This window comes from uncultured Citricoccus sp. (genome assembly GCF_937871995.1).
In the GTDB taxonomy this organism is placed as follows: Bacteria; Actinomycetota; Actinomycetes; order Actinomycetales; family Micrococcaceae; genus Citricoccus.
Genome location: NZ_CALMQR010000032.1, coordinates 1 through 84409, shown reverse-complemented (window position 1 = coordinate 84409; position 84409 = coordinate 1). Strand labels below are relative to the sequence as shown.

Below are 84409 nucleotides of genomic sequence, written 5' to 3'. Positions count from 1 at the left end.
CGCCTGCGCGCCGGAGCAGGCGCGAGTTCACCGGTCCCGTGGCCACCCCCGATGGAGAGGGATCCGTCGTGCGGGGAGGAGGTCTCGGCAACCGGGGTGTCGGAAGCACTCACGCGGGCCTCAGACGCGGGCGCCGGGGCCTGCACGGCAGAGGGCGGAGGAGCGGGCGTACTGCCCATGCGGCGCTTGCGGGTGGGGCCCGCGGCCGTCGCCGTGGCAGGCTGCGCCTGGGGCTCACCCTCGGGAGGTGTCGCGGCCTCCACTACAGGGTCCCCTCCGGACCGTGCGGCCGGTTCCTGGCGAGCCGGCGTCACCCCTGTCGCCCCTGCCGCGGGTGGCGGGGACGGGGTGGCGGCCGTCATCGACACGTCGGGGGCGGTGTCCGGCTCCCCGGATCGCGGCGCCGGCGGGGTGTAACCGGCCATGCGGCGCCGGACCGTGCGCGGTCCCGGGTTCTGCTCGGTACTCATGAGGCGTCTCAGTCCTTCGCGGGGATGGTCACGGCGTGGGGGGGGTGGGGCTCCGTCCCGGGTACGCGTCCCGCACCCCGGGGCGCAGGACGCGCCAGGCGTCAGTTGCGGCGGTTGTTGATCTCCTCGATCAGCTGGGGGACGACCTTGAAGACGTCACCGACGACGCCGAAGTCGGCGACCTCGAAGATCGGGGCGTCCTCGTCCTTGTTGATCGCCACGATGGTCTTGGCCGTCTGCATCCCGGCGCGGTGCTGGATGGCACCGGAGATGCCCAGGGCCACGTACAGCTCCGGGGTCACCGTCACCCCGGTCTGGCCGACCTGGTAGGACTGCGGCACGTACCCGGCATCCACGGCCGCGCGGGAGGCGCCCACGGCGGCGCCGAGGGCGTCGGCGAGGTCCTCGACCACGCTGAAGGCCTCCTTGGACCCGACCCCGCGGCCACCGGAGACCACGGTCTTAGCCCCGCGCAGCGCCGGGCGACCGGTGGAGGCCGGGGCCTCGTCCACGGAGTCGATGCTCGCGCCCCGGGCAGTGGTCGTCGAGACGGCCGCGGTCCTGACCTCGGGGGCCGCCACGGCCTCGGCCCGGGCCTCGATCGACCCGGGACGGATGGTGGCGATCATCAACCCGCCCTCCACGGTGGACTCGGTGGTGAAGTCCCCGCCGAACACCGCGTGCGTGGCGATGACCTCCTGGCCCTCCTCGTCATAGGAGATGCCAACGGCGTCCGCGGCCACGGACCCGCCGGCCACGATCGCCAGCCGGCCGGCCACGGCCTTGGAGTCGTTCGTGGCCGAGAGCAGCACCACCGGGGCCTGGTAGGCCTGGACGGCATCGGCCAGGGCGCCGACCTGGGCGGAACCCAGCTCGGTGGCCGCCGTCTCGGACTCGGCGAGGTACACCTGGGCCGCGCCCAGTGCGCCCAGGTCCGCCGCCAGCGTGCCGGCCGCCCCCGGGACGGTCACGGCCACCGCGACCGGGACACCGATCTGCGCGGCGGCCCCGAGCAGACCCGCCGCGGTGGACTTCGGGGCGCCCTCACTGGTGGTCTCGATCAGGACTGGGACATTTCCAACGTTCGACATCTGCGTGCTTCCTTCAGCTCGTCACGTGTTCTGGTCTTCGGGGAGGACTTCGCCGGCGAACTCAGATGAGCCGGTGGGCGGCCAGGAACTCGGCCAGCTGGGATGCGGCGGTGCCGTCGTCGGCAACCTTCGGACCGGCCTGCTTCGGCGGTCGCGCCGTGGCCGAGACCATCACCGACCGCACCGAGGCGGCCTCCGGCCCGGCCTGGATGCCCAGCTCCGCCAGCGACCAGGTCTGCAGCGGCTTCTTCTTCGCGGCCATGATCCCCTTGAAGTTCGGGAACCTCGGTTCGGCCGTCTTCTCGGTCACCGACACCACGGCAGGCAGCGAGGACGAGACCTGCAACGTTCCCCCGTCCACGCCCGCCGTGCCGGAGACCCGGTCCGCGGCGATCTCGATCATGTCCAGGCCCGGCAGCACCGGCAGTCCCAGGACCTCGGCGACCATGGCCGGGATCATCCCGCCCCGGCCGTCGGTGGCCTCGTTGCCGGCCACCACCAGGTCCACACCGCCGATCTTCTCGATCGCCGCGGCCAGCACCCTGGCGGTCTGCACCATGTCCGACCCCGCCAGGGACGCGTCCGTCACCAGCACGGCCGAATCGGCGCCCATGGACAGCAGCTTCCGCAGCGTCTTCGTGGCATCCTCGGGCCCCATCACCAGGACCACGATCTCCGCGTCCGGGTGCCCGTCCTTGAACTGCAGCGCGTTCTCCAGGGCCCGCTCATTGATCTCATCCGGCACCGGCTCCGAGGCCGCCCGGTCCAGCATCCCCGACTCCAGGTCGATCTTCCGATCGGACCAGGTATCCGGAACCTGCTTGGCCAAAACCACAATCCTCATGCGTGCTCTCCTTGCCCGTCGGCGGACGGGAATCATCTCGTGTGGGTCTGCGCGCCAACTTACTAGGACTTCCAACTGAATACTAGGTCTTCCGAGTAAGGGACTGTAGTCTGGGTCACATTCCACCCACGACGGACTCCCGAACACGCGTCTGCTGACGGTGATTCGCGCTTGTCAGGCTCCGAGAGGTATCCCATGACCGCACAGTCCCCCGCCGAGCTCTTCCGCCAGTCCCGCGACCAGCTCCTCGCCTGTCGCACCGATCCGGACACGGCACACCAGACCTTCGCCTGGCCCAGGTTCGAGCACTTCAACTTCGCCTCGGACTGGATCGACCACGTGGCCGCGGGGGATCGCGGCGGTCAGCCCGCCCTCGTGATCACCGGTGAGGACGGCACCAGCGAGCGCCGGACCTACCGTGACCTGGCGGAACGGTCCACGCAGGTCGCCGCCTGGCTGAGCGGGATCGGGGTGCGCCGTGGAGACCACGTCATCGTCATGCTGGGCAACCAGGTCGAGTTGTGGGAGGTAATGCTGGCCTGCATCCGGATCGGCGCACCCGTGATCCCCTCCACCGTGATGCTCGGCCCGGCCGACCTCGCCGACCGGGTCGCGCGCGGTCAGGCCTCCTGGGTGGTCACCAACGGGACGGAGGCGGCCAAGTTCGACACGGTCCCCGGTGACTTCCAGCTGGTGCAGATCGGTGCACGGCCCGACGGCGGGTCCCCCGCCCGGCCCGTGCACGACTGGCGCGACTCGTTCACCGCGCCCACCTCCTTCGGCCTCGACGAGCCCACCCGGGCCGATGAGACGATGCTGCTGTACTTCACCTCCGGCACCACCTCGAAGGCCAAGCTCGTCGAGCACACGCACACGTCCTACCCGGTGGGCCACCTGTCCACGATGTACTGGATCGGCCTCGAGCCCGGCGACGTGCACCTCAACGTGGCCTCGCCCGGCTGGGCCAAGCACGCCTGGTCCAACTTCTTCGCCCCCTTCATCGCCGAGGCCACCGTGTTCCTCTACAACTACGGCCGGTTCGACGCCAAGGCCCTGATGCACCAGATGGACCGGGAGGGCGTCACCAGCTTCTGCGCGCCGCCCACCGTCTGGCGCATGCTGATCCAGGCCGACCTGACCCAGCTGGAGAACCCGCCCACCAAGATCGTGGCGGCCGGCGAGCCCCTCAATCCCGAGGTTATCGCCCAGGTGGAGAAGGCCTGGGGCACCCAGATCCGGGATGGCTTCGGCCAGACCGAGTCCACCCTGCAGGTGGCCAACACCCCGGGCCAGCCCGTGCGGCCGGGGGCCATGGGCCGTCCGCTGCCGGGGTACGACGTCGTGCTGATCGACCCGGACACGGGCGAGGAGTCCGCCGAGGTCGGCGAGCTCTGCCTGCGCCTGGACCCCCGCCCGGTCGGGCTGACCACGGGGTACTGGGGGGATCCCGAGCGCACGGCCGAGGCGTTCCGGGACGGTGTCTACCACACCGGTGACCTGGTCTCCCGGGACGCGGACGGCATCATCACCTATGTCGGCCGCAACGACGACGTCTTCAAGGCCTCCGACTACCGGTTGTCCCCGTTCGAGCTGGAGTCGGCGATCATCGAGCACCCGGCGGTCGCCGAGGCCGCCGTGGTCCCCTCGCCGGATCCCATCCGGCTCGCCGTTCCCAAGGCCTATGTCCAGCTCGCCGAGGGCTGGGAACCCACCGAGGAGACCGCCCGGGCGATCCTGCAGCACTGCCGGGACTCGTTGGCGCCCTACAAGCGCATCCGCCGCCTGGAGTTCCACGACCTGCCCAAGACGGTCTCCGGCAAGATCCGCCGCGTCGAGCTCCGCCGGCGGGAGGCCGACGTCCACCCCGACGGCGGCTCCTCGCCTGCCGCGGTCGCCTCGGGTGGCGCGCAGACCGCCGTGGAGTACACCGACGCCCTGCTGCGCCAGGAGGCGGCGGAGTCGTGAGGGCCGTCGTCATCCCGGAGTTGAGCGGCCCGGCGGTCGCGACGCTCCGGGACGTGCCCGAGCCGTCGGGGGCCCACGACCGGGCCGGCGGCCGCAGGATCCTGGTGGACGTGCATGCCGCGGGGCTGTCCTTCATCGACCCCCTGCAGACACGGGGGAAGTACCAGCACCGTCTCGAGGCACCGTACATCGCGGGCAGCGAGGTGGCCGGCGTCGTGCTCGAGGCCCCCGCGGACTCCGCCTTCCGCCCCGGGGACCGGGTGGCGGGCTCCGTCTGGCACGGCGGGCTGGCCGAGCGCGCGCTGGCGCTGGAGGACTACCTGGTCCGGATCCCGGAGGGCATGGACTTCGTCCACGCCGCCGGGGTCCAGATGAACTACTCCACCGCCCTGTACGCCCTCGAGGGCACGGAGGTGTGTCCGGGCGGAACGGTGCTCGTGACGGGTGCCGCCGGGGGTGTCGGCACGGCCGTCCTGGACATCGCCCGGGCCCAGGGCATCTCGACGATCGCCCTGGTGTCCTCGGATGAGAAGGAACGGATCACCCGGTCCGCCGGTGCCACGCACGTCCTCCGCTCCACCGGTCCCTGGCTCGAGGAGGTCCGCTCGCTGACCGCGGGGCACGGCGTGCAGGGCTTCGTCGACATGGTCGGCGGCGAGGGGTTCCTCGACGCCGTCCGGGCACTGCGGATCGGCGGCACCGGTGTCGTCGTCGGGTTCGCGAGCGGGACCATCCCGGAGATCAGGACGAACCGCCTGCTGCTGCGCAACCTCACGCTGAGGGGCATGGCGATGGACGGGATGGAGGGCGAGCGCCCGGGGACCCTCGCGCGCGTCCAGCGGGGGGTGCAGGACCTGCTGGACGCCGGTTCCCTGCACCCGGTGGTCGACCACGTCTACCCGGTGGAACGCGCGGCGGAGGCGCTGGCCTCCATCGAGGACCGGACGGCCGTGGGCAAGGTCGTGGTCATCGTCAAGGACTGACCACGCCGCACCGCCCCGGTTCAGCCCACGATCCGCCGTGCCTGGCGCAGCACCGGCTCGTCCACCATCCGGTTCCGGAACCGGAACACCCCCGGCTGGTGCTGGGCCTCGGCCAGCACCGCCCGGGCCCACTCCAGTTCCTCATCACCCGGGGCGTAGGACTCGCGGATGACGGCCACCTGCGAGGGATGGATGCAGGCGGTGGCGGCGAATCCGGACGCCGCGGCGTCCTCGGCCTCGGCCCGCAGCCCGTCCAGGTCCGGGATGTCGAGAAACACCGAGTCCACCGCCACCTTGCCGGCGGCGTTCGCGGCGATCAGCACCCGCGAGCGGGCGTACCGGGCGACGTCCCGGTACCGGCCCCGGTGCTGCCCCTCCGCGAACCGGCTGGAACGGCCGGCCATGGAGGCCACCAGGTCCTCGGCGCCCCACATCAGGGACACCACGGCCGGGTGCCGGGCGATCTCGGCCGCGTTCTCCACGCCGGCCGCCGTCTCGCACAGCGCGATGACCCGGTACCCGGCCTCCTGCAGGTGGTCGAGCTGCCCGGCGTGTTCCGTCTTGGCCAGCATCAGCAGGCGGTACGGCCCGCCCTCGAGGGCCGCCAGGTCCAGGTCGTGCTCGAGCGTCCCGACGGGATTGACCCGGACGATCGTGGACTCCGGGTCCAGGGACGAGGCCGCGACGTGCTCCCGCGCGGTGTCCTTGTCCGCCGGGGCGACGGCGTCCTCGAGGTCGATGATCACGGCGTCGGCCGCGGCAGCGGCCTTGGCATAGCGGTCGGGCCGGTCGGCCGGGCAGAACAGGATCGCCGGGCCCGGGTGCGCGCCGCTCATGCCGCGCCTCCCGGTGCCAGTCCGTCCGCGGACGCCGTCCCGGCCGCCGGGTCCGGGGCACCGGCGCTCCGACCACCCGCACCACCCTCACCGGCCAGTGCCGCCGGCGACACCTGCATCAGCGTGGACCGCTTGGCCACGGCCACCACGGTCCCGTCCTGGTTCCGCGCGGTGTGGTGGAACTCCACGATCCCCTGGTGCGGCCGGGACGTCGACCGGCGCTTGGCGGCGATCAGCGTCTCGGCGTAGAGCGTGTCCCCGTGCCGCACCGGGGCCGGGAAGGTCACCTCGGAGAAGCCCAGGTTCGCCACGATCGTGCCCTGGGTCAACTGGGCGACGGACAGCCCCACCAGCGTGGAGAGGGTGAACATGCTGTTGACCAGCGGTTCCCCGAACTCCGTGCCGGCGGACCAGGCGGCGTCCAGGTGCAGGGACTGGGTGTTCATGGTCTGCGTGGTGAACAGGACGTTGTCCGCCTCGGTGACGGTGCGCCCCGGGGCGTGGACGTAGACCGCCCCCTCCTCCATCTCGTCGAAGTACAGCCCGCGCTGCTCGATCCGCCTGCCGGTCATGAGGCCTCCTCGACCTTCTCGTCGTCCCAGTTCGCGTCCGCGCGCCCGTCGGCACCGTCCTCGACGGTGATGACGGCCAGCACCTGGTCGCGGCTCACGGCGTCCCCGACGCCGGCGTGCAGCCGCACCGTGCCGGTCACGGTCGAGCGGATGACGTGTTCCATCTTCATCGCCTCGACGACGATCACCGGGTCCCCCTCGGCCACCACGTCACCGTCGGCGGCGGGGGTGAGCAGGACGGTGCCGGGCATCGGGGAGACCAGGGTGGGGTCCGAACTGGCCTCCGCGTCGACCCCGTGCTCCGTGCGCTCGCGCCGGATGTCGAACAGGGCGCCCTCGCGGTTCAGCTGCACCCCGTCGGGCCCGACGACGGCCGTGAAGCTGCGGCCGACACCGTCGATCGTCACGGTGGCCCAGTGCCCGTGCCGGCGCACCTGGGCGGGCAGCTCGCCGCGGTCGGTGACCACGACCGGGGAGTCCACGGGCCCGGCCAGCCGCACCGTGTGCGTCGTGCCGTCCGGCGCGGCCAGGCGGATCTGCCGGGGCGCCGGGGCGCCCAGCCGCCATCCGTCGCGCCGGCGCCACGGGCCGGCGTCGGTCCCGCGGGCCGCGTCCATCAGCAGGGCGACCTCCTGGACGTCCCGTTCGGTGGGCACCGCGAAGCCGATGGCGTCCAGCTCACGGGCGATCAGCCCGGTGTCGAGCCGGCCGGCGACGACATCGGGCAATTCCAGCAGCGCGCGCAGGAACTCGACATTGGTGGTGAAGCCGACGATGGCCGTGTCCTCGAGGGCCGTGACCATCCGGCGGCGGGCCTCCTCGCGGTCCCGGCCCCACGTGATGACCTTGGCCAGCATGGGGTCGTAGTCCACGGAGACCACGAGGCCGTCCTCGATGGCGGTGTCCACCCGCACGCCGTCCCCGGCGGGGTGCCGGACGTGTTCCACGGTGCCGCCGGTGGGCAGGAACCCGGCGGCCGGGTCCTCGGCGTAGACGCGCGCCTCGATGGAATGGCCCGTCAGGACGATGTCCTCCTGGGCCAGGTCCAGGACCTCGCCGGCGGCGATGCGCAGCTGCTGTTCGACCAGGTCGACCCCCGTGACCTCCTCGGTGACCGGGTGCTCGACCTGCAGCCGGGTGTTCATCTCCATGAAGAAGAACTCGTCGGGGGAGTCCGCGGGGACGATGAACTCGACGGTGCCCGCACCCCGGTAGTCCACCGACCGGGCTGTGTCGCAGGCGGCCTGTCCGATGCGTGCGCGCGTGGCCTCGTCCAGCAGCGGCGAGGGCGCCTCCTCGATGACCTTCTGGTGGCGGCGCTGCAGGGAGCACTCGCGCTCGCCGAGGTGGATGACGTTGCCGTGCTCGTCCGCCAGCACCTGGACCTCGATGTGGCGCGGGGTGAGGACGTAGCGCTCCAGGAACAGGGTGTCGTCCCCGAAGCTCGCGGCGGCCTCGCGCCGGGCGGCATCCAGGGACGAGGCCAGCTGGTCCGCCGACTCGACCACGTGCATGCCCTTGCCGCCTCCGCCTGCGGAGGGCTTGATGAGCAGCGGATAGCCGACGTCCCCGGCCGCGGCGGCCAGCTCCTCGTTCGTCATGCCCGGCTTCGCGATGCCCGGGACAGTGGGCACGCCGCGCTGCTGGACCGCGTTCTTGGCGGTGATCTTGTCCCCCATGACCTGGATGGACCCCGCCCTCGGGCCGATGAAGACCAGGCCGGCGTCCTCACAGGCCTGCGCGAACGTGGCGTTCTCGGCGAGGAAGCCGTACCCGGGATGGATGGCCTCGGCGCCGGTGGACCGGGCGGCCTCGATCACGGCCCCGATGTCCAGGTAGCTCTGGGCGGCCGGTGGCGGACCGAGGCGCACGGCGCTGTCGGCCAGCTGCACGTGGCGCGCGCCGGCGTCGGCGTCGGAGTACACCGCCACCGACCGGATGCCCAGGGACCGGAGGGTGCGGATGATGCGGCAGGCGATCTCGCCGCGGTTGGCGATCAGCACTTTCGAGAACATGCGGCTCACATCCTGAAGACGCCGTAGCCCGGCGCCGGGGTTGACGGATCGGGGGACCGCATGACCACGTCGAGCGCGAGGCCGACGACGTCCCGGGTCTGGGCGGGCTCGATGATCCCGTCGTCCCAGAGCCGTGCGGTGGAGTAGTAGGGGCTGCCCTGGTGTTCGTACTGCTCACGCGTGGGCCGTTCGAACTCGGCCTGCTCCTCGGCGCTCCAGGTGCCGCCGCCGGCCTCGATCTGGTCGCGGCGGACGGTGGAGAGCACGGAGGCGGCCTGGGGCCCGCCCATCACGGACACCCGCGCCCCCGGCCAGAGCCACAGGAAGCGCGGGGAGTACGCCCGGCCGCACATCGAGTAGGTGCCGGCGCCGAACGACCCGCCGACCACGACGGTCAGCTTGGGCACGGAGGTGGTGGCCACAGCGTTGACCATCTTGGCGCCGTGCTTGGCGATGCCGCCGGACTCGTACTCCCGCCCCACCATGAACCCGGTGATGTTCTGCAGGAACAGCAGCGGGATCTTCCGCTGGTCGCACAACTCGATGAAGTGGGCCCCCTTGAGGGCGGACTCGCCGAACAGGACGCCGTTGTTGGCCAGGATGCCCACCCGGTGCCCGTGGACGCGGGCGAAGCCGGTGACCAGGGTGGTCCCGTACTCGCGCTTGAACTCGTGGAAGCTGCCGGCGTCGATGGTCCGGGCGATGATCTCCCGCGCGTCATAGGGCGTGGTCAGCTCCACGGGGACCACGTCGGTGAGGGTCTCCGGGGACTTCTCCGGCCCGGTCACCGCGGCCGGTTCGTAGGGCAGGGCCGGGCTGTCGGGCAGGGTGGCCACGATGTCCCGCACGATCTGCACCGCGTGCTCGTCGTTCTCGGCCAGGTGGTCGGTCACGCCGGAGACCTTCGAGTGCACCTCACCGCCTCCGAGGTCCTCGGCGGTGACGACCTCTCCCGTGGCGGCCTTCACCAGCGGGGGACCGCCGAGGAAGATGGTGCCCTGGTTGCGCACGATCACGGTCTCGTCGCTCATCGCCGGAACGTAGGCGCCGCCGGCGGTCGAGGAGCCCATGACCGCGGCGATCTGCGGGATGCCGTCCCGGGACATCCGGGCCTGGTTGTAGAAGATGCGGCCGAAGTGGTCCCGGTCCGGGAAGACCTCGTCCTGCATCGGCAGGAACGCGCCGCCGGAGTCCACCAGGTAGATGCAGGGCAACCGGTTCTCCGCGGCGATCTCCTGGGCCCGCAGGTGCTTCTTCACCGTGATCGGGTAGTACGTCCCGCCCTTGACGGTGGCGTCGTTGGCGACCACCATGACGTGACGGCCGTGGACCAGTCCGATCCCGGCCACCACTCCCCCGGACGGGGCGTCGCCGCCGTAGAGCTCGAACCCGGCCAGCGGGGCCACCTCCAGGAAGGGGCTGCCCTCATCCAGCAGGGCGTCGATGCGGTCCCGCGCGAGCATCTTGCCGCGGGCCAGGTGCCGCTCGCGCGAGGCCTGGGGACCACCGAGCGCGGCGTCGGCACGCCGCTGTCTCAGCTCGGCGATCAGGTCGGGGTACGTGGTCGACATCAGCAGGAGCCGCCCTTCGGGAGAACGTTGTCGGACTTCTCGTGTGGGCCACGCCTCGTCGGTCACGAGCGCGGCCCGGAATTCAGGTTACTGGTCTCTAACTGAAATTGTCTATCATTGATCCAGACCAGTCGACGGGGAGGACATCATGACCGCAACCTGGAGGGCCACCCAGAAGGCGAACCGGCGGGCCGCGCTGATCCGCTCGGCCGCCCACCTGTTCGCCGAGCGCGGCTTCGCAGCCGTGTCCACCGGGGAGCTCGGTGAGGCCGTCGGCATGAGCGGACCGGCCCTGTACAAGCACTTCTCCAGCAAGGACGCCCTGCTGGCCGAGATCCTCGTGGACGTCTCCGAACGGTTGCTGGCCGGTGGGCGGGAGATCCTCGACAGCGAGCGCGAGCCCGGCGAGACCCTCGAGCGGCTCATCCGGTTCCACCTGGACTTCGCCACCTCGGATCCGGACGTCATCCGTCTGCAGGACCGCGAGCTGCCGGCCCTGGCACCCGAGGACAACCGGCGTGTGCGCCGCCTGCAGCGCGAGTACGTCCAGTCCTGGGACGGGCCCCTGGCCGGGCTGCGCCCGGACCTCGACGACGGCGAGCGCCAGATCCGCCTGATGGCCACCTTCGGCCTGCTCAACTCGACCCCGCACAGCGCCGGGGGACCGGCACGCACACCCGCGGCCCACCGCCCGGACGGCGCACCCGGCGCACCCGACGCCGACGGGGCGGGCGGGTCAGACGCCCCCGACGGGACGGACAGGTCGGACGGGTCGGAGGGATCCGACGTCATAGACGTCCTGGCATCGATGGCCTGGCGGGCCCTGACCGGTTGACCGCCTACCCTGAGCCCATGCCCTCCTCCGCCCAGCACCGCTCCGATGCACCGACGACCCCGGGAATCCCCCGGGCGGCCACGGTCCTGCTCCTGAGGCCCGGTACGGGCTCCCCGGCCCCGGAGGTCTTCACCATCACCCGGCACACCGCCCTGGCCTTCAGCGCGGGGGTCTCCGCCTTCCCCGGCGGGCGCATCGACGCCGCCGACGAGCTGCCGGCGGACTTCTGGGCCGGCACCGACCTGGTCGACTGGGGCCACCGGCTGCGACTGGAACCGGACACCGCGGGGATGGTGCTGGCCGGCGTCGTGCGCGAGACCTTCGAGGAGACGGGGGTGCTGCTGGCCCGGCACCGGGACGGGCGCCCGGTGGACGGCGGCACCCTGGCCGGGCTCCCGGACGATGCCCGCCGACGGGTGGAGGACCACGAGCTCGACTTCGCCACCCTGCTGGCCGAGCACGGCCTCCAGCCGGACGCCGGTGGACTGCGTGCACTGTCCCGCTGGGTCACCCCGGAGGGCGAACCCCGGCGCTACGACACCTACTTCTTCCTGGCCGCCCTGCCCCACGGGCAGGAACCGGGCACCCTGTCCTTCGAGGGCGCGGACAGTCGGTGGACCACCGCGACGACGGCCCTGCAGGACTTCCGCGCCGGCGTCCACCAGCTGATGCCGCCCACCTGGGCCCAGTTCCGCGCCCTCGCCGGGGCCCCCGACCTCGACTCCGCGCTGGTCATCGGCGGCACCCTCGCCCCCGTCCAGCCGACGGTCGCCAGCCGGAAGCCGCGCCGGATCATCGACTTCCCCGGCCACGAGGACTTCGCCCGCGACCTGGCCGCCGGGAGTTCCACGTCCGGCCCACCGGCGTGAGGCGCTCCGGAATGCACCGGCCTACCGCTGCCGCGTGCCCAGTCCCGGCTCCAGGAGCATCCTGATCCTGCGGTAGAGGTTGCGGCTGCTGATGGGGACCACGACGGCCCGGTCGACCTCCCTGACCACCTCGGCGTGTGACACGCCGTCGATGTTCAGGAAGAGCAGCGGTGCCTTGTCCGGTCCGGCCTGCAGGCTCCACACCAGCAGGTCCCGTCCCCGGAGGGACTCGGGCAGGTCGTCCGCCTCGACGGGGGAACCCTCCGCCAGCCGGGTCATGACCGAGGACATCACGGTCACGTCCCGGTCCAGGACGGGCCAGGTGGGGCCGGCGCCGACCCAGGCGGCGATCACCGCTGCCTCCGTGCCCGACTGGACCATGTCCAGCGTCTGGCGGTCGGCGAGGGGCTGTTCCGGGCCCGTGGCCCATTGGGCGGCCGCATCCGGGCCCGCCAGGACGGTCGTCCCCCCGCGGTCTCCACGCCACGCCTGCAGGATGCTCGTCCGGGATCCCCGCCGTGTGATCACGCGCACGCTGGCCTCGGCGTCCCGCAGGGGCGCGACCACGGTGGAGCCGGCCGGGGTCACCCTGCCGCGCTCATCGCACAGGTGCGCGTCCTGGAGTGCCTGCAGCTGGCGGGCATAGGTGCCGCGCTCGAGGCGGCCCAGGCCCCGGCCGGAGTCCATCAGGCGACGCAGCAGTTCCACCTGGTCCCGGTCGAGGACGGGGCCCTCCGAGACCCAGGACTGCCGGCGGTTGAGGTCGTCGAGGCGTTCCACGGGTTGCCCGCCGGAGTCCGTGAAGCCGGCGGCGGGCGTCGGCGCCCGGTCCGGGACCCAGGCGTAAGCGGGTGCATCGAGCGCCACGGCGTGCTCGGGGTACTCCACGGAGGACAGGATGTCACCGACGGTGCGGTCCAGCGCGGGCACGTCCGCCTCGGCGACCGTCACCGTCAGCCCGATGCTGTATCCCTCGACCACGGTGCAGGCGTGGGTGAAGTGCAGGTGCATCCCGCCCTGCGTGGCCGTGGCCTCCACGCGCCGCCCGCCCCTGAACTCGTCCACCGACAGCACGTGGAGGTCCGGGTACAGGACCGACCACGTCGCGATGTTCACCGTGGACAGCTGGGTCATGGTCCCCGGAAAGTCGTGGACCGTCAGCACGGCCGAGGGCGCGAGGAGTCCCTCGCGGGACGGCCCGCGCAGGACCCGGGACACCCCCGGCATCGCGACGTCGGCCGTCACGTCGGTCCAGTCGGCCGGCACGCTCCACCGGACGCCCCACTGCTCCAGTGCGAGGGCGGACTCGGCCGCCATCAGCGCCTCCCCACCGAGGAGCCCACAGCCTGGTGTCGATACCACTCCGGTCGCCAGCGATCAGGCAGGACGTGGCTGACGATCATCCCGACGACGATGCCCGTGATGAGCACCGCGATGGATGCCACCTGCATCCAGGACGAGCCCCCGGCCTGCGCGAGGCCCAGCAGGATCCCGCCGATGAGCGAGGTGACGGAGTAGACCGCCAGGGTCAGCAGCCCCCAGTGCGGCCCCCAGAGGGTGAGCGGGGGGTGGATGGCCATCCACCCGCGCCAGCTCCCCCGATAGGCTCGCGCGCTCATGACACCGGACCACAGTGCCGCCAGGCAGAAGATCCCCGTGATGGCGATCGCGATCATCTGGTTGTCCGACAACTCAGCCTCCCCAGAAGTTGTTCCAGGCGTTCTTCACGCCATCGGCGAAGCCCTCGCCGTCCGTCCAGTTGTCAATGGTATTGCCCAGGATCTCTCCACCCCAGCCACCTGCGATACCACCGGCCACGCCCCCGATGATGCCGCCGACCACGGTCCCCACCGGGCCACCGACCATGGTGCCCACGGCCGCACCGGCGGCCGCGCCGCCCCAGGCGCCACCCGCGGAGCCCAGGAAGGAGCCACCGGCACCGAGCGTGGCCGACTTGACCGCGCTGCCGGTCTGCTCTGCCGTGGTCATCCCCGGGTTCTCGACGAGGTCCTGGTTCCATTCCTCGGAGTAGTTGCCCCATGCCGACAGGACGACGTCCGCCCCCTCCAGGAAGCGGCCGCCCCACTTCGCCCATCCGGGCGGGTTGGGCAGGTCGGCCGCGATGACGACCGGGGTACGCGTCTCGACCCTCGTCTGGGTCAGGTCGAGTTCCGTGTACCGGAGCCTGCTGCCGTCCGCGAACTCGATCTGGAGGTCGGTGTACCGCACCGACGTGACGGTGATGGTGTCCACGACGTCGAAGGTGAACCTGTGGACCCGGTGCCCCTCGAGGGCCTCCTGGACCAGGGCGCTGGTGGCGCCGGCCTCCGGGCCCGCGAACTGCCCGGGGGTGTACGGGGTGTCCGGGTTGACGGCCCTGATGTTGTGAGCGCACTGCTCCTCCAGCTCGGCCATCTGCTGCGCGACGGCGTTGACCGCGCTTTGGGCCTCCTGCTCGTCGGCCACGTCGGCGTAGCAGGCCAAGGCCCCCGCGACCGCACTGTCATAGGCGTCCTTCAGCCCGTCCATCGCATCGCAGTAGGCATCGATGGCCAGGTAGACCGCCCGCGTCCCGGACCTGCCGGCATCGCCGTAGTCGACGACGGGGTCGGCGGCAGCATAGACAGTGCCCATGTCCAGGGTGTCCGACGTGATGTACCCGTTGGCCTGGATGTCGCCCCAACTGGCCTTGACCTCGTCCGCCCGGTCGGAGATCGCCTTCCCCGCATCCCTGATCCCCTGGGCGGCCGCCCGCAGTGCTCCCGTGTCGGGGAAGGCGGGCAGGCCGCCGAGGTCGACACTCACTGGGCGTCCTCCCAGCTCGAGGGGACGTCCGAGATCTCGCTCCGGGCGTCCGCCGCCATCTGCTCGTTGCCGTCGATGAAGGCGTTCACCATCTTCTGGCCCTCGTTGACGATGTTGGTGCTGCGCCAGTGGGCCATCGTCGCCACGGGCGCGAGGTAGCCGTCGTGGACCTCCTGGAGGGCACCGGCGATCAGCGTGCTCTGGCACTCTGCCGCGGTGCCCTCCACGGCGGTGCGCAGATCGGTGATGAGCGCTTCGAACTCGCCGGCATGTGTGCGGGTCGCCGCTATGACGCCGTTGGCGCCGTCCTCATCCACCCGGTAGTCAACCATGGTGTCCACCCTCCCATCCTCGGCACGGCCTCACCGGCCCCACGACTCTCGACAGTCTAGGAACGGTCCGCCCCGGCCGCGATGGGGAGTTCTCCCCATCCTCCTGCCGTGCACCCGCCTGGCGCTCCGACGGGCCCGCCCCGGCCCGCGGGCGCGGGGGCGCGAGGCGGCGATGAGCCCCCTTGTCAAGGAATGACACTTTTGGCCCCATCCGAACCTGCCAGAAGCGATACAAGGCTCGTTCAGCGCGAGATATCACCTTTCTGACCATTGTGAAGATGGGGTGAAATTTTCCGCCGATCTCCACCCCACGGGGGCTTGCCGCGGTCAAGACTGGTGGTCAACGAAGCGATCCACATCACTTCGACCGCCACAGTCCACACCCGACTCGCAGGAGAGCCGACATGGAACCGAACACCCCCGCATCCGCCGAACAGCTCCAGCACGACTGGGACCACAACCCCCGGTGGGCCAACACCGAGCGCACCTTCACCGCTGAGGACGTCGTCAAGCTGCGCGGCCGCGTCCAGGAGGAGCACACCCTGGCCCGCCGCGGTTCCGACAAGCTCTGGGAGCAGCTGACCACCGAGCACGCCGAGGGCAAGTTCACCAACGCCCTGGGGGCCCTCACCGGCAACATGGCCGTCCAGCAGGTCAAGGCCGGATTGCGCGCCATCTACCTCTCCGGTTGGCAGGTCGCCGCTGACGCGAACCTCTCCGGCCACACCTACCCGGACCAGTCCCTGTACCCGGCCAACTCCGTCCCGGCCGTGGTGCGCCGCATCAACAACGCCCTGATGCGCGCCGACCAGATCGAGTTCTCCGAGGGCATCCAGACCGTCGAGGACTACCTGGTCCCGATCGTGGCCGACGCCGAGGCCGGCTTCGGCGGCCCGCTGAACGCCTACGAACTGATGAAGGCCATGATTGCCGCCGGTGCCTCCGGGGTGCACTGGGAGGACCAGCTGGCCTCCGAGAAGAAGTGCGGTCACCTGGGTGGCAAGGTGCTGATCCCGACCGGTCAGCACATCCGCACCCTGAACGCCGCCCGCCTGGCCGCAGACGTCTCCGGCGTCAACTCGGTGGTCATCGCCCGGACCGACGCGGAGGCCGCCACCCTGATCACCTCCGACGTGGATGAGCGCGATGCCGAGTTCATCACCGGTGAGCGCACCGCCGAGGGCTTCTACAAGGTGCGCAACGGCATCGAGCCCTGCATCGCCCGCGCCAAGGCCTACGCCCCCTACTCCGACCTGATCTGGATGGAGACCGGCACCCCGGACCTGGAGCTGGCCAAGAAGTTCGCCGAGGCCGTCAAGTCCGAGTTCCCGGACCAGATGCTCTCGTACAACTGCTCCCCGTCCTTCAACTGGCGGAAGAACCTGGACGACGAGACCATCGCCAAGTTCCAGCGCGAGCTGGGGGCCATGGGCTACACCTTCCAGTTCATCACCCTGGCCGGCTTCCACGCCCTGAACCACTCCATGTTCGACCTGGCCAAGGGGTACAACGAGCGCCAGATGTCCGCCTACGTGGAGCTGCAGGAGCGGGAGTTCGCCGACGAGGCCCGCGGCTACACCGCCACCAAGCACCAGCGCGAGGTCGGCACCGGGTACTTCGACGCCATCTCCACCGCGGTCAACCCCGACAGCTCCACCACGGCGCTGGCCGGCTCCACCGAGGCCGGACAGTTCCACTGATCCCCACCGCGGCCGGCCTCGCGCCGAGCTGACGCACCGGTGGCGGCCGGGCCCTCCCGGCCCGGCCGCCACCTGCCTTCCCCACCGGACCCGAACACCAGCCCGACGCCGACGCCCCACCGACAGGCGCCGCCGTCGCCCTCCTCTCCCCTCACCAGCCCGGGGCACAGCAACCACTTTTCCTCCGGCCCCCGCCTAGGGCGGAACGGCCACACTCCCAAGGAGACCACCATGTACCCCACCGACCAGCCCATCACCCTTAACGGCGTGACGATCACCGGACCCCACCTGCCGCGGCAGGAGGAGATCCTCACCCCGGACGCCCTCGAGTTCCTGGCCGTGCTGCACCGCCGGTTCAACGGCCGCCGCGCCGAGCTGCTGGCCCGGCGACAGGAGATCCGCGAGCGCATCTCCCAGGGGTGGACCCCGGACTTCCTGACCGAGACCCGTTCCATCCGTGAGGACGAGTCCTGGCGCGTCGCCCCGCTCTCGCCCGGGCTGAAGGACCGCCGGGTCGAGATCACCGGCCCGGTGGACCGCAAGATGACGATCAACGCGCTGAACTCCGGGGCGAAGTGCTGGCTGGCCGACTTCGAGGACTCCTCCTCGCCGTCGTGGTCGAACGTGCTCAACGGCCAGGTGAACCTCAAGGACGCCATCCGCCGCAAGATCGACTTCACCTCCCCGGAGGGCAAGGAGTACAAGCTCGGCGGCGTGCAGCTGGTGGACCGGCCGACCATCATCGTCCGTCCCCGCGGCTGGCACCTGGACGAGGACCACCTGATGGTGGACGGCGAGCCGATGTCCGGGTCGCTGGTGGACTTCGGCCTGTACTTCTTCCACAACGCCAAGGAGCTGCTGCGGCGCGGTATCGGTCCGTACTTCTACCTGCCCAAGACCGAGAACCACCTCGAGGCCCGGTTGTGGAACTGCGTGTTCGTGGTGGCCCAGGACCACCTCGGCATCCCGCAGGGCACCGTCCGCGCCACCGTGCTGATCGAGACGATCACCGCCGCGTTCGAGATGGAGGAGATCCTCTACCAGCTGCGCAACCACGCCGCCGGCCTGAACGCCGGACGCTGGGACTACATCTTCTCCATCATCAAGAACTTCCGGGACCGCGGCGAGGAGTTCGTGCTGCCGGACCGGGCGGACGTGACGATGACCGCCCCGATGATGCGCTCCTACACCGACCAGCTGGTGCGCGCCTGCCACAAGCGCGGCGCCTCGGCGATCGGTGGCATGGCGGCCTTCATCCCGAACCGCCGTGACCCGGAGGCCAACGAGATGGCGCTGGCCAAGGTGCGCGAGGACAAGACCCGCGAGGCCAACGACGGCTTCGACGGCTCCTGGGTGGCCCACCCGGACCTGGTCCCGGTGGCCATGGAGGTCTTCGACGAGGTGCTGGGCGACCGCCGCAACCAGATCCGCTCCGCCAAGCGCGAGGACGTGACCCCGGACGCCCAGGGTCTGCTGGCCGTCTCCCAGACGCCCGGGGAGATCACCGAGAAGGGCGTGCGCACCAACATCGAGGTCGGCATCCGCTACGTGGAGTCCTGGCTGCGGGGCAACGGCGCGGCCGCCATCCACAACCTCATGGAGGACGCCGCCACCGCGGAGATCTCGCGTTCCCAGATCTGGCAGTGGATCAACGCCGGTTCCACGGCACGGTTGTCCGACGGCGGCACCCGCACCGTGACCCGCGAGTGGGTCCAGGAACTGATGGACGAGGAGTTCGCGGCCATTGAGCGCTCCGAGGGGGACCGCTTCGACGACGCGCTCGCCGTGTTCGCCGGATCCGCCCTGGCCGAGGAGTTCCCGGACTTCCTGACCCTGCCTGCCTACCGGCAGTTCCTCTCGGCCAACGCCCCGGCGCGGCAGGAGATGGCGGGCGCCACCGCCTGACCCGGCCCGGCGCCCGCACCCCGGCACGCGGCGGCCGGATCCGCCCCTCTGGACCCGTGATCATCGGGACCCGGGGGCGGATCCGGCCGCCGCTCCCCTGTCCGGGGGGATGCGTCGTCGGACCGTGCCATGGCCGGCGGGCTGCGTCTACCCTGTGCGTCATGGACATGAAGATCGAGCTCGTGGCCCTGCCGGTCACCGACGTCGACCGGGCCAAGGGCTTCTACGTCGACCAGGTGGGGTTCCACGCCGACCACGACCACGTCATCTCCCCCGACCTGCGCTTCGTCCAGCTCACCCCGCCGGGATCGGCCTGTTCGGTGGCCCTGGGCGTGGGCATCACCGAGATGGCCCCGGGCTCGCAGAAGGGCCTCCAGATGGTCATCGCGGACGCCGACGCCGCCCGGGCCGAACTGGTGTCCCGGGGCGTCGACTGCAGCGATGTCGACGAGCAGCCCTGGGGCCGGTTCGTCTACTTCGCCGATCCCGACGGGAACACCTGGTCCCTGCAGCAGATGCCACCGGGATCCTGACCTTCCCCCTATTCAGCCGCGCCTTCCGCTCACCGGTCTCGCCCGGGGATGCCGTTTCCGTGCCCCCGGGAACGTGGTGCAGACTGGAGGCCCGACCTACTTACAGGAGGACGTATGAGCACCGAACCCGTCAACCCGGAGGTCCCGGACGAGGACCGTCTCGACGAGCCGCAGACCCAGTTCAGCGAGAACGAGAAGTCCTCGCGCGGCCCGGAGACCGAGGAGGAGCTGGACGAGCAGGTCGAGGACACCTTCCCGGCCTCTGACCCGCCGGCCAACTACTGAGCGCCACCCCGCCTCACGCGAAGGGCCCCGGAGACCAGGAATGGTCTCCGGGGCCCTTCGCGTGAGTCAGTAATTGGCCGGGGGGTCGGAGGCGGGAAAGGACTCCTCCTCCCATTCGTCGGCCCGGGCGTCATCGGCATCGTGACGCCTCTTGGCCTCCGCAGCGGCCTCCCGGGCCTCCTCGGCGGCGGCACGCGCCTCCTCAGCGGCCTCCCGGGCCTCCTCGGCAGCTGCTCGGGTCTCCTCCGCTGCCTCCTGGGACGGGGCTCCCGCGGGGGCTTCGTCGGGATCACCAGGGGTGCGTGGTTCGGTACTCATGGGGCCTCCTGCTCCGGCATGATGGATGCTCGGAGGATACTCCCGACCCCCCGGGCAGGTCAGGGGCTCAGCGCCCGTCGATCGGATCACCGTCGCCGTCCAGGGCGTCGGCGATCAGGTCACGCGCCTCCCCGGTGACGGATCTGCGGGACAGCAGCCAGGCGGCGATGGTGGCCAGCACGACCAGGACCGAGGCGCCGGCCGCGGTGAGCGCCAGCGACGCCGACTGCAGCCCCGAGCCGTCGGAGCGCCCGACGGCGATCCACGCCAGCCCCCAGGCGGTCGCCAGCGCCGGGGCGAACCGGCCACCGTCGTAGAGCGCCGTGGCCGTGGCGATCAGCGTGGCGACCACCACCAGGATGGTCGCCCAGACGACCGGCCCCAGCGGCGCACCGGTCCAGCCGAGGGACGCCAGCCATGCCGCCGTGTTGGCCAGGGTCGCCACGGTGACCCAGCCCAGGTAGAGCCCCTGGACGCCGTCGAGCAGGATCCGCTCGGTCCAGCGCGCGGCGGATCCCCGGGACGGGGCGGCGGTCCCTCCGGCACCGACCGCCGTCGCCGGCGGGTCGGCTTCGCGGTAGCGTGCGGACTCCAGGATCACGAGGACCCGGCACAGGCAGGCCAGCAACAGGACGATGACGAGCACGCTGACGGCCAGCCAGCCGGCCTGCACGACCCAGATCCAGGCCGAGTTCAGGACGACCCCCGCGAGGATCCACGGCCGTGCGGCGTTGTGCCGGGGGGTGTCCGCGGCCGGGAAGAACTGCCAGATCCCGTAGCCCACGAGGCCGGTGTAGATGACCGACCAGATGGAGAAGGCGGGCCCGGCCGGGGCGATCCAGGTGCTGTCCGCCGTCAGCCAGCCGTCGGCGGCCTCCACGATCGGGGTCCCGCCGATCGCGCCGGAACCGACGAAGGCGCTGACGATGGCGAGCACGATGACCACCGCCGTCGCGGTCTGACCGGTCCGGGTGGCCAGGGCACCGGCCGCGCCGGGGGCGCGGGCCGGCCGGGCAGGTCCGTGGGCGGGGGCGGTGCTCATGAGCCGCCCCCCGGGCCGGCGCCGGACGGTGCCGCCCCGGCCGTCACGACGCCGGCTCCCCCGGCCCGCTCGTCCTCGACGCGCCCGGGGTCCGGCCAGCGCCAGTCCTCGAGTCCGGCCCGCTCGGTGTCCGTCAGCGGCCGGGATGATCCGTCACCGGTGATCACCACCATCACGGCGTCCACCGTGAACACGGGCCGGTCCTGTTGGACGCCCTGGTGGCGCAGGGTGAAGGAGCTGGTGCCCACCCGGAGCACCCCCACGCGCACCTCGAGCGGGGTGCCGTAGTGAGCCGGGCGGTGGTAGTCGATGACCTGCCGGGCCACCACGCGTCCGCCCACGGACTGGGACTCCGCCACGGAGTCCGGGCCGTCCACGTGCATCTGGAAGCGGACGCGCGCCTCCTCGGCCAGGGTCACCACGCGCGCGTTGTTGATGTGGCCCAGCAGGTCCTGGTCGGACCACCGCAGTTCCAGGGGGATGGGCAGGTATCTCTCGGTCATGGCGTCCTTTCGGGGTCGGCGCCGGCCCCTTCCGCAGACGGGTGCCGTTACGGGCCTGTGGACAGCGTACCGAGGGCGGCCGCCGTGCGGTCCAGGACTCGGGAACGCTGACCGCCGGCACCGTCGGCCAGCCCGGCCGCGACGTCCCGGACGGCCTGTGCCCCGCCGGCCACGAACACGTACTCCGTGTTGCGCAGGTGGGACACGGCGCCCACCTTCTTCCCGGCCGGGTTGTGGATGCCGATCTGGGCCCCCACGTACCTCTTGGAGTCGAAGGCGAAGACCTCGACCGCCTCGTGCCCGGAGTCCCGCAGCATGCCCGCCATCTGTGGGACGGTGATCCAGGACTCGTCGTTGTAGGACAGGATCACGGTCCTCGCCCGGATCCGGGACAGCACGTCCGCGAGCGCTGCCGGCATGGTGCGCCGGGAGTTGAACACGCTGCGGGTCTCGTCGTCGCGCACGTCCACCCGCTTGCAGGCCACCCCGTAGTGGTCGGGGGCGTCCCACCGGACCAGGGTCTCCCACACGTGGTAGTTCGCGAAGTACCGATGCTGGTTGTAGGGCGGGTCCACGTAGCAGAGGTCCACCGCCGGCAGCATGCCCACGGTCTGCATGACGTCCCCCGTGACCGAGGCCCCGGGCCCGTCCAGCAGCACCGGCACCCGCAGTTCCAGGTCCCGCATCGACCGCGGGGCCCAGTCCTTCAGGTACGCCATCTGGATCCCGGTGGTGGAGTCCACCCGGTCGGCGGCCTCCAGGAGCGAGGTCAGCAGGACGGGGTACAGGTCCGTGCCCGCGTGCTCGTCCTCGATCCGCTGCCGGATCGCGTCGATGCGCATCCCGTTCTTGGGCTGGAAGTACCTCGCCTGCTCGCAGAAGGTCTCGGTGACGTACCCGCGCACCGGCGGCGTGGCCTGGAGGTCCGCGAGGACCGCGGCGAGGTGCTCGCGGTCCACGGCCCGCGCGTCGGTGGCGATGTAACAGCCGGCGAGCACGCCGGTGTAGGTGGCCCGGTCCGCGGCCGTGGTGTGGATGCCGCGCCGCTTGAACTCCTGGGCCACCCGGGTGGTCCCGGAGAACAGGTCGACGGCGGTGCGCGCCCCGGCCGCCTCCGCCATGGCCCCCAGGACCGGCACCAGGACCCGCTTGGAGCCCAGGTACTTGATCATGACCTCGAACCTAGTCCACCGCGCCGCGGTGCCGGCGGAGGTCGAGCATCGCGGCGATCCCGGCCAGCAGGACCACGGCGACCCACAGGGCTCCCAGTCCCCAGGCGAGATAGGCGAAGGCACCGATGGCGGATCCGAGGGCGATCGCCGCCCACAGGGCCAGGAACCGCAGCCAGACGACCCGGTTGCCCCCGGTCAGGGCCAGCGCCAGGTGCTGTCCGGTCTTCACCAGGGTCCCCGTCATATAGGTCAGTCCCACCGTCACCTCGCCGCCGCGGGTGAAGGTGCCGTTGACGGCACCCATGCCGGCGGCCACCGCGGGAGGGACGGCCACCCTCAGCACCGGGACCAGGGACATCAGGGCCGCGAGCAGCAGGAACGCCATGGACACCCAGACGGCGGTCGACCGGGGCCCGGCAGGCTCCGGCCGGTCCCCTCTCGAGGAGCGCAGGTGCACGGCCAGGGAGGACATCACCACGCCGGCCACGAAGAACGCGACGAGACCCATGGCCTTCGCCCAGGCCAGCGGGTCCCCCTGGGCGATGTCGGCGCCTGCCCGGGTCGAGTTCCCGGACATGAACGACACGAAGTACCCGCCGAGGTGGATGAAGGCCACCCCGTCCACGAAGCCGGCCGTGGCGGTCAGGATCCCCGCGAGCACCCCTTCCCGGGGCGTCAGTGATCCCGCCAACGGCCTGCTCCCTTCTGGTCGACGACTCGACTTTACCGGGGACGGGTGGGTTAGATGTGGAGGAACGATGGAACAACGAGAGGACGTACCGTGCCCATCAAGGACCCGATCGACGCGACACTGGAGGCTGCCGACGCCCCGGCGCCGGACAGCGACAAGAAACCGGACAGTCCTCCGAAGTTGAACGGCGCGAGCCGGAAGTACGCCCTCAAACGGGCCCTCAAGGAGTTCGGATCCGACGGCGGCACCGACCTGGCCGCCATGCTGACCTACTACACGGTCCTGTCCCTGGCCCCGGCACTGCTGGCGATCTTCTCCATCATCACGCTCGTGCTGGCCAACAACGCGGAGACCGTCACCGCCCTGGTGGAAGACCTGGTGAAGCAGTACGTCCCCGCCGACTACCAGGCGCTGGTGGTCAACCTGGTGGAGACGATGACCAGTTCGGCCAGCGGAGGCGTGATCGCGCTGATCATCGGTATCGCCACGGCCCTGTGGTCGTCCTCGGCCTACGTGAAGGCCTTCTCCCGCTGCATGAACACCATCTACGGCGTCGAGGAAGGGCGCGGTTTCGTGAAGCAGGTCGTGTCCATGCTGCTGGTCACCCTGGTCCTGCTCGTCGGGGTGGTGCTGATCCTCGTCTCCCTCGCCCTGAACGAGGCCCTGGTGTCCGGGGTGCTGGGCCCCCTCGCCGAACCGCTCGGCCTCACGGACATGCTGCAGTTCCTGACCCAGACCTTCCTGCCCGTCTGGGCCTGGGTGAAGTGGCTCGTCATCCTGGCCCTGGTGATCGCCATGATCGCCGTCCTGTACTACTTCACGCCCATCGTGAAGCAGCCCAAGTTCACCTGGGTCAGCATCGGCGCCGTCGTGGCGATCGTCGGCATCGGCCTGGCCGGTGTCGCGCTGTACATCTACTTCAGCTTCTTCGCCGGCTACAGCTCCTACGGGGCGATCGGCACGGTGATGGCCCTGCTGTTCGCACTCTGGATCTTCAACATCGTCCTGTTGCTCGGCGCCGAGATCGATGCCGAGATGGAACGCGCCCGCCAGCTCCAGGCGGGCATCCAGGCCGAGGAGATGATCCAGTTGCCCCCGCGCAGCACGGACAAGGTGGAGAAGGCCAGGGAGGCTCGGGACAAGCTCGAGGCCGACGGCCGCGTCCTCCGGCTGGCCTACGGCGGGGAGTCGGATGACAAGAAGGAGTGATGCCCCGTCCTGAGGGGTAGGGTCCCGCCCCGTCCGGCGGGGCCCGGCACCACGACGGCGGCCCGGTACCCGGTGCAGGACCGCTGCGCCGGGTGCCGGGAGGGGGTGCGCCTGCTGCCGCTGGCGATTCCTCTCAACCTCGGCCTGACGCGCGGCATCGGCCTGCCGATGCCGGCGTTGAGCAACCGGATGCGCTCCGTGCGCCCGCCCACCTCCGCGTCGATGGTGTCCCCGTCGATGACCCGCGCCACGGTGGCCTGATCGCGGCCGTACCCTCGCTCCGGTCCGTCATAGTGCCGGTGCACAATGCAGCCATGGCCGAGACGACGAACCAGCCCGCCACACCCGCCAAGACGACGGCCCAGAAGCTCTTCATCAAGCCCGGAGACGTCCTGTACCTGGGCGGGGGCCACCAAGGCCTGCACGCCCTGCTCGACCCGATGCCCGCGGACGTGCTCGTGACCCAGGAGATCGGCGAGGCCACCGCCGTCGTGCTCTTCGCCCAGGACCAGCGCTCGCTGGACGGCGTCCTGGACGACTGGCTCGAACCGGCCCTCGGCGCACGGGTGCTGTGGATCGGCTACCCCAAGGGCGGGCGCTCGGACATCAACCGGGACTCCATCTGGAAGGACCTCCAAGGGCGCGGGCACACGCTCAACGCCAACGTCCCGCTGTCCGGGGAGTGGTCCTCGGTGCGCGTCAAGACCACGCCGGCGCGATAGCGGCGGTTCGTCCCACCGGGCGCGGCGGCCCGCAGCGGACGCCCCCTGGCCGACTCGTAGACTGGGGGCACGCTGGCCTGCACTCGCCGGTCCGCGCTCCGACGACTCAGGGAACTGTACCCATGCGCCGAATGTCCGATCCCGCCTACGTCACTGAAGCCCAGAACAACCTGCACGCGGAGAACATCGCCCCGATCACCCAGCTCTGCGAGTCGCTGAAGGACCCCGACAAGGGTCCCGTACCGTACGTCGACCCGGGATACGACGTGGACGAGGCCCGGATCCTCGTGCTCACGGCGGCCCCCGGACCGGGCACCGCCTCCGGGTTCCTCTCCCACGAGAACGACGACGACACCTCCGAGCGCCTGCTCCGCGTCTTCCAGGGCGCCGGACTGGCACCGCGCTATGCCGTCCCATGGACCGTCCACCCCTGGACCCAGGACGACTTCGCGATCAACCTCACCAAGGACCAGATCGCCGCGGGCGTGAAGCCCTTCAACCGGTTCCTCAAGCTGGTTCCCCGGGTCGTGGCCATCATGGCCCACGGCGGGGAGGCCCAGAAGCTCATCAAGGCCTTCTCGGCCACGATCGGCGGGACCATCCTGGACAGCAAGGCGATCAAGGTCTTCCCCCTGCCGGCACTCCACGCGCAGTCCGCGACCAGGAAGCAGACCCCGGAGGAGGCCGAGGAGCAGATGACCGAGGCCTACGCGCAGGCCATGCGGCTGTGCGGCATCCGCCCGCTCGTCTCGGGGAACTGACCACACGACAAGGCCCCGCAGGCCACAGGCCTGCGGGGCCTCCCGTTCCCGGAACCGGGTTCCCGGTGTCACCTCACGGCGACGCCGGTCCTCCCGTTCCGCAGTATCAGACGCGCAGGTGCGCCGGGGTCTCGTCCGAGACCGGATCCAGGACGAAGTCGTAGTCGACCTGGACGCCGTCGCCGTCCGCGGCCGGCTTCGGGTCGAGCATCAGCTCGGGCTTCACCGCAGTGGCGATGTCGTCCTCGTTGTGCGGATCACCCGGGAAGTACAGCTGGGCGGTCAGCAGCTCGTGGCCGGGGGCCGAGACCTTCAGGTGCAGGTGCGCGGGCCGCCAGGCGTGCCAGCCGGCGGCGGCGATCAGCTGGCCGCAGGCGCCGTCGGTCGGGATCTGGTACGGGGCCGGCTGCAGGGACCTGATCGCGAAGTAGCCCTCCTCGTCGGCGATGAAGGTGCCGCGCAGGTTCCAGTCCGGGATGCCGGGGGCGAACTGGGCGTAGAAGCCGTCCTCGTCCGCGTGCCACAGCTCGATCTTGGCGTTCGGCAGGGGCTTGCCCTCGGTGCTGGTGACCTGGCCCTGGAAGAGCATCATGGTGCCCTTCTCGTCCGGGCGCATGTCGATGGTGGCGGGCTTGCCCTTGCCGGTCTCGTGGCGCGGGGCGTCCGGGATGTAGTACGGCCCCTCGATGGAGCCCTTGTTGCCCTCACGGTGCTCCGTGGCGACCTCCTCCACGGAGTGCTCCAGCCACACGTCCAGGAACAGCGGCCACTCGCCGTCCTCGCCCACCTTGATCAGCCAGGCCTTGAGGGCGTTGAACTCGGGGTAGGTGACCTTCTTCTCGAGGATGATGTCGTTGGCGGCCTGCACGAGGGCCGAGGCCAGCTCGTTGACACGGGCCTGATCGGCCTCGACCGCCGCGGTCTTCCCGGACTGGCGGAACCGGTCGGTGGCCGCGGCGCCGGAGGCGGCTGCGGTGGCTTGCTCCTGGGGGGTCATGGTTTCTCCTTCATCGTGGTGCATCGGTGGTGGGGATCACGTCGTCCGCGCCGTGCTGCCGGTCACATTGTTGCGTCCAGCCTATGGATGGCGCGGGTCAAGCGGAAAGTCTGTTTACGTCACCATTGAGACGCCAAGGGTGTGAATCCGGCTGACTAGCGGTCGGTGCGGTATGTGCTGAGCTTCTCGTCGTCGATCTCGGCCCCGACGCCGGGCAGGTCCCGTACCGCGATGCGGCCGTCCGTGATCGTGATCGGCTCGGCCAGCAGGTCGTCGCTCATGTCCAGGAAGTTGGACAGCTCACCGGCCCGGCGCGAGGTGGCCTCGTGGGCGGCACCGAAGGTGACGGTCGCCAGGGAGCCGACCTGCGTGTCGATCTGGTTGCCCATCGTCACGTCCACGCCCAGGCCCGTGCACAGCCCGAGGATCTCGGTGGCCTCGGTGAAACCGGATCGTGCCGTCTTGATGCAGATGGCGTTGCAGCCCCCGGAGAGCAGCTCGCGGGACGCGTCCCCGGCCGTCGGCACGGACTCGTCGCCCACCACGGGGATCGGAGACTTCTCCACGAGACGGCGCCGGCTCATGGCCTCCTTCGCGTCACAGGGCTCCTCGAGCAGGGTCAGCCCGAGCCCGGCCGTCCCCTCGAGCACCTGCATGGCCTCGTTGGCCGTCCAACCGCGATTGGCGTCCAGGTAGATCTCGACGTCACCCCCCAGCCCGTCCCGCAACACGTGGCAGGCCTCGATGTCGAGGGCCAGGGGGCGCCGGCCGACCTTGAGCTTGAACGTGGTGATGCCGTACTCCTCGCCGAACCGCTGGGCCTCCTCGAGCAGCTCCTGTGCCGGCCGGAAACCGAGCATGTGGCTGACGCGCATCGAGTCCGTCCAGCCCCCCAGCATCTTGTGCACCGGCATCCCCAGGGCCTTGCCGGCCAGGTCCCACAGGGCGATGTCCACGGTGCCCTTGGCCACCTGGTTGTTGATGGTCCGGCGCATGACGGCGTGGACCTTCTCCCGGTCGAAGGGGTCCAGCCCGATCACCTGGGGGGCGAAGATCTCCTCCACCACGTTCTTGATGGACACCTGGGTCTCGCCATAGGTGTAGGGCCGCGGCGGGGCATCCGCCACGCCGACCAGACCCTCGTCCGTGTGGATCCGCACCAGGACATGGTCCGCCGTCTCCACCGCCCCGGAGGCGAACTTCAGTGGGTGGGTGTACGGGATGGCGTAGGGAATGGCCTCGATGCCGGTGATCTTCATGGTGCCTCCTCGGCGACTGGGTGGGATGACGGGGCGGTCTGCTGGTTCGCCGGGGACCGCCGGACCTGCTCCACGGCCCGGTGGGCGAGGGCCCGGAAACCCGGGATGAGCAGCGACCGGCTCCCCCGCTTCCAGGCCAGGGCCAGGCCGACCTCGGGCCCCTCGGTGAGTTCGCGGTACACGACGGGCGAGGCGGAGGTGGCGCGGCGGGCGCCATCGGGCACCAGGGCCAGTCCCATGCCCGCGCCCACGAAGGCCAGCAGGGTGGAGGTCTCGGTGGCCTCCTGCACGACGCGCGGCCGGAAGCCGGCCTTCCGGCAGGCCTCGAACGACACGGTGGCGACGGCGGAGGCCGGCGGGTACCCCACGAATTCCTCCCCGGCCAGCGCCGAGAGCGCCAGGGGGCCGCTGCCGGCGGCCAACGGATGCGCGGGGGGCAACGCCACGACCAGCGAGTCGCCCTCCAGCGGGTCCAGCACGACCTCGGCGGACTGGACCGGGGGCCGCAGCACGGCCACGTCGAGGCGGTTCTCCAGCAGGCCCTGCTCGATGTTCGGGGTCAGCATCTCCCCCATCACGTGCAGCCGCACACCGGGCAGCTCCTGGCGGGCCAGCTGGACGACGGCCGGCATCACCCGGTAGGTGGCCGAGCCGACGAACCCGATGCGCAGCACGCCCGCCGCCCCGGCCCCCACCTCCTGGACGTCCTTCTTGAGGGATTCGACGTCCGCCAGGATCTGGCGGGCGCGCTCGAGCATGAGGCGGCCGGCCTCGGTCAGGTCGACCTTGCGGGTGGTGCGCTCGAGCAGCTGCGTCCCGAGACTGGCCTCGAGCTGCTTGATCTGCTGGGACAGCGGAGGCTGGGCCATGTGCAGGCGGTCGGCGGCGCGGCCGAAGTGCCGCTCCTCGGCGACGGCCACGAAGTAGCGCATCTGGCGCAGGTCCACGGCGCCTCCTTTCATACTGGCCATCCCGGGGCATCTTCACGGGTGGACGAGTGTCCATTCGCCCGGTGGTACCGGTCCAGCGTAGGGATGGCCTCCATCACAGGGGAAAGACCGGTTCGCCCTACTTTAGGACGATAAGCCTCTCAATGCGCGTGGAATGTGTACTTCACGGTCGTCATTCATCCCAGTACGGTGTGACGGTTCACCGATTCAGACGTGGCAGATCCCACTCCATACTCTCCATCCGAACACTCGAGGCATTGACCATGACGACTTCCCCCACCGACGCGCGGGACCTCCGCCCGTCCGAGGCGCCCGGTTCCCCGGCAGCCGCCGAGGCCACCGAGCAACGCGACGCGCTCGACTCCGGCGCGAAACGCAACTGGTGGCTGCTCGCCCTGGGGCCGGTGGCCGGCCTGGTGCTGGCCCTGGTGCTGCCGGCGTCGCTGTCCTTCGAGGGACGGGCCGTGGCCGGTTGCGCCCTGTGGATGGCCATCTGGTGGATGACCGAGGCCGCGCCCATCCCGGTGACCTCCCTGCTGCCGCTGGTGCTGTTCCCGCTGTTCGGCATGGCGTCCATGAAGGAGGTGGCGGCGCCGTACGCGGACTCCGTGGTGTTCCTCGTCATGGGCGGGGTGATCCTCGGCCTGGCCACGGAGAAGTCCAACCTGCACCTGCGCGTGGCGCTGCTGACCATCCGCGCGGTCGGCACCAAGCCGGCGCAGATCGTCTTCGGGCTGATGGCCGCCTCGGCGTTCATCTCGGCGTGGGTGTCCAACACCGCCACCGCGGTGATCATGGTGCCGATCGCGGTCTCCATCCTCCAACTGGTCCGCTCGGTCGACCGCGAGGCCGCCGGCACGAAGTTCGCCGCGTCCATGCTGCTCGGCGTCGCCTACGGCGTGACCATCGGCTCGACCGCCACCCTGATCGGCCAGCCCCCGATGGCCCTGATGAAGGCCTACCTCGGTGAGGCCCACGGCTTCGACCTGCAGTTCGGCCACTGGATGCTCGTGGGTGTCCCGTGGGCCCTGGTCATGCTGTTCATCGCCTGGCTGGTGCTGACCAAGATCGTGTTCCGCGCCGAGGTCCAGGAGATCCCCGGTGGCAAGGAGATGATCCGCCGGGAACTGGCCGCGCTGGGTACCATGACCACCCCGGAACGCCGTGTCGGCATCATCTTCCTGCTGGCCATCTTCTTCTGGGTCGCCGTCCCGTTCATCGCCGGCATCCCGGCCGTCGCCGAGACGCTGCCGTTCCTGGGCTCGATCTCGGACACCCAGGTCGCCATGGCCGCCGCGATCGCCTGCTTCCTGGTGCCGGCCCAGCGGCGCTCCGTGGACCCCGGCGGCACCGCCCTGCTGCGCTGGTCCGCGGCCAAGGAGATCCCGTGGGGCCTGCTGCTGTTGTTCGGCGGCGGCCTGTCCCTGTCCGCCATGTTCACCGCCACCGGGTTCAGCGACTGGCTGGGCGGCCAGGTCAGCGGGCTGACCGGCGTTCCGCCCTGGCTGGTGATGCTCGTGGTGATCATCGTCAGCCTGGCCCTGACCGAGCTGACCTCCAACACCGCCACCGCCGCGGCCTTCTTCCCGATCTTCGGCGCCGTGGCCGTGGGCCTGGGCATGGACCCGCTGTTCATGACCATCGCCGTCACCCTGGCCGTCTGCTCGGCCTACATGCTGCCCGTCGCCACCCCCTCGAACGCGGTGGCCTTCGGCTCCGGTGAGGTCTCCATCAAGCAGATGGTCCGCGCCGGGGTCTGGCTCAACGTGATCTCCCTGGCGCTGATCATGGTGGTCATGTACACGCTGGTGCCGCTGGTGTTCCCGGACGGGATGTGACCGCAGGGCACCACGGCGGGGCCGGCACGCTGTGAAAGCATGACTGTATGACGACCTACCTGACCGCGGTGGTGCCCCGGGACCTGGAGCAGCGATTCCAGGCGTGGCTGTCCCCTCACGTTCCCACCGACGGCAGCCCCCGTGGTTCCGCGGACCCGGCCCCGGCCGACGTCACGGGAACCGGCACCTGGGCCTTCGCGCCCGGTGCCGGTGAGCACCTCGCGATCGACCTCCCGGGCACCGGGGCCCGACTGCACCACGTGGGCCGCTCGGCCACCGCCGACCTGGTGCCCCCGCGGCCCGGGCGGGCCCCGGCCGGAGCCCTGTTCCGGGGCTACGCCCAGTCCCCCGCAGGGGACACCCTCGTGTTCGGCGGCGCCGGTGCCGCGGCCCTCGCCGAGAGGGACCCGGACGCGGTGTACGACTCGGGATCCGGCCTCATCGGTGGCCGGCACGGTCGCGAATGGGAGGGGACGCACCTGGCCGTGGCGTGGGATCCCGAGGGACTGACCGCGCACACGGACTTCTTCCGGATGCTGCCGCTGCTCTACACCTCCGGCAACGGACTGCTCGCCCTCTCGGACTCCTGGCAACTACTGGTCCGATTGCGCACCGCCCTGGGCCTGCCCGTCAGCATCAACACCGCGACCGTCTGTGCCATGGCCACCGACCGGGCCATCACCGAACACCCCCTGGACACCAGCACCGCCTGCACCCAGGTCCGCATGGCGACCGTGGGCGCCCAGGTCGCGGTCCGCTGGACGGCCGAGGGCGCCGACGAGCCCCGCGTGCACCAGGCCCCGTTCCCGGAGATCTTCGCGGAGCCCTCGGGGGCGTGGGCGGAGACGGTCCGTCAGGGCGCGGCGTCCATGGCCTCGGTGCTGCGCGCCTGGAGGGACCTGCCCGGCGGTTCCCTCCGGTTGTCCATGTCCGGCGGCGCGGACTCGCGGGCGGTCCTGGCCGCGGCCCGGCGGGCCGACCCGGAGCAGCAGTCGACCACGCTGACCACAGCGGCACCCGCCGCGGCCACCTCGCGGGACTACGACGTGGTCCAGGGCCTGGCACAGGCCACCGGGCTGCGGCTGGGCAACAACCCCTCGGCCCCTGCGCCCCAATTGCACCGGTACCGCAATCGCTTCCTGGTCTGGATGACCGGTTCCCTGGGCCTGCACGACCGGCTGCAGTTGCCCAGTCCCCGCGTGGGAAGCCCTGGGCACTACACGCTCACCGGCCACGGCGCAGGACTCTTCAAGGGCACCTACGGGTGGCGGCCCTTCATGGACGTCGCCGAGGGCCTGGAACGGTGGGACCCGGGTGTGGGCGCCGTCGCCGGCACGCTGGGCCGCGGGTACCTGAGATCCGTGGGGGTGGATCCCCGGTCCCCGGACTCGAGCGAATGGCACTACATCGGGCTGCGCAACGCCCTGCACGGCGGTCGCTTCACCCTGTCCACCTATTTCGGCAGCCCGCCGCTGATGCAGCGGGACCTGGGGCGGCTCGCCCACGTACCGGCGGACTCGTCCCGCTCGCTGCCCGCCGCCCTGCGCAAGCATCCGGATTCCAACGCGCCGCGGCTCAACACCTCCATCTCCACCGTGCTGACGGCACTGCTGGACCCCGGACTCGCCGCCCTGCCCTACGACGACCCCCAGAAGGACGTGGACCGGGAGACCCTGGACACCATCCTGGGCGTCGTCGGCGGGCCCCTGTCCGACGGCGAGCTCTGGCCCCTGGCCACGTACGGCGTCCCGGCCGACGTCGACCACGGCGCGGCGGAGACGTTCCAGTCCCTGTCCCGGACCTGGGGGCACACCGTGGACGCGGACCGTGCCTCCGTGGCGCCCCTGGTCGCCCGGGGCGGGGCGATCGCCGCCGACGCCGGACTGGCCGAGTGGTACGGACCACTCGCGGAACGCGCTGCCACCCTGCTGCAGGAGAAGGTGCCGATGGGTCATCAGCGTGGCTCGTTCGGGCGGTTGATGACGTTCCTGCCCCTCGCGGACGCCCCCCTGGACAGCCCCGTGCCTCCGCGGACCCCGGCCCGCCCCTCCACCCCGTCCACTCCGGGTGCGGGCTCACCGAGCGGGGTCCGGCCGCCCGTCCTCGCCAGCCCCGAACAGGCCGGCAGGCGGGTGGCACGGTTCACCCGCCGCGCAGCCGGGCGCCTCGTCCGCGGCCTGCGGGGACGCGACTGATGTCCACGTACCTGACCGCCGTGGTGCCCCGCGCCCTCGAGGAGCGGTTCACCGCCTGGCTGGGCCCCGTGGACGCGCACGACCACCTGGTGGTGGACTTCCCCGGCGGGCAGGCCCGCCTCCACCACGTGGCCCGGGCGGCACGGCGGGACCTCCTGACCTCGGCCCCCTCCGGTCCCGCCGGTCCCGCCGGACCGGGCACCGACGGCACTGACGGCACCGGGGGGACGGTCCCGATGGGCCGCCACGGGGTGACCCTGTTCCGCGGTTACGCCCAGGACCCGGAGGGAACCGCCCTGGTCTTCGGCGCGGGTGGGCTCGCCGACTGGCACCGCCGGTCGGCACCGGCCCGAGGCACCATCGCCCCGAGCCCCGGTGCGGACTGGGATGGCTGTCACCTGCTGGTGCAGGCGGCACCGGACGGCCTGACCGCCACCACGGACTTCTTCCGGCAACTGCCCCTGCTCTACACCACCGGAGCGGGCCTGGCGGCCCTCTCGGACTCCTGGCCGCTGCTGGTGGACCTGCGCTCCGCCCTGGGCCTGCCGGTCACGGTGGACACCGCCGCGGCCCTGGCCTCCGCCTGGTCCAACACGATGGCCAACCACCCCCTCTCGACCACGACCCTGTGCCACGAGGTCCGGATGCTCCCGCCGGCCGCCTGCCTGGCCGTGCCCGTGAGCGCCGAGGGCGCCGGGTCCGCCCGCACCGAGCAGTCCCCGTGGCCCGAGGTGTTCGCCCCGGTGAGCGGCTCATGGGGTGACCAGGTCCGCCGGGCCGCCGCCCGGACCGCCTCACTGGCGCAGGCCTGGGCCGCGTTCCCGGGGACCTCCGTCCGGGTGGCGCTGTCCGGCGGCGTGGACTCGCGGCTGGTGCTGGCCGCGACCCTCATGGCCGATCCCTCCTCGGACGTGACGGTGTACAACACCACCAACCTCGGTCGCGCCAACCGCGCGGACGCGGACACCGTGCAGGCCCTCTCCGATCGTTTCGGTTTCCCGGTGGGCGCCGGGGGGCGGCCGGCACCGCGTCCCGTCCTGGAGAAGTTCGCCTCGCCGCTGTCCGTCTGGCTGCTGGACTCCCTGGGACTGAACCATCAGCTGGCACTGCCCTCGTTCCGGGTGGGCGGTGCCGGGTTCTTCACGGTCAGCGGCCACGGGGCCGGCGTGCACAAGGGCGCCTACGGCTGGCGGTCCATCCCCGCCCTGCGCGCCGAGATCGCCGCCTCCGACCCACAACTGGCCGCGGCCGTGGCAGTCTCCGCCTCCGAGGTGCTGCACGAGGTCGGGATCGACCCGGAGGACGGGCCGCACGCGACGGAGTGGCACTACCTGGGCGTGCGCAATTCCATCCACGGTGGCCGGTTCGCGATCCAGAACATGCTCGGCCCCCGCCCGCTCATGCAACGCCAACTGGTGTCCCTGGCCCACGCCCCGGAGGGGTCCGCGGTCGCCCCGCCGCCGCAGGTCGGCCCCGCCTGGTCCCGGGGTCCCGGCAACCGCTCACTCACCGCCGCCGTGCTGTCCGTCCTGGACCCCCGCCTGGCCGCGGCCCCCTACGACCACCCGGCCAAGTCCATCGCCCCGGAGACCATCGAGGCAGTCCTGGCCGCCGCGGGCGGGCCGCTGGACCCGGCCGAGCGCCATGTGGTCCGCGCCTTCGGCGCCCCGGCCGACGTCGTCAACGGTCCTGCTCCGGTCTTCGAACGGTGGGCGCAGAACCGGCTCGACCACTACCTGGCGCACGCCCCGGAGCAGGTACCGGAGGGCGCCGGCATCCACGCCCAGGTGGGAGCCCTCGTGGACGGTGGGCTCCAGGTGGCCGGTGACGCCGGTCTCGCCGAGTGGTTCCAGCCCACGGCCGGGCGTGCCCGCACGTCCCTGGCCTCGGGCGGACCGTTGTCCCACGCACGCGGTGACGCCGGCACGCTCATGGCGTTCCTGCCCCTGGCCGGTGCCGGCATCACCGGCCCCGTTCCCGTCCGCCGGGTACCCCGCGACGCGGCAGCGGCCGTTCCCGGTCCCGCCGCCACCGGTCCCGCGCCCCGGGAACACACGCCTGCCACCGGTGCGGCCTCGCACCTGCGACGCCTGGCCCGCCGTGCCCTGCGCTCGGCGCGGAATCTCCGCGGCGGACGGTGACAGGATTGACCACCGGCGCGGCGCGGTTCCCTCCGCGCACCGTCGTTCAGTCGCGGACGGCCCCCGCAGCCTCGGTCTCGAGCCGCTGGCAGTCCAGGGGCCCCGGTCTCGGGTCGACGTCCGCGGCGGGCACGAGCCCCGTGTACTTCGTGCCCATGATGATGTCCACGGTGTCCTCCTGGCGGTCGTCGGGCCGGTAGACGGAACCCTCGATGTTCCGCTGGAGGGCGAGGGCGGTCTCCCGGCCGGCCGGACCGGAGAGGATGACGGCCACCATGCTGGACGTGGAGAAGCGCTTGTTGCCGACACCGTCGATGATGAACCGGCGCTGCTCGAGAGCGTTGGCCACGTCCCCGGCCAGGCCGCCGATGGTGGTGCCGTTGTAGACCGCGACGGGGGACTCCTTGGCGTAGCCGAACGTCCCGGCCGGGCACAGCAGCGGTTCTCCCGGAGGCGCCGCCTCCCAGCCAGGGATGGCCCACTCGCCCCGCAACACCTGCACGGCGATGACGGTCAGTCCGGCCACCAGCAGTGCCAGGAGCCCCAGCACGAGGCCGTGACGCCGGTGCCGTCGGCGGCGGTCGCGCGCCAGCAGGCGGGGGTCGACCGCACGGAAGTACCCGTCCAGGTCGTCCTCCGTGAAGATCCGCCGGCCGTCCTCCTCGATCCGCGGGTCATCCCGGAACGACTCCTGCGGTCGCGAGCCCCCCGGATGCCGCCCGTCGGTTCCCCCCGCACTGCCCATGCGCACTCCTTCAGCGATCGCGGACCGTGACGACCATTACACCCCAGATGAGGTGCCGAGTCCGAATGCCACCACCGCGGTCCGTGGGTGACCGGACGAGGCCGGTTCGCGCGGGCCGGGCCCCGGGTGGACCTAGGCTGGGGCCATGCGCACCCTCCCCTCCGCTGGATTCCTGCTCGACGTGGACGGGCCGATCGCCTCCCCGAAGACCCGACGGGTCCCGGAGGCGATCCTGACCGCCCTGGTGGCCCTGGCACGCCGCGGCGATCCGGTCGTGTTCAACACGGGCCGCTCGGCCGAGTTCGTGGCCCGGCAACTGGCGGAACCCCTGCGCCGGGCGGGCCTGCCGGCGGATGCGAGGTTCCATGCGGTCTGCGAGAAGGGCGCCGTGCGGTTCTCCTTCGCTGATCTTCCTGACGGCGACCTGCCGGACATCGGCGGCCGCGCCGGGGTGCCGGACTGGCTGGTGGTCGACGACGGCATGCGGTTGCCGGAGGAGCTCGAGTCCCGCCTGGCCCGGCTGGTGCAGGACGAGTTCGGTGCGACGATGTTCTACGACGACACGAAGCTGGCGATGTTCTCCGCGGAGATGAACGTGGGCGAGTCCCTGGAGCGCTACCACCGGGACCAGGCCCGGTTCGACGACCGGGTCCGCCGGTTGCTGGACGCGGAGGCAGCGGGGGACGGGTTCCAGCTCGACCCGACGATCATCTCCTCGGACGTCGAGCACCGCAGCAGCGGCAAGGACCTCGGGGCCTCCCGTTCCTGGGACCTCATCTCGGCCGACGGCGAACTGCCCGTGCGCTGGTTCACCTGTGGTGATTCCCGGACCGACTACGCGATGGCCGACTGGCTGCACGGCCACGGGGCGGACGTCGTCCACGTGGACGCCCGGCCCGCGGACGGCATCCCGGAGACCCCATACCCCGTGCTGACCAGCAGGGACCTGTCCGCATCGGGGTTCGGCCCGGCCGACGGGGTCCACGAGGTGACCGGCCAGGCGCTGCTGGAGTGGGCATTGAACACCATCGGCACCCCCGGGTCCAGTTCGTGACGGGATGACGTCACCCGGGGTAGCGGAAGGCAACGTGCCCCGCACCGGAGGGTCCGGCGTCGTTCACTAGTGGTATGACACCTGCTCTCCCCGACTCCGCGGCCGGACAGGCCGCGCTGGACATCCCCGTCCTGGACCTGTCCACCATGCGTTCGGCCGACGGGGGCTTCGCCCCCGAGTTCCTGGACCGGTTGCGGTACGCGGCGCACAACGTCGGGTTCTTCCAGATCGTCAACTACGGTGCAGCCGAGGGACAGGTCGACGAGCTGTTCCGCGTGACCGCCGAGTTCTTCGCCCGCCCGGACGAGGAGAAGCTGGCCCTGCACAACCAGAACTCCCCGCACTACCGGGGTTACTCCTCCCTCGGCGCCGAGCGCACCCAGGGCCGCCCGGACTCACGCGAGCAGATCGACTTCTCTCCCCACCGCGAACCGGTGCCGGCCGAGCACATCAGACCCGGTGAGGAGTACTGGCACCTGCAGGGCCCCAACCAGTGGCCCGCCGACATGCCGGAGCTGGAGCAGACCGCCATGGCGTGGACCGCCCTGATGGACCGGGTCGGAGAGGATCTGCTGAAGGCCCTGTGCGTGTCCATCGGGCTGGACGAGGACCACTTCGCCGAGCCGTTCTCCGGCGACCGCGCCTGGATGGCCAAGCTGGCCCACTACGTCGGCGGCGTCAAGGAGGCGGGGACCCAGGGCGTGGGGCTGCACGCCGACTACGGCTTCATCACCCTGCTGCTGCAGGACATGGTGGGCGGGCTCGAGGTGCGTCCCTACGGACAGGACGAGTGGCTGCCGGTCGAGCCGATCCACGGCGCCCTGGTGGTCAACCTCGGCGAGATGCTGGAGGTCGCGACCAACGGTTATCTGATGGCCACCATCCACCGCGCCCAGGCCCCGGACGAGGGTGTGGACCGGTACTCCGTGCCGTTCTTCTACTCCCCCCGCCTCGACGCCGTCATCGACCCCGTGGAGCTGCCGGCGGAGCTGGCCGCCCAGGCCCGTGGCGTCTCCGATGACCCCGAGAACCCGATGCTGGCCTCCTTCGGCTCGAACATGCTCAAGGGCTTCGTGCGGGCGCACCCGAAGGTGACGGAGAAGTTCCACCCGGAGCTCGCCGGGCGGTGACCCACCGGCGTACGGGCGGAGTGCCCGTCACGCCCCGACGACGCGAAGGACCCGCCGTTCCTGATCGGGATGATCAGGAACGGCGGGTCCTCGGTCGTTCAGGCAGGATGAGACGTGGTCAAAGCAGGGACTTGCGGTACCCCGCGGCCCTGGCGGCGGATTCCGTCCTGAAGCACTCCTCCGGGGTGGTCCGGCTGTAGTAGGACCCCGTGGGCACATGGTAGATACCGGAGTCGGCGTTGCCCTTGATCGGATGTGTCGACGGGCAGCTCTTCCCGCGCGGTGCCGTGCGGGTGGACACGGGCTTCGGTGTGGGCTTCGCCGCCGGCCTGGCCGCGGCCTGGACCCGCACGCCGGCGGAGGTCCTGGTCACCGTGGTGAAGCCGGCCTTGGACCCGGTCACCTTCACGGTGATGGTCCTGCCCGCGTCGGCGGACTTCAGCGTGTAGGCGGTCCCGGTGGCTCCGGAGATGGCGGCCCCGTTGCGGTACCACCGCTGGGTCAGCTTCGTCCCGGTGGTCCAGCTGCCGCGGCTGACCGTGAGCTTCATCCCGGCCTTGGCGGTGCCGGAGACCTTCGGCACGGCCGTCTTCAGCGTTCCGGCGGCCACGGCCCTCGACTTCGCCGACGTCACGGACTTGGTGGCGTAGCCCATCCTGGACCCGGTGACCTTGACCGTCAGCGCCTTGCCGCGGTCGGACGCCGTGGCGGTGTAGCTCTTGGCCGTGGCGCCCTTGATGCCCGAGCCGTTGCGGTACCACTGGTACTTCAGGACCGTGCCGGCCGTCCAGTTCCCCACGCTGGCCGTGAGCCTCTGACCCACCTTCGGTGCGGCGGGGACCTTCGGCACCGGAGCGGTCAGCACGCCGGCCGCGAGGGGACCGAAGGCAGCGGAGGTGACCGTCCTGGTGGTGTACCCGGCCTGGGAACCGGTGACCGCGACGGTCAGCGCCTTGCCCATGTCGTGCACCGTGGCGGTGTAGGTCTTGGCCGTGGCACCGGTGATGCGCTGGCCGGCGCGGTACCACTGGTACGTGGTCCTGGTACCGGGCGTCCAGTAGCCCACGATCGCGGTCAGCTTCTCGCCGACGCGCGGAGCGCCGGTGATCCGGGGGGTGGCAGCGACCAGCTCCCCCGGTGCGGCGGTCACGCTCGCCGTCGTGGTTCCTGGCGCTGTGACGGCCTGGTGGATGAGGGCCGCCGGGACGGCTGGTGACGAGGCTCCTGAGGAGGGCACGGCCCCGAGGGCCGGAACAGCACTGGTGAGCAGGAGGGTGCAGGCCAGTGCGGCGCCGCCCAGCACGCGCTGGGTCTTCCATGAGATACGAGACATGAGGACATCCTGACGCAGGCCCGACCGGGACCCGCGGAGGACACACACCTGTCTTCCACGTGTTCTGCCCCCATCCGCCGAGGTCAGACGGGGAAGTGAGGCGTGAGGGCCGGACCGACAGGCCCAGCAGCTCAGAACTCGATGACCTGCCGCACCGCCAGCCCGTCGGCCAGCCGGTCCATGCCCTCGTTGACCTGTTCCAACCGGATCGTGCCGGAGATGAGTTCCTCGAGGGGCAGCCTCCCCTCGCGCCAGAGCTGTTCGAACCGGGGGATGTCCCGCGCGGGCACCGCGGAGCCCAGGTAGGACCCCACGATCGTGCGGGCCTCCGCCGTCAGCACCAGCGGACTGATCTCGGCCACCGCGTCCGGCGCGGGCAGCCCCACCGTGACCGTCGTCCCGCCCGGGGCCGTCAGCCGCACCGCGGTCTCGAACGCGCGCGGGTGACCGGCGGCCTCGACGACGGCCCCTGCCCGGATGCCGGCCTCCTCGGCCTGTCGCGGCGTCAGGGCCCGGTCCGCCCCGAGGCGACGGGCCAGGTCCAGCTTCGACTCCTGCTGGTCGACGGCCGTGACCGTCCCGGACGTCAGCGCGCGGGCGACCAGCAGTGCCGCCATGCCCACGCCGCCGAGGCCCACGATGACGACGTCGTCCTCCGGCCCCGGCCGCGCCGCATTGACCACGGCACCGCCTCCGGTGAGCACGGCGCAGCCCAGCACGGCGGCGACGCCGGCCGGCACGTCCGCCCCGATCGGCACCACGGAGCGGCGGTCCACCACGGCGTGGGTGGCGAACCCGGAGACGCCCAGGTGGTGATGGACGTCCTCCAGCGCGGACGTGCCCGCGGCCTGGTCCCCTGCGGCCCGGTGCAGCCGGCGTCCACCGCCCAGCAACTCACCGGCGTTGTTGGCCGCCGATCCGCGCGCACACGGCAGCCGTCCCTCCGTGCGGCACTCGGCGCACTCGCCGCAGCGCGGCAGGAAGACCATGACGACGCGGTCCCCGGGCGCGACGTCGTCCACCTGGGATCCGACCGCCTCGACGGTCCCGGCGGACTCGTGGCCCAGCAGCATCGGCACCGGGCGGACACGATTGCCGTCCACGACCGACAGGTCCGAATGGCACAGCCCGGCCGCCTCGATGCGCACCAGGAGCTCCCCCGGGCCGGGCGGGTCCAGCGTCAGCTCCTGCACCCGCAACGGCACTGACCGCGCATAGGGGCGCTCCGCCCCGATACGTTCCAGCACGGCCCCGCGGATGGTGATCGGGCCGGGCCGGGAGCCGGAGGACGCCGCGTTCATCGCCCGCCGGCCTCGGACGCGTCCGGGGTGAAGCCGTCCAGGACACCGTCCGGCGTGGACAGCAGTGCCACCAGGGAGCAGTCCCGGTCGGCGTACCCCTCGTCGATCAGCTCCTGCAGCTGTGAGGCGATGAGCTGGGCCGCGGGCAGCCGGACGCCCGTCTGCGCCCCCGCGGCCAGGGCGAGGCCGACGTCCTTCGCGGCCAGGTCGACGCGGAAGGTGGCCTCGAAGTTGTTGTTGGCGGCCGCCGTCGGGATGATGTCCGGCACCGGGTACCAGGTCTGCTGGGACCAGCTGCGGCCCGAGGAGACGGAGACGATCTGCCAGAACACCTTCGGGTCCAGGCCGAGCCGGGCCGCGAGCTGGCTGCCCTCCGAGTTCGCCATCAGGGTGATGAACAGCATCATGTTGTTGCAGATCTTGGCAGCGGTCCCCGCGGTCGGCCCGCCGGCGGCGATGACCTTCCCGGACATGGGCCCCACGAGCTCGGAGGACCGCTCCACGGCGGCGGGTTCGCCACCGATCATGAAGCACAGCGTGGCGTCCGCGGCCCCGGAGGTGCCACCGGAGACCGGGGTGTCGGCGAAGGCGAAGCCCCGCGCCTCCGACTCCTCGTGGCACCACCGGCTGGTCTCGATGTCCACGGTGGAGGAGTCGCAGAGCAGCGCGTCCTTCGGGGCATGGGCCCAGATCCCGTCCGGTCCGTCGAACACCGCACGGACGTGTTCGCCCTTGGGCAGCATGGTGAACACCGCCTCGGCGTCCCGGACGGCCTCCGCGATGGAACCGACGACCTCCACTCCCGATTCCGCGGCCGCGGCGGCCGCCTGCTCGTTCAGGTCCACCCCTCGGACCTGATGCCCTGCGGCGACCAGGTTGGCGGCCATCGGCCCGCCCATGTTGCCCAGCCCGATCCATGCGTAGCGCGTCATCGCTGCTCCTGCCTCGTGTGTTGTGGGTCATGGACAGCATGGCCGGTCCGGGCCCCCTGGCGGAAGGGGGGGCCCGGACCGGCCACGATGCCGCACGGTCAGTCCCCGGCGGCGAGCCGCTGCCGGTCCACGTCGTCCAGCTCGTGCAGGGAGGACCCGACGGTCTCCCGGGCGACCGCCACGGCGATCAGGGTGACCACCGCGGCGATGGCGATGTAGATGGACACCGGGACCCAGCTGCCGAAGTCACGCAGCAGCGTGGTGGCGATGATCGGGGCCAGCGAACCGGCCACGATCGAGGTCACCTGGTAGCCGAGCGAGACCCCGGAGTACCGCATGCGGGTGGGGAACATCTCGGACATGATGGCCGGCTGGCCGGCGTACATCAGGGCGTGCACCATCAGGCCCAGGATGATCGTGAACAGGATGATCCACTCGTTCTTCGTGTTGAACATCGGGAAGGCCAGGAAGCCCCAGCCGATCATCAGGGTGGCCCCGATCGCGTACGGCAGGCGCCGGCCCACCTTGTCGGTCATGCGTCCGACGAGCGGCACCACGATGAAGTGGATGACGTGGGCGACCAGCAGCAACCGCAGGATGGTCCCGGTCTCCATGTCCAGCTGCGTGCTGAGGTAGGTGATGGAGAAGGTCACCACCATGTAGTAGAGGATGTTCTCCCCGAAGCGCAGGCCCATGGCCGTGAACACACCGCGGGGGTAGCGCTTGAGGACCTCGATGACGCCGTAGCCGGCCTTCGCGTTCTGCTCCAGCTCGGCCTTGGCCTCCTGGAAGATCGGGGCGTCGGTGACCTTGGTGCGGATGTAGTACCCGACGGCCACGATCACCACTGACAGCCAGAACGCGATCCGCCAGCCCCAGGCCAGGAAGTCCTCCTCGGAGAGCACGCCGTTCAGGACGAGCAGCACCACGGTGGCCAGCAGGTTTCCCATCGGCACCGCGGCCTGGGGCCAGGATGCCCAGAAGCCGCGCTCCTTGTCCGGTGAGTGCTCAGAGACCAGCAGGACGGCGCCACCCCACTCCCCACCGACGGCGAATCCCTGGAAGAACCTCAGGATGACCAGCATGATCGGGGCCGCGTACCCCACGGCGTCGAAGGTGGGCAGGCAGCCCATCAGGAAGGTAGTGACGCCGACCAGGATGATGGCCAGTTGCAGCAGGCCCTTGCGGCCGTACTTGTCCCCGAAGTGCCCGAAGACGATGCCGCCGATCGGCCGGGCGACGAAGCCGACCGCGTAGGTGAGGAACGCGTTGATGATCGCGTCCAGTTCACTGCCGCCGGCCGGGAAGAAGATCTTGTTGAAGACGATGGTCGCCGCAGTGGCGTAGAGGAAGAACTCGTACCATTCCACGACCGTGCCGGCCATGGATGCGGTCACCACCCGACGCAGGTTCTTCCTGTCCAGGTGGTGTGCTGAACTCGATTCGGCCACGGCGCTCATGCCGGTACTCCTTCGTCAGGGTGGCCCCACGGCCACGACCGATGCGATGTGATTGTCTCCACGGCACACGTGATGACCGTCACAGAGTAAGCCAAAGCCTGGTCAGTTGACAGGTTGTTCAGGTTTCCCGGACGAATCCGGGCACAAAAAAAGCGGCCCCGGCCGGATCATGTCCGGTCGGGGCCGCCGCCACTGGCGGAGGATGGGGGATTTGAACCCCCGAGGGCGTTAACCCAACACGCGTTCCAGGCGTGCGCCATAGGCCGCTAGGCGAATCCTCCTCAGTCGCTCCGGCCGGCCGCACGAGGGCAGCCGACGCAAGAGCAGGATTCATCGTACCTGACATCCGGGCCCCGGGACCAATCGAGGCCGGCCGGGCGCTCTGGCGGCCTCGGCGTCGGCCCGTCGCCCGGACGCTGGTATGCTGGATGCCGGCCCCTCACGTGGTGTCATCTCGCTGAACTCCCCCAGGACCGGAAGGTAGCAAGGGTAGGTGGGCTCTGGCAGGTGCGTGGGGGGTCTTTAACGTCCTCCCCACCCGGAGTCCCGTCGGAGGTGCCATGCCCGCTGGCCGTTACGCCCCGAGCCCTTCCGGCACCCTGCACCTGGGCAATCTCCGCACCGCGATCCTGGCCTGGCTGTTCGCCCGCCACTCGGGACGGGACTTCCTGATGCGGATCGAGGACCTGGACCGCGTCCGGTCCGGTGCCGAGCAGTCCCAGCTGGCCGACCTGCGGGCCATCGGCCTGGACTGGGACGGTGAACCGGTCCGCCAGTCCGAGCGGACGCAACACTACGAGCGCGCCGTGGAGTCCCTCGCCGCGGACGGGCTCGTGTACGAGTGCTTCTGCACCCGCAGGGACATCGCCGAGGCCACCAGCGCGCCCCACCCGGCACCGGCCCCGCAGCGCCTACCCGGGGACTCCCCCGCCGACTCCCCCGTCAGCCCGTCAGGCGTCGCCCCCCTGAACGTCCTGCCCCCGGGGTCCTATCCGGGCACGTGCCGCCGGCTCTCCGCGGCCGAGCGCGAGCGCCGGCGCCGGGAACGGCCTGCCGCCCTGCGGATCGACGCGGCCGCGGCCGCGGGACAGCCCGGGGGACCGGCCCCCGTCCACACCGCGACGGACCGGCTGCACGGTCCGGTCACCGCCGCCGTGGACGACTTCGTGGTGCGCCGCAACGACGGGGCCTTCGCCTACAACCTCGCCGTCGTGGTGGACGACGTCGCGCAGGGCATCGACCAGGTGGTCCGCGGGGACGACCTGCTCTCCTCGACACCCCGGCAGGACTGGCTCGCCCGGCTGCTGGCACGGCGGACGGGGTTGCCGGCACCGGAGACCGAGTACGTCCATGTACCCCTGGTGCTCAACGAGGCGGGCCAGCGCCTGGCCAAGCGGGACGGCGCCGTCACCCTCGAGGACCTCGCCGCACTGCCCGAGGGCGCCCCCGGCGTTCCCGACGGCGGCTGGTCGCCCGGGCGGGTCAGGGACCTGCTGCTGGGCTCACTCCAGCTGCCGGGCGGTGACCTGCAACACGCCCTGGCGCACTTCGATCCGGAGGGCGTGCCGCGCGTGCCGTGGACTCCTCCACACGCCCTGGCCCGCCCTGCGGAGCGGGCCCCGGAGAAGCTAAGGTTCCAAGGGTGACCACTGCCCTGTACCGCCGCTATCGTCCCGACTCCTTCGAGGACGTCATTGGCCAGGAACACGTCACCGTGCCCCTGATGACCGCGCTGTCCAAGGACCGGGTCAACCACGCCTACCTGTTCTCCGGGCCCCGCGGCTGCGGCAAGACCACGTCCGCGCGAGTGCTCGCGCGCTGCCTGAACTGTGCCGAGGGGCCCACCCCGAACCCCTGCGGCACCTGCGACTCCTGCCGGGAACTGGCCACCGGCGGTCCGGGCGCCCTGGACGTCATCGAGATCGACGCGGCCAGCCACGGCGGCGTGGACGATGCCCGGGACCTGCGCGAGCGCGCGACCTTCGCCCCGGTGCGGGACCGCTACAAGATCTTCATCATCGACGAGGCGCACATGGTCACCTCGGCCGGGTTCAACGCCCTGCTGAAGATCGTGGAGGAGCCGCCTCCGCACATCAAGTTCATCTTCGCCACCACGGAGCCGGACAAGGTGATCGGGACCATCCGTTCCCGCACGCACCACTACCCCTTCCGCCTGGTGCCGCCCGAGCCGCTGATGGAGTACCTCGAGCGGCTGTGCGTGCAGGAGGGCGTGGACGTGGAGCCGGGGGTGCTGTCCCTGGTGATCCGCTCCGGCGGGGGATCCGTCCGTGACACCCTGTCCGTGCTGGACCAGCTCATGGCCGGCGCGGCCGAGGGACGCATCGGCTACGACCTGGCCGTGAACCTGCTCGGCTACACCCCCGGCGCCCTGCTGGACGACGTGGTGGACGCCGTCGCCGCCGCCGACTCGCAGACCGTCTTCCGCGTGGTGGACCGGGTGGTCCAGTCCGGCCAGGACCCGCGGCGCTTCGTGGAGGACCTCCTGGAGCGCTTCCGGGACCTGGTGATCGTCAAGGCCATGCCGGACGCCGCCTCCTCCGTGCTGCACGGCATGCCCGACGACCAGTTGCGCCGCCTCGAGGCCCAGGCCGCGCAGCTCGGCGCCGGCGAGATCTCCCGGGCGGCGGACATCACCAACCAGGCGCTGACGGAGATGGTCGGGGCGACCAGCCCACGCCTGCATCTCGAACTGCTCATGGCCCGGCTCATGCTGCCCTCCTCGGACGCCACCGAGCGGGGACTGGCCGCCCGGCTGGACCGGATCGAACGTCGCCTCGCCTACGGGGGCACCCCCGAGGCCCCCGACGCCGGCGCGACCGTGCGCGCCCCGGGCCCGGCCACCGGCGCCCCGGGCTCCTTCGCCGCCCCGACGCAGGGCGAGGCGCCCTCCGGTGCTCCGACCGGCCTGAGTGGGGCCGCCCTGGCCCGTGCCGCGATGAAGCGTGCCGAGGACCAGTCCACGCCCGCCTCCGCCCCCTCGCCGGCCTCCGCCCCCTCGCCGGCTCCCGCGCCCGGGGCTTCCCGGCCGCAGGTCACCCCGTCCGCGGACTGGGGTGGTGGCTGGGGTGTCATGCCGGAGCCCCAGCCCCAGCAGGCCGACCGGGCCCAGCAGGCCGACCAGCCCCAGAGTCCCGAGGCCGACCGGCCGGTTCCGTCCTCGGCCGAGCAGCCGGCACCGGTGAGCCCCGGGCCGGCGGTGGGGCACACCGCGCAGGGGACCGAGCCTGCCGAGCCGGCACCGGTCCGGCGCGAGCAGGCGCCCGCCCAGGGCGGCCCGGCCGCGCCTCCCGCGGAGCAGGTCCCGGCCAGGACGTCCCGGCCCGAGACGTCCCGGACCGCTCCTGCCACCGCCGGGGACGCCCGTCCGGAGGAGCACGCGCCCTCCCGAGCGGGAGAGGAACAGGTTCAGCACGACACGTCGTCACGGGAGGCACCGGCCCCGGACCGGTCGGCGCTGGACCGGTCGACCCCGGCCCCGTCGGCCCAGGGCCAGCCGGGGGCCTCCGCCTCGCAGGTCGAGATGATCCGCCGGGCCTGGCCGGAGGTGCTCGCCTACCTGGAGGAACACTCCCGGCTGGTCTGGATGCTCGTCTCGCAGAACGCCTCGGTCGCGGGGTTCGACGGCCAGTTGCTGACCATCGGGTTCTCCGGGGACGGCCCCCGGGACACGGTCCAGCGCCGCGGCGGTGACCAGGTGATCGCCCAGGCGGTGCACGCGGTCCTGGGCATCCAGCCGCGTCTGGACCTCATCACCGGAGGGTCCGCCCCGGCGGGTGGTCCCGGCCCAAAAGCTGAGGGCCGCCCCGTCCCGGCGGCCCCCCGACCGGATGCAGTAGAGGAGCCCGCGGTGCCGGACCGGACCGCGCGCGACGCCACCCCGGCAGCGGCCCCGCCCTCGCCCGGACCGGCGGCCCCCACGCGCCCGGAGCCCGTCTCCCCGGTGCCACCGCCCCCGGCACCCGAGGCGGCCGTGCCCCAGCCGACCGCGCCGGAGCCCGCCACGCCGGACCACATGACACCGGCGTCCACGGCAGCTCCGTGGCCGGATCGCACTGGCATGTCCGACGGCCTGCCCGACGACACCCCCGATGACGAGGACCTGGAGACGGAGTCCGAGCCCGTCGAGGAGGGCGCCACGGGTCCGGGCACCCCGCCCCCGCCGGAGGACCTGGAGGCCGATTCCGTCCCCGTGTCCGACTGGTACGGAGAGGAGCCGCACGACGACGCGTTCCCGCCTCCCCCCGAGCCGGACGAGGAGGACCGGGACGACGTCTATTCGGACACGCGTCCGTCCTGGGGCGAGCGGCCGGTCCCGCGGCCGGAACCCGGCCTCGGGGGGATTCCCCGCCCGGAGCCCGGCCAGGGGTCGATCCCGCGGCCGGTGTCCGACGCCGGCGCGGCCCCCCGGCCCGAACCCGGCCGCGGAGGGATCCCGTCCTTCGCCCGTCCCGAGGCGGAGTTGCAGGCCGAGTTCGAGGCACGCATGTCCCGCCGCGGTTCCGGGGCCTCCGCCAGCAGCGCCCCCGAGGCCGGTTCCTCGGCGCCGGCGTCCGGGACCGGGACGGACGGCACCCCGCACCACCGCCGGGCCAGTCGCTTCCAGCAGATGATGGAGCAGTACCAGCGCACCCAGGACGGCGCTCCCCCGCCCACGCCCGGCCGGCCCGCCGGGCCGGTCGGGGATCCCGGACCGGGGGCGGGGGGCAACGTCCCGGGACCGGGGTCGCCGTCGCCCGGGACCGGCCCGGCCGCCACGGGACCGGCGGCGGACAGCCACGCACCCGGCGGTGCTGCCCGCCCCGGCCCGGGACGGTCCGTAGACTGGGACGACGTTCCCAGCGACGACGACGTCACCATCGAGGAGTCCGGCATGGCCGGACGCAAGGTGGTCGAACGCCTGCTCGGCGGACGCCTCGTGGAGGAACGGATGCTGGACGGAAGCCCCCTGTCCTGATCTGAGAGCCGCCCGGACAACGTCCTTTCGTCCGGGCCCGGGGGCAGTGATCCAACGCGGAAAGTGGTCGGTAACGTGTACGAAGGTGCGGTCCAGGACCTGATCGACGAACTCGGGCGGTTGCCCGGCATCGGCCCCAAGTCCGCCCAGCGCATCGCCTTCCACATCCTGGAGGCCGACCCCGAGGACATGCTGCGGCTCGCGGACGCCATCCGGACCGTGAAGGACAAGGTCAAGCTCTGCACGATCTGCTTCAACGTCTCCGAGCAGGAGACGTGCTCGATCTGCCGGGACGAGCGCCGGGACCCCTCCCAGGTGTGCGTCGTGGAGGAGTCCAAGGACGTCATGGCGATCGAGCGCACCCGGACCTTCCGCGGCAGGTACCACGTGCTCGGCGGGGCGATCAACCCGATCGCCGGCATCGGGCCGGACCAGCTGCACATCCGGGAGTTGCTCACCCGCCTCCAGGATGCCGCGATCGAGGAGGTCATCCTCGCCACCGACCCGAACCTGGAGGGCGAGGCGACGGCCACCTACCTGTCGCGCATGCTCGGGGCCACCGGCCTGAAGGTCACGCGGCTGGCCTCCGGACTGCCCGTCGGCGGCGACCTGGAGTACGCGGACGAGGTGACACTGGGACGCGCCTTCGAGGGCCGCCGCAGCGTCACCGGGTGATCCGTCGCACCGGGACTATGCCAGCGGGTTGAACGTGTAGCCCGAACCGTCAGGCCGTCCGGCGACCGTGCTGAACGGTTCCGCGAGGTCACCCCGGAGCCGGTCCACGGTCTGGCGGAAGTGCTCGCCCAGCGTGCGGCAGGCCCCCTCGGCGTCGCCGTCGGCGACCTGGCGCAACAGGCTGCGGTGAACGTCCAGGATGTCGGTCCGCACCACGTAGCCCTCCCGGTGGGACAGCGCGGCGATGCGGGTCTGCACGATGAGCGTGGACGCGTACGCGGTGAGCCGGTGGTTCCCCGTGGCTTCGACGAGGCCGTAGTGCAGGTCCAGGTCGGCGTCCCCGATCCGCCGGGCGTCCGTGCCCGCCTCCACGGCCGATTCGAGCGCGGCCAGCAGGTCTCGCACCGTGCCCACCCTCTCGTCCCGCTGCGCCTCGTCCAGACCGGACAGGACGCGTACGGCGTGACCCTCGATCGCCAGTCTCGCCTGGTAGAGGTCCTCCACCTCGTCCCGGTCGATCGTGGCCACCCGCAGGCCCGCTCCGGGCCGGGTCACGAGGAGTCCCTCCTGGACCAGCCGCTGGGCCGACTCGCGCAGGGGACCCCGACTCACGCCCAGCTGGGCGGCGATCTCCGCCTCGCGCACCGAGGAACCCGGCCGCAGCGTTCCGCCGTAGATGGCAGCGCGCAATTCCACGGCGATGAGGTCCACCGTGGACGGGCGCCGGACCACCTTGACCAGCGGACGGGCCACCAGGCCGTCGCGTCGGGACGGTTCCGGTGCCGTGGGCGTGTTCATGCGGGTCTTCCTTTCCACGCACCGGTGCGTCCGGCACGGGACACGGCCGCTCGATGCGCGCCCGGGGCGGGACGGTCCGATGGATCCCGAGGGCGCGTGTGGGCCAGATCCTGCCATGCGGATCGTTATATTGTCGACATTCTTCCGGTCGACGATCCCATGGTGTGCCAGATCACATTCTGCTAGCGTCGGAAATCAGTTGCCTCACTAGCGGTGATTCCGGTCGCCGGGCAGGCCATCCTCGGCCTGGTACCGGACCGGAATCCGCCTCGCACACCCTTCGCACCGTCATCATTCGCACGACCGGCCCCTCGCCGGCAGCCCGGGGGCCGGGAGGTTGAGGAGCAGACCATGACCGTCCCCACCCCCACCGACCAGTCCACGTCGGCCTCCCACAATCCCGGTTCCCCCCGGAGGCGACTGCTGGGACTGGGCCTGCTGACCGCCTCGGCCCTGGTGCTCACGGCGTGCGGGGGCGGTGGAGGAGGCGAAGGCGAGGGCGGCACCGCCGCCGCGGGCAACACCCTGGAGCGCCTGCAGCAGGAGGGCACCATCACCGTCGGGATCGCCGGCGAGGTCCCCTACTCCTATCTGGAGGGCGGGGAACCGGCGGGGGCCACCGTGGCCATGCACGAGAAGATCTTCGCGGACATGGGCATCGAGAACGTCGAGGCCGAACTGGTGGAGTGGAACTCGCTGATCCCGGGACTGACCGCGGGCCGCTTCGACGCGGTCTCCGCCGGCATGTCCATCCTCCCGGACCGCTGCGCCCAGGCGGCCTTCTCCGATCCGGAGATCATGTACACCACCACCCTGATGGTCGCCGAGGGCAATCCGAAGAACCTCACGGATCTCGACTCCGTCAAGGAGAAGACCGACGCCGGTGAGAACATCAACCTGGCGGTCCTGGCCGGCGGCATCGAAGCCGGTTACGCCGAGTCGCTCGGCCTCAAGGTCCAGTCCGTCCCGGACGCCCAGACCGGCATGGACACCGTGGCCAACGGCCGTGCCGATGCCTTCGCCATGACCGCGATCTCGCTGAACATCATGGCCGAGGAGAACCCGGACGCCGGGGTGGAGACCACCGAGGCCTTCGTGCAGGTGATCGACGGCGTCGAGCAGATCGGCGCCGGCGCCACCGTCTTCCGCCAAGAGGACACGGAGCTGGTGGAGGCCTACAACGAGTCCCTGGCCTCGGTCACCGAGTCCGAGGAGTCCTACCTGGCAGTGGTGGGGGACTACGGCTTCACCGCCGAGAACCTGCCGCCGAAGGACCTGACCACCGAGCAGCTCTGCTCCGGCGACCTGGGCTGACGCACCGTGCTGGAGAACATCCAGGCCACCGTCGAGGCCTGGCCGTTCCTGGCCGAGGGGCTGTGGGTGACCATCCAGCTCACGGTCCTCGGCTCGGCCCTGGCCCTCGTCCTGGCGATCATCCTCGGGCTGATGGCCGGGGCCCCCACCAGGGCCCTGGCCGTGCCCGGACGGATCATCATCGAGTTCTTCCGGGGGACCTCCCTGGTGGTCCAGCTGTTCTTCATCTTCTTCGTCCTGCCGCAGTTCGGGATCGACCTGCCGGGGATGGTCGTGGGCGTCCTGGCCCTGGGGCTGAACTACGGCGCGTATGCCGCCGAGGTGGTCCGGGGGTCCATCGCCTCCGTGCCGCGGGGCCAGTGGGAGGCCACCACGGCGCTGTCCATGTCACCGGTGCACCGCATGCGCCGGGTGATCTTCCCGCAGGCCTGGGCGCTGATGATCCCCTCCCTGGCCAGCCTGATGGTCCACCTGCTCAAGGGCACCGCGATCGTCAGCGTGATCCTGCTGCAGGACTTCACCTTCCACCTGGACCAGTTGCGCCGGGTCACGGACACGACCTGGGCGTACGCCGTCGTCGGGCTCGTGGGGTACTTCGTGCTGGCTCTCGCGCTCACGCTCGTCATGAACGCCCTCGAGGCCCGCGCCAAGCACCGGCTCGGCCGGGGTCCATCCCTGCGTGAGATCCTCTCTCCGACGCCGACCGGCAAGGACAGCCTGGCCACCGCGGGGAGGGGGACCTGATGCAGGAGCAGGCAGAGATCTGGGACTGGGAGATGTTCTTCCGCGCCCTCCCACCCGTGCTCGAGGGCTTCCTCACGGTCACCCTGCTGGTGACGGTCGTGGGCACGGCGATCGCCGCGGTGCTGGGACTGGTGTGGGCCATGCTGATCCGCCTGGCCCCGCAACCGGTCTCCGGGATCGTCAAGTGGGTCGTGGCCTTCATCCGCATGACCCCGATCGTCGTGCAGCTGTTGTTCGCCTACTACGCGTTCCTGATGTTCGATGCCATGACCATCGGCATCGTGGTGTTCGGGATCCACTACTCCACCTACATGTCCGAGGTGTACCGCGCGGGGATCGACGCGGTGCCGAAGGGCCAGTGGGAGGCCACCACGGCCCTGTCCATGTCCACGCGCCGCACCTGGGCCGCCGTCGTCATCCCACAGGCCCTGCGGGCCACGGTGCCGGCACTGGGCAACTACGCGATCTCCATGTTCAAGGACACGCCGTTCCTCCTGGTGATCGGGGTGGTCGAGATGGTCAACGCGGCCCAGATCTTCGGCGGCAACAACTTCCGCTACGTGGAGGCCATCACCCTGGCCGGCATCATCTTCCTGCTGGCCAGCTACCCGACCTCCGTCCTCATCCGCCGAATGGAGAAGCGCCTTGCCTACGCCCACTGACACCGCTGACACCGCTGACACCCCGATCATCGAGTTCCGGGACGTGGAGAAGCGCTTCGGGGACAACGTGGTGCTCAAGGACCTCGACTTCCACGTCAACCGGGGTGAGCGCGTGACCCTGATCGGCCCGTCCGGTTCGGGCAAGACCACCATCCTGCGGCTGGTCATGACCCTGGAGGAGGCCACGGACGGGATGATCCTCATCGACGGGGACCCGCTGACCCACCGGATCGTGGACGGCAGGCGCGTGCGGTTGTCGAACCGCGAGATCAAGAGGACCCGTACCCGGATCGGGATGGTCTTCCAGCAGTTCAACCTGTTCCCGAACATGACCGTGATCCAGAACATCACCGAGTCCCCCATCCACGTGCTCGGCCAGTCCAGGGCCGAGGCCACGCGCAGGGCGAGGGACCTGCTGCACCAGGTGGGCCTGGATGACAAGGCCGACGCCCACCCCTCCTCCCTGTCCGGCGGCCAGCAGCAGCGCGTGGCCATCGCCCGCGCCCTGGCCATGGATCCGGAGATCCTGCTGCTGGACGAGGTGACCTCGGCGCTGGACCCGGAGATCGTGGGAGAGGTCCTGGGCATCCTGCGGCGCATCGCGGAGGACACGGACATCACCATGCTGATCGTCACCCACGAGATGCAGTTCGCCCGGGACGTCTCCGACCGCGTGCTGATGTTCGACGGCGGATCGATCGTGGAGGACGCCGACCCGGACACGATGTTCACCGCCCCCGCCCACGAGCGCACCCGGAAGTTCCTCCGGGCCGTGCTCGGCGAGGGACAGATCGGCACGCGCTAGGGACCTGTGCCGGCCCTCGGTCAGGCCACCCGGTGGCCCCGCGGCAGACGGGCCGCGGGGGTGCTCAGGCGGAAGCGGCCCCACGCGAGCAGCCCGCCGGCCACCACGCACTGCAGGCCCAGGCCCAGGGGCCAGACGGGCGTGCCGCGCCAGGCCTCCTCGTCCCCCGGTTCCGCCGGCTCACCGTGCGCGCACAGCACGTTCATCTCGGGTGGCCGCTGCAGGTACCGCACCCCGAACGAGATGGTGGTCATCACCCCGTCCGGCGCCCAGGTGTCCGGGTCGTCGGCATCGTAGGGGACCCGGGCCGGCGTCGGCACGGCGTCGGAGACCACCACGAACGGGTTGGCGGCGAGCACCCAGTACGTCGTCCGGGTGTCGTAGGCGGTCTGCGGGACCAGCGGCCCGAAGCAGGTCTCGGGCCCCTCCGGGGCGACCTCGCCCTCGGCCACGGCCCACCGGGGGTTGTTCGCCGGGATCGTCGTCTGGGTCAGGGGCATGGTGAGCGCGAAGGACACCAGCGTGCCGAAGGTGAACAGGGCCACCAGCAGGTAGGTGACCACCACCGCGAACAGGGTACGGTCCGCCACCGCGGACGCCGCGGTGCCGACCGCGCAGACGACGCCCAGCTCGACCGCCACCATCGCCACGAAGACCACCAGGCCGGAGACGTCCAGGCCGCCCATGGACATGGCCACCACGATGTACGGCAGCGCCGTGGCCAGGAAGGCCAGCGCGGCGATCCAGGACGCCAGCCACTTGCCCAGCAGCAACTGGCCCGGCGTCAGCAGGGTCACCTGCATCACCGCGAGCGTCCCCCCGGACCGGCCTCCGCTGATCGTGCTGGCGGACACCGCCGGGGCCACGAGCAGGCCGAAGAACAGCACGAAGCCGACGACGGCCTCGAACACGAAGCGGCCCGCGCCCGGCCCGACCGGTTCCTCGGCGGAGAGCACGTTGAAGCTGGCGAACGCGCCCCAGGTCACCAGGCCGATGACCACGAACCAGACCGCCAGCATGATGAACCAGGTGTGCGAGCGCAGCCGCTGCTGCACGTCCATCCGCACCACCGTGGCCAGCGCCGGTCCCCAGCCCAGTCTGGCGCTGCCGTCCTGCACGAGCCCGTCGACCCGGGACATCACCGGTCCTCCCCCCTGCCGGCGCGCCACGACGCGCGGTTCGCACCGCCGCTCGCACCGCTGTCCGTCCCGACGGCGTCCGTCCCGGGCGCTCCCGGCCGCACGTCGTCGTCCACGCCGGCGCCGGGCGCGGGCGGTGCGACGGAGCGCATCCGGTCCAGTTCCAGGTACGCCGTCTCCAGCCGGGAGGCCTCCGGCGTGAACGCGACGACGCGGACGCCCTCCCCGACCAGGGTGGACAGCAGGTCCGCGGCCTCCTCGGCCGAGCTCACCTCCACGCTGACCGAGTCCTCGCGCCTGCCCGGTTGCCGCCGGTACGCCACCGAGTAGCGTTCCAGCACGGGCAGCAGGTGACAGACGTCCAGGGCGGTGATGAGGTACCGGCCCCCGGTGGCACCGTCACCGCTCAGGTCCTCGACCCGGACGGTGCGGCCGTCCTGTATGAACACGGCCACGTCCGCCATCTCGTCCAGTTCGGAGAGCACGTGGGAGGAGACGAGGATCGTCTTGCCGGCCGCCGCCATCTGCCGCAGGTCGTCCCGCAACCGGACCCGGGATCCCGGGTCCAGCCCGGAGGCCGGTTCGTCCAGCAGCAGGACCTGGGGCTCGTGGATGACGGCCCGCGCCAGGGACAGTCGCTGCTGCTGGCCCCTGGAGAGCACCCGCGCCGGCTCGTCGGCGAGGGTGCTCAGCTCCTGCCACTCCAGCAGCTGCCCCGACCGGGAGCGCACGACGTCCCGGTCGAGCCCGTAGAGCCGACCCATCATCTCGAGGATCTCCCGGGCGGTCAGCGCGTCCCACACCCCCAGGGTGTCCGGCATCCAGCCCGTGCGGCGGCGGACCCCGGCCGGGTCCTGGGCGGGGTCCGCTCCCGCGATCCGGACGGAACCGGCGTCGGGCCGCAGCAGGGAGGCCAGCACCAGCATCAGCGTGGTCTTGCCCGATCCGTTGGGCCCCACCAGGGCCGTGATCGTCCCGGGCGGGGCCATCAGGTCCACCCCCCGCAGTGCCCGGACCGACTTGAACCGGCGCGTCACGCCGGTGGCGGTGATGCCCGACGGCGGCGCGTCCGGCGGCAGCCCCGTCGCCGCCGGCGGTCCGGACTCGTCGGTGCCACCGGGAGTCGTCATGGCACCATCGTGCGGTACGGGGGGTCGGGCGGCAAGGACAGGGCCGGGACCGCACTCCGGCGTGCACTACGCGGGCCGGTACGCGGTCGGCACGGGTCCGGCACGTGGTCGATGCGGGTCCGCCACGCGGCCGGCGCGGGCCGGCACGTGACCGGTGCTGGTGCGGCACGTGGTCGGGCGGGCCCCTCGGCCGCGTGGTGCTCTACCGCCTCGTTCATGGTCGGAACCGGGTCCATGACCCCCCGTAGACTAGGGCGCAGCCGACCGACAGCCCGCGCCCCGCGGGCCCGACCCCTACCCAAGGAACCGCATGAGCCTGATCGTCCAGAAGTACGGAGGATCCTCCGTTGCCGACGCCGATGGAATCCTGCGCGTGGCCAGACGCGTGGTCGAGACCCAGCAGGCCGGCCACCAGGTCGTCGTCGTGGTCTCGGCCATGGGCGACACCACGGACGAGCTGCTGGACCTGTCCGAGAAGATCAACATCGACCCGCCGGCCCGCGAGATGGACATCCTGCTCTCCGCGGGAGAGCGCATCTCGATGTCCCTGCTGGCCATGGGCATCCACTCGCTCGGGTCCACCGCACGCTCCTTCACCGGGTCCCAGGCGGGGATGTTCACCGATTCCCTGCACGGCCAGGCACGCATCATCGACGTCTCCCCGAACCGCGTGAAGGACGCCGTGGACGAGGGCAACATCGCCATCGTGGCCGGATTCCAGGGGATGAGCCGGGAGTCCCGGGACATCACCACCATGGGCCGCGGCGGCTCGGACACCACGGCCGTGGCCCTCGCCGCAGCCCTGGGCGCCGACGTCTGCGAGATCTACACGGACGTCGACGGCGTCTACACCGCCGACCCGCGCGTGGTCCCGTCCGCGCGGAAGATCGACGAGATCAGTTCCGAGGACATGCTGGAGATGGCAGCCTCCGGATCCAAGATCCTGCACCTGCGCTGCGTGGAGTACGCCCGCCGATTCGGCGTGCCGCTGCACGTGCGCTCGTCGTTCAGTCACAACGAGGGCACCTGGGTGCGTCCCAACCCTGAAGACATCATCACCATCGAGGAAGGCGAACCCATGGAACAGCCGATCGTCTCCGGCGTCGCCCACGACCGGTCCGAGGGCAAGATCACCGTCTACGGCGTCCCGGACGTCCCGGGCAAGGCCGCGGAGGTCTTCAACGTGATCGCCTCCGCCAACGTGAACATCGACATGATCGTCCAGAACGTCCCGCGGGTGGAGACCGGACGTTCGGACATCTCCTTCACCCTGCCGATCACCGAGGGCAAGCAGGCCACCGAGGCCCTGCGCGCGGCCCAGGACGAGATCGGCTTCGAGGACATCCTGCTGAACCCGCACATCGGCAAGCTCTCCCTCGTGGGCGGCGGCATGCGCTCGAATCCCGGCGTCTCCGCCCGGTTCTTCGAGGCCCTGCACCAGGCCGGGGTGAACATCGACATGATCTCCACCTCGGAGATCCGCATCTCGATCATCACCCGCGAGGACATGCTGGACACGGCCGTGCGGGCCGTCCACCAGGCCTTCAACCTCGACGCGGACGAAGAGGCCACGGTCTACGGCGGCACCGGCCGCTGAGCACGACTGACACGGCAGGGCCCCGGACCGATCGGTCCGGGGCCCTGCCGTCTTCACCGGTTCAGGGGCGGGTCACCGCTCCTTCACGAGGTCGGTCAGCGGTGCCTGCTCGACGTCCTCCGGGGTCAGCACGGTGCCGGCCGAGTCCGTCACCGCGGCCTTGCCCTCCGGGCCCACGGTCACCGAGACGGCGGTGGCGGTCCCCGGGACCCAGGAGATGAGCCCGTGCCAGGTCCCTTCCGTCAGCCCGTCCCAGGAGGCGGTCACCGTGGTGTCCTCACCCTGGGTCAGGGCCACCTGGTCCTCGGAGAGGCTCAGGTTGCCGGCATCACCCTGGGTCTTCACCGTGCTCAGCGTGGCGGGGGTGGCTGCCACGTCCGGGGACGAGTACAGGTTCGAGACCACGTAGTAGGTGCCCGGGGCCGGGTCGCTCAGCGTCAGCTGCTCAGAGGCGGAGGCGGTGGCGACCTGCAGGGTCCGGTTGTCCGGGGTGATCACGAACATGTCCCAGTCGGCGGCCTCGTCACCGGACTGCAGGTGCCAGCTGACGGTGGTGGTGCCCGGTTCGACCGTGGTCGCGGACAGCTGGTTCGAGGCGTCGGTGGCGCCCTTCAGCGGACCCGGCACCTTGGCGAAGACCTCGTCGGCGGACTTGCCCAGGCCCAGGACGGTCGGCTCCACGGTGGCGGTGATGCCACCGGTCAGCGTGACCTCAGCCGATCCCTCGGCCCCGGTGCCCTCGATCGCCCGATCGGCGGCCACGTCCACGGCCCGCAGCGTCACCGGGGAGGTGACGTCCGGGGAGCGCCTCTTGCCGCCGGACCACGTCAGGGAACCGTGCTGCCAGGTGTTCGCCGGTGCACCGTCCCGGGTGAAGGTGACCTTCACCGTGGCCGACCTGCCCTTCTTGAGGTTCAGCGTCGCCGGGGAGGCGGTCACCGTGAACCCGGGGACGTCCGCGGAGAAGGACCAACGGCCGTTCTCCGTGGCCGTCAGGGTCCGGGTCACGGTGGCCGAGCCGGCCACGTCGGAGACGGCGTAGGACGGGACGTTGACGTCCCGGGCGGCGATCTTGCCGTTCAGGAACCTGTTCCAGTGCCGGTCGTTCGAGTCGTAGACCAGGCCCGGGGCGGCCATCGCCTGGGGGTCCGCGGAGCCGGCACCGGTGGCGAAGTTGTCCAGGTTGGCGGAACCGTCAGCGTTGTACACGTCCTGGGTGGAGGTCATCATGGCCGACTTGACGGCCATCGGTGACCACCTCGGGTGCTTCCCGTACATCAGCGCGGCCATGCCGGCCAGGTTCGGGGCCGCCATGGAGGTCCCGGACATCAGGCCGTACTCGTTGCCGTTGTAGTTCGGGTCCAGCGGGGAGACACCGGCGATGACGTTGACGCCCGGTGCGGCGATGTCCGGCTTCAGCAGGTCGGAGTTGACCGCGTTGGACGGACCGCGCGAGGAGAACCCGGCGATCTGCGGGACCGGCTGGGCCTCCAGCCCGGTGGTGTCACCGGGGACGAGGGTGGCCTTGAGGTCCGTCGTGGCCACGAGCTGGCGGACGGACTCATCGGAGGTGTGCACCGTGGGGACGGAGTGCAGGTCGGCATCCTCGGAGCCCCCGCCGACGTTGACGAGGATCATGCCCACGCCACCGGCCTCGGCCACGGCCTTGGACTTGTCCACGCGAGCCGTCACGCCACGGTCGCACAGCACGATCTTGCCGGCGGCCGCCTCGGGGTCCAGGGCGCCCACGGCGCAGAGCCGCGCGTCCTCGGCCGCGGCACCGGCCTTGGCGATCTCGCTCGAGAGCACGACGTCGGCCGGACCGGCCCCCTCGACCATGGACGAGACACCGCGGACCTTGGTGCCGTCCTCGAACTCCACGGTGCCCGTCAGTTCGTTGGAGAACGTCTGGGCGGCCACCGAGGTCAGCCACGGGGCGGAGTGGTTGACCGTGTTGGCGGCGGGTCCGGAGTTACCGGCGGAGGCGGAGACGAAGATGCCCGCCGCCGCCGCGGATTTGAAGGCCAGGGACACGGGGTCCACCACCGAGGTGTTGTTGCCGGAGATGGAGTAGTTCAGCACGTCCACGTTGTCCACGATGGCCTGCTCGATCGCCTGCACGGAGGCGGAGGAGTAGCAGCCACCGGTGTCCGGGTCGGTGTCCTCCCAGCAGATCTTGTAGACGGACACCTTGGCCTCGGGCGCCACGCCGGAGCCCTCACCGTAGTCGCCGCCGTTCATGACCTGGTCCACGCCGTCGTTGCCCGCCGCGGTGGTGGCGGTGTGGGTGCCGTGGGAGCTGATGTCGATCGGGGACAGCCGCTCGTTGGGGTCGCGCTTGTCGACGGGGACGAAGCGCTCGAAGTCCTCCGAGTAGTACCGCGCCGAGAGCACCTTGGAGTTGCACTCCTGTCCGGTGAAGTCCTGACCGGGCTCGCACTCACCCCGGAAGGTGGTGCCGTCGGACTTGAGCATGGCGATCCCGCCGTCGGCGGTCAGGTACGGCTCCCCCACCCTCGGCTTCTTCCGGCCCGGCAGCGCCTTGACCGGATCGCCCGCCAGCATGTCCTGGTCCGGGAAGTAACCGGTGTCGATCACGCCGACCACCACGCCCTTGCCCGCGTTCTTGACGCCCCTGTAGGTGTCCTTCCAGGTGCCCTTCCGGCCCGGCAGGTCGAGGAACTCCACGGAGGAGTAGTCCGGGGCCGCCTGCGTGTTCTCGGCCACGCCGAGCACGTCCGGGTGACGCGAGATCTCCAGGGCCTGCTCGGCGGTGAGGTCCGCCGTGAAGGCGTTCAGCGCCACGGAGAAGGACTGGTCCACCTCGACGTCCTCCGCCGCCGCGACCTTCTCCTGCTTGCCCTCCAGGAACTGCTCGTACTTGCGCACGTGGGCCGAGTTCGGGTTGAAGACACCCTTCGGGGCGGCCGTCGGCGCGAGGTCGTCCTCACCGCCCGTGTAGGTCAGGGCGGGGTCGTCCTTGAGGACGACGAAGTACTTGCCGTCCTTGTACTCCTGCACCGCCGACTGCAGCACGGAGTCCACCGAACCGGCGTCGAGGCCGCCGGCATCGGGCGCGGCCTGGGCGCCGGGGAGCAGGAACGAACCGGCCACGAGGGGCAGTCCGGCCGCGAAGGCCGTGAGCGAGCGGCGCCGGCCTCTGGATTTCTCTGACATGTGGCTTGGCCTTCCTCACCAAGGTGCGAACCGGGCACGATCATGCCCGGCTGGTCCTGTCGCCGGGGAATGCGCCTGCTCCGCGAGACGGGCACGGGGCCCCGGGGCGCACATGGAGACGGTGGAAGTGATGCCGACCACAGGATGGGGATGACTGAAGATTACCTGAGTCCGTGGGCCCGGCGGAAGGCTTGAAACACATCTTTTACAGGGGACGATGCGTCATGGCCGCTTGTCGGGCCCGCCTTCCGTCCTGTCCGGGCTTCCCTCTCGTTCCGTCCGGCCCCCCGGGCGCACCCCTCCAGCGACTACTCTGGAAGGGTGCCCCCTCCCCGCCTCGATGGCCTGTCCGTGCTGCCCCCGCAGCAGTGGCGGAGCCGCGCGGAGTCCCACCGGCAGCGCATCAGCGCCTACACCGCACCCCTGAGGGACCTGCACTCGGCGGGGGTCCGGCACCCGGTGCACGACTTCCTCTTCTCCTACTACTCGCTCACCCCGGGTGCCCTCGAACGCTGGCACCCGGGGGCCGGCGTCGTGCTGGCCGCAGGCCCCGGGGCCGGGACCCCGGGAGAGGCCGCACGGCCCGATGCCGGCCCCGCCCCGGGCCCTCCGCCGCACCCCGATCGCGGGGAGGCCCCCGATGCGGCCCCCGGCGCGGCCCCCGCGGGCGCCTCAGGCGGCTGGCGCTTCTACCGGTGGATCGATCCACGCCCCGGACTGCCGTCGGGTGGCTGGACGGTCGACGTGGGGGCATTCCTCGACCGGCGCGGGTCGATGGTCGAGTTCGCCCACCGGATCCTGGGGGCCACCGTGCGGCGGCCGGCCCGGCTCGCGTGCTTCGGCCTGCACGAGTGGGCCATGGCCTATCGGTCGGAGGTCCACGGAGTGCGGCACTCCACGGTCCCCCTGCGGCTGGGCGCCGAGGGGACCAACGAGGTGGTCGAGCGGAACCGGATCTCCTGCACGCACTTCGACGCCTTCCGCTTCTACGCCCCCGAGGCCGCGCCGTTGAACGAGCTGCAGCCCACCCGGGCCACCCAGGTCGACCTGGAGCAGCCCGGCTGCCTGCACGCGAACATGGACCTCTACAAGTGGAGCTACAAGCTGCTGCCGGTGCTCAGTTCGGACCTCGTGGCCGACTGCTTCGAGCTGGCCTGGCGGATCCGGACCATGGACATGCGTGCCTCCCCCTACGACCTGGCCGACTGGGGCCTGGAGCCGATCCGGATCGAGACGCCGGCAGGCCGCGCGGAATACGTGCGGCACCAGCGCGGATTCGCGGAGGAGTCCACCGTCCTCCGCCGCCGGCTCCTGGAGGCCTTGACCGCCCTGGAGGACGTCCGGGCCCCGGGTGATCGCCCGTGAGGCCCGTTCAGCCCCGGGCGATCGGGTCCAGGGGGCCGTAGCGGTGCTCCGGCCGGCCCCGGGCACCGTAGCGCAGCCCCAGGTTGACCTGGCCCGTCTGCGCCAGGTGGGAGAGGTACCGCTGGGCCGTGGCACGGGAGATCCCGACGGCCTCCGCCACCTCCATCACGGTCAGGTCCTCGACGGCACCGTTGACGGTCTCCAGCACCGACTGCTCCGTGGTGGCGGCCGCCGACGGCGGGGCCTGTTCGGCCTCGGCCAGCAGGACGCGGCGTGCCCGGTCGATCGCCACCTGGTCGTGGGTCCCGGCCGCCAGCAACCGCCGGTACCGGGCGTAGGGCCGCAGCCGGTCCGCGAGCGCCTTCTCCTCGAACGGCTTGACCAGGTAGGCGAGCGCGCCGCGGCGCAGGGCCGTCCGGACGGATTCCCCCTCGCCGGAGGCGCTGAGGACGAAGGCGTCCACGTCCAGCGCCGTGAGCAGGTCCAGCCCGGAGACGTGGGGCAGGTATAGGTCCAGCAGCACCAGGTCAGGCGTGGTGTCCGCGACCGTCCGGACCACCATCCGGGCGTCGTTCACCGGCGGCAGGGCCGTGAAGCCGGGCACCGCGTCCACATAGCCGGCGTGCAGGGAGGCGACCCGGAAGTCGTCGTCCACCACCAGCACCCGGAAATCGCCTCCGCGGTCCTGCAGTCCCGTCATCGCTGAGCCTCCTTCGGCGTCGCCCGTCCCGGTGACGGTTCGGAGACCGCCAGCACCCCCGGGAGCCGGGCGCAGAACAGGGCCCCGGCGCCGTCCGTGGTGCCGGGTTCAGCCAACCACACATCCCCTCCGCGCTGGCGTGCCAGCCTGCGCGCCAGGGACAGTCCCATCCCGTGGCCGTGGGCCTCGTGCTCCCCGGCCTCCCGGGTGGTGGTCCCGGCGGCGAAGATGTCCAGCCCCGCGGGCACCCCGCCGCCGGAGTCCGCGACGGCCAGGTGCAGGGTGTCGCCGTCACCCAGCAGGTCGACCTCGACCCAGGGACGCCCGGGGGCCTCCACAGCTTGCCCGGTGGGCGGGTCCCCACCCGGGGCCTGGCGTTCCAGCGCGGCGCGGACGGCATTGTCCAGGAGGTTGCCGAGCACCGCCGTGGCGTCCTGCGGATCGACCACGGTCTGCCAGAACGAGGTCTCATCCCCGACCCGGATCTCCACCCCGAGTTCGTGGGCTTGCACGCCCTTGGCCCCGAGGAAGGCCCGCAGGAAGGTGTCCTGCACCGCCTCGATCCCGGGCACGGGGTCACGGACCGGTCCGGAGTCGATGACCTGCTGCAGGAACTCCCGTGCCTCCTCGAGATGGCCCGCGGACAGCAGGCCGGAGAGGGCGTGCAGACGGTTGGCGAACTCATGCCGTTGCGCCCGCAGGGCGGAGGCCATGGTCTCGACGGCGTCGAGCCGGCTGCCGAGGGCCTCCACGGCCGTCGTGTCCCGCAGCATCACCACCGCCCCCAGGTCGACGTCGCCTCGCCGCACCGGGACCACGGAGGCGATCATGGAGGACTCACCCACCGACAGGCGCAACCCGGTGGACGGGGTGGCGGGGTCCAGGGCGGTGGCGACGGCTCCCGTCAGCGTCGGCGGCAGTCCGGCCTCGTCGTAGCGCCGGCCCACCACGTCGTCCCGGTCGGTGCGGTGCGGCAGGCCCAGGAGGAGCCGCGCGGCCTTGTTGCGGACGGTGATGACGCCCTCGGGACTGACGCCGATCACCCCGTCCTGCACCCCGTAGAGGACGGCTGCCTGGTCCCGTGCCGAGGCGGCGATCTCCTCGGGCTCCAGCCCGAGGGTGAGCCGGCGCAGGCGACGCTGCAGGGAGACGGAGGACACCGCGGCCAGCACCAGGCCGCCCAGCCCCACGACGGCCACGGACGCGGCGGCCTGGCGGACGTCACCCGCCACGGCGGCCACGGATACCCCGACGCTGATCTCTCCCGTCACGCGAGAGCCGTCCGGGGACCAGACGGGGACCTTGGCGCGCAGGGACTCGCCGAGGGTGCCGCGCTCGGTGGACGTGTCCTCGACCCCGGACAGCGCCACCGGGTCCGTGCTGACCCGCTGGCCGATCAGGTCCGGGTTGGGATGGGCCAGGCGCAGCCCCCGGTCCTCGGTGGCGATCACGAACAGGGCCCCGGTGCGCTGGCGGATCTCCTCGAGGGAGGACTGCAGCGGGCCGGCGGCGAGCGCGCGGGTGTCCAGGGCGTCCTCGTCCGCCTGCTCGGCCACGAGCTCGCGCACCTCCGGGATGGAGGCCACCGTGCGGGCGATCCCCAGGGCCTCCTGCTGCGCCTGGTCGTGGATGCGCCGGGTCGTGAGCCAGCCGATGGCCAGCAGGCAGATGACCAGCGTGCCGGCCACGGCGGCGAACAGGAGCGCCGTCATCCGCCCGGAGAAGGATCCGCGGGGACGGCGGGACTCGCGCGTGGTGCTCACGCCCCCACTGTAGGACCCGGCGGCAGCGCCGCGACCGGCCCCTGCCCACCGCCCCCGGCATCCACGGCGCGTGAGCACAATGAGCGCAATGCGTGGAATGGGTTGATTCCCCGTTAGCGAGCAGAAGGGCGTTCCGTGGGCTGCGTCACCGTAGGGTGACTGCGAATCGCGGCCCCGTGTCGCCCGTCACACCCGCCGGCGTCCGCCGGCCCTCCCCGAACCAGGAGTTCCCATGCTCGTCCTGCTGGGCTTCGCGATGGTGGCCACGTTCATGGTCCTCATCATGACGAAGCGGATGACGCCCCTGCTGGCGCTGATCCTCGTCCCCACCATCTTCGGCCTGTTCACCGGTGCCGGCCTCGGACTGGGGGACATGATCCTCGAAGCCATCGGCCAGATGGCCCCCACGGCCGCCCTGCTGATGTTCGCCATCGCCTACTTCGGCATCATGATCGACGTCGGCCTGTTCGACCGGTTGGTGAACTGGATCGTGCGCGTGGTGGGCCACGACCCCGCCAAGGTGGTCATGGGCACCGCCCTGCTGACGGCCGTCATCTCCCTGGACGGGGACGGTTCCACCACGTTCATCGTCGTCACCGCCGCCCTGCTGCCCGTCTACCACCGGCTGGGCCTGAGCCCGGTGGTGCTGACCTGCGTGGCCGGGCTGACCAACGGCACCCTGAACATCGTTCCCTGGGGCGGACCCACCGTGCGCGCGGCGGCGGCCCTGAACGTGGACGCAGCCGAGATCTTCGTCCCCATGATCCCCTCGCTGCTGGTGGGCCTGGCCGTGGTCTTCGCCTTCTCCTGGCTGCTGGGCCTGTCCGAGCGGCGCCGCCTGCGCCGTGACGACCCCGAGCGCTGGTCCGGCCCCGGTGTCCCCGCCGGGACCTCGACCGGTGGACCCGGCGGCCAGCTCGTCCCGGCGGGGGCACCCGCCGGGACGCCGGGCACCTCCCGCGCGCCGTCCGGCGTCGGGCTCCTGGAACGCACCGTGACCGAGACCGCCCCGGAAATGTCCGGGACCGCTCTGGACCCGGAGCGCGAGACCCTGCGACCGCGGCTGTTCGTGTTCAACCTCGTGCTGACCGTGGCCATCATGGTGCTGCTGGTGGCGGACATCGTGCCCCTGGCCTACCTGTTCATGATCGGCACCGCCGTCGCCCTGCTGGTGAACTTCCCGAACGTCAGGAAGCAGGCCGAGGTGCTGGGCAACCACTCCTCCTCGATCGTGGCCGTGGTGTCCATGGTGTTCGCCGCCGCCGTGCTCACCGGCGTGCTCTCCGGCACCGGCATGGTGGAGGCCATGTCCCAGTGGCTCGTGGACGTCATCCCGGACTCGATGGGACCGATCCTCGCGGTGCTCACCGGGCTGATCTCCATCCCCGCCACGTTCTTCATGAGCAACGACGCCTTCTACTTCGGCATCCTGCCGGTACTGGCCGAGACCGGTGCGCACTACGGGATCCCCGCCGTGGACATGGCCCGGGCCTCCGTCACCGGGCAGCCCGTGCACATGCAGTCCCCCCTGGTCCCCGCGATCCTGCTGCTGGTCTCCATGGCCAAGGTGGACCTGGGCGACCACCACAAGAAGGTCCTCTGGCGGGCCTGCATCGTCTCACTGGCCATGCTGGCCTCGGGCGTGGCCTTCGGGGTCATCGGCATCTACGGCTGAGCGACGCGCTCCCGGCCACCGCGCAGGGGCCGGGAGACTCAGCTGACGTCGCCGTCGTAGTAGAGCCAGGTGCCCTCGCGGCGCACGAACCGGGACGTCTCCTGCTGGGTCCGCCGGCCCGCGGGGGTCCGGAAGTGCGCCGTGAAACGCACCGTGCCCGCATGGTCGAACGGCCCGCCGCCGGAGGTCTCCTCGACGTCGAGGCGAAGCCAGTCCAGGTCCTCGTCCGGTCCCGCCCCGGGGGCGTCGAGCGCCAGCGACGCCGGCCGGGTCTCCGGCGCCCAGCTCGCCAGCAGGTACCGCTCGGCCTCGGGGAACTCGCCCTCGGAGGCCAGCGCGAACGCCGAGTAGCGCGAGCGCATCAGGGCCTCCGCCGTGGGCGCCGACAGGATGCCGTGCGCGGCGAACCGTGCGTGGAAGCGGCCGCAGCAGGACCCGTAGAGCTCTCCGGTGCCGCAGGGGCAGCGGCGCGCTGCCAGCTCCTGGGTGTCAGCGGCCATCGTCATCCACGGTGGCCCGGACCGCCACCTGCCCCGAGGGGGCGGTGGTGCCGGAACCGGCCCGGCGTCCCGTCCCCGCCGCTGCACCCGGCTGCTCCGCGGTCTTCGTGGCCAGCTGCCGCACCGTCGCCCGGGACCTGCGCACCGACCAGGTGATCGCGATCCCCGCGGCCACCAGTGCGGCGGCCATGGCGGCCGGCAGCACCGATACCCCGTCGGCCCCGGTCATCCGTGCTTCTGCGCGGTCTCGTCCGCGGTCCCTGCTCTGCCCCATGGGCCCAGCGTAGGCCGGGGCCCCGGCCGGCCGGAACAGCGGGACCCCGGCGGGGGACGGTGGCGGGGCTGCGGGTCACGTCACCCTTCCTTCCCGCGGGGGCGGCCCGCGGCGAGCCGGACTAGAATGGGGCAAGCCCTCCCGCTGAACCCTTGGAGAACTCCCCCATGCCCACGATCGTCGTCGACGTCATGCCCAAGCCCGAGATCCTTGACCCGCAGGGCAAGGCCATCGCAGGCGCCCTCCCCCGACTGGGATTCACCGGCTTCGCCGCGGTCCGCCAGGGCAAGCGCTTCGAGCTCACCGTGGACGGCGAGGTCACCGACGAGGTCCTGGCCCACGCCCGCGAGGCCGCCGAGCAGTTGCTGTCCAACCCGGTGATCGAGGACGTCGTGAACGTCGAGGTCCTGCCCGACGCCGCGGGCCACCCGGCCGAGGGGCCGACGGCCTGATGAGCACGGACCTGCCCCTCATCGGAGACTTCTCCACGGCCGGACCCGTCCTCACCGGGGCGCGCGTCGGCGTCGTGACCTTCCCCGGAACGCTCGACGACCGGGACGCGGCCCGCGCGGTGCGCCTGGCCGGCGGCGAGCCGGTCGCCCTGTGGCACGCCGAGACCGACGGCGGCGCGGCCCTGTCCTCGCTCGACGCGGTCATCATCCCCGGCGGTTTCTCCTACGGCGACTACCTGCGCGCCGGGGCGATCTCCCGCTTCGCCCCGCTGATGGACGCGATCATCGCCGCCGCCGGCGGACGGGACGGGTCCGGGAGCGGACTGCCCGTGCTGGGCATCTGCAACGGCTTCCAGATCCTCACCGAGGCGCACCTGCTGCCCGGGTCGATGATCAAGAACGACCACCTGAAGTTCATCTGCCGCGACCAGGCGCTGCGCGTGGAGAACAACGCCACCGCCTGGACCCGGGACTTCGGCACCGGTGAGGAGATCACCGTGCCGCTGAAGAACCAGGACGGCCAGTACGTGGCCGACGAACACACCCTCGACGAGCTCGAGGGGGAGGGTCGCGTGGTGTTCCGCTACGTCGGCTGGAACCCGAACGGCTCGCGCCGGGACATCGCCGGCATCTCCAACGCCGCCGGCAACGTGGTGGGACTCATGCCGCACCCCGAGCACGCGGTGGAGGCCGGGTTCGGCCCCGACTCGGACCACGGCATGCGCATGGGCACGGACGGACTGGGGGTCTTCACCTCGGTGCTGGCCTCGATCGCAGGAGAGACGAAGTGACTGACCAGACGAGCCGACAGGCCACCGCGACGTTCAACATCGACACCGTCGAGCACGCCGCGCAGACCCCGGACACCGAGCTGCCCTGGGCCGAGCTGGGGCTGAAGCAGAACGAGTTCGAGGAGATCGTGAGGATCCTCGACCGCCGCCCCACCGCGGCCGAGCTGGCCATGTACTCGGTGATGTGGTCCGAGCACTGCTCCTACAAGTCCTCCAAGGTCCACCTGCGCCAGTTCGGCGAGAAGGTCACCGAGGAGATGAAGAAGGACCTGATGGTCGGGATCGGCGAGAACGCCGGCGTGACCGACCTCGGGGACGGCTGGGCCGTGACCTTCAAGATCGAGTCCCACAACTCCCCCTCCTACGTGGAGCCCTTCCAGGGAGCCGCCACCGGCATCGGCGGCATCGTCCGGGACATCATCTCCATGGGCGCGCGCCCGGTGGCCGTGATGGACCCGCTGCGCTTCGGCGCGATCGACCACCCGGACACCGCTCGCGTCATGCACGGGGCCGTGGCCGGGATCGGCAGCTACGGCAACTCCCTGGGCCTGCCGAACATCGGCGGCGAGATGGTGTTCGACCCGATCTACCAGGGCAACCCGCTGGTCAACGCCCTGGCCGTGGGGGTGCTGCGCCATGAGGACCTGCGCCTGGCCAACGCCTCGGGCGTGGGCAACAAGGTGGTCCTGTTCGGCGCCCGGACCGGCGGCGACGGCATCGGCGGCGCCTCCGTACTGGCCTCCGAGTCCTTCGACGACGCCAAGCCCTCCAAGCGCCCCGCCGTCCAGGTGGGCGACCCGTTCGCGGAGAAGGTACTCATCGAGTGCTGCCTCGAGCTGTTCAAGGACTCGCTCGTGGAGGGCATCCAGGACCTCGGTGCCGCCGGCATCTCCTGCGCCACCTCCGAGCTGGCCTCCAACGGCGAGGGCGGCATGAACGTGGAGCTGACCTCCGTGCTGCTGCGCGACCCCACCCTGACCCCGGGCGAGATCCTCATGTCCGAGTCCCAGGAACGGATGATGGCCGTGGTGACGCCCGGGAACGTCGAGGCGTTCGAGGCCGTCATGGCCAAGTGGGACGTGGAGTACTCCTGGCTGGGCGAGGTCACCGACGACAACCGCCTGACCATCACCTGGAACGGCGAGGTGATCGTCGACGTCGACCCCCGCACCGTGGCCCACGACGGCCCGGTCTACGACCGGCCCTATCACCGCCCGTCCTACCAGGACGCGCTCGTGGCGGACACCTTCCGCTCGGCCGTCGACGCCGGTCGCGTCCCCGCGCTGCCGGGCACCGGTGACGAGCTGCGCGCCGCGGTGCTGGAGCTGATGTCCTCGCCGAACCTGGCCGACGTCTCGTGGGTGACGAGGCAGTACGACCACTTCGTGCAGGGCAACACCGCCATGGCCGCCCCGGACGACGCCGGCGTGGTCCGGGTGGACGAGGAGACCGGGATGGGCGTTGCCGTCTCCACCGACTGCAACTCCCGGTACACCTACCTGGACCCGTACGCCGGTGCGCAGCTGGCCCTGGCGGAGTCCTACCGCAACGTGGCCACGGCCGGTGCGGTGCCCAAGGCCGTCTCGGACTGCCTCAACTTCGGCTCCCCCGAGGACCCCGAGGTGATGTGGCAGTTCGCCGAGGCCATCCGCGGCCTGGCGGACGCCTGTCAGCAGATGGGCGTGCCCGTCACCGGCGGCAACGTCTCCCTGTACAACCAGACCGGTTCCACGCCCATCCACCCCACCCCGGTGGTGGCCACCCTGGGTCAGTTCGACGACGTCTCCCGCCGCACCCCGTCCGGATTCCACCGTGACGCCGACGGCCAGGCCGTGTACCTGATGGGCGTCACGCGCGACGAGCTGGACGGCTCCGAGTTCGCCCGGCTGCGCGATCACCTCGGCGGCGTGCCCCCGCAGGTGGACCTGGCCACCGAGAAGCTGCTCGGCGAGCTGCTGATCAACGCCTCCCGGGACGGGATGATCGACGCCGCCCACGACCTCTCCGAGGGTGGGCTGGCCGCCGCGCTGTCCGAGATGGTGCTGCGCTTCGGCGTCGGCGCCCGGGTGTCCCTGGACGAGGTCATGCAGCGCGACGGCGTGGACGCCTTCACCGCCCTGTTCTCGGAGTCGCAGTCCCGCGCGATCGTGGCCGTGCCGCGGACCGAGGAGGTCCGGTTCAAGGACATGACCACGGCCCGCGGCTTCCCGGTGGCGCGGATCGGCGTGGTGGACGCCGCCTCCGGGGCACTCGAGGTGCAGGACCAGTTCGTGCTGCCCCTCGAGGAACTGCGCGAGCGCTGGGCCGCCACGCTGCCCGAGTACTTCGGCTGACCCAGCGGACCCACCCAGGCAGCGCGGCCGGCCCGCGCGATGACCATCAGGTGCTGGATCCGTCGCTTTCCCCGCGCGGGGAGGGCGACGAATCCAGCACCTGATGCGTTCCGGGCACCCGGGCACGTCCCCGGTGGGTGCCTCAGTACTCGGTACGGTCGGCGTTCTCCTGCCATGCCTCGAACGGCGCGGTGGAGCCCGGGACGGCCCGGTGCACCAGCGGCATCAGCCCGTCCCTGTCCGGGGACTCGAGATAGTCGTAGAAGGCCGCGTCGTCGAAGCCCGCGGCGGCGGCATCGTGACGGTCGGCGGCATAGACCACCCGGTCCACCCGCGCCCAGAGCGCCGCGCCCAGGCACATCGGGCACGGCTCGCAGCTGGCGTACAGCACCGCCCCCGAGAGGTCGAAGGTGTCCAGCCCGCTGCAGGCCGCGCGGATCGCCGTGACCTCGGCGTGGGCCGTGGGGTCGTTGGTGGCCGTGACCCGGTTGGCACCCTCGAAGGCGCGACCGTCCGCGGTCACCACCAGCGCCCCGAACGGGCCCCCGTCCGTGGCCGCGTTCGCGGTGGCCAGGGCGATGGCACGGGACAGGTGGAGCGCATCGTCGTCCGCACCGGCGACGGCCTCTCCGGAACCGTCCGCGGCGGCCGGGCCGAGGCCGTGCTCCGACCTGACGACCGGGTCGACGCGGGACACCGCGGCCACCGGCAGCGGTCCGCCGTAGACGTGGGGGAAGCGTTCGGAGTCCGGGTCGGCGGGGTCACCGGGCTCCCTGACCACGCTCAACCCCGCCGCGGCCAGGGCCGCCTCGTCCAGTGTCAGCACCACCAGGGGTTCGCCCACGTCCGCGTAGAAGCGCGTGAGCACCGCTCGGACCTGTTCCGGCCCGTCGCTGGCATGCAGGAAACCGACCTCCTCGATCGAGGCGCCGCGGGTGGACCGGTCATAGGTCCCGGTCCGCTGGGCCTGGTGCCAGTCCTGCCGGAACGCGATGTGCTGGATGACCATGGCCCCAGTCTGACAGCCCCCGGGGGGTCGTCAACGGGCGGCCCTGACCGGGGGCCGCCGTCGAGCCGGCCGCCGTGGTCCCCCGGAAGCCACGGGTCTACCCTGTACCCATGACCCCCGAGTCCGCGTCCGCCTCCCGCCCTGCCGACCGCGTGCGACGGACGATGCGGAAGCATGCGCCGACCGGGGCCGCCCAGGCCCTCGACGAGGCCTCGGACCGCGCCGAGGAGGTCACCCGCCATCCCTGGTTCCGGAAGGCCGCCCGTGTCGGCCATGTCGCGAACGGGATCCTGCACATCCTCATCGGCCTGATCGCCTGGAGCCTGGCCTTCGGGTCGGCACCCCAGGACGCGGACCAGTCCGGCGCGATCCAGCTGCTGACCACCAGCCCGCTGGGCGTCGGCCTGGTCTGGCTGTGCGCCGCCGGCTGTGTCCTGCTGGGCCTGTGGTACCTCAGTGAGGCGATCTGGGACCGCCGCTCCGCCCTCGACGGGGTCAAGGACGCGGGCAAGGCCGTCGTCTACGTGGCGATCGGGGTGATGTTCACCGTCGCGGCGCTCGGCGGGCGACAGGACTCCGGGGAGTCCACCAGCTCGGCTTCGGCCGCGCTCATGTCCCATCCGGTCGGTGCCGTGCTGCTGGTCGTGGCCGGACTGGTCATCATCGGCATCGGCGGATACCACGTGTACTCGGGGGTGACCCAGCGGTTCATGAAGGACCTGCGCTCCTCGAGCCGGCGTGAGGTCTCCCGCGCGATCCGCGTGACGGGCACCATCGGGTACGTCGCCAAGGGCATCGTGCTCGCCCTGGTGGGGCTGCTGTTCGTGGTCGCCACGCTCCAGCGGGACCCCGAGGACGCGACCGGGATGGACGGCGCCCTCAAGGCCCTGCTGGACCAGCCGCTGGGCCCCGTGCTCCTGGCCTGCATCGGCGTCGGGCTGATGCTCTTCGGCGTCTTCGCCTGCATGCGTTCCCGCTACGAGGCCTAGGGCACGGCCCCAGCCGGGCCAGGGGCGGCGACCGGCGACCGACGACCGACGACCGACGACCGACGACCGACCATTGTCGCAACCGTTGCGCCGTGCCTAACGTGGCGTGCATCACATCCCCTCGCACGGTCCGAGGGCTGCGGCGTCTCCGCTTCACCCCGCCGCCCGGCCGGGCCTGCTCGTCTCCCAGGAGCGCTCCATGGGCAGTGTTGGTCTGCTGTACGTGGGGGCGGTGTTGTTCATCAACGGCCTGATGCTGCTGGGGCTCGTCCCCGGCAAGGCCGCCGCCCCCATGAACTTCTTCGTCGGCATCATGCAGGTGGTGTTTCCCACCATCCTGCTCGTCCAGGCCGAGGGTGACCCCGCGGCCATCCTCGCCGCCTCCGGTCTCTACCTCTTCGGCTTCACCTACCTCTACGTCGGCCTCAACCTCACCTTCGGTCTCGACGGCGAGGGCGTGGGGTGGTTCTCCCTGTTCGTGGCCGCCATCGCCGTGGTGATGGGCATCCTCCAGTTCACCGTCGTGGCAGACCCCGTCTTCGGGGTCATCTGGCTCCTCTGGGCCGTGCTCTGGCTCATGTTCTTCCTGCTGCTGGGACTCCGGCGGGAGTCCCTCACCGCGGCCACCGGGTGGTTCACGGCCATCATCGCGCACCTCACGGCCACCATCCCCGCCGTACTGCTGCTCATGGGCGAGTACCGCAGCACGTGGACGTGGGCCACGATCCTGGCCGTGGCCGGCGTCGTCGCCCTGGTCCTGTCGTTCCTGCTCGGCCGGCGCGGTCCGCTCAGGACGCCCCCCGAGCTGCAGGACACCGGACCGGACCACACCCTGCGCGGCCCGGCGGACAGTGACCCGCGGGACGGGGGGAGGCGCCGTGCCGCTGTATGAGTTCCGCTGCCCGGAGGGCACCGTCCTGGAAGCGTCCTACAGCATGACCTCCGTGCCCGATGCGGTGGACTGCCCGGACTGCGGGGCTCCCGCGGCCCGGCGCATCACCTCCGTGCGGCTCTCCCGGGCCGGTTCCGCCGCCTACCGGCTCATCGAGTCGTCCCAACGCAGCGCGGCCGAACCAGAGGTGGTCACGGCACTGCCCGCGGCCGGCCGCAAACCGCGCGAGGGCCCCCGGTACACCGGCAATCCCCTGCACCGGAAGCTGCCCCGGCCCTGACCCTGACCCCAGTGCAGCGGTACCGGCGCCCGGCGCCCGCCGACCCGCGCGCCGCGCCCCTCCTCGACGCGTCACGCCGGCGCCACCCTCCCCCGCTCTCCCTTCCCACTCTCGTTACCGTTCTCGTTCCCACAGCAAAGGATCCGTCACCATGCCCGACAACATCTTTCCCCTCGACTCGGCCAAGTCCTTCGAGGACCAGGAGAAGCTCGGCCACAACCGCTGGCACCCGGAGATCCCCCCGGTCGCCACCGTCAAGCCGGGTGACACCTTCCGGGTCGACTGCCGCGAGTGGTTCGACGGCGCCATCGTCAACGACGACTCCGCCGAGGACATCCTCAACGCGCCGCTGCTCACCGTGCACAAGCTCTCGGGCCCCTTCGCCGTCGAGGGAGCCCAGCCCGGCGACCTGCTGATCGTGGACATCCTCGACGTCGGCCCGATCCCCCAGGAGGACAGCGGCCCGCTGGCCGGCCAGGGCTGGGGGTACACCGGCATCTTCTCCCGGAACAACGGCGGTGGGTTCCTGACCGACCAGTTCCCGGACGCCTACAAGGCCATCTGGGACTTCAACGGCCAGATCGCCACCTCCCGGCACGTCCCGGAGGTCCGCTTCGAGGGCCTCATCCACCCCGGCCTCATGGGCACGGCGCCCTCGGCCGAGCTGCTGGCCAAGTGGAACAAGCGCGAGGGCGACCTGATCGCCACCGACCCGAACCGCGTGCCCCCGCTCGCCCTGCCGCCCGAGGCCGAGCACGCCGTGCTCGGCGGGCTGGACCGGGGCGAGTGGCAGCGCGTCGGCTCGGAGGCCGCCCGGACGGCACCACCGCGCGAGAACGGCGGCAACCAGGACATCAAGAACCTGTCCAAGGGCACCCGGGTGTTCTACCCGGTGTTCGTGGACGGCGCCAACCTGTCCATGGGCGATCTGCACTTCTCCCAGGGCGACGGGGAGATCACGTTCTGCGGCGCGATCGAGATGGGCGGGTTCATGGACCTGCACGTCGACCTCATCAAGGGCGGCATGGAGACCTACGGGGTCAAGGAGAACGCCATCTTCATGCCGGGCCGGGTGGATCCCCGGTTCAGTGAGTGGATCGCGTTCTCCGGGACCTCGGTGACGCTGGACGGCGAGCAGCGTTACCTGGACTCGCACCTGTCCTACCAGCGCGCCTGCCTGCACGCGATCGACTACCTGGTGAAGTTCGGCTACTCCCCCGAGCAGGCGTACCTGCTGCTGGGTGCGGCCCCGATCGAGGGCCGGCTCTCCGGAGTGGTGGACATCCCGAACTCGTGCTCCACCGTCTACATCCCGACCGCGATCTTCGACTTCGACGTGCGGCCCAGCGCCAGCGGACCACACCAGGTCGATCCGGGGATCGGCGCCCCGAAGGCGGCCAACGCCTGATCACAGCACGAACTGAGGGCAGGGACGGGCGACCGTCCCTGCCCGCACGTTGCAGGGTGCACCGTCCGCTCAGTCGACCTGCAGCTCGCCCATCCGGTCCCAGCCCTCACCCTCGACCTGGCGGCTGACGATCCTCGGGGTGGCGGCCAGCACGGGGCGCATCGCCTCCAGGCCCGCCGTGAAGTGCTCCGAGGACACGTGCGCCTCCCCGGCGCCGTCCTTGAACGCCTCGACGAGGACGAACTCGTGTGGGTCCTCCACGCTGCGGGACCACTCGAACCACAGGTTGCCCTCCTCGGCACGCGTGGCCCGCGTGTAGTCACGGACGCGATCCATGAAACCGTCCACGTGCTCGGGCTTGACCTGGAATTTCACGACGATGAAGATCATGGCCCCACCCTAGCGGCGGCCCGGGGAGGTCAGTCGCCACGCAGCGAGGGGGTGGCCCGCACCTCGATGACCGGGCAGGTGTCCATGACCACGTCCAGCCCGGCGGCCGCCGCGCGCTCCGCCGCCAACTCGTCGATGACCCCGAGCTGCAGCCACACGGCACGTGCGCCGACCTCGATCGCCTGGTCCACGATCGCCCCGACCTTGTGGGAGTTGACGAAGCAGTCCACCACGTCGATGGTCCCGGGCACATCCGCCAGGGTGCGGTACCCGGTCTCCCCGTGCACCTCCTGGGCCCCGAGGTTCACCGGGATGATCTCCATGCCCAGCTCGTCCCGCAGGAATCTCGAGACCCCGACGGCGGCCCGGCGCGGGTTGGGCGTGAGTCCGACGACGGCCCAGCGGGCTCCCCGGTCGGTCAGCAGCCGGCGGATGGTCGCCGGGTCATTGGTGTGTCCCATGGCTTCACGGTACCCCTGTGAGCGCGGACACATGCTGGGTAGACTCCGGGCCTGTGAGACCGGGCACGCGCGGCATCCGGGGCGCTCGCCACCGCGATGCCGGACACCGGCCGTCCCGCCCCCACCTGTGATCCCTGCCCCCCACCCCCAGGAGGACTGACCCATGACGACCGAGGCACCGCAGGACGTGCAGGCCGGCCCGGACCTGCCCGAGGCACTGCGCCACGCGCGGCACTACATCGATGGCGGCTGGGCCGCCGCGACGTCCGGATCCGGCCGGATCGAGGTCCTGGACCCGGCCACCGGCGAGGCCATCGGGTCGATCCCGGACGGCAGCCCGTCCGACGTCGACGCGGCCGTGGAGGCCGCCCACCGCGCCTTCGTCGACGGCCGGTGGTCCAGGCTCCCCGGCAGGGAGCGCTCGCGCGTGCTGATGCGGGTGGCCGACCTGATCCGGGAGCGGGCCGACGAGATCGCCCGGGTGGAGAGCCTGGACGTCGGCAAGCCCATCAGCCTCGCCCGTGCCGTGGACGTCACCACGGCGGCCGACACCTACGAGTACGCCGCCTCGTTGGCCCAGCACCTGGACGGGGCGGTCCGCCGCACCCCTCTGCCGGCCCACGCCTACACCCAGCGGGAGCCCCTCGGGGTCATCGCGGCCACCACGCCGTTCAACTTCCCGCTGATCCTGTCCACCTCCAAGATCGCCGTCGCCCTGGCCGCGGGGAACACGGTGGTCCACAAGCCGGCGGAGGAGACCCCCTTCTCGGCGCTGCTGATGGCTGAGCTGCTCACCGAGGCGGGCGTCCCGGACGGGGTCTACAACGTGGTCACCGGTTACGGTTCGACGATCGGTGACGCCCTCAACGGGCACCCCCGGGTCGCCAAGGTGGCCTTCACCGGTTCCACCCAGGTCGGGGCGCACGTCGCCGAGCTGGCCGGCCGCAGCCTGCGGCCCGTCACTGCCGAACTGGGCGGCAACGCGGCGAACATCGTCTTCGCCGATGCCGACCTCGGCAAGGCGGTGGAGACCGCCATCTCGGCCTTCGTCTTCAACACCGGCCAGTTCTGCATGGGTGGACCGCGGCTCCTCGTCGAGCGGCCGGTCTACGACCAGGTCCTCGAGGCCCTCGCGGGCGCTGTCCCGCACGTGCCCTTCGGTGACCCGCGGGACCCGGGCACGGTGATCGGCCCGCTGGCCACCCGCCGCCAGTTCGAGAAGGTGCGCGAGGCCGTGGATCAGGCCCGGTCCAGCGGCGCGCGCGTCGTGGTGGGTGGGGAGGCAGCCGAGATCGACGGCGGGTTCTTCTACCGTCCGACGGTCCTGGCCGACGTCGACAATGCGGCCGACGCCGTCCAGCAGGAGATCTTCGGTCCGGTGCTGACGGTCCAGCCGTTCGACACGGAGCAGGAGGCCGTCGACCTGGCCAACAGCACGGACTTCGGCCTCGCGGCCGGGATCCAGACCGGGGACATCTCGCGCGCCCACCGGGTGGCGGATGCGCTGGAGGCCGGGATCGTCTGGGTCAACGCCTGGGGCCTGCTGGACCCGTCCATGCCGTTCGGGGGCGTCAAGGCCTCTGGCTGGGGCCGGGAGAACGGGCCCGAGCAACTGGCGGAGTACACCCGGACCAAGTCGGTCATCATCGCCCTGGACCCGGCCCCCGCCACCGAGCGGTCGGCGGGGAGGTCATGAGCACCGCCGCCCAGGCAGCCGTCACGGGGCCCGGTCGTGCCCGCTCCGCCGTGCACGAGATCGGACAGGACGTCGTGCTGAGACGCCGGGCACGGCTGGTTGCCCGGGCAACGGCGGGGCCTCGCGGCTCGTCCGCTACCGTCCGGTGTCCGCGTCCGGAAGCACACCCAGCCGGATGAGCCGGCGCCGGGCCGCCTGTTCCGAGGGGCCCGGCCCGGACAGGGCCGCGCCCACCACGGCCAGGGTGGCGCGGCCGCCGGCACGGGTCAGCCGCGACACCGGTGTGGCGCGCAGGCCGAGCAGGTCCCGGTAGCGGGCCGGCAGGGTGTCCACGACCGCGGTGAAGAGCGCCCGGTAGCCCCAGCCGAGCTGGCCGGGCAGCGGCGGGTTCCGCAGGACCCCGAGGACCTCGGTGACCCGGTCCCCGCCGGCCAGCTCGCCGGCGTCGTCGAAGGCCTGCAGCCGGTCCTTGAGCTGCTGGCGGGTGGTCGGCGGGTCCTGCACGCCCATGAGTGATCCGGCGACGGACCACTCACGGACGTAGTCATCCGCCCCGCCGGCGGTCGGCACGGGGCCGATGAAGTCCTCGTGCGCGGCCAGGAAGGCGTCCGTGAAGGCCAGGTGCACCCATTCGGCCAGGTGCGGGGCGTTGGCGGAGTACCGCCGTTCCTCCCCCGCCCCGTCCTCATACCGCCCCCGCACCGGCACGTGCAGCCGGCGGACCTCGGCGCAGGCCTGACGGGCCGCGCCGGTGGAACCGTAGGTGACGGAGAAGATCCAGCGGATGGTCCCCGCGAGCCGTTGCAGCGGGTCGGCCCGGTAGTCCGAGTGCTCGGCCACCCCGGCGAGCGCACCGGGGTGCAGCGCCTGGACCAGCAGGGCGCGGATGCCTGCCGCCACGGTGGACATCGACCCGTGGACCGCCCAGGTTGCCGAGTCGTGGGCGAAGTACCCGGCGTCATCACCCTGTTCGAGGTCCAGTTGCCACTGCGGGACTCCCGCGTCACGTTCACCGGAGAAGGTGTGGACCAGGTCCGAGCGCATCCTGGACAGCAACCGGCCCGGCAGGATGGCCGCGGGGTCCGGTGCCTTCATGACGCCGACTGTACGGCAGCCCGGGCCACCACGGGGCACCGACGGTCCGGCCTCCGTCTCCGGGATGACCCGGAGCGGGCCCGGATTCACCCCGCAGGTTGACCCCGTGCGGGACACGCGGCCACTACATTGGAGGGCATCGCTGCAGGTCGGCTCCCGTCCGGCTGGCCATTGCCTGCCGCCCGACCCAGGGAGACAATCAGCGTGAGCAACCCGGCCAGCACCGGTACCGGCGGACCCGCCACGGAGGAGGACACCATCCAGGACCTCCCCGGCGCAGGCTCACCCGCGGACCCCCACGCCGCCACCCCCGCCGGCTCACGGACTCCTCGGGTCGGCTCCCCTGCCGCCGCGGTGGCCGGTGGAGCGGAGCACCCCGACGTGCGCCGTCGTCACCACCTGCGCCGGCGCGGACTGGGGGCGATCGCCCGCCCGGACGACGAGGCCCTCGCCGCCCGCGGCCTGGACGAGTCCGCCGTCGCGGAGCGGATCGGCAAGGGGCTGACCAACCGCCAGCCCCGGGACACCTCCCGCTCGATCTGGAAGATCCTGCGCGTCCACGTCCTGACGATGTTCAACCTGGCCATCGGCGCCTGCGCGGTGGCGATCATCGTGCTGGGCCGCTGGTTCGACCTGGTGTTCTGCCTCGCGGCCGTGGCCAACGTGATCATCGGCGTGGTCCAGGAGTACTCGGCCAAGCGCAAGCTGGACCAGATCGCCCTGCTGCACCAGGACGCCGCCCACGTCATGCGCTCCGGCGAGCGGCAGGAGGTGCGACTGGAGGACATCGTCCTGGACGACGCCGTGGTGCTGCGGCGCGGGGACCAGGTCCCGGCGGACGGGGTGATGCTGAGGGCGGACGGCCTGGACATCGACGAGTCCATGCTGACCGGGGAGTCCGATCCGGTGGGCAAGCTGCCCGGGGACGTGGTGCTCTCCGGTTCGGCCGTGCTCTCCGGGCACGGGGTGTTCCGCGTCTCGGCCGTCGGCGCGGACTCGCACGCCTCGCAGCTCGCGATCGAGGCCCGCACGTTCTCCAAGATCCCCTCGGAGCTGCGTGGGGCCCTGGACACGGTCGCCACGTGGCTCACCATCGCCCTGGTGCCGATCGTGGCGATCATCCTCAACGGCCAGGTCCAGGCGATCGGCGGCTGGACGTACGCGGTGCAGAACAACGCGATCGAGCCCGCGGTCGTGGCCTCCGTCGCCGCGATCACCTCGATGATCCCCCAGGGGCTGGCCCTGATGACCACGATCTCCTTCGCGGTGGCCGCGCTGAAGCTGGCCCAGGACCAGGTCCTGATCCAGGAACAGCCGGCGGTGGAGATCCTGGCCCGGGTGGACACCGTCTGCCTGGACAAGACCGGCACGCTCACCGAGGGGCGCGTCGTCTTCGACGGGGTCACCGACCTCTCCGCCTCCCGCCAGGTGCACGACGACGGCGCCCGCGTCCTGGCCTGGTTCGGCGCCGACGTGAATGCCAACCCCACGGCCCTGGCCCTGCGCGAGGCCTTCCCGCACGTCCCCGAGGAGGCGCCCTCGGCGCAGGTGCCCTTCTCCTCCGCCCGGCGCTGGTCCGCCGTCGCCTTCGGTCCCGGGGGCGGCGCCCGCCCCCCGAGACCCGGTTCCGCCCCGCACGGGGCGTGGGTCCTGGGCGCCCCGGAGGCACTGCTCGACGGGAACTGCTCCGAGGGAACGGACACCCACCGGATCGAGGCCCTCTGCCAGGAGACGACGGACCGGGGGCTGCGCACCATGCTGCTCTGCCGGTCGGACACTCCGGTGGCGCCCGGTGCGTGGTTCGGGACCGGGGGGCCGACGTCGGGACCGGGCCCCGGGCCCGCCACCGACACCGGGCCCGCCACCGGGACCGGCAACGGCCGCCGGACCGGTGAGCGACTGCCCCGTGGGCTGGTCCCGGTGGCGTTGCTGACCTTCCGGGAGAAGGTCCGCGACGACGCCCACGAGACCCTCGAGTACTTCCGCGCCCAGGGCGTGGAGCTGAAGATCATCTCGGGGGACAACCCGCGCACCGTGGCCGCGGTCGCGCGCGAGGTCGGGATGACGCTGCACGGGGACGGTTACGACGCCCGGCACCTGCCCGAGGACGACGATCGACGACGGGAGGTCCTGGACACCCACTCCGTGTTCGGCCGGGTCACCCCCGACCAGAAGAAGGGCATGGTCAAGGCCCTGCAGGACGCCGGGCACGTGGTGGCGATGACCGGGGACGGCATCAATGACGCCCTGGCCCTGAAGTCCGCGGACCTGGGCATCGCCATGGGCAACGGCGCCCCGGCCACCAAGGCCGTGTCCCGCCTGGTGCTGCTGGACAGCCGTTTCTCCCGGTTGCCGGCCGTGCTGGCCGAGGGGCGTCAGGTGATCGCCAACATCGAGCAACTGGCCCACCTGTACCTGACCAAGACCGCCTACGCCGTGCTGTTCGGCGTGGTGTTCTCGCTGCTGGCCTGGCAGTACCCGCTGCTGCCGCGGCAGGCCTCCACCGTGGACTTCCTGATGATCGGGCTGCCCACGTTCTTCCTGGCCCTGGCCCCCAACCAGCGCCGTTACGTCCCGGGGTTCCTCGGCCGCGCCCTGCGCTTCGCCATCCCCTCCGGGGTGGTCATCCTCGTGGGCCTGCTGGCCGTGAACGGTTATGCCCGCTGGTTCACGGAGGAGGTCTCGGTCCGGCAGGTCCAGACCGCCTCGGTCATCACGCTGACCCTGATGGGCCTGTGGGTGCTCAACCTCATCTCCCGGCCGATGACCCGGTGGAAGCTGGTGCTGGTCGGTTCCATGTACGTGCTGCTGTTCCTGGTCCTCACGGTCCCGGCCTCTCAGGAGTTCCACCAGTTCGAGTACCCGCCCACGGACCTCACCGTGACCGCCGTGGCGACCGGCGCGGTGGCCTGCGTCCTGCTCGAGGGCATCCACCAGGTCCACCGGTCCTGGCTCCACCGCTCGGGGACCCACCGGGCGATGTCCGGGACCGTGGGCCCGACCGGCTGAGAGAGCATGGGGGCCACCCATGGTGGTGGGGTCGTCGCGGCCCGTGGTCGAATGGTCGGGCGGCCCCCTCCGGGGCCGTAGAGCCCCTCCACCTCCCACGGAGTCACGATGCCCCTTGCACCCCCAGAGCGAACCGCCGACGTCCTCGTGATCGGCGGTGGCAACGCCGGGATCTCCCTGGCCGCCCGGCTGCACCGCAAGGGCATCGCGGACATCGCCGTCGTGGAACCCAAGTCCACGCACCACTACCGGCCGATGCTGTCCTACGTGGGCGCCGGGCTGAGGACCACGCGCCAGATGTCCCGTCCCCAGCACCGCGTGATGCCCCGCGGTGTGCGATGGGTGCAGGACAGCGTCCGGGCCCTGGACCCGGTGGCACGGACCGCCACCCTGTCCTCGGGCGAGCGCCTCGGCTACCGGGACGTCGTGATCTGCGCGGGCTCGGCCCCGGACTGGGATCACGTGCCCGGCAGCGCCGAGGCAGTGGCCGGCCCGCACGCCTCCACGAACTACACCGTGGAGCTGGCCCCCAAGACCTGGGAGCTGATCCGCGCACTGCGCCGCGGACGGGCGCTGTTCACCATCCCGGACGGCCCGGCCCCCACCCCGCAGATCGGGCAGAAGATCCTCTACCTCGCCTGTGACTACTGGCAGCGCCAGGGCGTGCTGCAGGACATCGAGGTGACCCTGCTGACGCCCACCGGCACCCTGTTCGGCCAGCCGGACGTGGACCGGGTCCTGCAGCCATGGGTGGATCGCTACGGGATCACGGTCCTGACGGACGCGCACGTGCGCTCCATCGACGCCGGCGCCCGCCGGCTGCACGCCACGGTCGACGGGACGCCCCGTGACCTGCCCTACGACCTGCTGCACCACTCCCCGGTCCACGCGGCACCGGCCTGGATCGCCGAGGCCGGACTGGGCACCGCTGCGGGCGGGGAGGCGGTGGCGGGCGTGGAGTCCACGGCGGGACCGGGAACGTCCGCGGCCGGCTACGCGGACGTGGATCCGCACACCCTGCGCCACCGGCGGGTGCCCACCGTGTGGGCCTGCGGGGACGCGGCGGCCCTGCAGACCACCTCATCCGGGGGCGGGCTGCGCCACCAGACCAAGGTCCTCGCCGCGAACCTGCTGGCCACCCGGGAGGGCCGCGAACCCACCGCCCGGTACGACGGCTACACCGTGACACCCGTGACCGTGCAGCGGGGGCGGGCGGTCTTCGCCGAGTACGACCGGGACAACGAGCTGGCGCCCAGCATCCCCGGTGTCCCGCTGCTGGGCCCGAGCCGCGTCCTGTGGTTCCTCGACCTCGAGTTCCTCCCGAAGGATTACTGGAACGTCATCCTCAGGGGTTTCTAGGGCGCGACAGCGTGACGACACACGACTGAGCAGTAGGTCTGCCCGCCGATAGACTCGGCCTCGATCAGGACTGGTCCGTCGGCCATGGAGCAGACGACCATTCGGCCCTCTCCTACGAAGGAGCTCTCATGGCAGCACCCAGCCCCGGTTATTCCATCACCCTGCAGGTCAAGGCCCCCGCGTCCTTCACCGCGACCTCCGACCTGACCGCAGAGGTGGCCGCCTCCGGTGCTGCCATCACCGGCCTGGACGTGGTGGAGTCCCACCACGAGTACATGATCGTCGCCGTCAGCTGCAACACCATCGACGCCGGTCACGCCGAGCGCGTGCGCCAGGCCCTGGACGCCCTGGACGGGACCGAGGTCCTGGAACTCTCGGACCAGACGTTCCAGCTGCACGAGGGCGGGAAGATCGAGACCACCCTGCGGGTGCCGCTGCGCACCCGCGACGACCTCTCCCGGGCCTACACCCCGGGCGTGGCCCGGGTCTGCCAGGCCATCGCGAAGGACAAGGACCTGGCCCGTCAGTACACCGTCAAGAAGAACACGGTCGCCGTGGTCACCGACGGCACCGCGGTGCTGGGCCTGGGGGACATCGGCCCCGAGGCCGCGATGCCCGTGATGGAGGGCAAGGCCGCCCTGTTCAAGCAGTTCGCCGGCGTCGACGCCTGGCCGGTGGCCCTGGACACCAAGGACACCGAGGAGATCATCTCCATCGTCAAGGCCATCGCCCCGGCCTACGGCGGCATCAACCTCGAGGACATCTCCGCCCCGCGCTGCTTCGAGATCGAGGCCCGCCTGCGCGAGGAACTGGACATCCCGGTGTTCCACGACGACCAGCACGGCACCGCCATCGTGGTACAGGCCGCGCTGACCAACGCCCTGAAGCTGACCGGCAAGAAGATCGAGGACGTGCGCATCGTCGTCTCCGGCGTCGGCGCCGCCGGCACCGCGATCATCCGCCTGCTGATGGCCTCGGGCGCCCGCCACATCGTGGCCGCCGGCCGGGCCGGGGTGATCGAGCGCGGCTCCACGCACACGGACTCCAACCGCCAGTGGCTGGCCGACAACACCAACGCCGGCTCCTTCTCGGGCACGCTCAAGGAGGCCGTGGTCGGGGCCGACGTGTTCATCGGCGTCTCCGCCCCGAACCTGCTGGACGAGGCGGACATCGCCGCCATGAACGACGGGGCCATGGTCTTCGCCATGTCCAACCCGGACCCCGAGGTCGACCCCGCCGCGGCCTCCAAGCACGCCGCCGTGGTGGCCACCGGCCGGTCGGACTTCCCGAACCAGATCAACAACGTGCTGGCCTTCCCCGGGTTCTTCCGCGGGCTGCTGGACGCCGGAGCCTCCGATATCACCGACGAGATGCTGGTCGTGGCCGCCGAGGCCATCGCCTCCTGCATCTCCGACGAGGAGCTCAACCCCGGCTTCATCATCCCCTCGGTCTTCGACCCCGAGGTCTCCGAGCGCGTGGCCCAGGCCGTGGCGGCTGCCGCCACACCGCGTAGCTGATCCCTTTCCCGGGACCGCTGGGATCCCCGGATCCCCCGGCCCGGGTCCTGGCGGCCGGCGCCACCGTCGCC

General features: G+C 71.5%; 73 protein-coding genes, 1 tRNA gene, 1 other RNA gene and 1 pseudogene. 39 read left to right on the top strand and 37 right to left on the bottom strand.

Annotated elements, in window-relative coordinates; genetic code table 11:
- Positions 1–571: 571 nt before the first annotated feature.
- Both Q0283_RS03285 and Q0283_RS03280 read right to left on the bottom strand, forming a co-directional pair.
- Complete coding sequence (locus tag Q0283_RS03285; RefSeq protein WP_183529910.1) at positions 572–1561, bottom strand: electron transfer flavoprotein subunit alpha/FixB family protein; 990 nt, start codon at positions 1559–1561, stop codon at positions 572–574.
- Positions 1562–1622: 61 nt separating this feature from the next.
- Complete coding sequence (locus Q0283_RS03280) at positions 1623–2405, bottom strand: electron transfer flavoprotein subunit beta/FixA family protein (RefSeq protein ID WP_183529912.1); 783 nt, start codon at positions 2403–2405, stop codon at positions 1623–1625.
- 195 nt (positions 2406–2600) lie between these two features.
- Between Q0283_RS03280 and Q0283_RS03275 the strand changes: the two genes are divergently transcribed.
- Both Q0283_RS03275 and Q0283_RS03270 read left to right on the top strand, forming a co-directional pair.
- Positions 2601–4370 carry an AMP-binding protein gene (locus Q0283_RS03275; RefSeq protein ID WP_298042887.1) on the top strand — a complete coding sequence of 590 codons (1770 nt, stop codon included), beginning with the start codon at positions 2601–2603 and terminating at the stop codon, positions 4368–4370.
- The gene (locus Q0283_RS03270) at positions 4367–5353 is read left to right on the top strand and encodes an NADPH:quinone oxidoreductase family protein (protein WP_183529916.1); all 987 of its coding nucleotides are present in this window, start codon (positions 4367–4369) and stop codon (positions 5351–5353) included. Before Q0283_RS03275 ends, Q0283_RS03270 begins: the two co-directional genes overlap by 4 nt.
- Before the next feature lie 20 nt (positions 5354–5373).
- Here the strand turns inward: Q0283_RS03270 and Q0283_RS03265 are convergent, their stop codons facing one another.
- The 4 genes from Q0283_RS03265 to Q0283_RS03250 are packed head-to-tail and all read right to left on the bottom strand — an operon-like array spanning position 5374 to position 10347.
- Positions 5374–6189 carry a CoA ester lyase gene (locus tag Q0283_RS03265; protein WP_183529918.1) on the bottom strand — a complete coding sequence of 272 codons (816 nt, stop codon included), beginning with the start codon at positions 6187–6189 and terminating at the stop codon, positions 5374–5376.
- Entirely contained in the window at positions 6186–6761 is a 576-nt protein-coding gene (locus Q0283_RS03260) for a MaoC family dehydratase (protein ID WP_183529920.1), read from the bottom strand. The genes Q0283_RS03265 and Q0283_RS03260 overlap by 4 nt, the downstream gene beginning before the upstream one ends.
- Entirely contained in the window at positions 6758–8776 is a 2019-nt protein-coding gene (locus tag Q0283_RS03255) for an acetyl/propionyl/methylcrotonyl-CoA carboxylase subunit alpha (protein WP_183529922.1), read from the bottom strand. The genes Q0283_RS03260 and Q0283_RS03255 overlap by 4 nt, the downstream gene beginning before the upstream one ends.
- A gap of 5 nt (positions 8777–8781) precedes the next feature.
- Positions 8782–10347 (bottom strand): carboxyl transferase domain-containing protein, encoded by a 1566-nt coding sequence (locus Q0283_RS03250; RefSeq protein ID WP_183529924.1) that lies wholly within the window; start codon positions 10345–10347, stop codon positions 8782–8784.
- Positions 10348–10495: 148 nt separating this feature from the next.
- Between Q0283_RS03250 and Q0283_RS03245 the strand changes: the two genes are divergently transcribed.
- Both Q0283_RS03245 and Q0283_RS03240 read left to right on the top strand, forming a co-directional pair.
- Entirely contained in the window at positions 10496–11182 is a 687-nt protein-coding gene (locus Q0283_RS03245; RefSeq protein WP_183529926.1) for a TetR/AcrR family transcriptional regulator, read from the top strand.
- A gap of 17 nt (positions 11183–11199) precedes the next feature.
- Entirely contained in the window at positions 11200–12051 is an 852-nt protein-coding gene (locus Q0283_RS03240; RefSeq protein ID WP_298042879.1) for an NUDIX hydrolase, read from the top strand.
- A gap of 21 nt (positions 12052–12072) precedes the next feature.
- Here Q0283_RS03240 and Q0283_RS03235 read toward each other — a convergent pair whose 3' ends face one another.
- Genes Q0283_RS03235 through Q0283_RS03220 form a run of 4 tightly spaced genes read right to left on the bottom strand, consistent with a single transcriptional unit; the run spans position 12073 to position 15188 of the window.
- Positions 12073–13368, bottom strand: coding sequence for a hypothetical protein (locus Q0283_RS03235; RefSeq protein ID WP_298042876.1), 1296 nt, complete (start codon positions 13366–13368; stop codon positions 12073–12075).
- Positions 13368–13742 (bottom strand): hypothetical protein, encoded by a 375-nt coding sequence (locus Q0283_RS03230; protein ID WP_183529932.1) that lies wholly within the window; start codon positions 13740–13742, stop codon positions 13368–13370. The genes Q0283_RS03235 and Q0283_RS03230 overlap by 1 nt, the downstream gene beginning before the upstream one ends.
- A 1-nt stretch (position 13743) precedes the next feature.
- Entirely contained in the window at positions 13744–14856 is a 1113-nt protein-coding gene (locus Q0283_RS03225) for a hypothetical protein (RefSeq protein WP_183530059.1), read from the bottom strand.
- A complete protein-coding gene (locus tag Q0283_RS03220; protein ID WP_255459786.1) occupies positions 14853–15188 on the bottom strand; it encodes a DUF6507 family protein in 336 nt (111 codons plus the stop codon). The genes Q0283_RS03225 and Q0283_RS03220 overlap by 4 nt, the downstream gene beginning before the upstream one ends.
- A gap of 404 nt (positions 15189–15592) precedes the next feature.
- Here Q0283_RS03220 and aceA point away from each other — a divergent pair, with 404 nt between their 5' ends.
- The 4 genes from aceA (at position 15593) to Q0283_RS03200 (ending at position 19611) form a co-directional block, all read left to right on the top strand.
- A complete protein-coding gene (gene aceA / locus Q0283_RS03215; protein WP_183529936.1) occupies positions 15593–16888 on the top strand; it encodes an isocitrate lyase in 1296 nt (431 codons plus the stop codon).
- 231 nt (positions 16889–17119) lie between these two features.
- Positions 17120–18793 carry a malate synthase A gene (gene aceB / locus Q0283_RS03210; protein WP_183529938.1) on the top strand — a complete coding sequence of 558 codons (1674 nt, stop codon included), beginning with the start codon at positions 17120–17122 and terminating at the stop codon, positions 18791–18793.
- 161 nt (positions 18794–18954) lie between these two features.
- Positions 18955–19326, top strand: a complete 372-nt coding sequence (locus Q0283_RS03205) for a glyoxalase superfamily protein (RefSeq protein WP_183529941.1) — start codon at positions 18955–18957, stop codon at positions 19324–19326.
- 114 nt (positions 19327–19440) lie between these two features.
- Complete coding sequence (locus Q0283_RS03200) at positions 19441–19611, top strand: hypothetical protein (protein WP_183529943.1); 171 nt, start codon at positions 19441–19443, stop codon at positions 19609–19611.
- Between the two features lie 66 nt (positions 19612–19677).
- Here Q0283_RS03200 and Q0283_RS03195 read toward each other — a convergent pair whose 3' ends face one another.
- The 5 genes from Q0283_RS03195 to Q0283_RS03175 form a co-directional block, all read right to left on the bottom strand.
- Positions 19678–19929, bottom strand: a complete 252-nt coding sequence (locus tag Q0283_RS03195; RefSeq protein ID WP_183529945.1) for a hypothetical protein — start codon at positions 19927–19929, stop codon at positions 19678–19680.
- Positions 19930–19996: 67 nt separating this feature from the next.
- Positions 19997–20971 carry a tryptophan-rich sensory protein gene (locus Q0283_RS03190; protein ID WP_183529947.1) on the bottom strand — a complete coding sequence of 325 codons (975 nt, stop codon included), beginning with the start codon at positions 20969–20971 and terminating at the stop codon, positions 19997–19999.
- Positions 20968–21474 (bottom strand): thioesterase family protein, encoded by a 507-nt coding sequence (locus tag Q0283_RS03185; protein ID WP_183529949.1) that lies wholly within the window; start codon positions 21472–21474, stop codon positions 20968–20970. The genes Q0283_RS03190 and Q0283_RS03185 overlap by 4 nt, the downstream gene beginning before the upstream one ends.
- Before the next feature lie 47 nt (positions 21475–21521).
- Positions 21522–22646 carry a DNA adenine methylase gene (locus tag Q0283_RS03180; protein ID WP_183529951.1) on the bottom strand — a complete coding sequence of 375 codons (1125 nt, stop codon included), beginning with the start codon at positions 22644–22646 and terminating at the stop codon, positions 21522–21524.
- 10 nt (positions 22647–22656) lie between these two features.
- Positions 22657–23337, bottom strand: a complete 681-nt coding sequence (locus Q0283_RS03175; protein ID WP_255459781.1) for a YoaK family protein — start codon at positions 23335–23337, stop codon at positions 22657–22659.
- 90 nt (positions 23338–23427) lie between these two features.
- On the opposite strand from Q0283_RS03175, the gene Q0283_RS03170 reads away from it, so the two are divergent.
- The 4 genes from Q0283_RS03170 (at position 23428) to Q0283_RS03155 (ending at position 26029) form a co-directional block, all read left to right on the top strand.
- The gene (locus Q0283_RS03170; protein ID WP_183529953.1) at positions 23428–24546 is read left to right on the top strand and encodes a YihY/virulence factor BrkB family protein; all 1119 of its coding nucleotides are present in this window, start codon (positions 23428–23430) and stop codon (positions 24544–24546) included.
- Between the two features lie 105 nt (positions 24547–24651).
- The gene (locus tag Q0283_RS03165) at positions 24652–24807 is read left to right on the top strand and encodes a hypothetical protein (RefSeq protein ID WP_183529955.1); all 156 of its coding nucleotides are present in this window, start codon (positions 24652–24654) and stop codon (positions 24805–24807) included.
- A 53-nt stretch (positions 24808–24860) separates the two neighbouring features.
- Entirely contained in the window at positions 24861–25268 is a 408-nt protein-coding gene (locus Q0283_RS03160) for a DUF3052 domain-containing protein (RefSeq protein WP_183529957.1), read from the top strand.
- A gap of 131 nt (positions 25269–25399) precedes the next feature.
- Positions 25400–26029, top strand: a complete 630-nt coding sequence (locus tag Q0283_RS03155; protein ID WP_183529959.1) for a hypothetical protein — start codon at positions 25400–25402, stop codon at positions 26027–26029.
- A 106-nt stretch (positions 26030–26135) separates the two neighbouring features.
- Here the strand turns inward: Q0283_RS03155 and catA are convergent, their stop codons facing one another.
- The 3 genes from catA to Q0283_RS03140 all read right to left on the bottom strand — a co-directional run bounded on the left by catA (position 26136) and on the right by Q0283_RS03140 (position 29232).
- The gene (gene catA, locus Q0283_RS03150) at positions 26136–27026 is read right to left on the bottom strand and encodes a catechol 1,2-dioxygenase (protein ID WP_010144050.1); all 891 of its coding nucleotides are present in this window, start codon (positions 27024–27026) and stop codon (positions 26136–26138) included.
- A gap of 155 nt (positions 27027–27181) precedes the next feature.
- Positions 27182–28285: a mandelate racemase/muconate lactonizing enzyme family protein gene (locus Q0283_RS03145; protein ID WP_183529960.1), complete on the bottom strand. Its 1104-nt coding sequence runs from the start codon at positions 28283–28285 to the stop codon at positions 27182–27184.
- Entirely contained in the window at positions 28282–29232 is a 951-nt protein-coding gene (locus Q0283_RS03140; RefSeq protein WP_183529962.1) for a LysR substrate-binding domain-containing protein, read from the bottom strand. Before Q0283_RS03140 ends, Q0283_RS03145 begins: the two co-directional genes overlap by 4 nt.
- A 266-nt stretch (positions 29233–29498) precedes the next feature.
- On the opposite strand from Q0283_RS03140, the gene Q0283_RS03135 reads away from it, so the two are divergent.
- From Q0283_RS03135 to Q0283_RS03125, 3 genes are read left to right on the top strand one after another with little or no spacing between them, the layout of a single operon-like run.
- Positions 29499–31073: a DASS family sodium-coupled anion symporter gene (locus tag Q0283_RS03135; protein WP_183529964.1), complete on the top strand. Its 1575-nt coding sequence runs from the start codon at positions 29499–29501 to the stop codon at positions 31071–31073.
- 47 nt (positions 31074–31120) lie between these two features.
- Complete coding sequence (locus Q0283_RS03130; RefSeq protein WP_298042850.1) at positions 31121–33268, top strand: hypothetical protein; 2148 nt, start codon at positions 31121–31123, stop codon at positions 33266–33268.
- Positions 33268–35409 carry a hypothetical protein gene (locus tag Q0283_RS03125; RefSeq protein WP_183529968.1) on the top strand — a complete coding sequence of 714 codons (2142 nt, stop codon included), beginning with the start codon at positions 33268–33270 and terminating at the stop codon, positions 35407–35409. Before Q0283_RS03130 ends, Q0283_RS03125 begins: the two co-directional genes overlap by 1 nt.
- A gap of 46 nt (positions 35410–35455) precedes the next feature.
- Here Q0283_RS03125 and Q0283_RS03120 read toward each other — a convergent pair whose 3' ends face one another.
- Complete coding sequence (locus tag Q0283_RS03120; protein ID WP_183529970.1) at positions 35456–36154, bottom strand: LytR C-terminal domain-containing protein; 699 nt, start codon at positions 36152–36154, stop codon at positions 35456–35458.
- Positions 36155–36299: 145 nt separating this feature from the next.
- Between Q0283_RS03120 and Q0283_RS03115 the strand changes: the two genes are divergently transcribed.
- Positions 36300–37208 carry a haloacid dehalogenase gene (locus Q0283_RS03115; protein WP_183529972.1) on the top strand — a complete coding sequence of 303 codons (909 nt, stop codon included), beginning with the start codon at positions 36300–36302 and terminating at the stop codon, positions 37206–37208.
- A gap of 74 nt (positions 37209–37282) precedes the next feature.
- Entirely contained in the window at positions 37283–38338 is a 1056-nt protein-coding gene (locus Q0283_RS03110) for an isopenicillin N synthase family oxygenase (RefSeq protein WP_183529974.1), read from the top strand.
- Positions 38339–38456: 118 nt separating this feature from the next.
- Here the strand turns inward: Q0283_RS03110 and Q0283_RS03105 are convergent, their stop codons facing one another.
- The 5 genes from Q0283_RS03105 to Q0283_RS03085 all read right to left on the bottom strand — a co-directional run bounded on the left by Q0283_RS03105 (position 38457) and on the right by Q0283_RS03085 (position 43645).
- On the bottom strand, positions 38457–39671 hold the full coding sequence (locus Q0283_RS03105) for a hypothetical protein (protein WP_183529976.1): 1215 nt from the start codon (positions 39669–39671) through the stop codon (positions 38457–38459).
- 131 nt (positions 39672–39802) lie between these two features.
- Positions 39803–40936: an alcohol dehydrogenase catalytic domain-containing protein gene (locus tag Q0283_RS03100; protein ID WP_183530053.1), complete on the bottom strand. Its 1134-nt coding sequence runs from the start codon at positions 40934–40936 to the stop codon at positions 39803–39805.
- Between the two features lie 32 nt (positions 40937–40968).
- Entirely contained in the window at positions 40969–41904 is a 936-nt protein-coding gene (locus Q0283_RS03095; RefSeq protein WP_183529978.1) for an NAD(P)-dependent oxidoreductase, read from the bottom strand.
- Positions 41905–42002: 98 nt separating this feature from the next.
- Complete coding sequence (locus tag Q0283_RS03090) at positions 42003–43364, bottom strand: MFS transporter (RefSeq protein WP_183529980.1); 1362 nt, start codon at positions 43362–43364, stop codon at positions 42003–42005.
- A 193-nt stretch (positions 43365–43557) separates the two neighbouring features.
- Positions 43558–43645 (bottom strand) — tRNA-Ser (locus Q0283_RS03085).
- A gap of 149 nt (positions 43646–43794) precedes the next feature.
- Here Q0283_RS03085 and ffs point away from each other — a divergent pair.
- The 4 genes from ffs (at position 43795) to recR (ending at position 49014) form a co-directional block, all read left to right on the top strand.
- Positions 43795–43891: signal recognition particle sRNA small type (gene ffs, locus Q0283_RS03080), an RNA gene on the top strand.
- Positions 43892–43924: 33 nt separating this feature from the next.
- Complete coding sequence (gene gluQRS, locus Q0283_RS03075) at positions 43925–45010, top strand: tRNA glutamyl-Q(34) synthetase GluQRS (protein WP_183529982.1); 1086 nt, start codon at positions 43925–43927, stop codon at positions 45008–45010.
- On the top strand, positions 45007–48339 hold the full coding sequence (locus Q0283_RS03070; protein ID WP_183529984.1) for a DNA polymerase III subunit gamma and tau: 3333 nt from the start codon (positions 45007–45009) through the stop codon (positions 48337–48339). Before gluQRS ends, Q0283_RS03070 begins: the two co-directional genes overlap by 4 nt.
- A gap of 75 nt (positions 48340–48414) precedes the next feature.
- Positions 48415–49014, top strand: a complete 600-nt coding sequence (gene recR, locus Q0283_RS03065) for a recombination mediator RecR (RefSeq protein WP_010144034.1) — start codon at positions 48415–48417, stop codon at positions 49012–49014.
- Between the two features lie 15 nt (positions 49015–49029).
- On the opposite strand, the gene Q0283_RS03060 is transcribed toward recR, so the two are convergent.
- A complete protein-coding gene (locus Q0283_RS03060; protein ID WP_183529986.1) occupies positions 49030–49812 on the bottom strand; it encodes a GntR family transcriptional regulator in 783 nt (260 codons plus the stop codon).
- 351 nt (positions 49813–50163) lie between these two features.
- Between Q0283_RS03060 and ehuB the strand changes: the two genes are divergently transcribed.
- Genes ehuB through ehuA form a run of 4 tightly spaced genes read left to right on the top strand, consistent with a single transcriptional unit; the run spans position 50164 to position 53337 of the window.
- Positions 50164–51126, top strand: coding sequence for an ectoine/hydroxyectoine ABC transporter substrate-binding protein EhuB (ehuB, locus tag Q0283_RS03055; RefSeq protein ID WP_183529988.1), 963 nt, complete (start codon positions 50164–50166; stop codon positions 51124–51126).
- 6 nt (positions 51127–51132) lie between these two features.
- On the top strand, positions 51133–51870 hold the full coding sequence (locus Q0283_RS03050; protein WP_183529990.1) for an amino acid ABC transporter permease: 738 nt from the start codon (positions 51133–51135) through the stop codon (positions 51868–51870).
- Positions 51870–52532 (top strand): ectoine/hydroxyectoine ABC transporter permease subunit EhuD, encoded by a 663-nt coding sequence (gene ehuD / locus Q0283_RS03045; RefSeq protein ID WP_183529992.1) that lies wholly within the window; start codon positions 51870–51872, stop codon positions 52530–52532. The genes Q0283_RS03050 and ehuD overlap by 1 nt, the downstream gene beginning before the upstream one ends.
- Entirely contained in the window at positions 52516–53337 is an 822-nt protein-coding gene (gene ehuA, locus Q0283_RS03040; RefSeq protein WP_298042836.1) for an ectoine/hydroxyectoine ABC transporter ATP-binding protein EhuA, read from the top strand. The genes ehuD and ehuA overlap by 17 nt, the downstream gene beginning before the upstream one ends.
- A gap of 20 nt (positions 53338–53357) precedes the next feature.
- Here the strand turns inward: ehuA and Q0283_RS03035 are convergent, their stop codons facing one another.
- On the bottom strand, positions 53358–54476 hold the full coding sequence (locus tag Q0283_RS03035) for an ABC transporter permease (RefSeq protein WP_183529994.1): 1119 nt from the start codon (positions 54474–54476) through the stop codon (positions 53358–53360).
- The gene (locus tag Q0283_RS03030; protein ID WP_183529996.1) at positions 54476–55606 is read right to left on the bottom strand and encodes an ABC transporter ATP-binding protein; all 1131 of its coding nucleotides are present in this window, start codon (positions 55604–55606) and stop codon (positions 54476–54478) included. The genes Q0283_RS03035 and Q0283_RS03030 overlap by 1 nt, the downstream gene beginning before the upstream one ends.
- Positions 55607–55916: 310 nt before the next feature.
- Here Q0283_RS03030 and Q0283_RS03025 point away from each other — a divergent pair, with 310 nt between their 5' ends.
- On the top strand, positions 55917–57203 hold the full coding sequence (locus Q0283_RS03025; protein ID WP_183529998.1) for an aspartate kinase: 1287 nt from the start codon (positions 55917–55919) through the stop codon (positions 57201–57203).
- A gap of 72 nt (positions 57204–57275) precedes the next feature.
- Here Q0283_RS03025 and Q0283_RS03020 read toward each other — a convergent pair whose 3' ends face one another.
- Entirely contained in the window at positions 57276–60380 is a 3105-nt protein-coding gene (locus Q0283_RS03020; RefSeq protein ID WP_298042830.1) for a S8 family serine peptidase, read from the bottom strand.
- Between the two features lie 321 nt (positions 60381–60701).
- On the opposite strand from Q0283_RS03020, the gene Q0283_RS03015 reads away from it, so the two are divergent.
- Positions 60702–61745 carry a 3-methyladenine DNA glycosylase gene (locus Q0283_RS03015; protein ID WP_183530002.1) on the top strand — a complete coding sequence of 348 codons (1044 nt, stop codon included), beginning with the start codon at positions 60702–60704 and terminating at the stop codon, positions 61743–61745.
- A 7-nt stretch (positions 61746–61752) separates the two neighbouring features.
- Here the strand turns inward: Q0283_RS03015 and Q0283_RS03010 are convergent, their stop codons facing one another.
- Positions 61753–62445 carry a response regulator gene (locus Q0283_RS03010; RefSeq protein WP_298042826.1) on the bottom strand — a complete coding sequence of 231 codons (693 nt, stop codon included), beginning with the start codon at positions 62443–62445 and terminating at the stop codon, positions 61753–61755.
- Positions 62442–64208: a sensor histidine kinase gene (locus Q0283_RS03005; RefSeq protein ID WP_298042823.1), complete on the bottom strand. Its 1767-nt coding sequence runs from the start codon at positions 64206–64208 to the stop codon at positions 62442–62444. Before Q0283_RS03005 ends, Q0283_RS03010 begins: the two co-directional genes overlap by 4 nt.
- 232 nt (positions 64209–64440) lie before the next feature.
- Here Q0283_RS03005 and Q0283_RS03000 point away from each other — a divergent pair, with 232 nt between their 5' ends.
- On the top strand, positions 64441–65883 hold the full coding sequence (locus Q0283_RS03000) for a CitMHS family transporter (RefSeq protein ID WP_298042820.1): 1443 nt from the start codon (positions 64441–64443) through the stop codon (positions 65881–65883).
- Positions 65884–65921: 38 nt separating this feature from the next.
- On the opposite strand, the gene Q0283_RS02995 is transcribed toward Q0283_RS03000, so the two are convergent.
- Together Q0283_RS02995 and Q0283_RS02990 are read right to left on the bottom strand one after the other, a co-directional pair.
- Complete coding sequence (locus Q0283_RS02995; protein ID WP_183530010.1) at positions 65922–66383, bottom strand: YchJ family protein; 462 nt, start codon at positions 66381–66383, stop codon at positions 65922–65924.
- Positions 66373–66657 (bottom strand): hypothetical protein, encoded by a 285-nt coding sequence (locus Q0283_RS02990; RefSeq protein WP_298042815.1) that lies wholly within the window; start codon positions 66655–66657, stop codon positions 66373–66375. The genes Q0283_RS02995 and Q0283_RS02990 overlap by 11 nt, the downstream gene beginning before the upstream one ends.
- Before the next feature lie 167 nt (positions 66658–66824).
- On the opposite strand from Q0283_RS02990, the gene purS reads away from it, so the two are divergent.
- The 3 genes from purS to purL are packed head-to-tail and all read left to right on the top strand — an operon-like array spanning position 66825 to position 70233.
- Positions 66825–67109 carry a phosphoribosylformylglycinamidine synthase subunit PurS gene (gene purS / locus Q0283_RS02985; protein ID WP_010143893.1) on the top strand — a complete coding sequence of 95 codons (285 nt, stop codon included), beginning with the start codon at positions 66825–66827 and terminating at the stop codon, positions 67107–67109.
- Positions 67109–67900: a phosphoribosylformylglycinamidine synthase subunit PurQ gene (gene purQ, locus Q0283_RS02980; RefSeq protein WP_010143895.1), complete on the top strand. Its 792-nt coding sequence runs from the start codon at positions 67109–67111 to the stop codon at positions 67898–67900. The genes purS and purQ overlap by 1 nt, the downstream gene beginning before the upstream one ends.
- Positions 67897–70233, top strand: a complete 2337-nt coding sequence (gene purL / locus Q0283_RS02975) for a phosphoribosylformylglycinamidine synthase subunit PurL (protein ID WP_298042811.1) — start codon at positions 67897–67899, stop codon at positions 70231–70233. The genes purQ and purL overlap by 4 nt, the downstream gene beginning before the upstream one ends.
- A gap of 142 nt (positions 70234–70375) precedes the next feature.
- Here purL and Q0283_RS02970 read toward each other — a convergent pair whose 3' ends face one another.
- Together Q0283_RS02970 and Q0283_RS02965 are read right to left on the bottom strand one after the other, a co-directional pair.
- Positions 70376–70825 (bottom strand): nucleoside deaminase, encoded by a 450-nt coding sequence (locus tag Q0283_RS02970; protein ID WP_255459790.1) that lies wholly within the window; start codon positions 70823–70825, stop codon positions 70376–70378.
- Positions 70826–70930: 105 nt separating this feature from the next.
- Positions 70931–71242 (bottom strand): annotated as a pseudogene (locus tag Q0283_RS02965) (DUF952 domain-containing protein); the annotation flags it as partial.
- A gap of 110 nt (positions 71243–71352) precedes the next feature.
- Between Q0283_RS02965 and Q0283_RS02960 the strand changes: the two are divergent.
- From Q0283_RS02960 to fmdA, 4 genes are all read left to right on the top strand, one after another.
- Entirely contained in the window at positions 71353–72231 is an 879-nt protein-coding gene (locus Q0283_RS02960; protein WP_183530020.1) for a DUF1206 domain-containing protein, read from the top strand.
- 199 nt (positions 72232–72430) lie between these two features.
- Positions 72431–73123 carry an AmiS/UreI family transporter gene (locus Q0283_RS02955; RefSeq protein ID WP_183530022.1) on the top strand — a complete coding sequence of 231 codons (693 nt, stop codon included), beginning with the start codon at positions 72431–72433 and terminating at the stop codon, positions 73121–73123.
- On the top strand, positions 73110–73403 hold the full coding sequence (locus tag Q0283_RS02950; RefSeq protein WP_010143900.1) for an FmdB family zinc ribbon protein: 294 nt from the start codon (positions 73110–73112) through the stop codon (positions 73401–73403). Before Q0283_RS02955 ends, Q0283_RS02950 begins: the two co-directional genes overlap by 14 nt.
- Before the next feature lie 151 nt (positions 73404–73554).
- The gene (gene fmdA, locus Q0283_RS02945; RefSeq protein ID WP_183530024.1) at positions 73555–74811 is read left to right on the top strand and encodes a formamidase; all 1257 of its coding nucleotides are present in this window, start codon (positions 73555–73557) and stop codon (positions 74809–74811) included.
- 69 nt (positions 74812–74880) lie between these two features.
- On the opposite strand, the gene Q0283_RS02940 is transcribed toward fmdA, so the two are convergent.
- The gene (locus Q0283_RS02940) at positions 74881–75201 is read right to left on the bottom strand and encodes a putative quinol monooxygenase (protein ID WP_010143902.1); all 321 of its coding nucleotides are present in this window, start codon (positions 75199–75201) and stop codon (positions 74881–74883) included.
- 29 nt (positions 75202–75230) lie between these two features.
- Positions 75231–75662, bottom strand: a complete 432-nt coding sequence (locus Q0283_RS02935; RefSeq protein WP_183530027.1) for a CoA-binding protein — start codon at positions 75660–75662, stop codon at positions 75231–75233.
- A 163-nt stretch (positions 75663–75825) separates the two neighbouring features.
- On the opposite strand from Q0283_RS02935, the gene Q0283_RS02930 reads away from it, so the two are divergent.
- Entirely contained in the window at positions 75826–77358 is a 1533-nt protein-coding gene (locus tag Q0283_RS02930; RefSeq protein ID WP_183530029.1) for an aldehyde dehydrogenase, read from the top strand.
- A 135-nt stretch (positions 77359–77493) separates the two neighbouring features.
- Here the strand turns inward: Q0283_RS02930 and Q0283_RS02925 are convergent, their stop codons facing one another.
- Complete coding sequence (locus Q0283_RS02925; protein ID WP_298042799.1) at positions 77494–78453, bottom strand: oxygenase MpaB family protein; 960 nt, start codon at positions 78451–78453, stop codon at positions 77494–77496.
- A 204-nt stretch (positions 78454–78657) separates the two neighbouring features.
- Between Q0283_RS02925 and Q0283_RS02920 the strand changes: the two genes are divergently transcribed.
- The 3 genes from Q0283_RS02920 (at position 78658) to Q0283_RS02910 (ending at position 84338) form a co-directional block, all read left to right on the top strand.
- Positions 78658–81462: an HAD-IC family P-type ATPase gene (locus tag Q0283_RS02920; RefSeq protein WP_298042796.1), complete on the top strand. Its 2805-nt coding sequence runs from the start codon at positions 78658–78660 to the stop codon at positions 81460–81462.
- Between the two features lie 108 nt (positions 81463–81570).
- A complete protein-coding gene (locus tag Q0283_RS02915) occupies positions 81571–82821 on the top strand; it encodes an NAD(P)/FAD-dependent oxidoreductase (protein WP_298042794.1) in 1251 nt (416 codons plus the stop codon).
- Positions 82822–82949: 128 nt separating this feature from the next.
- Positions 82950–84338 carry an NAD-dependent malic enzyme gene (locus Q0283_RS02910; protein ID WP_183529545.1) on the top strand — a complete coding sequence of 463 codons (1389 nt, stop codon included), beginning with the start codon at positions 82950–82952 and terminating at the stop codon, positions 84336–84338.
- Positions 84339–84409 lie beyond the last annotated feature (71 nt).

Excerpts from the sequence above, each read along its gene's own strand:
- Q0283_RS03285 (WP_183529910.1), bottom strand. The coding sequence starts at position 1,561 with ATGTCGAACGTTGGAAATGTCCCAGTCCTGATCGAGACCACCAGTGAG.
- Q0283_RS03280 (WP_183529912.1), bottom strand. The coding sequence starts at position 2,405 with ATGAGGATTGTGGTTTTGGCCAAGCAGGTTCCGGATACCTGGTCCGAT.
- Q0283_RS03275 (WP_298042887.1), top strand. The coding sequence starts at position 2,601 with ATGACCGCACAGTCCCCCGCCGAGCTCTTCCGCCAGTCCCGCGACCAG.
- Q0283_RS03265 (WP_183529918.1), bottom strand. The coding sequence starts at position 6,189 with ATGAGCGGCGCGCACCCGGGCCCGGCGATCCTGTTCTGCCCGGCCGAC.
- Q0283_RS03260 (WP_183529920.1), bottom strand. The coding sequence starts at position 6,761 with ATGACCGGCAGGCGGATCGAGCAGCGCGGGCTGTACTTCGACGAGATG.
- Q0283_RS03255 (WP_183529922.1), bottom strand. The coding sequence starts at position 8,776 with ATGTTCTCGAAAGTGCTGATCGCCAACCGCGGCGAGATCGCCTGCCGC.
- Q0283_RS03250 (WP_183529924.1), bottom strand. The coding sequence starts at position 10,347 with ATGTCGACCACGTACCCCGACCTGATCGCCGAGCTGAGACAGCGGCGT.
- Q0283_RS03245 (WP_183529926.1), top strand. The coding sequence starts at position 10,496 with ATGACCGCAACCTGGAGGGCCACCCAGAAGGCGAACCGGCGGGCCGCG.
- Q0283_RS03240 (WP_298042879.1), top strand. The coding sequence starts at position 11,200 with ATGCCCTCCTCCGCCCAGCACCGCTCCGATGCACCGACGACCCCGGGA.
- Q0283_RS03235 (WP_298042876.1), bottom strand. The coding sequence starts at position 13,368 with ATGGCGGCCGAGTCCGCCCTCGCACTGGAGCAGTGGGGCGTCCGGTGG.
- Q0283_RS03220 (WP_255459786.1), bottom strand. The coding sequence starts at position 15,188 with ATGGTTGACTACCGGGTGGATGAGGACGGCGCCAACGGCGTCATAGCG.
- aceA (WP_183529936.1), top strand. The coding sequence starts at position 15,593 with ATGGAACCGAACACCCCCGCATCCGCCGAACAGCTCCAGCACGACTGG.
- aceB (WP_183529938.1), top strand. The coding sequence starts at position 17,120 with ATGTACCCCACCGACCAGCCCATCACCCTTAACGGCGTGACGATCACC.
- Q0283_RS03205 (WP_183529941.1), top strand. The coding sequence starts at position 18,955 with ATGGACATGAAGATCGAGCTCGTGGCCCTGCCGGTCACCGACGTCGAC.
- Q0283_RS03200 (WP_183529943.1), top strand. The coding sequence starts at position 19,441 with ATGAGCACCGAACCCGTCAACCCGGAGGTCCCGGACGAGGACCGTCTC.
- Q0283_RS03195 (WP_183529945.1), bottom strand. The coding sequence starts at position 19,929 with ATGAGTACCGAACCACGCACCCCTGGTGATCCCGACGAAGCCCCCGCG.
- Q0283_RS03190 (WP_183529947.1), bottom strand. The coding sequence starts at position 20,971 with ATGAGCACCGCCCCCGCCCACGGACCTGCCCGGCCGGCCCGCGCCCCC.
- Q0283_RS03185 (WP_183529949.1), bottom strand. The coding sequence starts at position 21,474 with ATGACCGAGAGATACCTGCCCATCCCCCTGGAACTGCGGTGGTCCGAC.
- Q0283_RS03180 (WP_183529951.1), bottom strand. The coding sequence starts at position 22,646 with ATGATCAAGTACCTGGGCTCCAAGCGGGTCCTGGTGCCGGTCCTGGGG.
- Q0283_RS03160 (WP_183529957.1), top strand. The coding sequence starts at position 24,861 with ATGGCCGAGACGACGAACCAGCCCGCCACACCCGCCAAGACGACGGCC.
- Q0283_RS03155 (WP_183529959.1), top strand. The coding sequence starts at position 25,400 with ATGTCCGATCCCGCCTACGTCACTGAAGCCCAGAACAACCTGCACGCG.
- catA (WP_010144050.1), bottom strand. The coding sequence starts at position 27,026 with ATGACCCCCCAGGAGCAAGCCACCGCAGCCGCCTCCGGCGCCGCGGCC.
- Q0283_RS03145 (WP_183529960.1), bottom strand. The coding sequence starts at position 28,285 with ATGAAGATCACCGGCATCGAGGCCATTCCCTACGCCATCCCGTACACC.
- Q0283_RS03135 (WP_183529964.1), top strand. The coding sequence starts at position 29,499 with ATGACGACTTCCCCCACCGACGCGCGGGACCTCCGCCCGTCCGAGGCG.
- Q0283_RS03130 (WP_298042850.1), top strand. The coding sequence starts at position 31,121 with ATGACGACCTACCTGACCGCGGTGGTGCCCCGGGACCTGGAGCAGCGA.
- Q0283_RS03125 (WP_183529968.1), top strand. The coding sequence starts at position 33,268 with ATGTCCACGTACCTGACCGCCGTGGTGCCCCGCGCCCTCGAGGAGCGG.
- Q0283_RS03120 (WP_183529970.1), bottom strand. The coding sequence starts at position 36,154 with ATGGGCAGTGCGGGGGGAACCGACGGGCGGCATCCGGGGGGCTCGCGA.
- Q0283_RS03115 (WP_183529972.1), top strand. The coding sequence starts at position 36,300 with ATGCGCACCCTCCCCTCCGCTGGATTCCTGCTCGACGTGGACGGGCCG.
- Q0283_RS03110 (WP_183529974.1), top strand. The coding sequence starts at position 37,283 with ATGACACCTGCTCTCCCCGACTCCGCGGCCGGACAGGCCGCGCTGGAC.
- Q0283_RS03105 (WP_183529976.1), bottom strand. The coding sequence starts at position 39,671 with ATGTCTCGTATCTCATGGAAGACCCAGCGCGTGCTGGGCGGCGCCGCA.
- Q0283_RS03095 (WP_183529978.1), bottom strand. The coding sequence starts at position 41,904 with ATGACGCGCTACGCATGGATCGGGCTGGGCAACATGGGCGGGCCGATG.
- Q0283_RS03090 (WP_183529980.1), bottom strand. The coding sequence starts at position 43,364 with ATGAGCGCCGTGGCCGAATCGAGTTCAGCACACCACCTGGACAGGAAG.
- gluQRS (WP_183529982.1), top strand. The coding sequence starts at position 43,925 with ATGCCCGCTGGCCGTTACGCCCCGAGCCCTTCCGGCACCCTGCACCTG.
- Q0283_RS03060 (WP_183529986.1), bottom strand. The coding sequence starts at position 49,812 with ATGAACACGCCCACGGCACCGGAACCGTCCCGACGCGACGGCCTGGTG.
- ehuB (WP_183529988.1), top strand. The coding sequence starts at position 50,164 with ATGACCGTCCCCACCCCCACCGACCAGTCCACGTCGGCCTCCCACAAT.
- ehuD (WP_183529992.1), top strand. The coding sequence starts at position 51,870 with ATGCAGGAGCAGGCAGAGATCTGGGACTGGGAGATGTTCTTCCGCGCC.
- Q0283_RS03035 (WP_183529994.1), bottom strand. The coding sequence starts at position 54,476 with ATGTCCCGGGTCGACGGGCTCGTGCAGGACGGCAGCGCCAGACTGGGC.
- Q0283_RS03030 (WP_183529996.1), bottom strand. The coding sequence starts at position 55,606 with ATGACGACTCCCGGTGGCACCGACGAGTCCGGACCGCCGGCGGCGACG.
- Q0283_RS03025 (WP_183529998.1), top strand. The coding sequence starts at position 55,917 with ATGAGCCTGATCGTCCAGAAGTACGGAGGATCCTCCGTTGCCGACGCC.
- Q0283_RS03020 (WP_298042830.1), bottom strand. The coding sequence starts at position 60,380 with ATGTCAGAGAAATCCAGAGGCCGGCGCCGCTCGCTCACGGCCTTCGCG.
- Q0283_RS03010 (WP_298042826.1), bottom strand. The coding sequence starts at position 62,445 with ATGACGGGACTGCAGGACCGCGGAGGCGATTTCCGGGTGCTGGTGGTG.
- Q0283_RS03000 (WP_298042820.1), top strand. The coding sequence starts at position 64,441 with ATGCTCGTCCTGCTGGGCTTCGCGATGGTGGCCACGTTCATGGTCCTC.
- Q0283_RS02995 (WP_183530010.1), bottom strand. The coding sequence starts at position 66,383 with ATGGCCGCTGACACCCAGGAGCTGGCAGCGCGCCGCTGCCCCTGCGGC.
- Q0283_RS02990 (WP_298042815.1), bottom strand. The coding sequence starts at position 66,657 with ATGGGGCAGAGCAGGGACCGCGGACGAGACCGCGCAGAAGCACGGATG.
- purS (WP_010143893.1), top strand. The coding sequence starts at position 66,825 with ATGCCCACGATCGTCGTCGACGTCATGCCCAAGCCCGAGATCCTTGAC.
- purQ (WP_010143895.1), top strand. The coding sequence starts at position 67,109 with ATGAGCACGGACCTGCCCCTCATCGGAGACTTCTCCACGGCCGGACCC.
- Q0283_RS02960 (WP_183530020.1), top strand. The coding sequence starts at position 71,353 with ATGACCCCCGAGTCCGCGTCCGCCTCCCGCCCTGCCGACCGCGTGCGA.
- Q0283_RS02955 (WP_183530022.1), top strand. The coding sequence starts at position 72,431 with ATGGGCAGTGTTGGTCTGCTGTACGTGGGGGCGGTGTTGTTCATCAAC.
- fmdA (WP_183530024.1), top strand. The coding sequence starts at position 73,555 with ATGCCCGACAACATCTTTCCCCTCGACTCGGCCAAGTCCTTCGAGGAC.
- Q0283_RS02940 (WP_010143902.1), bottom strand. The coding sequence starts at position 75,201 with ATGATCTTCATCGTCGTGAAATTCCAGGTCAAGCCCGAGCACGTGGAC.
- Q0283_RS02935 (WP_183530027.1), bottom strand. The coding sequence starts at position 75,662 with ATGGGACACACCAATGACCCGGCGACCATCCGCCGGCTGCTGACCGAC.
- Q0283_RS02930 (WP_183530029.1), top strand. The coding sequence starts at position 75,826 with ATGACGACCGAGGCACCGCAGGACGTGCAGGCCGGCCCGGACCTGCCC.
- Q0283_RS02925 (WP_298042799.1), bottom strand. The coding sequence starts at position 78,453 with ATGAAGGCACCGGACCCCGCGGCCATCCTGCCGGGCCGGTTGCTGTCC.
- Q0283_RS02915 (WP_298042794.1), top strand. The coding sequence starts at position 81,571 with ATGCCCCTTGCACCCCCAGAGCGAACCGCCGACGTCCTCGTGATCGGC.
- Q0283_RS02910 (WP_183529545.1), top strand. The coding sequence starts at position 82,950 with ATGGCAGCACCCAGCCCCGGTTATTCCATCACCCTGCAGGTCAAGGCC.